The following is a 115,343-nucleotide window of genomic DNA, read 5'->3' as shown; positions in this document are numbered from 1 at the left end:
ATCGGAAATATAGCGAATCAGCATGACATGCTGACCAACGAAGTAAAGCGGGTGGCTGCAGATGACAAAGCATGAGGAACTGTTACATATGTTACTGAATGCCGAAGGAGAGTTTGTGTCTGGTGAAGAGATTAGTCGCAACCTTTCCATTAGCCGAACGGCCGTGTGGAAGCACGTAAACAAACTGCGTGACATGGGTTATGAGTTTGAGGCCGTATCTCGCAAAGGGTATCGCTTGATCACGAAACCGGACAGTATCGATGCCACAGCGCTTCAGCTGGCATTGGAAACGACGGTGTTTGGTCGGAAGGCAATCATTCTGAATTCCACGTTGTCCACCCAAGGTGATGTTCAGCACATGGCTGAACAGGGGCAGGGCGAAGGGGCAGTGGTGCTGGCAGAAGAACAAACAGGTGGACGAGGCCGCTTTGGACGTAAATGGTTCTCACCACCTGGACGAGGCATCTGGATGAGTGTTCTAATGCGTCCGGAGCTTGCCCTGCAAAATACACCACAGCTTACGTTATTGACGGGTGTGGCGGTGTGTCGTGCCATTCGATCATATACAGGTGCTGATGCTGGGATCAAATGGCCTAACGATCTTTTGATTGATGGTCGTAAAGTATGCGGAATTCTACTTGAATCAACCGTCGAAGACCACGAATTACGCTACTGTATCGCAGGCATAGGCGTGGATGTGAACTTCGATCCTAAGGATTATCCCGAGGATCTGATAACAATCGCAACTTCGCTTAAGATGGAGACCGGACAAACTATAGACCGAACCAAACTTGCAGCGGCCATTCTCTCGGAATTGGAGCGTTTGTATTTTTTGTATCAAAAGGAAGGGTTCGGCGTGATCTCTTCGCTCTGGGAAGCTTTGTCCGTATCCATGAATCGTGAAATTAAGGTGGCTAATCCGCAGGGTATCATCGAAGGTACTGCCATTGGCCTTGATCCTTCTGGTGCATTGATTTTGGAGAAGAAAAACGGTGAGCGAGTATCGGTTTACTCCGGTGAAGTTTCATTGGTAAATTAAACAATTTGTCGAATTTACACCGTAAAAATGAACATAAGACGTGAACTTTGGGCAGAACTTTGGTATACTGTGTTCGTGAGGCGATATCGGCTAATGCAGACCGAATTGCACTCCGGCAATAGCATGCTTTGTTCTGCTTCAAAATGTTGCAGTGACAAGGCAGGAATGGTAGTAAAGTGAGTTGTTGGATTCTGCTCTGAGCCGAAGAGGACCGAGACAGAAGGGACGATCGCAAGTGACTCTTTTTTGACTTTTCGGGACTTTTTAGTGGAAACTAAAAGGTTTTTTTGTTGCGTTTAAATTGAAAAGATGAGAGGAGCCATAACGAAAATGGCAAACAAACAAGCATTGAATATTGTGAAAATGAAAAAATATAAGCAGGACGGCGTGCCGCTTAGCATGATTACAGCTTACGATTATCCGACAGCCCAATTGGCCGAGGAAGCGGGTATCGATCTAATTCTGGTTGGTGATTCACTGGGAAACGTGGTATTGGGTTATAACTCCACCTTGCCTGTTACGATCGAAGATATGGTGTACCATACACGCTCTGTAGTACGTGGTGCGGGAAATACGTTTATCGTGGCTGATATGCCCTTCATGACGTATCATGGTAGCTTGGATGAGACGCTTAAAGGTGTCCGTCGCCTGATGCAGGAAGGTCATGCACAAGCGGTCAAGATGGAGGGCGGTCTTGAAATCGCGGATACGGTAAAAGCGGTTGTGCAAGCCGGTGTACCTGTACTTGGACATATCGGACTTACACCGCAATCCGTGAATCAAATTGGCGGTTATCGTATTCAGGGCAAGGATGCTGCTGATGCCAAACGGCTGATGGACGAAGCCAAGGCGCTTGAAGCAGCTGGCGCTTTCGGCATTGTACTCGAACTGGTCACGGAAGAAGTGGCAAGAGCGATCTCGGAGGAATTGTCTATTCCTACGATTGGCATTGGCGCAGGTAGAGGGTGTGATGGTCAGGTACTGGTATTCCATGATGTGGTTCAGTATGCTTCCCCATACACGCCAAAACGCTTTGTCAAATCGTATGGAGACGTAGGTACATTGATTCGCAACAGCATCGAGTCCTATGTGAAAGAAGTCAAGGATCGCTCGTTCCCGGCACAGGAGCATGTATTTACCGCTGCTGACGGCGTTCTGGATCAATTGTACGGACATCGCAAAGAAAAGGTGGAGACCAACGTATGAAAGTGATACGGACAATCGCAGAATTAAGACAAGAGCTTAGCTTGAAACGTCAGTCGATTCAGTCCAGACAGTCCGTTGTAGGACTCGTGCCTACGATGGGATTTCTTCATGAAGGCCATGCAAGTTTGATGCAAGCGGCCAAACAACAGAGTGATATCGTGGTTTTGAGCATATTTGTAAACCCAATTCAATTCGGTCCGAACGAAGACTTTGACAGTTACCCTAGGGATGAAGCTAGAGATGTGGAAACTGCACGAGCAAAAGGGGTGGATATCGTATTTATTCCCTCTGTTGAAGAGATGTATCCACAGCCTACACAAACGACCGTATCGGTTTCCCGCTTAACGGATCGCTTGTGCGGTGCTTCTCGTCCAGGGCATTTTGACGGAGTGACTACGGTCGTGTCAAAGCTCTTTAACATTGTACAACCGCAGCGTGCATTTTTTGGCATGAAGGACGCACAGCAGGTAGCTGTGATCCAGCAGATGGTTAACGATTTGAACATGGCGGTTGAGATTGTGCCTTGTCCTATCGTTCGTGAAAGTGATGGCTTGGCGCTTAGTTCGCGCAACGTGTACCTCAGCACAGAACAGCGTCAGGAAGCTCTTGTTCTGTCCAAGGCTCTGCGTGAGGCACAGGAAGCTGTATATGCAGGGACGGCAATGACAGCAGCGGATATCCGCGTTATATTGCGTGAGAACATTGAACGTTCACCAATGGCCGTGATTGATTATGCTGAAATTCAGGCTTTTCCAAGTCTTGAGCCACTTTTGGATCAGGAAAAAGTTCATGGTCGTGACGATCTGTTGATCGCACTTGCAGTAAAATTCGGCAAAACAAGATTGATTGACAATATAAGGCTGCAAAAATCGGAGGTACTGTCCCATGTTTAGAACACTAATGAAATCCAAAATTCACCGGGTAACCGTTACGGAAGCAAACCTGAACTATGTGGGTAGCATTACCATAGATGAAGATCTAATGGAAACTTCCGATCTAATGGAAAATGAGAAAGTGCAAATTGTTAATAACAACAATGGTGCACGTCTGGAAACCTATGTCATTCCAGGCCCACGTGGAAGTGGAGTTATCTGTTTGAATGGAGCAGCAGCTCGCCTGGTACAGCCTGGAGATACCGTCATTATCATTTCATATGCAATGATGTCTCAAGAAGAGGCAAATAATCACAAGCCTACCGTTGTATTTGTAGATGGACAGAATAAACCTGTGCAAACGATGAAACACGAAGTTCATGCGACGATTATGTAATCGACTGGTAAGGGGAATGAAATCGACCCATTCTACAAAAAATGAGTACAGGTCACTGCACTAATCCATTTTTTCAAGGGTGGGGATGCATCGATGTTCCAGCATGTTTTCGCAGAAATGAACGACATGTTAGATGAAATTATCAAGCGCTACCCTTCTGCTGAAGGCCTAAGCAAACAGGAATTGCTGCAAAAGTGGAATTTGCTGAAGCGGATGAGTGACGGGATGATTGATGAGTGGCTGATGTTTGAAGAAAAAATGAGCCAGGTGAGGGAAAGGGAACTGGATAAGCCTGCTTCCCTCGAACCTGAACAGGAAGCTGTTACCGCACTGCCAGAACTGCATTTGGAGTGTTTCAGTCGCGGTCAGGGATATTTCAAACTGCAAATGTACCCGCAGGCGATTATGCAATTTTCTAGGGTTGTGACCGACTATCCGGAAAGTGCATTGACTCGTTTTTACCTGGCTCTTGCTCATCTCAACCTGGAACAAACCGAGGAAGCAGGAATACACTTGCAGCGGATCATGCATCTGAACGGTTCGCCGAGATTGAAAGGGTTGGTATGTAACGTCCTGGGCTGTATCGAGGCCAAGCTCGCGAATCCTGAAGGTGCATGTTCATTATTTGCGCAGGCGCTTCAGTATGACCCATCGTTGACCGAACCGCTGTATAACATGGAAGCTTGTCGTTTAAACAGCGGAAAATTGCAATATGCAAATCAGCTGACTGCCTTAAATTAGGACTATTCGGCGGCATTAAGACGGTGTTCCCTCCTCTGGCATAGCGGCGGGGACACCGCCTTTTTTGTCAGTTAATTTTCAAACGCCCTTTTTTTTGCTATGCTGTAACATAGACTGGAATGGAAGGGACCGTACATTGCAATGAAATTTGCCGTATTGGATTTCGAAACAACCGGCACGCAGTCCGACGGTGAGATTATACAGGCCGGACTTGCCATCATAGATCATGACTACAGCATAACTCAAATATATAGTTCTTATGTGAACCCAGGTGTACCGATTCCTCCGTTTATTACGGGGTTAACCGGTATTACCGATGAAGATGTGGCGGATGCTCCCTCATTGGAAGAGATGATGATGGAGATGGTTCCGCTGCTTGATGATGTGGTTCTTGTTGGACACAATGTTGCTTTTGATTTTCATTTTCTTCAAAATGCACTCGATCGATGCGGTTATCTGCCATTTACCGGACGGATCCTGGATACGATTGATTTCCTGAAGATCTCGTTCCCGTCACTGGGCTCTTATCAACTCGGTTATGTGTCTTCGGAATTCGGATTTCAGCATGACCGTCCTCATCAGGCAGACAGTGATGCTCTTGCAACAGCTTTTGTATTACTGAAGTGTCTCGATGAGCTGCGTGCATTGCCTCTGATCACGATTCAGCGCCTCAGTGACCTGTTTGCACCGGAAGACAGCGACTTGGGTTGGTTCTTCGATGGAATGCGTTCTGAGAAGGAAGCAGAGCCTATTCAGGATCTGGATGGTCATACGTATTACCGCCAGCTTGCCCTGAACGTGAGTGACTGGACCGATATAGGCTCACCACGTGATGAGCGAGAGGGTAATCCGCTGGAAGGCGTGAGTTTTGAGCAGTTTATGGATCAGGTTAGAGATAACCTGAAGGAGACGCTGGACCATTATGAGGAGCGTGAGGCGCAAACTCAAATGTTCAGCAGTGTACGACAAGCTTTGGATGAGGAGAAACATCTCTTAATCGAAGCTGGGACAGGTACGGGCAAATCACTTGGTTATTTGCTGCCTGCTATCTATGAAAGTGTAAAACAGGAACAGAAAGTCATGGTCAGCACACATACCATCAACCTGCAGGAGCAATTGAGAGAGCGGGATATTCCTATGCTGACCCAAGTGGTTCCGTTCCCGTTCAAGGCAGCGGTGTTCAAAGGACGTGGGCATTATCTGTGTCTGCGTAAGTTTGAGCATAAAATCAATAAACGTGAATTTGCTACACCGAAAGAGGATTACTTTACAGCGGCTCAGATGATTGTCTGGCTTACTCAGACGGAGACTGGAGACGACGAGGAGCTTAATCTAAGCGGGCGCGGAGGAGACTTCTGGGAGACGGTACAGAGTGAATCTGAGTCCTGTCTTGGACGTTCCTGTCCTTGGTTCCGCAAATGTTTCTATCACCGGGCCAAACATGAAGCCGGGCTTTCCGATATCGTCATTACGAATCATTCGAAATTGTTTACGGATGTCAAAGCAGCACATCAGCTGCTGCCAGCCTACGAAAGTCTCGTCATCGATGAAGCACATCATCTGGAGGACGTAGCAGGTAAGCACCTTGGTCTTCATATGAAATATTTCACGTTGGTTCATACACTGACCCGACTGTTTAAAGATAGCCGAAATGGCCAACTGCCTATGCTGCGTTCTCAATTGTCGGGTCATGAAAATTCGGTACAGTGGGGCTCCATGATTGATCAGATGTTCCCGCTTGCTGTCGAAGTTAAAGAGATGTGGGATCGACTAAGCGATGCATTGTTCGGACTGCTGCCTGAACGCAGCGATGCTTCTCCAGGCGAGACAGGACAATTCTCACTTAGACTGAAGTCTTCACAAAAACCAGCCAAATGGCAGGAATTGCAGGACGCTGAAAACCAAATTTATGTCACCCTAGGTGATTTGATTCGTAAAGGCGACAAGCTGCTGCTTGAAGTGAAAGAAGATCAGGACGATTATCAGTCCGATAGTCTGATTACGGATATCTCAGGTCTGCTCAAGGATTTGGCAACGATTAAGGATAATCTGCGGTTCTTCATGCGGATGGATGATGCCAATACCGTGTACTGGATGGAGGCCAGCGGCCAGTTCCGCAGTAAATCACTGCAACTCTATGCTGTTCCTGTCGATGTCAGTGCTCAATTGAAGGATATGTTCTTTGATAAAAAGAAAAGCGTTGTGCTTACATCGGCTACGCTTTCCGTTGACAAGTCATTTCAATTCATGATCGAACAGCTGGGTTTGCAGGAAGCTGCCGACAATAACCGTCTGTTAACGTCGATGCTACCTTCACCGTTCAATTATCGAGAACAAGCGCTGCTTGTCATTCCGCGTGATTTCCCAAGCGTGAAGGGCAGTGTAGGCGATGCACACTTTGTGGATATGCTCGTGCACTCGCTCGCGGAAACGGCTATTGCGACTCGTGGACGCATGATGGTGTTGTTTACCTCCTACCGCATGCTGCGACAGGTCTATGACCCGCTTAAGGAGGCTTTGTCAGGCAACGATATCTCTTTGCTTGGGCAAGGGGTGGACAGCGGCAGCCGTTCCAAGCTTACACGTCGGTTCCAAGATGCTAAAGCAACGGTGCTACTTGGCACAAGCAGCTTTTGGGAAGGCGTGGACATTCCGGGAGAGGCTCTGACCTGCCTTGCAATTGTCAGACTGCCGTTCCAGCCACCGAATCATCCATTAGTGGAAGCGAAGAGCGAGCTTTTGCAGCAGCAAAAGAAAAACCCGTTTATGAAGCTATCCGTGCCACAAGCCGTCATCCGTTTCAAACAGGGATTTGGCAGACTGGTTCGTACAGGCAAAGACAGAGGCATTGTGATTGTATACGATACACGCGTTATTGAAGCGTATTATGGCAAGTACTTTTTATATTCATTACCTGGTCCCAAAATGGAGCACATGCTTACAGAGCAGATAGTTCCACGCATTTCGGAATGGCTCGAGAGACCAACCGAAGAGCAACAATAACAGATACGCTCTGTAGCTTCCATTATTGCAAGACGCCAGTGATTGGCGGTAAAATTGAGTAATATCATGTATTCGTTTCATGGATATGCGAGTAAAGCGATTAAAGCAATTATCCATTATATAACAAGGAGCATCCTGTTTAATTCAGTAATCATTTTGCATCGTTTTAGACAGGGTGCTCATCTTTTCATCTATCTATCGTGGCCTTGGTAAGGGGGAGCAATGAATGAAATCAGATAAAATTTCGGAAGCCGTGGTGCGTAGATTACCTGTTTACTTGCGTTATTTGAATGAACTGCATCAGCGGGAAGTCAATACGGTTTCTTCACAAGAACTTGGACTGAGGCTGGATTTGAATCCGGCCCAGATTCGTAAAGACTTGGCTTACTTTGGTGACTTTGGTCGTAAAGGGATTGGATATGACGTTTCATATCTCATTGAGAAAATCCGCCATATTTTAAAAATAGACCAGCAGATCAATGTAGCTCTTGTCGGAGCAGGTAATTTGGGACATGCCTTGTCCAATTACAATGCCTATCTCAAAGACAACATGAAGATCGTCGCTGTATTTGATGCCTACGGTCCGAAAATTGGGAGTCAAATCAACAGTTTGACGGTACAACCGATGAATGAATTAACGGATTCGGTCAAAAAAGATAACATTCGTATAGGTATTATCACGGTTCCGGATACGGAAGCCCAAAATGTTGCAGATCAGCTGATTGAGTCAGGAATTGAAGCGATTCTGAACTTTGCGCCAACGATCCTGAAGACCCCGCCGCATATTCGCATTCATCATGCTGATTTTACGACGGATCTACTTAGCCTGGCTTATTACTTGGAGAATGGAAAGGACGACGAGGAAGATGACGACAAATAGATGGGTAATTCACAACGGCAAATTTGCCGTGAGTGAAGGTACGAATTGGAACGTGGTTCAAGGTTTTATGGTTGTTGAGAATGACAAGATTGTGCATATTGGTGAGACATTGCCGGAAGGAGACGAAAGCCTGACAAAGGTGGACGGAAAAGGACTGTTCTTCTTGCCGGGTCTGATCAATACGCATGGTCACGCGGCCATGTCGCTCCTCAGAGGCCATGGAGACGATCTGGCGTTACAAGTATGGTTGCAGGAGAAAATGTGGCCAATGGAAGCCAAAATGACGTCTGAAGACGTATATTGGGGCACATCACTTTCCGTGCTTGAAATGTTGAAGGGTGGAACAACAGCTTTCCTAGATATGTATGATCATATGGATCAGGTTGCGAAAGTGGTGGAACAATCCGGCGTTCGGGCTGCTCTGGCACGTGGGGTAATCGGGCTTTGCTCAGAAGAAGAACAACTGCGCAAGCTCGAAGAGTCCGCAGCATTTGCCCGTCAATGGAATGGACAAGCAGACGGAAGAATTACAACCGTAATCTCTCCGCACGCCCCTTACACTTGCCCTCCGGATTACATAGAGAAGCTGGTACAGGTTGCTCATGATCTGAATCTGCCTTTGCATACGCATATGTCTGAAACGCTTCGCGAAGTGGAACAGAACGTGGCTGATTACGGACTGCGTCCAGTCGCACATCTGGAGAAGCTAGGATTTTTCTCCCGTCCATCTCTGGTTGCACATGCGGTACATCTGAATGATGAAGAGATCGAGATTCTCGCAAAGCATGATGTAGCAGTTTCCCACAATCCAGGCAGTAACCTGAAATTGGCTTCGGGTGTTGCGCGTGTGCCTGATCTGTTGAAAGCAGGCGTGACTGTGTCTCTGGGAACAGACGGACCAGCAAGTAACAATAACCTGGATATGTTTGAAGAGATGAGATTGGCTGCGTTGATTCACAAAGGTGTGTCCGGTGACCCTACTGCAGTGCCGGCAGGGGAAGCGCTTCTGCTTGGAACTTCATATGGTGCTAAATCCATATTCCTGAACAATACAGGCGCTCTGCAAGTTGGCATGAAGGCTGACTTCATCGCGTTGAACATCGAACAGGCCCATTTCTATCCGCATACGGATCTGATTTCCCATACGGTCTACTCGGCATCGGCCAAAGATGTGGAGCATGTGTGGGTGGATGGTAAACAAGTGGTTAAACATGGCGAATGTCTTACGATGGATGAAGAGCGCATTCTGCGTGAGTCTCAGCTGGCATTTGACAGTTTGCTTGCCCGTTAATTACAAGGACAGCATCGTCATAGGGAAAGGAAGTTCGGCTTTTGAAGAAAAAAAAGAAGTGGATATGGATTTCGCTGCTGCTCCTGGTTCTGATTCTGTTTGGACTTCAGCGTTATTATGTCTATGTTACCCAGGATCAGCGCAAGGAAGAGGCGTTGGCCATACAGGCGGCCCAGGAACAGCTGGGGATTACGTCCCACGAAGAGCTGCGTAAGTATGTCTGGGGGCAGAAAGACGGCGGAGACAACATATACTGGACCCTGATCGGCAAAAATAAGGATAACCAGGATGTCATGGTGTGGATCAAGTTTGATGAGAATAACAAACCCGTGACGGGAACCAATGCAGTACACGGTGAACTGTTAAAGAACGGCATGAATGAAGCTCAGATTCGAAATCGGTTCAGCTCTGAAGTTCCCGGTGGGGAGATCAAACGAATCATGCCAGGCGTTGTGAATGGAATCTATGTATGGCAAGTGTATTATAATGATGATACTCACAACTATTATCGGTTTTACCGCTTCAGTAACGGGGAACAGGTGGATCTGGTCTATACGATACCAAATAGCTAGAATTAGCATAAATACTATCGTCCAAAAGAATACATTAAAGAACCGGCAGACGGAAACCCGACTGGTCCGGTTCTTTGGCGTACTTTGTTGATCATTTTGGATTTGAATAGTTAAAATTAATAATTTATTCATATTTTCGCCTTAGATATTGTATATACGATGTGATATACTCAAATATGTATTCAAGGATACATCATACACAAATAAATCCTGTTAGGCACATCACAGGACATTACGTACACATATTCATATTCTTGCCTACAAGTTATAGGATGGGCCAAAATTTAGGAGGGGTAACTCACTTGAAGATAAAAGTATTGCCTATTGCTCTAACTGCCGTCATTTCAGCCGTTGTGTTGTTTGGAGGTTGGTTTGTGTATCGTCATGTGGCTGTGCAAAGCCCAATTGAAAAGATGGTTACCCAGTACGATGGAGTCAATGATGTTCAATTAACTATTAACCGCAATGATGTACAGTTGAAACTCGATCTGCAGCCGGATGTTGATCTGGGCAGGTTGGTACAATATATTCACAAAGAAGGACAAACCTTGATTGGCACTCGTTCGTTGAAGCTGGATGTCGTGGATCATTCCAACGAAGCATTAGAGAGCTGGTGGGGAAGCGCGATGTTTACCGTAGCACAAGCGATGGAGAACAAGCAATACACCGAAATTACACCGACCTTGTCTAAAATGGCTACAAATGGGATCAAGGTAAATACAGCCATGGATGACAATAATGTATATGTCAGTCTCAGAGATGGAGATGCCAGTAAGTTTATTATTCTGCCGCGTGTGCCCGGTCAGATAGGAGTGTGGCCTAATGCCTAAATGGACGAAAGAAATTGCCATTGGATTTGTACCCGTATTAATTATCTTTCTCGCTTTTATCGGTGTAAACATGATTCCCATTCTGATCGCTGTAATGCTTGTGGGAGCTCTGCTGCTCATGATGCAAATGCGGGGTGGGATTACGGTGGGGGCAGGTCAGGAACGTAAACGCAAGAAAAAAGGCCCTTCCAAGCTGACTTTTGAAGAAATCGGTGGTCAGGAGAGTGCCAAGCAGGAACTGCGGGAAGCGCTTGATTTTCTCATTCGACATGAAGAAATTCAGAAGTTTGGTATTCGTCCTTTGAAAGGTATACTGCTTACTGGCCCTCCAGGAACTGGTAAAACCTTGATGGCCAAAGCTGCTGCTCATTATACCGACTCTGTTTTTGTAGCTGCTTCAGGCAGTGAGTTTGTTGAGATGTATGTTGGTGTAGGTGCAGGCAGAATACGTGATTTGTTCCGTGATGCAAGAACTCGCGCCGCTAAAGAAAATAAGGAAAATGCCATTATATTTATTGATGAAATTGATGTGATCGGTGGAAAACGGGAAGGCGGACAACAGCGTGAATATGATCAGACGCTGAATCAGCTGTTGACGGAAATGGATGGCATATACTCTTCCGAAACACCACGTATACTCGTGATCGCCGCTACGAACCGAAAAGAAATGCTGGATAGCGCGCTGACGCGTCCAGGTCGTTTTGACCGTCATATTCAGGTAGACTTGCCGGATAAGAAAGGCAGAAAACACATACTGGAGCTGCATGCAGTCAATAAACCTCTTCTGGAAGGGGTCAGCCTTGAGAAGACAGCAGAAGAATCCTATGGTTTCTCTGGAGCACAGCTGGAAAGCGTGATGAACGAAGCGGCAATTTACGCGATGAGAGACGGGCTGCTCAACATTGAACAGCGTCATCTGTCCCTTGCGATTGATAAAGTAATGATGGGTGAGAAGACAGACCGCGAATCCAGCGTGGAAGAGAAGAAAAGAGTGGCTATTCATGAATTGGGACATGCCATCATGGCTGAACTGGTTCGTCCTGGCAGTGTGAGTCAGGTTGCACTCAGCCCTCGTGGACAGGCCTTGGGATATGTACGTCATAACCCGCAACAAGAGCAATTTCTGTACACGAAGCGCTTCCTTGAAGAGCAAATCATGATTGCCCTCGGAGGTGCAGCAGCGGAGGAAATGTACTACGGTGGACGCAGTACAGGATCACGCAATGACTTTGAGCAAGCAACGAATGTGGTACAGACGATGATGGCTTCCGGCCTCACAACGTTGGGTATTGTTAACATGGATATGGTCACTACGGAAGAATTAATGCGGGAGAACAAATTGATCCTGCAAGACCTGATGGAACAGACCAAACGATTGCTTGAAGAACAGCGGACAATTTTCGACAATTCCCTCGACACGTTGCTCAGGGAAGAAGTATTGTCTGGCGATCAATTTCGTTGTCAATTTCGTGACAGCGCCCTTTTACCGGCATAATTTATTTATGTCGGTTATTTTTTTTTACATTTCAGTCGTGCTAAGATATTATTATATGTTGGGTCGAAATTTGTAATTTTCGGCGAACAGGGTACAATAGAGAAATAGAGAACCGAAAGGATGGAGCAGAACCATGTTTTTCAAAAAGATAGGAGTTGTCGGCGGCGGCACGATGGGGCAAGGTATTTCCCAGATGCTTGCAGCCAAAGGACTTGATGTGCTTCTGGTGGAACACACAACGGAGAAGCTGGATCATGCATATAACATGATTGAGACGAACCTCGATAAACAACTGGAGAAATGGGCGATTACAAAGGCTGAGAAGAAATTGATTCTCTCCCGTATTACCAAAGTTGCTCATCTGGCTGAACTCGGAACTTGCGATATGGTCATTGAGACTATTTCTGAAGATCTGGAAGCGAAAAAAGCGGTATTCAGTCAACTGGACCAAGTTTGCCCAAGCAACGTAATTCTTGCTAGTAATACATCCACGCTGAGTTTGACTGAGCTTGCAAGCTCAACCAAATACCCAGAGCGTGTTATTGGTATGCACTTTATTCACCCGGTTTCCCGGGTTGATCTTGTAGAGATTATTCGTGGTCTGAAAACATCCGATAGCACTTTTGCAGAAACGAGACGTTTTGTGGAGGAAGTAGCGGACAAAAAAGGCGTTATGATCTATGAATCACCTGGATTTGTGACGTCCAGACTGATCTGTCTTCTGATCAACGAAGCGCTGCATGTACTGCAGGAAGGTGTCGCTTCCGCTGAAGATATTGATGACGCTATGCGTATCGGATACAATTTCCAGCACGGACCGCTTGAGATGGCAGACCGTTTCGGATTGGATTCGGTAGAAGCTGCACTCGAAAGAATGTTCCGTGAATTCGGTGAATTGAAATATCGTCCTTCCACAGTCCTGAAGAAAATGGTGCGTGCAGGACACCTGGGTGTCAAAACAGGCGAAGGATTCTTCAAGTACGACAAGGATGGTGACCGGCTGTGAAAGTACTCGTAATTAATGCGGGGAGTTCCTCGCTCAAATATCAATTGTATAACATGACGGATGAATCCGTATTGGCCAAAGGTCTCGTAGAGCGGATCGGGATGGACTCTTCCATTCTGACTCATAAACCAACAGGCCGTGAGGATGTAACGGAAGTAAGCGAGATTCTCGAACATACTACAGCGATTCGTAAAGTTATTGACATCCTGACAGACAAAGAAAACGGTGTGCTTGGTTCCGTTGATGAAATTCAGGCTGTTGGACATCGTGTAGTTCACGGTGGTGAAGCATTTAAGGAATCCGCATTGGTTGATGATGCATCCAAAGCAGAAATCCGCCGTCTGTTCGATCTGGCTCCACTGCATAACCCAGCAGCAATGATGGGTATTCGTGCGGCTGAATCCAATATGCCAGGGGTACCACAGGTAATGGTCTTTGATACGGCTTTCCATCAAACGATGCCGGAAAAAGCATATCTGTATGCCATTCCACGTGTGCTTTATAAAAAGTATAAAGTGCGTCGTTATGGAGCACATGGTACTTCCCATGATTACGTAAGCAAGGCAGCAGCTGAATATCTGGATCGTCCATTGGAAGATCTGAAGATCATCACATGCCATGTTGGTAATGGTGGTAGTGTAACGGCTGTACAGGGCGGTGTATCCGTGGACACGTCCATGGGCATGACTCCACTCGAAGGATTGATGATGGGAACACGTAGTGGTGACCTGGATCCGGCAATTGTACCTTATGTTATGAACAAGGAAGAACTGAGCGTGAGCGAAGTAAACTCCATGTTGAATAAACATAGTGGACTTCTTGCAATCTCCGGCATCAGCAGCGACATGCGTGAAATCACGGAAGGTATGGAAGCTGGCGATGCTAATTCCACGCTTGCATTCGAGATGTACGAATACCGTTTGCGTAAATACATCGGTTCTTATGCAGCAGCAATGAACGGTGTAGACGTGATCGTATTTACGGCTGGTGTAGGTGAAAACTCCGTTGTTCTTCGCCAAAAAGTATGTGAGCAACTCACGTACCTGGGTGTTGAACTGGATGAAGCGCTGAATGCAATCCGCTCTGGAGAACCACGCCGCATCACAACAGCGAATTCCAAAGTGGACGTTCTCGTAGTTCCTACGAACGAAGAATTGGTGATTGCAAGAGATACACACCGAATCGTATTGAATTCTCTGTAATCTAATTGTAAAGTGAATATAGCATGACAAGGAAGTGCAGGGGACAGGCATATAGCCTGCCCGCTGCATTTTCAAATTCAGGATTCCAAGGAGAGATATGTGCATGAGTACGGATTGTGTAATTCGTAATGTGAGTGAGCATGTGGGCGAGACTGTTAAGATCGGCGCCTGGATTAACAACAAACGTTCCAGCGGCAAAATTCAATTTTTGCAACTGCGTGATGGAACCGGATATATTCAAGGGGTAGTCGTTAAAAGTGAAGTCAGCGAAGATATCTGGAATGCTGCCAAGAGCTTGACTCAAGAAAGTTCATTGTATGTAACAGGAATTATCCGTGAAGAACCACGTAGTGCATCCGGTTATGAGATGACGGTTACTGGCGTGGACATTATTCATCTTACTGAAAATTATCCAATTACTCCGAAAGAGCATGGGGTAGACTTCCTGATGGATCATCGCCATCTGTGGCTGCGTTCGACAAAACAACGTGCGATTATGGTTATTCGTGCGGAAATCATCCGCGCTGTTCAACAGTTCTTTGATGGTAACGGATTCACACAGGTTGATCCTCCGATTCTTACACCTTCATCTGCTGAAGGAACGACGAACTTGTTCCACATCAAATATTTTGATGAAGATGCCTATCTGACACAAAGTGGACAGTTGTATATGGAAGCTGCAGCAATGGCGCTGGGCAAAGTATACTCCTTCGGTCCTACGTTCCGTGCCGAGAAATCCAAAACACGTCGTCACCTGATCGAGTTCTGGATGATTGAGCCGGAAATGGCGTTTGTGGATCACGAGGAAAGCCTGCGAGTGCAAGAGAAGTTTATTGCGCACGTGGTTCAAACGGTTCTGAAAAACTGCCGTGCTGAACTGGAGTCCATCGGACGTGATGTATCCAAGCTTGAAAACATTGTAGCTCCATTCCCGCGCATTACGTATGATGAAGCGATTGAATTCTTGAATGGACAAGGCTTCGATATTCCTTGGGGAGAAGACTTTGGTGCTCCACACGAAACGGCGATTGCCGAGAAATACGAAACACCGGTCTTTATTACCCATTATCCGGCTGGAATCAAGGCATTCTATATGAAACCTGATCCAAATCGTCCTGAAGTGGTCCTCTGTGCAGATATGATCGCACCAGAAGGATACGGAGAGATCATTGGCGGTTCCCAGCGTATTGATGATCCGGAACTGATGCAGCAGCGCTTTGATGAGCATCAATTGTCGGAAGAGGCATATCAGTGGTATCTGGACTTACGTAAATACGGATCGGTTCCTCACTCCGGCTTCGGTCTGGGATTGGAGCGGACGGTAGCATGGATCTGTGGATTGGATCACGTACGTGAAACAATTGCATTCCCACGTATGCTCTATCGTCTGTACCCTTAATGCTTAACCGCGAGTCCATGGAAGAAACCGGCTCCAAAGCCTGGTTGAACGGAGCAGCTTACGGTATGGCATCAGGGACAGCGCAGCTCCCATATGCTTTATTGCGCTATTATCATCAGCTGGGGCTAAGTGACGCAGAGGTGCTTCTGCTGATTCAATTGTTTGGATTCCGGCAAGTCGAATTCAATGAGTTTCCAACGCTTGAAGAGCTTGCAACCCGTATGGGTCTTGCTCCTGAAGGCATCGCCAGAATGCTGCAGCGTCTTATGAGAGACGGGTACATTCACATTGACGAGCATCGGGATGAAGAGCGTGACATTCAGTATGAACGGTATGATCTGCATGGATTATATGCGAAGCTGGCAGGATGTACAGCAGAGGATATGGCCGTGGCCCGCAAGCAGCAGCTGGACAGTAATGCACTGCGCCCGGATTCGAACAGTGTTCAAAAAGAAGAGGAAGAACGAAATATGTTCTCTATTTTTGAAAAAGAATTTGGCCGCCCGCTTTCCCCGATGGAATGCGAGACGATATCCAGCTGGTTGGATCAGGATCGCTATCAGGAGGAACTGATTCTCATGGCATTGAAGGAAGCGGTGTTTGCTGGTAAAGTGCATTTCCGCTATATAGATCGAATCCTGCTTGAATGGAGCCGTAACCGCGTGAAGAATGTGCAGGATGCCAAGGCATATACGCAGCGGTTCCGTAACGGTGGACGTTAATACCAATGTTAGATTAAGCAACAATTTTATTCAGAATAAACCAAAAACAGGCCAGAATTTATTCTGTGCCTGTTTTTTTAGATTATAGAGATGTTAAGTAAGATACGTTAAGTTCCCGGTGGAACTGACTTTTCAGGCAATGTGTAACCTTTTTATAAAAAAATGAATGAATACGCAGGGGTCAACAAACAAGTTGTCGTCTATTGTAGTGGAGAGGAGGGGAGAGTCATTGATGAAGCGCGCTTAATCGAACAAATCCGTCAAGGCGATACATCCCAGATGCGCTTGTTGATCGAAAAGTACAGCCAGCATGTATACCATGTGGCCTACTCCGTATTGCGGAACGATCAGGATGCACAGGATGCAGCGCAGGAGGCGTTCATTCAGATGGTTAAATCTCTCCCCGATTATCGATCCGAAGGTTTCAAAACGTGGTTAACCCGAATTGCCTTTCACAAAGCAATAGATGCCAAACGCAAGCTGGGCAGACGAAGCGCTGAGGATCTGGGCGGAGAAGAAAAAATAATGAACATGCCCGGTCGTGAAGAAGATGTTCTTGCCCGCCTCGTGCGTGAAGAGCGTCAGGAGAAGTTGCGCGAGCGAATCAATCAACTGCCTGCCCAGCACAGGGACATTATTACTGCGTATTACTTAAGCGAAAAAAATTATGAGCAGATTGCCCGTGATGCACAGGTGGCAGTGAAAACCGTGGAGTCCCGTCTGTATCGTGCCCGGCAGTGGATTCGAAATCATTGGAAGGAGGATGAGTGGCGTGAGGAATAAAAGGATGTATACCGTTCAGGAATGGACTGATTATATTGAAGGCCGTATGACTGCAGACCAGGCAAGTATGATGGAACAGATGCTTATGGACGTTCCGGAAGCGATGGACAACTATCTCGAAGCACTCGGCATTCATCGGGATTTGCCACAACTGAAGGACCCGGTAGGCTTCGCCGATTCGGTCATGAATCAAATTACGGAAATGCAATCCTCCAAGCCAAAGCGCAAATCGCGTTCTGGACGAAGACGTATCTGGCTGGATCACAAAGTGTTTCATTATGCCGTAGCGGCTTGTCTGACGTTAATCTTCCTCTCCTCGGGATTGTTTGACAAGGTAGCGCCTTATCATAAGTTCCAGGATGGTGATTACAGAGGGTCATTCACGGAAAAATGGACGGAGGCAGCCACTTCCTGGCTGGATCACTTTAAACCTAAACCGTAAATTTATATGCATTGCCTGAAAAGAAAGGATGACGACTGTGCAATCAGATCGTAACAAATTACTTGCATTCTTATTAAACCTGATTCCGGGTCTGGGTTTTCTCTATTGGGGTCGGCCTGCCAGAGCTGTAATCTATCCATTACTCTTTTTTGGGACAGCTGTTGGTTCGTTTATGCTGGCAATTCTGGTGAGTGAGAGAGAATTAATGATTCTTGGGGCTTTGGGGACCATATTCTTCTGGTGTGTCAGCATGCTGGATATGATTATCGTTCTGCTACGTGCCCCATCGCCTAATGATGCCCGATACCATGGATATGGTGCACATTACAGTGGACCGCATCAGGGGGCGGCATATCAGGGAGCATACACTGGTCAGGAAGGTCATCTGGGACAGATGGAGATGGACATGGACATGGAGGGAATACATCAGCATCAGAACGGTGAGTATGGCGTGCCTGCGGCTCCTTATGGTCAACCCATGTATCAAAAAGGCAGTGAAAGCGAACGATTCTTCACGATTCTGCTTTCCTTTGTTCCAGGTCTGGGACATCTTCATCTCGGACTGTTACATCGCGGTTTATCATTCCTTATCGCGTTCTTCGGTTCATTTGCCATGATGGTTTTTGTAGCTTCTATTACGAATGAATCCGTATTTCTGATGTTCTTGCTCATTCTGCCTGTCATCTGGGTTTACTGCATGTTTGATGCGGTCCAGCATGTGCATCGCAAGCAGGCCGGTGAGGTATTGCAGGATCGTACGTTGTTCGAGGAGCTGGAGATGGGCAGGGCTTCTGGACGGCGAAGCAAAGTGCTGGCAACCCTGTTATCAGCCTTTCCGGGTGCGGGTCATCTGTATCTGGGACTGCAAAAAAGAGGCATGCAACTCATGTTCCTGTTTCTCGGCAGTATCTACGTTCTGGACCTGCTTCATTTATCGGTGTTCCTGTTCATGATTCCGTTGATCTGGTTCTACAGCTTCTTTGACGGACTTCAGTGTTCAAGCCGGTATGGCCGCGAACCGTTGACAGATCAACCTATTTTTAAGGACTGGGCTCGTCACCAGCGCCTGATTGGATTCGGAATTGCTGCATTGGGATTGTACTATCTGTTTATCCGCTTGGTCATTCCACAGCTGAATGAGATGTTCCCGGATGCATTTATGACGTACGAGATTCGTTCGTATGTGAACACCGTCATTGTGTCCTTGCTGCTCATTTTTGGCGGTCTGAAGCTGTTGTTTGGCAAGCAGAGGGGGACGGGTATCCATAGTGCGGCTCATCGAAATGATGAGGGAGCGGACAGTCTCTTTTTATTCAAGGATCGGGACGATCGTCTGTAAAGCTTTACTTAGTTGAACTAAAGAATAGTTACACTGACACTACGATGATAGAGTAACCTTCCAATCGCTACAATTCCCCAAACATAAAAAAACACGCCGAGGACTATGTATATTAGCCTTGGCGTGTTTTTGGTTTTGCAGCTTTTATTTCGAATAAATGATTGCTATTTCGTAGCACCCTTCAGCAGAAGTTGACGGTACATCACTTCGAACAGGAACTCGAACGCTTCCAGATGACGTTTCGCTTCAAAAGCATCTTTGCCCCAGGCATAAATACCGTGATTACGCAGCAAAATTCCTGGTACGTTGGCATCAAGTACACCTGGCACCAATTCAGCGATGGATGGAATATCAGCGAAGTTAGGCAGGACCGGTACACGAATCTCCGCATTTTCTTCCCAGATGTTGAAAGCCTTGATCAATTCGATGCCTTGAATCGGTACGTGTCCATCTGCTCCAAAGAATTCACTGATCAGGTTGTTAAATACGGTATGCACATGGAACACCGCGCCACAGCCAGTTAAACGATAGATTTCGCAGTGAATCAACGTTTCAGCGCTCGGTTTCAGGGTTGTGGTCTCAATGGCTTTACCATGCTTGTCCACAAACAGAAAGTCTTCCGGTGTACGGAGGGATTTGTCTTTGCCTGATGCAGTAACTGCAAAGTAGAATTGCTCCGGGTCGAAGTCGCCCACACGCATCGACAGGTTGCCACTTGTACCAGGGAACCAGTTACGGCTGGCAAACAGCGCTTTGATATCAGCCAGCTCTTCGAGGACCTGGCGTTTATGTTCCAATGTAATCTTTTCAAAACCCATTTTTACAGCACTCCTTGTGTTTGCTTCTGTTTCATATCTTCCATAATATCGTAGAAGGTTGTGAATGGGACATGATCCACACCCAGCTCTATACACTTATCCGTCAGAATAGAACGGGAGTAGACAAGATCAGCGATTTTGGCACCTTCAAAATCCGTTAGACTGTCTCCAATGAGGATACGATTATATTGTTCTTCCGGGAATGTACGAATAACCGTCGTTTTACACATGCCGCATCCGTTCTCACAAGGAGGCTGACATGGATTAGGCCATTCAATACGTATAAATTCATCTGTGAAATCTGCCCCATTGCAATAAACGTGATCCTGTGGAATATCGAATGGAGCGAGCAAAGGCTCGATAAAAAAGTCCATTCCGCCGCTGGTGACATTGAATTCAATGCCCTCGTCCCGAACGTATGCAAGAAATTCGCTGAACCCTTCTCGGATGCCAGCCTGTCCAAGTACAAATTCCACAATCTCATCTTTCTGCGAAGAAGGCAACAGAGCGAACATCGCTCCCACACCTTCGCGGAGCGAAATTCGCTGTTCAATCGTGTCTTTCATAATTGCTTCAATACCTTCGGGTTTAAAATGTTTCATAATCGCTACGATATTGTCCGAAAGGGTGATCGTGCCATCGAAATCACAGAAAATGACCGTTTTTTTATCACTTCTCATCGTTCGCCACCCCACAGATCCAGTGCACTTTTCAGTTCGGGATGTTCGACTGCATACTCTGCCAGTGGAATGGAACGCTGGGCTGCCTCGATAGCCTGCAAGAATGCCCGTCCGCCTGCCTCAGTGCCCATGGGATGTCCATGAATACCTCCGCCGGCATTAACGATGACATCGGTGCCGAAGTCACGCAGAATAAGAGGTACAAGCCCTGGATGTATACCAGCCGAAGGCACAGGCATGCTGGTTCTGACCGGAAGCTCAGGTGACAGCAATTGTTCTGTAATGGCCATATTCTCTTCCTTCGGCATCGTCACCGATCCGTAAGGGGAAGGGAAGAGAACCAGATCCGCTCCGGCAAGTCGCATCAGCTGTCCCAGCAGGACGGAAGCCGAGATTCCATAGTGTGGTGAAGGATAGAGTGCACCTGCAAGCGCAGGGTGAGCCATGATCGGCACGTTGATGTCCGGATCACTGCTTAGTTCGTGCAGCACGTCATATCCGTAAGACAAGACATTGAACAACAGCGCATTTGCTCCTGCACCTATCGCACGTTCAGCCTGTTGTTTCAGGCGTGATGTAGGTCCAGTCAAATTTGCGGCATAAAGAAGTTTCTTACCCGTCTCCTTGCGTGCCTGTTCCGCAGCTTTCATGCAGACCTCGACTCTTTTCTCAATCGGAGTCAGTTTGTTCTCAAACAGAATTTCATCGTCTTTAATTAAGTCTACTCCACCAAGAGCTTGGCGAATAAACTGTTCCCTCAGTTCGTCTGCATCCAGTCCAATAACTGATTTAAAGATACTCATTAACAATGGACGATCATGTACACCTAGCAGATCACGAACACCGTTCAGTCCAAACTTGGGACCGGGGAATGCGCTGAGGAAGCCGTCTGAGAATCCAAGCCGTGTCAGTTTGATGCGTCCATCCATTGAGATTTTGCCAAAGACCGTCACGAGCAGGGCAGGAATATCACGGCTGAAATTTACATCCGGATAACCAATGGTAATATCGGCGTAACGCTCACCTGGGGCCATGCCCTCAGCTTCATGCACCTCAACGCTGATGACCTCACCCAGATGTTTCTGCATCGCCTCACGCTTGGCCTGAGGCAATTCGGTCCAACTGCCAACAGTCATGCCGACAGCAATGGACTCAGCCTTCTTGCGGAAGTCTGCACGATCATCATGCAGACGATATGTGGCTGTGCACATAGTATTCATTTTAAATCTCCTTCCAAAGCAGCTCCCATCTCCCGTGAGCGCTCTGCACAGCGGTTGACGGCTGCGATTACATTTTCAAAGAAATCTCCCTCGTCCAGCGTTTTTAGTGCTGCCTGGGTTGCACCTCCCGGGGAGGTCACATCACTACGGAGTTTCATTGGCTCTAGGCCAGTCTGTTGTACCATGCGAGAAGCACCCAGCACGGTCTGAACAGTCAGATCGCGGGATTGTTGGCTGGATAAGCCGCCACGAATACCTGCGGCAATCATGGCCTCCATCAAATAGTATACATAAGCCGGACCACTTCCGGAAATACCTGTGAGCACTTCGAGTTTATCTTCAGGCACAATGGTCACGATTCCGACAGCTTCGAACATCGTCATGACTGTACTGCGCTGTTCATCCGTAATCTCTTCAGAGAAGGCAAGTCCGGTTGCTCCAAGCCCGATTGTACTGGACGTATTCGGCATGGTGCGGGCGATCGGTTGCTTGCGTCCCAGCAGGGATTGCATCGTACGGATCGATAATCCGGCAATAACGGAGACGATTAATTGATCCGGAGACAGGAGCGGCCCAAGTTGACGCAGCGCTGCGGCAGCATCCTTCGGTTTCATGCAGAGTACAATAACGGGAGAAGCGGAGAGATGATCCAGCGATTGTGCAGCAGTTCCGGTATGTACGGCATAACGGGTACTGAGCTCCTCCTGACGTTTCTGGTTGCTGCGGTTCAGCATCGTAATATCCTGAGGACGAACGACAAGGCGGGAAATTAATCCGCGCACGATGGCTTCAGCCATCGCACCTGCTCCGTGAAATGTAATCTTCTGTTGTAATAACGTCTGTTGTTCTTGACTCATATTTATCGTTCCTCCTATATAACTGTAGCTGCGATATTATTGCCGGATTTGTCCATTTCCAGTGATACGGTATTTGGTTGACGTTAATGCAGGCAGACCCATAGGTCCACGAGCATGCAGCTTCTGGGTACTGATCCCAATTTCGGCTCCATAACCGAATTCAAATCCGTCTGTGAAACGAGTAGAAGCATTATGGTATACAGCAGCCGCATCGACATCATGTAAAAAACGTTCTGCATTGCTGGTATCCTTGGTGACGATACACTCTGAATGCTTTGTGCCATAACGGGCGATATGCTCCATCGCTTCATCCAGGTTCTGAACTACACGAATATTTAAAATATAATCATTGTACTCTGTCGCATAATCTTCTTCCGTCACAGAAAGGGCAGAGGGAACGAGACGGCGGACCGTGTCACAACCCTTCAACAGGACATTCGCCTCACGGAGTTGTTCAGCCAGAGCCGGCAGATGCTGCTCCGCGAATACAGCGTGCAGCAACAAGGTTTCCATGGAGTTGCATACGGATGGACGCTGTGCCTTGGCATTAACGGCAATCTCCGCTGCCATGACTGGATCAGCAGATTCATCCACATAAGTATGACAGATACCTGCACCGGTTTCGATCACAGGCACTGTTGCATTGGCGACCACATTGCGGATAAGTGAAGCGCCGCCGCGTGGGATGATGACATCGAGCAGTCCATTTAACTTGAGCATTTCGTCCACGGAGGAACGGTCTGCATCCTCAACAAGCTGCAATGCATCAGCTGGCATATCTGTTGTTGCCAGTGCCTGATGGAGTACCTCCACAATTTTGCGATTGGAGGAGAGGGCCGAGGAGCCGCCTCGTAGCAGTACAGCGTTACCTGTTTTGAGGCAAAGTCCGGCAGCATCTACTGTAACATTTGGACGTGCCTCGTAAATGATGCCGATTAGACCGATGGGCACTCTCAATTTTTCAACATGCAATCCGTTCGGACGAGTGAAAGTCTCCAGCACTTCGCCCACAGGGTCCTGCAACTCCACGATCTGACGCAGTCCTTCTGCGATACCGGCGATACGCTCCTTATTTAAAGCGAGGCGATCCAGCATCGATTCTGGCGTACCTTGCTGTTTGCCACGTTCCAGATCGTCAGCGTTTGCTACTATAATGGAATCCGATTGGGCAATCAATGCGTTTGCCATGACCAGCAGGGCGTTATTTTTTTGTTCTGTGCTCAGTCGATTCAGCTGTGGAACCACGGCTTGAGCCTTGCTCGCTTTTTCCCTGACTTCACTCATCATAAATTCCTCCCATATATAAAGTGGAAACAAAAGAATATTTAATAGCTGTATCATATGATCCTGAGAAGTACACTCGGTAGGATTAGAGGTTTTCTATTTTAACGTAATCCACTCGTCCCGATGAATAACCTCAAGTCGATGGATGCTGTTCAACTGCTTCATTACTTCGCCACTTGGCAGTCCTGCAATGAGCCGTAGCTGGTCATCATCATAATTGACGATACCACGACCGAGCAAGGTTTCATCCATACCCAGCACCTCTACAACATCTCCGGCATGGAAGGTACCCAGCACACGTTTGACGCCTACAGGCAGGAGACTATGACCACCATGGACGAGTGCTTCTTCGGCACCATTATCCACAACGACGGTACCGAGCGGAGTAGACATGAAGCCAAGCCATTGCTTTTTACGAGAGAGCGCGGCAAGGCGAGTCTCGAAATACGTTCCTTTTCCAGTGCCATCAACCGCTTTTTGCATATCTCCAGGTTCCTTCACACTTCCCACAAAGACAGGCACGCCTCCACGCGTTGCCACTTTGGCTGCATCTACCTTGGATCGCATGCCGCCTGTACCTACGGATGATCCAGAACCGCCAGCATAGGCGTAAATTTCTGCCGTAATTTCGGGGATACGGTCATAACGAAACGCAGACGGATCTTTTCGTGGATCGGCCGTGTACAGACCGTTGGTATCTGTAAGAATGACCAGATGCTGTGCCTTGACCAGATTCGCTACCAGAGCTGACAGGAGATCGTTATCTCCGAACTTTAATTCATCGACAGATACGGTATCATTCTCGTTAAAGATCGGAATGACGCGCTGTTTGAGCAGTTCTTCTACCGTCATGCCCGCATTGCCCATACGTTTCCGGCTGTGAAAGTCGGTACGGGTGAGCAGAATTTGTGCTGTAGTAACGCGGTGCGCTGCAAAAGCCTGTTGATATGCCTGCATCAACAAAGCTTGCCCAACAGCCGCTGCAGCTTGTTTTTCATGCAACTGCTTGGGACGCTGAGGGTAACCGATCTCCCGGAATCCGGCAGCTACCGCTCCCGAAGTGACCAGAAGAACCTCATGGCCCTGTTCGGCCAAGGCAGCAATTTCTCCGGCAAAAAAAGTAATGGCACTTCGATCAAGCCCGCCTTCTTCCGTAGTAAGCGAACTGCTTCCGATCTTAACTACAATACGTGAGGTCATGTTTTCACTTCCTTAAACAATATTAATGATTGACCCTGGAGCAGACCGTTGGGTACAAAAAAAACTCCCGCCCTTTTAGTTAAAAAGGACGAAAGTTCGTTACTTCCGCGGTACCACCTTTATTGATGATTGGATCATCCGGCTTCATGCCCTGTAACAGAAGGCACTGTCCTGTGCATCACAGGCCGCTCAGGGGTAGGTTTCGGAGAGAAGCCGCGGTAAATTCTTGCAGCCCGATGGAATTTACTCTCTGGGCGCGGCTGATCCTCTCGTACTGGTCCCGTCATCACGTTTCGTTCAATATTTCCTTATAACATACCATGGAAACTTGGCAGATGCAAAGGGGTTATACACCTGTAAATTACTTGAATAAATTCAACTTGCCAATCCGCTCCGCTGCTTCCCTTAATCGATCTTCATCACTTAGCAGTCCTGCGCGCACATAGCCCTCACCATGTGAACCAAAACCGATACCCGGTGCTACCGCGACTTTTGCTTCACGTAGTAACACGTCGGCAAATGAAGCAGAAGTAAAGCCCGCAGGTACAGGCAGCCAGCTAAAGAAGGAACCTCCCGGTTTAGGGGCCTGCCAGCCGATGGATGAGAGTGCATCATAGAAAGCATCGCGACGTGATTCATAACGTGCAACCAGTGAAGTGACACATTCCTGGGAAGATGTCAGTGCCGCAGCAGCAGCGGCCTGGATGCCTCCGAAGAGACTCACGTAGATATGATCCTGCAGCAGATTGATTTTGGAGATGATCTCCGCATTGCCCAGAGCAAATCCGACGCGCCAACCCGCCATATTGTAGGTTTTGGATAACGTGTAGAACTCAATGCCCACTTCTTTGGCACCTGTTGCCTGCAAAAAGCTTACTGGACGATGTCCATCGAATCCAATTGCACCATAGGCGAAGTCGCTGGCTACGACGATTTTATTTTGAATGGCGAACTCTACCGTATCTTCATAGAAGGAAAGCGGGGCGGTTGCCGATGTTGGATTGTTGGGATAGTTCAGGAACATCAGCTTGGCCTTCTCCCGATCCTCGGTAGAGATTGCTTCATAATCAGGCAGGAATGCATTGGACTCTAGCAGTGGCATAAAAGACATGTGCGCTTTCGCCAGTGCCACACCGGACCAATAATCCGGATAACCTGGATCAGGTACGAGACATACGTCGCCAGGATTGAGCAATACTTGAGGCAACTGGACCAAGCCCGTTTTTCCACCAAATAAAATAGCAACTTCCGTTTCGGGATCCAGGTCCACGTTGTAATCTTCCTTGTAACGCTTCGCAACGGCTTCCTTCAGGAAAGCATGCCCGCTAAAAGGAGAATATTTGTGATAGAGCGGGTTCTCCGCCGACTCCTGCAATGTTTTAACAATGTGGGGTGGTGTAGGTGTATCCGGGTTACCCTGACCCAGGTTAATCACGTCGTGACCACTTGCGATTTCGCGGTTTACATTTTGAACAAGAGTAGCAAAAAATTGTGTAGGAAGCTGTGTCATTACATCGGATGTAGGTATGGTAAAGGCTGAACGACCCGATGCTTTAGGCTGATTAGTCATGCTATACATCACTCCGGTTATTAAAGATGGCAATATAGTACTCATTAATTTATCACGTCAATCCCGAGCTGTATAGGGGGAAAACACTTCATGAATACTTGAATGGAGCCTATATTTGTGTTTTTGTACAAAACTGAAATGAGGGATTTCGTTTTGTCCATTGAGATTAGGTAAAGCCTGTTTTATGATAATACTCGATAATGATAATCAATATCATTGGTAAATACGAACGAAGCACTTATTAGGGGGAGAAATAGAAATGAAAAAGGGTATACGAAATACGGCAGTATTATTGACGGTTACATGGTTGTCCATTCTTCTGCTGGCTTGCGGAAATCAGACTCCATCTGGAACGGATGATTCCAAAACGGTTAATGAAACACAGACAGATGGGGATCAGTCCAAGCAGGAACAGACGGCATCCGCGGATAACAGTGAGGGTGAAACCCGGATGTTCAAGGACTGGACAGGCCATGAAGTTGAGGTTCCGGTTACGCCAAAACGCGTGATTTATCATGGTGAAGTTACAGGGGATTTGCTAGCGCTGGGCGTTGTACCTGTAGGTATTCTTCGTCAGGATGGAACGGTATATGATGATCAGGTAGCCCAAGCGGAAGATGTGGGTTTCCCGATGAGTGTTGAAAAGGCGCTTACCTTGAATCCTGATCTGATCATTTTCTCAAATAGTGATCAGGCACAATATGATCAAATCTCGAAGGTTGCGCCAACGGTTACCTTTGATTCATTTGCCTCATTGGACGACCGCATGCGTACTCTTGGCGATCTGTTGAACAAAAAGCCGGAAGCGGAAGCTTGGATCACGGCCCATCAAAAAGCAACGGAAGAGATGTGGAAGCAGCTTCATGAGAATGGGCTGAAAGAAGGGGAAACAGCTTCGGTATTCACTATGTATCCTGGTAATCGACTGTTTGTGATGGCCGGAGCAGGATTGCCACAGTTGTTATATGGAGCCGATGGCATGAAGCCAACCGCGGAAATTCAGAAAGTATTAGATGAAGGAATGGGCTTTGCAGAGATTTCTACTGAAAAGCTGCCCGAAATAGCGGGTGATCGCGTATTTATACTTAATCCAGTAACGGATGATGCGAAGCAGTCCACCAAAGAATTGCTGGATAGCCCGATCTGGAAGAACTTGCCCGCTGTAAAAGAAGGAAAAGTATATCGCTTTGATCTGGTTAAGGCTTCAAGTGATGCAACTTCAAGAGAATGGCTGTTGAAAGAGTTACCGAAACAGATGATTAAATAGTCGTTTATGGATTGATAAATCATAATATTTTACTGGAACAAGAACGAAAATGCCGACTAAAAAAGAGCCTTCAACATTTCGTTGAAAGCTCTTTTTTTTGCTGATTACAGCCAGATCTGGATTAATGACAAAAGCTCGCTTATAATCAGTTCATACAGATTTAATGATAATCATTCTCATTTTAAAGAACGAGGTGAACCACCATGCAGGCTTTGAATGCCGATGCGAGAGGGTTGTATTTTTCAGCATTCATGTTTCGGCTGGATCATCTGGAACAACGAATTGAACAACCAGAACAGGTGATGCTGGAAGTGGCATGCGATAAACATACATTTTTGATCTGCGAAGAAGGGGAAGGTCGCTTATACATAGGATATGAACAGTTTCCTTTTACCACCGGATGTGTTTACCCGCTTTCTCCGGGCGAGGGGTACCAAATTGAACATGGAAACCGAATGGAATTAAAATATATGGTGATATCATTTGATGTTATTCATGTATTGACAGGAGATCCGGAACAGTATACGCGCCCTGTATTCGAACATAGAAATCAATTGAACGGCTATCCTTATGCCCCGTTAAGTGGACTGTTGGAGCAATTGTATGCCATTCGTGATTATCAAACAGATGCCGAATATATCCATTTGAATGCACAGTTTCAGAGATGGATGGAGATGATCATCACCCGGTACACTTCTCCAAAAACGGAGCAGAGCATGGAATCCAGACTACACAGCACGATTCAGTATGTAGAAGACCATTACGCTGAAGAAATCACAGTAACGAAACTGGCACGTCTTGCGGCTATCCGACCCGTGCAATATACAACCTTGTTCAGACAATTAACCGGCCACAAGCCGCTTGATTATGTGAACCATGTACGAATTAAACATGCTAAGGATTGGCTGCGCAAATCCGATGAACCGCTTCGGGATATAGCAACCCGGGTGGGCTTTAAGGACGAGTATTATTTTAGCAGGCGTTTTCGTCAAATGACCGGATTATCGCCTCGTCAATATGACCGATCTATTCAGCAACAAACACTGGTTCAGGATTGGTTGGGTCATGATGTGAATATTCCGGCACGACCGGAGCGAATTATGTTTTATGGTGATTCCGGTGGAGATCTGCGAGTGCTGGGTATTGGTCTGTTAGGAGATCAGGCATATGATGCGGTTGCCCCGGTTAATGTGGAAGAGGCAGTCCGGATGAGACCAGACCTGATCATTTTCGATAGCACTAACGAACAGCAATATGAGCAATTTTCCCGAATTGCACCCACACTGGCATACAACTCTCACGCAACGCTGGAAGATCGGATTTGCAGGGTGGGAAGCTGGTTTGGCAAGCAATCAGAGGCTGGACAATGGCTCTCCTCCTATCAGCAACGTATGGAAAAGATGTGGATGAAGATTCATGCTTCAATTGAACCGGGGGAAACGGCGTCCGTATTCACGTATCATCGGGGTGCACGATTGTTTGTCATGGGTAATATTGGTCTGGCCTCGCTCTTGTATCATCCGATGGGGTTCAGACCCGTTACGAAAGTGAAGGAGGCGCTTGCCGCGGGCAGAGCGTATAAGGAAATTTCGTCAGAAGCGATTCGTCAGTATGCCGGTGACCATATATTTGTCTTGCTTCCTGAAGACGTTATTGCAATGCAGGCCACAGAGAAGTTGATGCAGAGTCCAAACTGGCGAGCACTTACAGCCGTGCAGAAGGGGCAGGTGTACGAAGTGGAAGAAACAACATGGAATTTGGGCGATGCACTGACGAGCAACCGTTTGTTAACTTTGTTGCCCGAGTTATTATGTAGGAGTTCAGAACGAAAACAGGTTGCAGATGTTTGAATGATCAAGCTATGATTACAGGTATTACGGTTCAGAGGAGTGCTGGTTATGACAGAACAACAACAAGGGGAAATGCGTGTAGCCCTGATTCAGGGCGATATTCAGATCGGAGACCCTGAGGCCAACCATAAACATATGCAGTCTTTGCTCGAAAGAGCGGTAGAACAGGTTCCCGACTTGGGATTGGCTGTGCTGCCCGAGATGTGGAATACGGGATATGCTTTGGAACAAATTCATGAGCTTGCTGACCCGGAGGGCCAGAAATCAAGAGAGTGGCTCGCGACTTTTGCCCAAAAACATCGAATCTCCATCGTTGGCGGTTCCATTGCGGAGAAACGTGATGGCCAAATCTTCAATACAATGTACGCCTATAATAGTGAAGGAAATCAGGTGACACGTTACGATAAATTACATTTGTTCCGCCTGATGGATGAAGAGAAGTATTTGCAGCCTGGTGCAGAACCGGAAATATTCGAATTGGAGAACGGCCTCACCGCTGGAGCTTCGATCTGTTACGATATCCGTTTCCCTGAGCTTGCTCGAACACTTGCCTTGAACGGAGCCAAAGCATTAATTGTCCCCGCTGAATGGCCGAACCCGCGCTTGCATCATTGGCGCACACTGCTTACAGCAAGGGCCATTGAGAATCAGATGTACGTTATTGCCTGCAATCGCGTAGGGAAAAGCGGAGACACCGAATTTTTCGGGCATTCCCTCATTATTGATCCTTGGGGTGAAATTGTGGCTGAAGGCGGAGAAGGAGAAGAGATCGTGACCGGAATTATCCGTCCTTCACTTGTGGATGAGGTTCGTGGCCGTATTCCGGTATTCGAAGACCGTAGACCTGGCATTTATTTTGGCAGCAAATAAAAATCTGTAATTTTCCAATAAAGTGTTTATTCATCCGGGAGGCGGGTAATGATAACTATCCCGTCACCAAGGAGGATGATCAATCAATGGACAACCATGTGAAAGATACGCTCAGGAGACTGGAACAGGAAAACACTAGGGTAGATCACTTGAGGCCATTCTTAGAGAATGGGGCAGGAGGGCTATCACCACCTGAACAATCTGTTCAGGACGAAGGCCGCCTTGTGAATCAACAGAACAGGCTGACAAATGAACGTAATTTGCGAAAATAAACCGCCAAACTTGAAATTCTCATATGTACGTTTTTACGTTAACAATTCAATGATGATTTAGCAACATTGTACTGTAACGATGATGTACTGCTAATACCATGTAAGAACTTTATCCTGCGGATGCGGGAGACGAGTATAGAACAAAGGCTTGGCCCTTATGGGTCAAGCCTTTGTTTATTTTGTTGCCATGTATGGCGTGCTATTCCGCTGACCGTCCAATTATTCTCCTTGAGAGAGCTCGGCTACGGTTTGTTGAAAAGTATGAATGAATGCCTCCGCGGCTTTGGAGAGAACCCGTCCTTGGCGGTATGCAACTACAAGGGTACGACTGGGCGTTGGCTCAGCTAGCGGTACGTAAACAGGAACAAATTCACTGCGGGGCGCACGGGCAATAAAGCGCGGAACCAGTGTAATCCCCATACCTGTAGCCACCAGTGACTGCACCGTCTCAATATTTGTACTCTCAAATACCACATTGGGGTCAAACCCAGCTTCCTCACACAGATCAAATGTAAGTTTGCGGAAGCCTTGTCCTTTCTTCAGCACAACAAAGGGTTCATCTCGAAGCTCTTCCATCCGTACTGGAACTGGATGCTCCGGATCTCCTCTGCGTGCCAGAGGGTGATTTGGGGGAACCGCCAAGTCAATTCGCTCTTCACCAATCGTTACATAAGATAGGCTTGGCTCCTGCAATGGGAGCGAGAGCAGGCTTAAGTCAGCCTTGCCACTAGCCGTCAACTTTTCAAGCGTCAGCCCGGAGTCTTCCAGCAAGGTTACTTCAATCTCGGGATAGGCCTGCTGAAATGCGGGAAGCACATGCGGAAGCAGGTGGGAGCCAGTGATCGGCATGCTGCCTACAACGACTTTACCTTTGCGCAGCTGGGAGATGTCCGACATTTCCTGTCTTAGCAGCTCGACTGCATCAATTATTTTCTGAGCCTGCTCTACAAAAGTCACCCCTGCATGGGTCAGTTCCACGGTGCTGGTATTACGCTGAAATAACAGTACGCCCAGTTCCTTTTCAAGTTTGGATAGCTGCTGACTTAAAGAAGGCTGAGCAATGTGCAGCTTCTCAGCTGCCCGGGAGAAATTCCGCTCTGCCGCAATCTGCAGCGTATATTGAAGTTGTCTGAATTCCATATCCACACGTCATTCCTTTCGTTATGCCATTATTATATCACTACAAATAAGAAATGATTAGTTTAACTGAAACGCTTAAACTGCTTAAAAGAGTTAATACAACACAGGCAAAACTATAACAAAAAGAACTATCCCAAGGGAGTGAAAAGCGTGAAGTCCAATTCTGCAACGAGCATTAAAAAAACCTATTGAGAATCGATTGGACTTAAGATCGTTTTGGACAGATACAACTTAAATGTAGGTGTTAATAATACAGAGCTTGTTTATCGGCAGAATACTCAATCAAATCTATTATCGGTGGCCTTTTTGCCTAATGCTGATCATTCCATGCTAAAAAAGAATACGGCTGCATCTAAATGGCTCCGAAATCCGTTCATTAATTTTTTCTTAGCAGTAAATCTTAACTTATGAAGACGTTAACGGATGTAAATTCATCTGGCTAACGTCTTTTTTATTGAACAGTCAGGAATAAATACTTGCACTTACTTAAGTTTTACTTATAATAACTTGCAAAAATTAAAAATAAAACTTATACTTACTTAAAAGGAGGTGCATGTATTGTGTATCAAGAGGAAAGATTGTTAAAAATACTCGAATACTTGAAACATCACCAATCGATGAGTGTTACAGATATATGTACGCTGTTTGAAGTATCAAGGGATACTGCACGAAGGGATATTGTTAGATTAGTACAAGAAGGCGTTGTGATTCGAACTCATGGGGGGCTATCGTTACCTGAGTTACAGAAAGAAATGCTGTCTTATCAGGATCGTTTGATTGATGAATCCGAGAGTAAGAAAAAAATAGGGAAGTTTGGGGCAAAACTTATCCAAGACCATGAGACTGTGATTTTAGACGTATCAACCACGGTGCAATTTGTAGCGGAACAAATTAGCGCAAAAAATTGCACGGTGGTCACGCACTCGATTGATAACGTAGGGATCTTGTCCAATCGAGAGGATCTTCAAATCTATATTCTCGGTGGTTACTTGAATGTAAAGCACCGCTTTTTATATGGTTCTTCCATTATCGATAAACTAAGTGAAATTCGTGCTGATAAAGCCTTCATCGGAGCATCGGCGATCCGGTCTGATGGACTTTATTATCCATATGAAGAAGATGCCCGGGTAAAGAAAGAAATGGCCAGAAGATCTGATCAGGTTATCGTAGTAGCCGATCATACAAAATTTATTGGCAAATCTATTCATCGGCTGGACTTTGATTTCGTTGACATTTTAGTCACAAATCAGGAACTCCCGAGTGAGATCAGAGAAGTTCTGGATCAGAAGAACATCACTGTTATTGAGTGTCAGGAAGAAAATGAAGAGGTTCGAAAGCAAGACTGATAACCATCGGGAAGAGGAGGATTTTTATGGATTATATTTTGCATAATGTACAAATGGCACTTCGCAACCGTATCGTTCCATCAGCCAATGTGTGGATTTCTGAAGGGAAAATCATGAGGGTAGACACAGGTGATCTTCCTACGCTAGAAGGGGAGTATGAACGGATTGATGGGAGAGGACATTTGCTAGTACCTGGGATGATAGATGTTCATATCCACGGTGCCAATGGCTTTGATATGATGGACGGTACTGAAGAGAGTATTCAAGAAGTTTCACGCCAATGTGCTTTAACGGGGTGTACCTCATTTCTGGCTACATCTGTTAGTTCTACGATGGAGGATCTTCTGGAAATGATTCGTAGTGTCAAGCGTGTAATAGGACAAGAAGTGGGAGCAAAGATCGCAGGGATTCACTTAGAGGGACCGTATCTGAACCCGAAGCGAAAAGGAATGCAGAATGAAAAGTATTTGCGGCATCCCAACATAGAAGAAATGAAGATCATTTTCCAGGAAGCAGGGTCACTCATTAAGATGGTTACTATTGCTCCCGAGCTGCCGGGAGGAATGGACTTGATTTCCTTTTTGAAAGAACAGGGAGTAGTTATAGCGATCGCTCATTCGGATGCCACATATGAGGAAGCCAAACAAGCCTTTGCATCAGGTGCGAGTCATGTGACGCATTGTTTTAATGGCATGCGGCCGATCCATCATCGAGATCCGGGTCTAATCGTGGCTGCTTTTGAAGAGAAACATGTAAGTCTTCAAGCTATTGTGGATAATGTCCATCTGCATCCTGCTATTATTCGACTGATTCATAACCTGAAAGGACCGGAAGGAATGGTCTTGATCACAGATGCTTTACAAGCAATGGGTATGGGCGATGGGAATTATCTATTTGGAGGCCATCATGTCACGGTTTCGGGTGGCATTGCAAGACTAGAGGATGGAACACTGGCCTCCAGTACAGTTACCATGAATGAAGCCTTACGTTATACTGTCGAAACCGGAATTCCCTTGATAGATGCCGTACAGATGGCTTCAAATACGCCGGCCAATATTCTTGGATTTCAACAAAAGGGGGAAATTTCCTCTGGTTTCGATGCCGACCTGGTCCTATTGGATGATGAATTTCAGGTTCTCTGGACGATGGTGGGCGGTCAAATTCTATAAATCACTATTATTTGCGATTCCACAGAGAAAGCCCATTAGATAAGTCTAGTGGGCTTTACATAAATAAACCCAAGAACCCCTTTTTTATAAGGGGTTCTTGGGTTGGGAAACGAAATTTCGACTTGAATTGGGATGAGGAAAGTGAGTGATTGTAATGGATGGATCCGCTAACGTATTGCCTTACAGAATCCATTGCCGATTTTGAAGAATTGGGCATTTTATTTTCTTTAATGATTGGTATTTCAGTGATTTTGCTATTAAGATTTAAATTGTTTGCGGAAGCAGAGTGGCGAGATGCCCATCATTAATTTGAAGGTTCTTCCAAAATGGGAAGTGTTATCAAACCCAACCATTCCCGCAATTTCAGTAACATTAAAAGAAGATCCCACCAGCAAATCACGAGCTTCTTTAATACGGATGTTATTGATATATTCAATGAAGCTGAACCCGGTGGATTCTTTAAAAGTTCGGCAAAGGTAGGAAGAGCTTATGTCGAATTGCCGTGAAATCTCACAGAGCTTAAGCGGTTCCATATAATGTTGATTTACATGATTAACGATGTCTAGGACTTTCTTGTGTGTACGATTGGATTCCACCAATGGAGCGACAAGGCTGTCAAATAGTTTGCGGTTAAGATAGAGGAGCAACTCTACCAATAATATTTGTTGGTATTGTTCATACCCGCGGGCTTGCTTTTTCCCTTCCTGGATCATCTTCTGAAAAAGCTGTTCGATGAAATGCTGATCCTTTCCGGTCATCTTCAAAGCACGGTAATCACTTTTGAACAATTCGAGCAGATCCTCACATTGACCGCGGGTGCAGAATTGCTGCAGGAATTCTTTCTTAAAAAGCAGTGTAACTCGTTCATACATATTGCAGCCTGAATTAACCAGTTTGTGCCTTTCGTGAATATCCATAAATAGCAGTGTTCCGCCCGCAACCTGGTAGGTTCTATCGCCTATATAATAATAAAAATCCCCGGATATTAAATACAGAATCTCATAAGCATCATGATAGTGTCTTGAAGGCATGCTGGTGTATACCTGTTTCTTGCGGCTGACATCAAAAAGAGCAGACTCATAAAATACCGGCTTCATTCAGCACCTCCTAAGAGGATTGTAGACTTGATCTAAGGTTCATAGCAATATATGTATGAAAATTTAATAATTACAAGAAAATACGTGCTGTATAGTTAATTTTTCTGAGATAAGCTTGAGTGGAATTTATTAATCGTTAAAAAAGGAGGGGGGCGGATAGGTTTGGGGATAGGGTTCCTATTTCTAAAAGTTAAAGCGCTTATACTATTCAATTAAGGGAGAGATTGCGGTGCTTAATTCAACGAACAGTAAGGTTTTCAAGAAGATGAAATTTTCATTGATGCTCCTGCTCAGTTTTTCAATGATTTTTTCTTATGGCTCTCTGTCCAATACGTCTCAGCAGAAAAGTTATGCGGCAGGGAACCCTAATTCTAATTTCTCCCCTGCAACACTTCAATTCTTACGTACCAACACAGGTCTGGATGGTGAGCAGTGGAACAATATTATGATGCTTGTCAACAAACCGGAGCAGGACGATCTGAACTGGACCAAGTTTTACGGATATTGTGAAGATATTGATGATAACCGCGGATATACGATTGGAATATTCGGTGCGACTACAGGCGGCTCAAATGATACCGGTCCCGACGGTCCGGATCTGTTCAAGGAATATGACGCTGCCAAAGGCGCGAGTAATCCTTCGGTTAAGGGAGCATTGGCCCGGATCGGTGTCAAGGGTTCGATGAAAGGGAAGATCCTCGAAATCAATGAAAGCGAAAAGAGTTTCTGCAAAAAAATCGGCAATTTGCAAAATGATCCCGAGTGGAGAGAGGCTATGTGGAAAACATTCTACAATGTTTATATTAAGTACAGTGTGGATCAGGCCCGCAAACGCGGCTTTAACTCGGCATTAACGATTGGTTCCTTCGTGGACGCAGCGCTGAACCATGGAGCGACCGGCGGTTCTGAGACCCTTCAAGGGCTTTTGGGTAAATCAGGAGGCAGCACGGATGAGAAGACTTTCATGACTACATTCTATAAAGAACGGACCAAGATTGTGGATACGAATGACTACAACTCTCCGCCTAACGGAAAGAATCGTGTGAAGCAGTGGAGCAATTTGCTGAACATGGGAGAAACAGACCTGAAGGGCGCAGATTCGGCAGTACTTCAAGTTACCAACTGGAAACTCCAATAATATGAGGGAGATGAGGCGAATGGACAACAACCAATCTTATCTCAAGAACAGATTCTCCAAGGTAATTAGTCTATTGGTTATAGGTTTGCTGCTTGCCATGGAGCTGACCGGTTTTGTCTCAGCAGGAAGGGAAGAAAATGAGGAAGATCTTGCAAGTGAAGCAACTGCAGTTGAGGAAACGATTGCCCAGTGGATTTTTAAAGACAAAGGTGAGAACGGAGTATTTCCGGCTACCGACGGGATATATCAAACAGCTTCATCCATTCGTGATGTAGGAACAAATACGGATGCATACACCTATGAGTTAGGTGAGAACAGCGTACGCAACCAGGGCTGGCATGAAGGAACGGGCATTAAGTACTGGCTTGCCACGGTTTCGACCAAAGGTTTCGAAGGTATCGACCTCTCTTCACAGCAAACATCTTCAAGTACAGGACCTAGGGATTTTAAGGTGCAATACAGTACGAATCAGCAGCAATGGACAGATGTTTCGGGCGGCAAAATGGTTCTTGCCCAGAACAATTTTAATTGTTCCAATAATTCCTGCAAATTAACGAACCTCGCATTGCCTGCAGAAACAAACAATCAAGATGTACTCTATATCCGCTGGGTGGTAAACTCTGCGAAAAGCGTAAGCGGGGGAACGGTGTCCAGCTCAGGTTCAAGCAGAATCAAAGATGTGGTAATTAAAGGAACACGCATCAGCGGCGAACCAGGGAACACTCCCACACTTGAGGTAAATAAAACTCCCGCTTCAGGGGCTTCAGATGTTTCCCTTAACGCAGAGATTACAGTGAAGTTTAATAAAGCCATTAGTCTCGTTAGTGGTCATCAAGTTGTAATCACAGAAAATAATGTCCCTCTTACCAACATCTCTGCCTCGCCCCTCGGTCAAGACACGGTTAAAGTCAGCCATCCTAATTTTACTGCCGGCAAAACTTACAAGGTGACCATCCCTAAAGAACTTGTTAAGGGGACTGGGGACGGCCGGACACCGGACAACGATATTACTTGGAGCTTTAAGACGAAGTCTCCGGATACCGGCAACAAAACACCAACGCTGCTGAATATGACTTTTAATGGGGACCCCAAGACAAGTATCGCTTTTGACTGGTATACGGCCGAAACCGTAAGAAGTACAGTAGTGCAAGTAGTGGAGGCCTCCAAAGCCGGAGGAAGCGAATTCCCAGAACAGCTGGCAACTTCTTATGAGGGTAGTTCAACAATTATTGAAACCTTAATGACGTTAGGAGACAGAAGTTCCAAGAAGTATAAGAAGTTCGCCAGCCACAAGGTTATTGCAACCGGTCTTAAGCCTGGAACCAAGTATATGTATCGCGCCGGTAACGGTGATGTGGACGGCTGGAGCGAGACGGGTTCTTTTACCACAGACAAGGCGGATAATCAGGATTTCCATTTCCTCTATGTAACCGACACCCAAGGCTCAAGTAAATCCAATTTCGATCTGTGGCAGGATACTTTTAAGAGAGCTATTGAGAAAACGGTAGATCCAAAGTTTGTTCTTCTTACAGGGGATCTAACGGATGACGGTGATCTGGAGCAGCTGTGGCAGTGGTTCTTGGGTGTGCCGAAAAAAGAATTTGCCAATGTACCATTTGCGCCGATAATCGGCAACCATGAGATCGAGGATTATCCGAATAATAATTTTTATAACCATTTTAATCTTCCAAAAGATGTGGGGACTGGTGCTCATGACGGGTCGGTATATGCTTTCGAATACGGCGATGCCCTGTTTATGCAAATCAATTCCCAGTACGAAGGGGAGGTCAAGCCGTACAAAGCGGATATTCAGTTCACGAAGCAATTGGAATGGATGCGGAATCAGGTGGCAAGGACCGACAAGAAGTGGAAATTCGTCTCTATGCATAAGGGAGCTTATTCTTCAGGAGATAATGCTTCGGCAGAAAGCGAACGTGTAGAATTTTACCGGAAATATCTGATTCCTGTATTTGATGAGCTGGGTGTGGATATGGTGTTTGAGGGACATGACCATATGTATATGAGATCTTTTCAAATGCTGAACAACGTTCCGATTAAGAATGTCATTACCGATGAGCATGGAAATGTGCTGAATCCCAAAGGGACCGTGTATCTAATGGGGAACTCGGCCGCTTCGAAATTCTATGCTCTTAATCCAGACGCAGACACGTTTTTTGCAGCAAAAAACGATCAGCCCAATAAGAAAATGTTCCTGGATGTTTCCATTACAAGCGACGTGCTGAAAGTTACATCCTACACAGCAGTTAAAGATAAACCTCTTGCCGTCTATGATGCTTACAGTATTAAACGGACGGACGGCAAACCAGGCATAGTCGAAAATCCAAGCGCAGTAAGACAGTCAGCGAACCGTGCAGTTCTTTCGTGGAAAGCGCCAGCAACTAGCTCTGAGCCGGTGCGAGGTTACCGGATTTACGAGAAGAATGATAAAGTCAGCACGAATTGGAGCTTGTATGTGTCGGCGGTCAGCGGTCAGACAAGTTACAGCTATACTTTAAACGGCATAGATTCTGCCAAAGCCTACAATTTCGTTATTAAAGCAGTGGGGACAAGAAGTAATTCACTTCCAGCAGAGGCAGGAATGCAATGAATGGATAGATGTGGGGAATACGGGAGGTAGCGATCGTACTTTTTTTCAAGACCTCAATCTGCTGATCCGTTGTCTCATTTATTTCATTCGGTTATTCATACGTCGTTTGTACTGTGTGTGGACGGGACCGTCTAGAGCTGGTGAGAATTAGTCATCGCAGCCCTGGCATCAGGGCTGCTTTTTTTCTATTTAATATAAAAAGCATTGACAGCGAAGAAGCTGGAACGTAGTATAAGATTTATATGATAATGATAATTGTTATCAATTGAAACCTCTGCATAGAGCAGTGGTTTATTTGCTTTTCCCTCATTATAGGTTAAACCTATTACATCTATAGATATTATATCTTGGAACAATGAAGGACAGGGTGATATATTTATGTCATTCAAGAGCTTCACTTTTAAAGAAACTACTGAGGCTCTTCCAAGGACCGAACTTATGATGAGGTGAAAATGATGAGTAAAAAAACGATGTTTGAGAAAATTTGGGAAAACCACGTGATTCATCAGGAAGAAGGCAAACCAAGCATTTTGTATATCGATCTGCATCTGGTGCATGAAGTAACATCCCCACAGGCGTTTGAAGGTCTGCGTCTGAGTGGTCGTAAAGTTCGTCGCCCTGAGTTGACGTTCGCAACAATGGATCACAACGTTCCAACGAAAGATCGTTTTAACATTACGGATCCAATCTCCAAACAACAAATCGACACACTTTCACAAAACTGCCGTGACTTCGGCGTAAAACTGTATGATCTGGATTCTATCGATCAAGGTGTTGTACACGTTATGGGTCCTGAGCTCGGCCTGACTCATCCAGGTAAAACGATTGTATGTGGCGACAGCCACACATCCACACACGGTGCATTTGGCGCACTCGCATTCGGGATCGGAACGAGTGAAGTAGAGCATGTTATGGCAACCCAATGTTTGCAGCAAGCCAAGGCCAAAACGATGGAAGTTCGTTTTGTCGGCAAACGTAACCCGGGTGTAACGGCGAAGGATATGATTCTCGCAGTCATCGCGAAATACGGTACAGACTTTGCTACTGGATATGTTATTGAATATACGGGTGAATCGATCCGTGAACTGAGCATGGAAGAGCGCATGACCGTCTGCAACATGTCCATCGAGGGTGGAGCAAGAGCGGGGATGATTGCACCGGATGAAACAACATTTGAATATCTGCGTGGACGTGAATACGTACCTGCCGATGTCCAATTTGATGAAGCGGTTGCTGCCTGGAAAGAGCTTGTAACCGACGAAGGTGCTGAATTCGACCATGTGGTTGAAATCGATGTGGAATCATTGATTCCGCAAGTGACTTGGGGTACTAGCCCAGGTATGGGAACCGACATTTCTTCGAAAGTTCCTGTCCCGGCTGAACTGCCAACAGAAAACGAACGTAAAGCCGCTGAAAAAGCGCTTGAATATATGGGCTTGGAACCTGGAACACCAATCTCCGAAATTCCGGTTGATTATGTATTTATCGGTTCATGTACCAATGGACGGATTGAAGATTTGCGTGCTGCTGCACAGGTAGCCAAAGGTCACACCGTATCCAGTAATGTTACAGCGATCGTTGTACCAGGCTCGGGACGTGTTAAAATTCAGGCGGAAAAAGAAGGTCTGGATAAAGTGTTCACTGAGGCTGGATTTGAATGGCGTGATGCAGGATGCAGTATGTGTCTGGCAATGAACCCGGACGTATTGAAACCCGGACAACGTTGTGCTTCGACATCCAACCGTAACTTTGAAGGGCGTCAGGGACGTGGAGGACGTACTCACCTCGTATCTCCTGCAATGGCGGCTGCAGCAGCGGTTAAGGGACACTTCGTTGACGTACGTGACTGGAATTTCAAAACGGAAGCAGCTATCTAACAACGAACGGATTGAAGGGAGAACGAATGATATGGAAGAATTCAAAACACTGCAAGGCATCGTTGCACCGGTAGACCGGGTCAATGTAGATACAGATGCAATCATTCCGAAACAATTTTTGAAACGGATCGAACGTACCGGATTTGGACAATTTTTGTTCTACGAATGGCGTTTTGACGAAGAGGGTAACAACAATCCTTCTTTTGAAATGAATAAACCTCGCTACGAAGGGGCATCCATTCTGATCTCACGCGCCAACTTTGGTTGTGGATCTTCTCGTGAGCACGCACCATGGGCCATTATGGACTACGGTTTCCGTTGTGTAATTGCACCATCGTATGCGGATATCTTCTATAATAACTGTTTCAAAAACGGGATCTTGCCGATCAAACTTTCCGAAGAGCAGGTTGAAGATCTATTCCAGCGTACAGCGACACATGAAGGCTATGAGATGAATGTGAATCTGGAAAACAAGACGATTACAGATGCATACGGACTGCATATTGATTTTGATCTGGATGAGCATCGTCGCCAATTCCTGTTGCAAGGATTGGACGATATTGGTCTCACGCTTCAACATGATGACGAAATAGGGGCTTATGAACAACGCCACGCGGCAAAGCTGTTCGGACAAACGGCCTCAGTCTAATCTTTCATCTGTAATTTGTATTTCAAACCTCCAATCGTGCAGGGAACTTCACCGTTCCTTGGATCGAATTGGAGGTTTTTTTGCATTTGGCAATGATGCAATTATGTTTTCGAGTTATAGGATATTCCGACTAAATATGACAACGTTGTAACCGGATGAAGTGACAATATCTGATAAACTGATTAGTAGATTATGGAAGGGTAGATAGAGTCGAGTGTTGCATCACTGCGAATCAGGTCGAAGGTTCAAAAGACAAACAGAATGGTGGTTGATGTATGAAGAAATGGTCGGCAGCAGTCTTTGTTTTTCTGTTCCTCTGTTTATTTCCTGTCATGGCAAATGCCGATTCGTCTCCCTCGATTGTGCTGGACGGTGTGACCATTAACCAGCAGTCGGGAGCTCCAGCCGAGAATACTGGCAAAACCGTGATGGTGCCCATTCGGATCGTCTCTGAAAACCTCGGTTATCAGGTGAAATGGGAGAAAGCCACTCAGACTGTTCGTATTCTCAAAGGTAACAGCAGTATCCAGATGACGGCAGGCGAAGATGCGGCCACCGTGAATGGAAATCGGGTGAGTCTCGATTCTCCGCCTCTAATTAAACAGGGGACTACACTGGTTCCACTACGTTTTGTCGGTGAAGGCATGGGTCTTCAGGTGGGATGGGACAATGGAACCAAGACAGTAAGCCTATCAAGTATTCCTCCTGTAGCAGGTACCGAAGGTGAAAATGACCCAGTGGAGGCTCCTGAACCAGAAGGTCTGTCTGAGCTTCAAAGTATCAGCTTCGGCGGGGACCGTCTAATCTTGGCGACGAACGGGAAAATCACACTGAAGGTTTCCAGTCTCAGCGGACCTGATCGTATCATCGTAGATCTGCCCGGCACCACATTTGCTAAGGAGTTCATCCAGGGACAGGCTTCCAATCCGGATGGCAGCGGAACTCTTCTGGTTACGGATTCATCGCTGGTTTCCAAGGTGCGATATGCAATGTTCAGCCAAACGCCTTCAACGGTGCGTGTGGTCCTTGATCTGAGTCAAGTGGCGACTGCCAAATGGTCACTGGGCGAGAACAACGTGTTGCTTGTTGACCTTGCGGCGAGTAATGGAGAACCAACAAGTCAGCCTGCTGTGCCAACCAATGATGGCAAGAAGGTTGTCATTATTGATCCAGGACATGGTGGACGACAGTCAGGGGCCGTCAGTGTGACAGGTGCCTATGAGAAGGACTTTAATTTGGCTGTGGGACTCAAAGTTCAGGCACTTCTGCAACAACATACGGAGATTCAGACGGTGATTACAAGGCAGGATGATACGGAATTATCCCTGCAGCAGCGTGTAGATATTGCCCAGCTGAATCAGGCGGATATTTTTGTGTCAATCCATGGAAACAAGTTTACAACTCCTGTTCCTAATGGAATTGAAACATTGTACAGTCGTAAAGATAGTAAGGATTTGGCCGATGTTTTGCATAAGCATGTGTTGCAGATTACAGGATTTAAGGATCGGGGAGTCAAAACGGCAAGTCTGCATGTAACCCGTGAAACGACGATGCCCGCAGTTCTGATTGAACTTGGATTTCTGAGTAATCCAGCTGATGAAGCAATGATGCTGACTGAAGATTATCAGAACAAATGTGCACAGGCCATCGTAGACGGAATTGTAGAATATTTGGGTCTTTAATGTGGGTTGTGCGCAAATATGAAGGTCAGGGTAGTCCGTTGTTTCGAGATGCATAATTGATAATTAAGGAAAAATTCAGACAATAAAATGTAGAAAAAGCTTGATTTGACAACGTTTTTTTTCTGTTATGTTGGAATATATTCGCAACTTTTGAGATTACGAGGCGTCTAATAGGTGTCTGGTAATGCCTCAGTGGTCAGTCGGAGCTGAAGGTTCACAACATGCGGCAAAAAAATATGAGAATGGTAGGGGTGAAGGATGAAGAAGTTCGGTTTTTTGGTACTGTTATTTGTCTTTGGGCTCGTTTTCCCGGGCTATAGTCATGCAGCAGCAGATACGCACATTATCCTAGATGGGAAAGAAATTGTGCAGCCTTCGGATGCCAAAGCGGAAATCATCAATAGTAGCGTGATGGTTCCAATTAGGGTTATTTCGGAGAGCCTGGGATATGGTGTGGACTGGAAACAGGCAACAAGCACCGTGACTATTAGCAAAGACAACACTGCCATGCAGATGATTGTTGGACAGAAGACGGCAACGGTGAACGGCAGTAACGTGAACCTGGATGCCCCGCCACTCGTGAAAAATGGAACCACACTTGTGCCTTTAAGGTTCATTGGTGAGCAAATGGGTCTTAAGGTGGGTTGGAACAATACAACGAAGACGGTAACATTAGTTACCCAGAATTCAGGTTCCGGAAACGGGACAACCACTCCTCCGAACTCTGGTAATGATGGTGGAGGATCGGATCAGGATGGTCTTGTACTGGTGAACGGCATCAGCTTCAGTGACAACCGCTTTTTGATTGCAACAAGTGGAAATACGAAGCCGAACGTCTTCACGATGACAGGACCGGATCGAATCGTTATAGACTTGCCAAATACCGCATTCGCTGACTCTTTTAGTGAAGGACAAGCTTTGGACAGCAACCAGAATGGACAGCTTGTCGTGAGTGGATATCCGGATGTGTCGAAGATTCGTTATTCCTTGTACAGCAATAGTCCTTCTACTCTTCGTTTTGTCATTGATCTGAGCAATGCCAAAGGTTATGACGTGCAAAGTGACTCCGGTCTGGTTATGATTGATCTGAACAAAGAAGGCACTACAACACCGCAACCTCCTGTTGGAAACAACGGTAAAAAAGTTGTTGTTGTAGACGCTGGACATGGTAATCAGGACCCGGGAGCCATCGGTGTAACCGGCAAGAAGGAAAAAGACTTCAATCTGGCAATGGCTCTGAAAGTGGAAGCATTGCTGAAAAAAGAATCTAACATTGACGTTGTGCTGACGCGCAGCGATGATACATTTTTGGCTTTGAGTGAACGAGTAAAGATCGCAGAAAAATTGAAGGCGGATATCTTTATTTCCATTCATGCGAACAGCGGGTCTGCAGCGGCAAACGGTGTGGAGACGTATTACACCCGTTCGAATAGCAAGGCATTGGCTACGGTGATGCACAAGTATCTCTTGCAATCATCTGGCCTGAAGGACCGCGGAGTAAAAACGGCAAGTCTCCACGTAACCCGTGAAACAACGATGCCGGCTGTTTTGCTGGAAGCCGGTTTCCTGAGCAACAAGAGTGATGAAGCCGCATTGTTCACTGAAAGTTTCCAGAACAGTGTAGCCAAAGGGATTGTTGCAGGGATCAAGGAGTATCTGGGAATTAAATAAGGGTTCAACCCTTATGATCAGGAGGCGGAGTTAGAATGAACAAAAAATTATGGATTGCAGCGCTGCTGGTAACGGTTATGACAGTTGCTGCTGGATGTGGAAGCAAGCCAACAGCTGCTCCAGCTCCAAATCAGACTCAAGGTGCGGGAACAGAGAATAATGCGTCTGAGGATCAGAATGAGACGGATATTACTGAACCTGTAACTATGGATCCGGAGGATACAACGACAACGACACCGGATACCACTGAAGGCACTACGGAGGGTACAACGACTCCATCGGGTGGAACTACTTCAGAGAAACCTGGAACTTCCGAAAGTAAAGAGAAGAAGACCATTGAAGTGTACTACACAGATCTGGAAGAGTTGGAATTGCACAAAGCATCGGCAGATATTTCTTACGCTTCGGATGAAGCCAAGTACAAGGCTGCATTTGCGGCGCTGCAACAAAGCAAGGACGACAAACTCGTTCCGCTTTGGGCGAAAGAAATTGAATTGAAATCTGTTCAGTTCAAAGACGGCGCGCTTACCCTGGATATTCACATGCCGGATACAGCACGTCTTGGTGCAGGTGGCGAAGTGTTTGCCATTGATGCTTTGAAGCAAACATTCTTCCAGTTTGATGAAGTCAAATCACTTGATTTGCTGGTAGATGGCCAGCAATCCGAGAGTTTGATGGGCCATGTGGATCTTGAGCATCCAATGACACGATCCGAATAGGTTGTACAGCATGTTGTTTTACCGTGAATCTGCGGAATATCGGCCGTTTTACATGAGAGAGGGGAATCACAGGTGACTTTTAAATATAACAATCCATCACACTCTAAAAAAGTAGTTTCAGCCGTGCTTGCAGGCATGATGGCCCTTAGCGCTGGCGGAGCTGCCATGGCAGCAGAATCAACAGATACGGGGCAAGGCCAGACTGCAACTGTAAGCAATACAGCTGCACCAACCGGTTTGTTCAGTGATATCAAGGTCGGATATTGGGCTGAGAAACATGTGTACAAGCTGGCCTATCAAGGCATTCTTCTCGGTAACAACGGCCTGTTCCGTCCAGGAGACGCGGTAACACAGCAGGAAGCTGTGACGATGGCGATCCGTTTTATGAACAAGGAGAACCAGTTGAACGACAGCACGGCTACGGCATTACCGACAAATATGGAAGTGGGAAACTATTTCAAGCCATATGTCGCTTTGGCACTTCAACTGGGACTGATTGATAAAACCGAAGAATCTACTGTGGATGTATCCAAAACATCCTGGGGGCAGAAGCAGGCATCACGTGAATGGATTACAAAATTGCTGATCCGTTCGTTGAACAAAGATGCTGAAGCGAAAGCACAAAACAATCAATCTACCGGATTTGCAGATAATGATAGCATTTCCGAAAGTGGCAAAGGTTACATCAATCTGGCTGTAAGTTTGGATCTGGCCAAAGGTGTAGAAGGCAACAAGTTTAACCCAACGGGCTCTGTAACTCGTGCCCAACTTGCTACATTCTTTAGCCGCGGCGAAACGTTAACGGATACGAAGTATGCGAACACATCCACAGGTTATGTAACAGGATTAAAAGATGGGCAGATTACGCTTGTTGTGGACGGAAAAGCTGTTAACTTCGCAGTGAGTAGCAGTACGCCTTACTTTACAAAAGACAGTGAATCCCGTGCATCGTCTGCGGATGTGAAGCTGTATACAAAAGTTCAGATTGTAGGTACTACCGGTACGGCTTCCTATGTCGAAGTGGTCGATGCTACGCCGCAGGTAGAAAGCGTTGAAGGTACGTTTGCTCGTTCATTATCAGGTAATAAAATTGGCTTGTTTGTAGGCGAGAATTATGAAACGTACGGCTATGATGAGGCAACAGCATTTATGGATCAAAATGGAAATGCAATCAAACTGTCTGATATTACAGCAGATAGCACCATTGAAGTACAACGTGAGACGTTCTCGGCTGACAAAAAGACAGTTGTTATTCGTGTGAAGTCCGGTATTGTCAACAAAAGTGATAGTGGTGTCGTTGCTGAAGTAACGACTTCTGCCAAAACGGTTAAGCTTACCAATGCAGCCGGAACTACAGAGCAATACACGTATAACGATAATCTGATCATTCGATATCAGGACCGAATCCTTTCCTTGGCTGAGCTCAAAGCGGGAAGTGCAGTGAAGTATACGGTGAAAGACAGCATCCTGCAAACGATCGAATTGTCGCAAGGTGTAGAGCAGTCTTTACGCGGTACACTGGTGGAGATCGGTGGTAACCAGTCCACACTGACGTTTAAACGTGAAGGTGGATCGCTGGAAGCGAAGCTGCTGGTAGAAAAGCCTGAAGTAGTCATCAACGGAATCCAGGATGCAACGCTGAATGATCTGATTACGGACGCAACCAATGGAGATCAGGTTGAGCTTACGCTAAACTCTGAAGATCGTGTGACGCGCATTCAAGTAATCGGACGTCAGATGGAGCCAATGAACGGGGTTTCCGTTGTATCCTACAACAGTAAAACAAAAGTATTGACGGTTCTCGACAGCAATAAAAAACCGTTTGTATTCACGCTGGATGACAAAACGAAGCTGGACTACAACACAACGAAGCCTACACTTGCTGGATTGGAGTCTTTGTTAAATGATGGTCGCAAATTGGATCTGACGTATGTGGGAACTCGTGCGCTATCCGTTAAAGTGATCTACAAATACGAAGGCACAATCAGCAGTATTGATACTTCGGGCAGAAAAATCAGTTTGTTGTCTGGAAACCAAACGATCACGGTGCCGTACTCTACGGTTCCAACAATTGAGATCTACAACAAATCTGGAGCAAGTCTGAGTGATCTGAAGATCGGTGATAGTGTCACAGTTACGCTTGGTTCGAATCAGGACTATGTGCAGAAAGTGGCTTTGAACACCGTGGCTCAATTTGAAGTAGTCTCTGTAGAAACCAATGGACGTGTTCGCGTGAAATCGGACTCGCTGACAAGTCAGTTCTATGTCGATCAAGCGGTTTTGACAGGAGAAAGTGGTCAGACCATTACGGCGTCACAATTGACAGCGGGCAACCTGATTAACGTTACATTTGAGGGAACTACGCCTAAAGCGGTTCAAGTCGTTAAACGTACGCTTGCGGAGGTTACATCTGTTGATGCTTCGTCAGTTACACTGAAACTATTCAATGGTCAAAGTGAGACGGTTCCTGTTAGTGGTTCTGTAAAAGTGGTCAAATCAGGATCTACGTTAACCACTCTTGGCAGTCTCACTGTAGGTGACCGTGTTGAGATGACAAAGGATACGGATAATTCCACCCGTTTCAGAGTGTTGACGGTCATGAGCAAACAGTTCTGGTCTTATGATGGAGTCGGTAACCAAATTTTGGTTAAACGTGAGTCCACATCTGACACGAATTATCGTTTTGCACTGGGTACAGGCGCATTTGTTCACCAGGGTGACAACACTTTAAGCGTGCAATCTCTCAAAGATAATGATAATATTGTATTGTATCTCCTGAACAACGTTGTACTGGAGATCCAAAAACAGTAATCGTTTCTTTTCGAGGATCAAAAGAATGACCGTCTTGATGCGGGATCTTTCCCGTATCAGGACGTTTTTTTTGCAAGATTTTTGGGGTCCCCGCAAAGTACTCGAAAGAAGCTTCGAAGTAAGGCTCCACCTCGTGGAGTCATTTTGTGGGAGGTAGCTCTTCATGAATGCAGCCACTGTTAGGCATATACTTGAAACAATGGAAGCGATGTTTCCTGATGCACATTGCGAATTAAATCACAGCAATGCGTTTGAATTGACTGTAGCCGTCCTATTGTCTGCCCAGTGCACCGACGAAACGGTAAACAAGGTAACCGCAGACTTGTTCAAAAAGTACACCAGTCCTGCCGATTATCTGTCTGTTCCTCTCGAAGAACTGGAACAGGATATCCGGCGTATCGGTTTGTACCGAAACAAGGCCAAGCATATTCAGAACATGTGCCGAATTTTAATAGAGCAGTATGGCGGTGATGTACCGCAGGAACATGATCAGCTTGTGACGCTACCTGGTGTCGGGCGGAAAACTGCAAATGTCGTTGTATCCAATGCATTTGGAGTCCCGGCAATTGCGGTGGATACGCATGTTGAACGTGTATCCAAAAGGCTGGCACTGGCAGGTTGGGATGACTCCGTACTTGAAGTCGAGAAAAAACTGATGAAGCGCGTACCCCGGGATGAGTGGACTTTAACTCATCATCGGTTCATATTTTTTGGACGCTACCATTGCAAGGCACAAAACCCTCAATGTCATGTCTGTCCATTACTGGACATATGCAGAGAAGGTAAAAAGCGTATGAAAACGTCCCAAATCAGGAAAGATAAGGAACGTGCCACAACCCCAAAACGAAAAATAAATTAATGAGTAGAAGAGGATGAGTAATCATGAAATGCATTTCCGTGTACACTGACAATTTTGAGGCCTTCTCCGATATTTTTGAACAAATCGTTGAACAGGAAATGGCTGAAAACGAAGAAAAAGAAGTAGAAGGTATCACTGTAAGCCATTCTGGCGATGTGCCTGAACATTATCTCGAGCGTATGTCCACGAAACCAGAAGTGGTTGTCATGAGAGACAAAGGTCGTGACATTACGATTTTGCAGCATGGCCAAGTATTTGAAATTTTGCTGCCTTCGATGGAGAACGCTGTTTCTTAAGAGGTTTGGAATAATAAGATATGCTGCTTCTATGTCACTGGGTTATCCTTTTGAAGGTGATCCCATTGGGCATGGACGCAGCATGCTTCTTATGGAATACAATCGTTTCACAGATAAAACCGACAGGATCGGTTTTATTTTTTTATATGGAGAATTGCGATGTGCAATTTTCTTTGTCAGCCATCTTGCATTCAAACCGTTCAATTTCAAACTTGATAATGGTAAAATAAATGAATTACAAGATAAAGACATCGGACCAGATGTCAAATTAGAGGAGCCAGGGGGAAGGCCAGTCATGTCCAGAACAGATTACCCAGTAGAGATGGCCAAACCTCTGCTTCCACTGCGAGAAGCGATGGAGCAGACAGGGGACCATACAGCTGTACAGGCTTTAACGGATTTGATCAGTAAGGCGGAAATGAAACAGTTAACGATTGCGTTTTGTGGACACTTCTCGGCAGGTAAATCGAGTCTGATTAATAGTTTATGTGGCAAGCGGGTGTTGCCTTCGAGTCCTGTACCTACAAGTGCGAATGTAGTATCCATCCGTAATGGTGAGCCAAGAGCACTTATTTATACGTCATCGAACGTAAGCGCTGACAATTCAGCGGGAGTTCTTGAGGTTTCGCCAGAACAATTGGAAGAGTATTGCAAGAATGGTGGGGCATACACCTCCATTGAAGTATGGGATGACATTCCCCTACTGAAAAATGATGCGGTATTACTTGATACGCCAGGTGTGGATTCGACCGATCAGGGGCACAGCCTAGCAACACATTCAGCACTTCATCTTGCTGATGTGGTGTTCTATGTGATGGATTATAACCATGTGCAATCGGAAAGCAACCTTTCTTTTGCCAAAAGTCTATCCGATTGGGGCAAACCGTTGTTTCTTATCGTGAACCAGATTGATAAACATCGGGACCGGGAGCTATCGTTTGACCAATATGTTGAAGGTGTAGAAGCTATTTTTGCAGCCTGGGAAGTTCGGTATGATGGACTGCTGTTTACTTCGCTTCGGGACAAGGAGCATCGTTACAGCCAGTGGAAGCAGCTTCCTCAACTGATTGAACATATGATGAATGAGAAGGAAGGGTTAATCAAGCACAGCCTTGCAAGCTCTGCGAGCCATGTGACTGAGCAGCACCTGACTAGACGTGCGGAAGAACGCGAAGAGGAAGAGACAGCGCTCCTGGAGGAAGTAGGGGGCAAGGAAGGTATTGAACACCTGGAACGGGAGTTGGGTCTCCTGGATCAAAAGGAAGCAGAACTTCGTTCCAAACCATCACGGGAACGGGAGAAGTTTCGGGCGGAGTTGGAACCCCTTCTGGCAAATGCGAACCTAACCCCTGCCGATATTCGTACCTCTGCGGCAGCTTATTTGGAGAGCCGTAAACCCGGTTTCCGGGTAGGCTTATTGTTCTCTGGTGGCAAGACCGAGCAGGAGAAGCAGCGTCGGGCTGCTGAACTTGTGAGACTCTTGCAAGATCAGGCATCAGGACAAGTTGAGGTGCATATTCGTACCATGCTTAGACAGTTGGGTGAAGCACATCAGCTGTGGGGTGCTGAGTGGGAGCAGGCGCTGAACGCGGAGCTGCCTGCGGTAGATGAAGCACTGCTGGAGATGAAACGGAGCGCCAGTGCAGAAGTATCTCCTGAGTATGTGCTTCAATTCAGCAAAGATATACGGGGCGAGATTGAGGCCCGTTACCGCAGGTCGGCCATGATACTGGCCGACCGCTTGCTTGAAGCGCTGGGCGCGCAAGGCGAAGCCGCGCTCCAGGCGCTGGACGCCAGCCGCACAGCGCTGCTGGCGCAATCGGCGTCGGCTGCGCGCTACACGGCGCTACAGCGCGCCGCCGACGCCGAGGCAGCAGGGCTGCGCAGCCTGCTGCCGCCTGCGGGCCCCCTCACCTCCGGGCTATTGCCAGAGGTGCAGGGCCCGCCCGTGCCCGCGCACGAGCCGGGTGAAGCACCCGGCCCGCACACGGGCACGGCAGAGTCTGTGGCTGCGCAGCCACAGACTCCAGGGGCACCGCCGCCGCGCAAAGCGGCGGTGCACGGGCAGCCGGCGGCTGGCGCACAGCGCCGCCGGCGCCTGGACGCAGCGGCGGCACGGCTGGAAGCCGCCGCTGCGCTGGTAGAGCCGTACCCCGCCATGGGGTCGGCGGTACGGGATCTGCGTGCACGCGCGGCTTCGCTTGCGGGCGGCACGTTTACGCTGGCGCTGTTCGGAGCGTTCAGCGCCGGTAAGTCCTCCTTCGCCAACGCGTTGCTGGGCGAAGCCGTGTTACCGGTCTCGCCGCATCCAACGACAGCGGCAATTAACCGGATCATGGCTCCGTCCGGTGGCGCGGAGCATGGAACTGCCCGGGTCCGGATGAAGTCCCCGGACGCCTTCCAGGAGGATCTTGCGTATTCCTTCCGTTTGCTTGGACTGGGCGAGCCTGGGGCAGACTGGCAAAAACGCGTCAAAGCCCTTTCACCACAGGATGTGCATCCGGCGGGGCGCCCGCATTACAGCTTTTTGCAGGCAGCTGCAGCAGGCTGGGAGGATACCGCAGCTCAACTCGGCCAGGATGTGCTGGTGGATCTGAACGGATATCGTAACTTTGTCGCTAATGAGAAGAAGTCTTGCTTTGTCGACAGTATTGACCTGTACTACAGTTGTGATGTGACAGAACAAGGCATTGTCCTTGTAGATACGCCAGGGGCTGACTCCGTGAATGCCCGTCATACGGGCGTCACATTCAATTATATGAAGAATGCGGATGCACTCATTTTCGTAACGTACTACAATCATGCCTTCTCTCAAGGAGACCGACAGTTCCTGAATCAATTGGGACGCGTCAAAGACAGCTCGGCGATGGATCAGATGTTCTTTGTAGTTAATGCAAGTGATTTGTCTTCCTCTGAAGAGGAGTTGGAGCAGGTTCTTGACCATGTGAGTACTCAGCTGCGCAGTAATGGCATTCGGGCACCACGCCTATTTCCTGTATCCAGCATGCTGGCAATGGAAGGCAAGACGGGCAACGATGCGACATTGCTGGAGCAATCCGGCTTCATTCAGTTCGAGAAAGAATTTAACCGATTTGCAGGAAGTGAGCTTGCGGACCTTGCAGTTGGTGGAGCTTCTGAAGAGATCGCACGGGTGATAAAACGTCTGAAGACACGTGCCGAGGATGCGACTCAGGGGGAAGAGGTTCTACAGCGACGTCGGGATGAGCTGGGCTCAATCCAGGAACAGTCGCTTCAGAGGGTACATTTGCTTGCGGAACGGTCCATGAAGGCAGAACTGGCTCAGGAAACGTCTGAACTTCTGTTCCATGTGCGGCAGCGCCTGGGTTATCGTTTTGGTCTGTTCATGGCAGAAGCGTTCCATCCATCCGTTCTTCGTGAGGATCGCGGGAATCTGAAAGCAGCCTTTGCAGCCTGCGGTCGCGAACTGCTGCGCATGATTGCCATCGAACTGGAGCAGGAACTGCTTGCTACTACACTCCGACTCGAACAGGCGGGTCAGACTTGGCTGCACAAACAAGTGACCGAATGTGTAGATGAATTGAAACGATTATCCGGAGGAATGGATCTGTCGTTGCCGCTGAACGAACGCTGGAGTACACCTGTCCTGGACGAGGTGCGTTTGGAAGAACCTTCGGGTTGGAAAACATATCTGAGTTATTTCCGTAATCCGAAACAGTTCTTCGAAGGAGATGGACGACAGCGGCTGCAGGAGGCACTTGACCCAGTTATTAAACAGATGGTGATCGATGTTCTGCCTGCTGCGGAGAATAAGCTGGTCCAATTCTATGACAACCAGCTTGGGCAGTCTTTGCAGCATCAATCCCGTCAATTGGAAGAGAGACTTGAGGAGGCCGTGAGTGCCCTCCATGAGACTCTGACCAGTGGAATTCCTGCCGAAGAATGGGAGAGTCTGTCTGTACAACTGGGGCAGATTGAATGTGAATAAAAGGTATTCAAATCCATGTCTGTATGTAAACGGTTGAAAAGCGAAATGAGATATACAGCGATATGTTGAAATGTTGTCGTTGTACCAAAAAAGGCCCCTGCCTCTAAAGGTATACAGGGAGCCTTTTTTGGTACGAACAACCTGAAAGGAAGAGAATATTCAAACATTTGATTGATAGGAGGGTATCTACCTCCCTTAATGACGCATTAAGGTGAAAGTAGCCTGAATATGGTCGCTTATTCGCTTTGCCGCGAAGGGGGGACGGTGATAAACTTCATAAATGTTCATACTGATTTTGAACGATATAAGAGGAGGAGAGACATGGATGTTCTCAGGCAATTGCAGATCTTTTTCTGGGAGAAGCGCTCGTATTTATTTTTATCGATCTTATGCCTCGCCATAGCGACCGCGCTTGGACTGGTGTATCCGAACATGCTAAGGATACTGATTGATGACGTCATCACTCCGCGCAATTTTGAAGACGTTCCCAAACTTGCTTTAACGGTATTAGGTGTCGTTATTTTGAAAGCGGGAATGCAATTTTTACACGGTCTTTTTGGAGGGCGTCTCGGAAACTTCTTGGCGTACCGACTTCGTAACGCTTGTTACGAAAAGCTTCAATTTTTATCCTTCCGGTATTACGACACGGCCAAAACGGGAGACTTGATGTCCCGCCTCACGGGAGATCTCGAAGCGATCCGTAACTTTATCGGATTTGGCTTCGCTCAAATTCTCAACATGGTTCTGATGGTCGTATTCGGCGCAATCATGATGATGACCATGAGTTGGAAGCTTACCTTGCTAACGCTCATATGTATTCCTCTGCTTGCCTTCGTTGCGCTGAGATTCGAATCCCGAATTCACCCTGCATTCCAAGAAATGCGGCTGGCACTCAGCTCTTTGACGACAGCAGTACAGGAGAATATTACAGGTGTGCGTACTGTAAAGTCATTTGCACGTGAGCCTCACGAAGTGGAGAAGTTTGCCGTCCGTAACGAGCGTTATAAAACGAACCAGATTCATGCAGCAACATTATGGAGTCAATACTTTCCGATCATGGAGATTCTCGCTTCGGTCAGCGTAGTTCTTCTGCTCCTCATTGGCGGAAACATGGTTATTCAGAAAACGTTAACACTCGGTGAACTCGTTGCCTTTTTCAGTTTGATCTGGTACATAATCGGTCCAATGTGGAACCTTGGATTCCATATCAATAACTACACGCAATCCAAAGCATCGGGTGAACGGGTGTTGGAACTTTTGAATACGCCGGTAGATGTACAAGAGACAGAAGATCCGGTCATTGTAGAGGCTGATCAAGTCAAAGGGCATGTGGCCTTTGAATCCGTTACCTTTGCTTACGGCAATAAAATGCCGGCAGTGACCGATATTAACTTTGATGCGCCACCAGGCTCCGTCATTGGCTTCCTGGGAGGAACAGGCTCGGGTAAATCAACTATTATTCAGCTCCTGATGCGTGCATACAACGTGAACTCGGGCACCATCAAGCTGGACGGCAAGAATATTAAGGACATTGGAATTCGCAGCCTGCGGAGTCAGATTGCTTCTGTGTTCCAGGAAACGTTCCTGTTCTCTTCCAGCATTCGCAACAACATTTCATATGGACTCAAAAATGTAACCATGGATGAAATTATCCGTGCAGCCAAACTGGCCAAAGCACATGAATTCATCATGGAATTCCCTGAAGGATACGATACGGTCGTCGGGGAGCGGGGAATGGGCTTGTCGGGAGGACAAAAACAGCGGATTGCAATTGCTAGAGCTCTGCTGAAAAACCCGAAAATTCTCGTTCTGGATGATGCAACCAGTGCAGTCGACATGGAGACCGAACATGAAATTCAATCCGGATTCCAGGAAGTCATGCGTGGAAGAACGACGTTTATCATTGCGCATCGGATCTCTTCCTTGCGTCACGCAGATGAGATTCTGGTACTGGATGAAGGACGTGTCGTTCAACGTGGCACACACAAACGTCTCATTGAAGAGCCTGGACCTTACCGGGACGTATATGAGATTCAATACGCAGATTATATTGCCCGCGGTAAGCGGGAGGCTGGGGAGCAGGTGAATTCATGAGTGCCGAAACGGTAGCCGATAGGCGCGAGGTCAAAGAGACCTCTGATAAGAAAATGAATGAACGTTTTGTATATCAGGACGACGAAATAATTGAAAAACCGTTTAACTGGCGTGAGTTCGGACGTTTGTTCGCTTACATGAAACCTTATGCAAGACAACTCTTGCCACTCATTATTCTAATGATGATTTTGGGTACCATTACGAAATTGTCCGTTCCATTTTTGATCAGTTTGGCGATTGATAAAGCAATTGCACCTGCAACGGGTTTGCCAAGCTTGACGATGCTTTATATTATTGCTGGTTCTGTACTTGTGTTGTATCTGATTCAATGGGCGGCTAATACGTACCGAATCAAATTGACGAACATTATCGGGCAACGGGTCATTTACGATCTTCGCTCGGATTTGTTCAAACACATCCAGAAGCTGTCCTTTAACTTCTTTGACAAAAGACCTGCGGGCTCGGTATTGGTGCGTGTCACCAATGATATCAACTCCCTGCAGGATCTGTTCACCAACGGTGCGGTCAATGTCATGATTGACTGTGTGCAGTTGTTGGGGATTATCGTCATTTTGCTGCTGATCAACTGGAAACTGGGCCTCGCGGTCATTATTACGGTTCCGCTCATGTTTATTATTTCGACCAAACTGCGTGTGCTGATCCGCCGTGCCTGGCAGGATGTACGTATGAAGAACTCACGCATCAACTCCCATTTGAATGAATCCATTCAGGGGATTCGTGTGACTCAGGCCTATACGCAGGAAAAAGAAAACATGAAGTATTTTGACAACATGAATCTGTCGAGCAAAAAATCATGGGATAGAGCATCGGCCATGAACCAAGGCTTTGGTCCTCTGATTGAAATTACGGGCGGCTTCGGTACGTTAATCCTGTTCTGGTTTGGTGCTTATCTGATTCAAGAAGGGCAGCTGACAATCGGATTGCTCGTAGCTTTTGCTAACTATGTCGGCAACTTCTGGGACCCGATTAACCGTCTGGGACAGATGTACAATCAGTTGCTCGTTGCCATGGCTTCCTCCGAACGGATTTTTGAGTTTATGGATGAGGAGCCAAGTATTGCGGATAAACCTGGAGCCAAGCCGCTTGCTTCTATTAAAGGAGATATTGTATTCGACAATGTGGTGTTTGAATATGAGAAGGGCAGACAGGCGCTGAAGGGAATCAGTTTCGCTGCAGATGCCGGACAATCGATTGCACTTGTAGGTCATACGGGTTCAGGTAAAAGTACCATTATCAATCTTATCAGCCGATTCTATGACATATCAGGCGGACGTCTTACTATTGATGGTCAGGATGTAAGGGATGTAACGGTTGAAAGTCTGCGCAGCCAGATCAGTATTGTGTTGCAGGACACGTTTATCTTCTCTGGCACCATTCGGGATAATATTCGTTTTGGACGGCTTGATGCAACCAATGAAGAAGTGGAAGAAGCTGCGAAGGCAGTTAATGCCCATGAATTTATTATGAAGCTGCCGGGTGGATACGATACGGAAGTCGAAGAACGCGGGAATGTATTATCAATGGGACAAAGGCAATTGTTATCCTTTGCCCGTGCCTTGCTGGCTGACCCTCGAATCTTGATTTTGGATGAAGCGACTGCCAGTATCGACACCGAAACGGAGCTTAAAATTCAGGAGGCTTTGAAAGTGCTGCTGCAAGGAAGAACTTCCTTTATGGTGGCCCACCGTCTCTCCACGATCCGAAATGCGGATAACATTATCGTGCTAGATCATGGTGAAATCAAGGAAGAAGGAAACCATGAGCAACTTATCCAGAAACAAGGAGTTTATAATGGGTTAATAGAAGCTCAATACAGATTTTTGTAAAAATTGATCGAAAAAACACAAAAAATCTTGTAAAATTCACAAGAAAAATAGGGAGCACTCTTGCATTCTTTAACCAAAACCCCGAAAATAGAGAGATAGATATAGAAGATTTCTCTTTGGGAGGATTGGAAAGAACATGTGGGGTGCTCCATTTTCGGCTCAAGCCAAAAAAATGCTGCTACTGGGCAGCGGAGAATTGGGAAAAGAGGTCGTTATTGAGGCTCAACGACTGGGAGTAGAGACGATCGCTGTTGATCGTTACGAAAACGCACCTGCCATGCAGGTTGCGCATCGGTCTTACTGCATCGACATGTTAAATGCCGAAGCTCTGAAACAATTGATCCGAAAGGAACAACCTCATTACATCGTACCTGAGATTGAAGCAATCGCAACAGAAGCTTTACTCGAGCTTGAGGAAGAAGGATTTTGTGTCGTTCCTACGGCCCGTGCTGCCCGTTTAACGATGGATCGCGAAGGCATCCGCCGTCTGGCAGCCGAACAATTGAACCTTCCGACAGCGGCCTATCTTTTTGCGGACAACCTGGAACAACTTCAGGAAGCTGTTCGTGAATTGGGTACACCATGCGTCATCAAACCACTAATGAGTTCTTCCGGTAAAGGGCAGAGTGTATGCCGTACATCGGATGACGTAGAGGATTGCTGGAACATTGCTCTTTCGGGAGCACGTGGCAAATCCGTACGTGTCATTGTGGAAAGCTTTGTGAAGTTTGACAGCGAAATTACGCTGCTCACTGTTAGATCTGTCTCAGGGACTGTATTTTGTCCTCCGATCGGTCATATTCAGAAAGATGGGGATTATGTCGAATCGTGGCAGCCTCATGCGATGACACCAGAGCAATGGGAACAAGCTTGTCATATTGCCAAGTTGGTTACGGATGAACTCGGTGGTTATGGACTGTTCGGGGTCGAATTATTCCTGACATCAGATGGAGTTGTGTTCAGCGAGGTATCGCCTCGTCCGCATGATACAGGCATGGTTACTATGGTAACGCAAGATAGTTCCGAGTTTGCGCTGCATGTGCGTGCAATTCTTGGTTTTCCGGTCACAGGTGTACATTTACTGACACCGGGAGCTTCAGCAACGCTGAAGGCTAATGATGAAACATCTGACTTTACTGTAGGCGGGATTGAAGAAGCACTGGCGCTTCCTCGTACTCAGGTTCGTGTATTTGGCAAACCTGAGACCAAAGTGGGACGCCGAATGGCCGTAGCATTAAGTGCCGGCCAAGATGTGGAAGAAGCTCGTAAAACAGCGGTACAAGCCGCTAATATGCTGAAAGTGGAGGTAAATCATGTCCAATAATGTTGAGGCCCCTGTACTGATGATCCGAGAGTGTGAACTGCGAGATGCTGAAGCGGTAACGGGACTGATGCGAGAGGTCAGCTATCCCACAACAGCCAATGTCATGAAAGAGCGCATTGAATGTTTGGAAAGCAATCCAAACGCATGCATGCTTGTTGCCGAAGTGGATGAACAGATTATTGGTGTGATTGGCTTGCAATGTGTGCAAAGTCATGCCTATCCGGAACCTGCCGCACAAATTACGTCCTTGATTGTAGGGCAAGAGCATCGTGGGGGCGGAATTGGCCGTCGTCTGATGGCTCGTGCCGAGGATTGGGGCAGACAGCAAGGTGGGAAACAATTGTTTGTCACCGGAGCGAACCGTGAAGTGACTTCAACAACCTATTCTTTCTACGAGCATATTGGTTTCCAGAAGAGAGGCTATCGTTTCAGTAAAGTCCTTCTATAGAAAAAGAGTTTTATTATATCGCGATCTTCACGTTTTTGGTGTGGTGAATGATAAATAGAAGATAAGTGGCATTCGGCAAGCATTTCTTGTCCGGATGCCATTTTTTTATGCCGTATTTTAAAGTTGATGGTTGGGGTTTTAGTTGATATACCAGTGTTTTAAGAGCAAGTTGCAGGATATGGTGCAATGTACTATAAACCGTCCACGCCCCTTTGAAACAGGATTAAAAATGACAAAAAAGTTACTTTTCCATAATTTATGGGTTCACAATCTACTATTCAATTGATATACTCCTAGAGTATTAATTACAAAGTTGTCATAACTAATATTTCTAAGGAGATGAATGAATTTGAAGAAGAAATGGATGAAAACCGTGGTAACCAGCAGTCTGACAGCCGTACTCGCCGTAGGGGTTATGCTCCCTGCTTCCGCTTCTGCTGCAGATGCATCATATAAAACAACTACTAAAACTACAACGTTTAAAATTACGAGTGCGGATAGCTTAAAAGCGTACATTGAACAATGGCTGAAAGATAATGGTTACACTGTATCAACTGGCGAGGGGCAAACAACAGTAGAGAAGCCTGTAACACAACCTGATCAAACAACTAAACCTGATCAAACTACCAAACCTGCTCAACCGACAACACCTGCAAAACCCGTAACACCTGCAAAACCAACTCAAGAAGAGAAACCGGCAACTACACCAGCCAAAGATCCTTCAAATAGTGGAACTGGAACTGGAACGACTACAGGCAATACAGGAAACAGTGGTAGCGAGAGCACACAATCGGATTTTGCAGTTCAAGTAGTAAAACTTGTGAACGCTGAACGTGCCAAAGCTGGCCTGAGCGCATTGGCTTCCGACGCTCTTTTGGACAAAGTGGCTGTAGCCAAAGTTAAAGACATGAGCAACAACAATTATTTTGATCACCAATCACCGACTTATGGTTCTCCGTTTGACATGATGAAACAATTCGGAGTAACTTACAGCTATGCTGGCGAGAATATCGCAAAAGGGCAAAAAACACCTCAAGAGGTTGTTACAGCTTGGATGAATAGCGAAGGCCACCGTGCGAATATCCTAAGTAAAAACTTTACGAAAATTGGTGTTGGATTCTACAACGGATATTGGGCTCAAGAATTTATCGGTAACTAATTCATTTTATTGAAGAATATTTTGATTTTAGTTCAAAAAAAGGTTATGTCATCACAGCTCGAAGCTGTGCATGACATAGCTTTTTTTTGTAAAAGCATATTTGAAACTGAATTCTGCTTAATACAGCGGCAAAATTTGCAAATTAACGACAGAACATTTATGTTATTTAGAAAAAGCGTCATCTTAATGTAAAATCATTTTAAATTTTAAGCACCCAGCCAGGTGTACATGAGCGGAGATGTGATGAATGAAAAAAAGAAATCTTGATTCAGCGCCATGGATCTGGAGAACCATTAGTACAGTGTCCATATTAACAACATTGCTGCTGTTATTTGGATTTGGATACGCCATTAAAGACGTCATTTTTCCTGAGGGAGATGCCCAATTAGGTACAGGACAGCAGACAACGGCACCTGCAAAGGATAGCGGGCAATCAACACCTGTGGTGAAAGATGGCAAAATTCGAATGGCTGTAATCGGTGATTCCCTGGCAAGAGGTACTGGGGATGATGAGGGGCTTGGTTTTGTAAGGCGGGCAGGTAATTTGCTCAAAGATCAGGGATATGATGTGCAAGTGCTTAACAATATGGGTGTGAACGGTTTGAGAACAGACGCATTGTTGAGCAAGCTAGATGAACAAGGCGTACGTTATGTCTTACAACAGTCCAACTTTATTCTGTTGTCGATCGGAGCCAATGATCTATTCCAGGGTGGACAGGTTTTACAGGGAGAAGACGCGCCCACGGCAGAGACACTTGCTGCGGCATTACCGGAGACGTCGAAGCGTTTGCAGGAGATCTTGAAGAAAGTGAAAGAAATTAACCCTGATGCACAGATTGCCTACATAGGGCTATACAATCCGTTTGGGGATGTGAAAGAACTCAAAGAGCCAGGAAATGCGGTTGTAGCTGCATGGAACGATGCTGCAATGAAGGTTCTGAACAATGAGGACAAGATGACACTTGTACCTACATTTGATCTGTTTGAAAATCATCTGGGACAATATCTGTCCTCAGATCATTTTCATCCCAATGGAGAAGGCTACGAGCAAATTGCGGTTCGGATTGCACAGGAATATCAGGCAGAGACTCCAGCAGAAGGGAGCGGAAAATAAATGGCACAAGAACAGACTGATTCCGTATTGTCCGTGCAGCATCTGAAGAAAAAGATTGGACGCAAATGGATCATTAAGGATGTTACTTTTGACGTTAAACCAGGCGAAATTTTCGGTTTCCTGGGACCCAATGGTGCCGGGAAGACAACAACCATCCGGATGTTAGTTGATCTGATTAAACCGACAGAAGGTAAAATTCAAGTCTGTGGGTATGATGTCAACCGTGATCCTGAACGGGCCCTGAGATATGTGGGTTCCATTGTTGAAAACCCGGAAGTGTACACGTATTTGACCGGATGGGAAAATCTTGAGCATTTTGCCCGTATGCAGCCAGGCGTGGATAATGACCGTATTCAGGAAGTTGTGGATATTGTACGCCTCGATCAGCGGATTCATGATAAAGTAAGAACCTACTCTCTGGGGATGCGTCAACGACTTGGCATTGCACAGGCATTGCTTGGTCGCCCAAGGCTGCTGATTCTGGATGAGCCAACGAACGGACTTGATCCCAAAGGGATTAAGGAACTTCGCGTCTTTATCAAACAGCTTGCAAGTGAAGGCATGGCTGTATTCGTCAGCAGTCATTTGCTTAGTGAGATTCAACTTCTCTGTGACAGGGTGGCGATTATCAGTGCAGGGCGCGTGCTGGCAGTTGGCGGCGTCAATGAACTGATTGAAGACCATTCCAAATTGGCGATATGGCATGTTACTCCGCTGGAGGAAGGTAAAAAAATGCTGTTGAATGCAGGTGTTTCATTGGTGGATCGGCCTGCAGATGTTATGGACGATACCATTGTTGCAGGGCTTGGTCCGAATGCTGTCGTTGCTGAAATGCATGAAGATCGAATTCCGGCCCTAGTCCAGCAAATGGTGCAAGCCGGAATTCAGGTTGAAGGAGTGCAGCGGATTCAGCCTACGCTGGAACAGCTATTCTTAAAAATGACAGAAGGTGAATCCATTGAGTAACATCATGCCGCTGATCCGAAACGAAACGATCAAAATGGTAAAGAAAAAACGTCTTTATATTATTTTTATCGTACTCGCGGTCCTGGTTCCGATGTTTACGTATGCCCAGATGAAATCTGCGGAAAATAATCGTGACAAGTTTGGCGGCGACTGGCGGCTTGAGCTGCAACAAGCCATTACGGATAATCAGAACTCGCTTGGCAGTGACCGGGTACCTGAAGAATACAAAAAGTACAGGACTGTGTACATCCAGCAAATGCAATACTATCTGGAGAATGACATCAATCCGAAGGAGCCTGGCGGTGTAACTTTTACGCGGGAATTCATGAATAACGCCGTTGGATTGTTTATACCACTGCTCATTATGGCGATTGCCTCGGATCTGGTATCCGGTGAGCGCACCACAGGTACGATTAAAATGCTTCTGACCCGTCCGGTCAAACGTTGGAAAGTGTTGCTGAGTAAGCTCATCACGTTGATTATGTTCGTGTCGATTATTGTGGTGTCGGCGTACGTCATCTGTTATGTCATTTCGGGAGCGGTATTCGGATATAAAGGTTTCGGTATGCCGATCTTTACCGGATTCAAGGTTGTGGGTACAGATGTCGATATGTCAGCAGTCCATGCAGTGGACCAGTGGTTGTATATGCTAATGCAGGCAGGGCTCATCTGGTTCGTCAGTATAATTGTGGCGATGCTTGCCTTCATGGTCTCTGTGCTAGTGCGAAGTACAGCAGCAAGTATTGTCATCATGATGGCAGCACTCATAGCAGGAACTATTCTCACCAGTATGGCCGCATCCTGGCAGTCAGCCAAATATTTGTTCATGGTTAACCTCGAACTTCCGAATTATTTGTCTGGCGGATTGCCACCAATCGAAGGGATGAATTTAGGTTTTTCCCTTATTGTGCTTAGTGTTTGGGGCATTGCTTCACTCTTTGTGTCATTCATTGTCTTTACGAAACGGGATATCTTGAATTAAAATGGACAAGGATAAGAAAACATCTGTTTGCATTTTAGGCATTTTTTTAGTTGCAAGTTAAGAAGGGGGAGCATGAATGGTCGAGCAAATCGATATGTCGGCAGGTTCGACAGGCGGAGGACAAGGGTCTTCAGGCTACGACGCGGACGACATTCAAGTACTTGAAGGACTGGTAGCGGTACGGAAACGGCCGGGGATGTACATCGGCAGCACCAGCTCTTCGGGTCTACATCATTTGGTATGGGAAATCGTGGATAACGCTGTCGACGAACATCTCGCCAAATTCTGCTCCAAAATCGATATCACGCTGCATAAGGACGGTTCTATTACGGTTCAGGATAACGGAAGGGGAATTCCGACAGGTATACATAAAACAGGGATTCCTACTCCCCAGGTCGTGTTTACGATTTTGCACGCAGGCGGAAAGTTCGGTGGATCAGGATACAAAAAATCAGGCGGTTTGCACGGTGTAGGTGCGTCAGTTACGAACGCATTGTCCGAATGGCTTGAAGTCGAGATTTTCCGTGATGGCAAGATTCATCGTCAACGATTCGAGTATTGGCAGGACAAAAAAGGCGTTGAGCATGTCGGAGAACCGGTGTCTGGTCTCGATGTATTGGGCAATACCAATCGAACGGGAACCAAAGTTACGTTTAAACCGGATATTCGCGTGTTCCAGAGCGGCATTCAATTTAATTATGATACACTGGCAGAACGTCTTCAGGAGATTGCTTTCCTGAACTCGGGGCTGAGAATTATGCTCAAGGACGAACGTTCAGGCAATCAGGATGAGTACATGTACGAAGGCGGAGCAAGCCAGTTTGTTGCTTTTCTTAACGAAAATAAAGATGTGCTGCATGATGTCATTCACTTCTATGCGGAGAAGGATGACATTGAGGTCGAAGTGGCGATCCAGTATAACGCGGGTTATACGGAAACGCTGGCGTCGTTCGTCAACTCGATTCCCACTAGAGGTGGCGGTACACATGAGACCGGATTCAGAGCAGCTTATACACGTGTGATGAATGATTACGCAAGGCGTACCAGCATGATTAAGGAAAAAGATAAAAACCTTGAAGGTAATGATTTGCGTGAAGGCATGATGGCTGTCATCAGTGTCAAAATGTCGGAGGTCGAATTCGTAGGACAAACGAAGGATCAACTCGGTAGCGCTTCCGCGCGAAGCGCAGTGGATTCTGTCGTGTCCGAGAACATCCAGCGGTTTTTGGAAGAAAATCCGCAGGTTGCGCAAACGTTGATTCGCAAAGCGGTTCAGGCCTCCAGAGCCAGAGAAGCTGCACGCAAAGCACGTGATGAGATGCGGACGGGCAAAAAACGCAGCGAAAGCTCCAACCTCAATGGCAAGTTGACTCCGGCACAATCGAAGGATTTTACCCGGAATGAACTGTTTATCGTCGAAGGGGATTCCGCAGGCGGTTCAGCCAAACAGGGGCGTGACTCCAAGATCCAGGCGATACTCCCGCTTAAGGGGAAACCGCTCAATCCGGAAAAAGCGAAGTTGGCTGATATCCTCAAAAACGAAGAATACCGCGCCATTACATCGGCGATCGGGGCGGGTATTGGAACCGAATTCGCAGTTGAAGACAGCAATTATTCCAAAATCATAATTATGACGGATGCTGATACGGATGGTGCACATATTCAGGTACTATTGCTGACTTTCTTTTACCGCTACATGAAACCGTTAATTGATGCAGGAAAAATATATATTGCTCAGCCGCCGCTTTACAAACTCACGCGCAAATCCGGCAAAATGGCAAGTGTACGTTATGCCTGGACCGATGAAGAGCTGGCGAATTACATGAAAGAATTTGGAACCAATGTGGAGCTCCAACGTTATAAAGGGCTTGGCGAGATGAATCCGGATCAACTGTGGGAGACTACAATGAACCCGGAAACACGTGCATTGCTCAAGGTACAGATCGTTGATGCAGCGAAAGCGGAGCGTCGAGTATCTACGCTTATGGGTGATAAAGTTGATCCACGCAAACGCTGGATTGTAGAGAATGTCGACTTTACAGAGTACGAAGAATAGAAGGTGCTTGGAATGAGCCTATCAGAACAATTTATGCCGGCCTTTCTCGAAGAGGTCGTAGGTGACCGTTTCGGTCGCTACTCTAAATACATTATTCAGGACCGGGCCATTCCCGATGTACGGGATGGTTTGAAGCCTGTGCAGCGGCGTATTCTGTACGCCATGTACGATTCAGGAAATACGCCGGAGAAACCATATCGTAAGTCAGCCAAAACCGTTGGGGATGTCATGGGTAACTACCATCCTCACGGGGACTCCTCCATCTATGAAGGTATGGTGCGGATGGCACAGCCATGGAAAATGGGCCATATGCTCGTGGACGGTCATGGTAACTGGGGATCACAGGATGATGATCCGGCTGCAGCGATGCGTTATACAGAGGCCCGTTTGTCGTCCATCGCTATGGAGATGCTTCGCGACATCGAGAAACGGACTGTTCTGTTTAAGGATAATTTTGATAATACGGCCAAAGAACCGGTTGTATTACCATCGCGTTATCCGAACCTGCTGGTAAACGGCGTAAGTGGGATTTCCTCCGGGTTTGCAACGGAGATCCCTCCACATAATTTGCGTGAAACCATTGATGCTTGTATTGCCGTGATGGAGAAGCCGTCGATTGAACTGGACGAGATTATGATGTTTATCAAAGGTCCGGATTTTCCGACAGGCGGATTAATCATGGGCGGCGACGGAATTCTGGATGCTTATCGCACAGGTAAAGGACGGATCTATCTCCGGTCCAAAACCGATATCGAGAATATGCGCGGTGGCAAACAGCAAATCGTCATTACCGAGATCCCTTATCAGGTCGTAAAATCCCGTCTGGTTACAGCGATGGAGAACATTCGGCTGGAGAAAAAGGTTGAAGGAATCGCCGAAGTTCGGGATGAGAGTGGGCGTGAAGGCCTGCGAATCGTGGTTGAGCTGAAAAAAGAAGCGGATGCACAAGGTATTTTGGCTTATTTGCTGAAGAAAACCGACTTGCAGGTCACTTACAACTTCAACATGGTTGCGATTGTAAACAAAGCCCCTCAGCAATTGGGATTGAAATCAATCCTCGAGGCTTATATTGCCCATCAGCGTGAAGTTGTGACGTTCCGTACCCGCTTTGAGCTGGAGAAGGCGGAAGACCGTGCACATGTCTTGGAAGGTCTGGTAAAAGCTCTTAACATCCTTGATGAGGTCATTGCGGCTATTAAAGCTTCGAAGAACCGTCAGGATGCTCAAAATAACCTGATGTGGATGTTTGGTTTCTCCGAACGTCAAGCGGATTCCATTCTGACTTTGCAATTATACCGATTGACCAATCTGGAGATTACTTCTCTGGAAAAGGAACTTGGCGAACTGATGAAGAAGATCGCGCAATTACGCTCCATTCTGGATAGTGACCGCAAGCTGATCGGAGTCATTCGTAAAGAACTGATGGAGATTCGTGAGAAATACGGAATTGACCGTCGCTCAGCCATTCAGGGCGAAGTAGAAGAACTCAAGGTTAATCTGGAAGTGCTGGTGAACGCAGAAGATGTATTTGTCACATTGTCCAAAGAGGGATACATCAAGCGTACAGGCATGCAATCATTCACACGATCCGGCGGGGAACGTAACGCAAGTGGTGTGAAGGAAGGCGATTATATCGCTCAGGTCCTTGAAGTGAACACGCTTGAGAATTTGCTGGTATTTACGAAGAAAGGCCAGTATTTCCTGTTACCTGTGCATCAGGTACCGGAATTCAAGTGGAAAGATCCGGGGACGGCGATCGTCAACGTTATTCCTCTGGCAAAAGATGATCGAATCTCAAGTGTGCTTGCCGTTAAATCCTTCGAAGAGCCGGATCACAGTCTGGTCTTTGTCACTCGCAAAGGACAGGTTAAACGTACCGAGCTGAAGGAATACGTCACCAAGCGTTCCGGCGCAGTAGCCGCATGCAAAGTCGGCAAGGATGATGAGGTATTATCCGTTCATCTAAGTACTGGTGGCAAGGACATCATGCTGATCACCAAAGAAGCCATGGCCATCCGTTTCCGTGAGGATGAAGTAAATCCGATGGGTCGTGTGTCTGGAGGCGTACGTGGTATTCAGTTAAAAGAAACGGATGAAGTCGTATCTGTTCTGTGGGTGGAAGGCGATGAAGGCGAGGTTGCTATATTGTCTGACTTGGGTTATGGCAAACGCTCGTTACTGCTGGATTATGCTCTGCAGAGCCGTGGCGGCAAGGGACTGGCAACATTTGAATTCAAGGAAGGCAAACGGGTAAAACCGAACGGTAGCCGAATTGCCGGAGCGTTCTATTGTCGGGAACAACGGAATGTAACGGTGATGACCAAGGAAGGTCAAACACATCACATTTCTTCCGAAGCTGTACCTATTACTGAACGGAAACATATTGGTAAATTGCTTGTGCATGTGGATAAACAGGATGAAATTGTGGAGCTTATCATGGATCTCGCAGAGAACCAGACAGCTTCTTCCTCCTAATAAGGATTCAATAAAGACTCTTTGCAGAGCAGGGAAACCTGTCATGTAAGGAGTCTTATTTTGTTGTTCAAACGCGGATTAAAAGAGGACCTCCATGCGAAGTTTAACAACCTTCGTCGATTACGGTCGATCGCTGGGAAATTGAAAAAAGGCAGCAGGAATGCGGCTTTGAAGGGCGAAAACTTAAGCAGGTGAAGTGATAACCGGTTGCAGAGAGGAGCGATTCAAGATGTATAATTCCGATTTTGCCAAGTGCTGGTCGAGGCTGACCAAGGACTACAAGCTGCATATGGATCATGAGCTGGCACCGTCGTTAACAGAGGCGCAGCTGGCCGTACTGGAGGTTCTTGAGGATCACGAGAAGATGAAACCATCCGATCTGATTCCTTTTCTGGCTACAACACCAGCAGCAGTAACGATGTTGTTGGATCGTATGGAAAAAAACGGACTGATTCGCCGGGATCGGGATGATCAGGATCGACGAATTGTATGGGTATCTCTATCTGATAAGGGACGCATGGAGACCGAACGGGGAATCACGATTCGTAATGAATTTATGAATTCGGTGCTCAGCAACATTTCAATGCATAACCAGCAGTTGCTGGTTTATCTATTAGGCAAAATGACAACACCAAAAACAAAAGAGCATGCCTTGTCCACATCTTAAAGACGATGGACGCACGAATAATAGTAACCATGGAACTCTTGCTGAAAAGGCAGGAGGGCTGTGGTTATTTTTTATTGATGTGTACTTTAAAGAGTTTTGCCTGCTTTGGATGGATAAGAATAATCTCTAAAATTTTATATGTAAAGAGTTGACTATGTAAATATTTTTGTTATAATAAGTAATTGTTCCCCTGATATTTCGTGTACGAAATATTATATTCCATAAGTAAAAAGGGTGAATTAATGTCTGACACATACGAAGTATTCTACATTATTAATTCGTTTCGGCAGGTCAATCAACTGCTCTTCCGGGCATTCTGGAATGAAAACAAGGAAATTGAGCTCACTTCGATTCAATTTATGGTGTTATCCATTTTGAAGGAGCGCCCTTCGATCGGTATCAATGAAGTGGCTGATCTCTGTCATATGGGCAGCAGCTCCATGAGCGCTGTGGTGGAGCGTCTGGTCAAGGGTGAGTACATTGTTCGAACGCGATCCGACTCGGACCGTCGATCTGTAAAGCTTCAGATTACGGACAAAGGGGAACAGGCTCAGGAGGAAACACACCGTTTGTGGATGGAGCGAGTGTCACCTATTCTGGATATCCCGAAGGAAGACCTTGAGCACCTGCTAAGAATTCATAATCAAATGATTGAAAAGTTAGAAGGAAGAGAGATGAACAACCAATGAGTACTACTGCAGCAGCAGCGCCATCCTCAGCGATGGACAATATTAGGAAAGGCCCGATTGTGGCCGCATTGTTAATCGGTGCATTCGTCGCCTTCCTGAACCAAACTTTGATGAACGTAGCTCTTCCTAAAATTATGGAGGACCTCGGCATCGGAGCGAACAAAGCACAATGGTTGACTACGGGTTATATGCTCGTCAATGGTGTGTTGATTCCGGTTACGGCGTATCTGATCGCTAAATTCTCCACACGTCAAATTTTTATTACAGCCATGACGCTATTTACATTAGGAACCTTGGTCTGTGGTTTAAGTCCGAACTTTGCTATCCTGATGGTAGGTCGTGTTATTCAAGCGGCAGGTGCAGGTATCCTGATGCCTCTGATGACGGTTGTATTCTTGACGATCTTCCCTATTGAGAAGCGTGGTCAGGCGATGGGCACAATGGGGATCGCGATGATTCTCGCTCCGGCCATTGGACCAACATTGTCAGGTTATGTGGTTGAGCATTATTCCTGGAGACTGTTGTTCTATATCATTTTGCCATTCTCCGTTATTGCAACTGCAATCGGTATTGCGTTTGTCAAAAATGTAACACGTCAATCCAAACCTAAATTGGACTACCCAGGTGTTATTTTATCCACACTCGGTTTTGGTAGCTTGCTGTACGGCTTCAGTGATGCGGGTACAGACGGATGGGGCAGTGCAATTGTAATTGCTTGTCTGGTCGTAGGGGCGTTATCCTTGATTCTGTTCGTGATTAGACAGATGACAACCGATCATCCACTCTTGGAGTTCCGTATTTTCAAATACAACATGTATACATTAACAACGATTATTAACATGCTCGTTACGATGGCGATGTTTGCAGGTATGATTTTGCTTCCGATTTTCCTGCAAAATATTCGTGGATTCTCACCGATTGAATCCGGTTTGCTGATGATGCCGGGCGCCATCTTGATGGGGATTATGTCTCCAATCACAGGTCGCATCTTCGATAAAGTCGGAGCACGCTGGTTGTCCGTTGCCGGTCTTGCAATTACCGCTATCACAACTTGGGGGCTCAGCCGCCTGTCGATCGATACTACTTATGGTTACATGATGTTTATCTACACAGCTCGTATGTTCGGTATGTCGATGTTGATGATGCCAATTCAAACAGCGGGTCTGAATCAGCTGCCACAGCGTCTGAATGCGCATGGTACAGCGATGTCCAACACACTGCGTACGGTTGCGGGTGCGATTGGTACAGCGATTCTCGTTACGATTATGAGTAGCAAGTTGAAATCCCATCTGGCAGATACCTTGGCTACAGGCCAAATCGCTACAGATGATAAGGCTGCAATGCTTCGTGCTACCGCAGATGCAACCATCTACGGGGTAAACTATGCTTTTATTATAGCGACCGCAATGACAGTCGTTGCTCTGGTTCTGGCCTTCTTCATCCGTAAAACAAAACCGGCTACTGAACATGTAACAACTGAGCAACAGAAAGTGAATGCAACAGCATAAATCAACCTAGATTACTGTTATTATTCATTCAATAAAGGTCTTATATATACAAAAGAGAGTTCAGGCAGATCACACTGCTTGAACTCTCTTTTTGTTTTGCCTTGTTTTGACGTTATTCTTCATCGGCTGATGAATCAAAGAGGAAGGTAGGACCAGGATCATGACCAAAGAGTCTAAGGTTGATACTCCCATCCATCTGAAATTCAACACCCTCGCTAATAAGCTCCGTCTCCTGCATCAGGCGTGAATGCTCGTCGGGAATGGCTATCAGACCTTTGGCATTGACGACGCGGTGCCAGGGAAGCCGCTCCTTCCGGCTCATGGAGTGCAGAATGCGCACAACCTGTCGGGCAGCTCTCGGGCTGCCTGCATGAGCGGCAATCTGTCCATAGGTCATGACTTTTCCCTCAGGGATTGCTGCGATGATGGCGACGACCTGCTTCGTAAAAGGTGTCATAGTAGGTCTTCCTTTCCATTGGAGTAAAAAAAACCGCGCCATTCAGATAAGGAATCTGGATGACACGGTTTACGGTCAGATTTGACCTGATCCTGTGAATGATTATTTTAAATATATCAATTAATGTTCGGCTTTAAATGCTTTATCGTACACAGCAGCCGGCCACTCTGCCCATGGAAATTCACGGGGAGGCAGGGACTGCAGCACAATTTCTTCCTTCGTTACCGGGTGGGGAAAAGCAGCGATGGCAGACCATAGAGCAATTTGTTGCCCAGGCTTATTCACACCTGCACCGTACTTCTGATCTCCGAACAGCGGGCAGCCGATTTCTTTCATTTGGACCCGAATCTGATGAGATCTGCCTGTGTGCAACTCAATATGAACCAGACTGTAACGGTCGTTTTCACCGATGACCCGGTAATCCAAAACAGCATCTTTACCACCAGCTGTACCCTTAGGCACAACGGTGACGGTATTGGTACGCGCATCTTTCAGCAGCGTGTGTTTTAACGTCCCGTGCTGTGCAGGCAGCTTGCCATGTACAACAGCCGCATATATTTTGCGGAAATGACGTCCCCGAACCGTCTCGGATAATCTTGAAGCCGCCTTCGATGTTTTGGCAAAAATCATGGCACCACCAACGGGGCGGTCAAGACGATGTACTAATCCGAGATAAACGTTGCCAGGTTTGTTATAGCGTTCTTTCAAATCCTGTTTCAGCAGTGTAAGCAAATCCGGATCACCTGATGCATCTTCCTGGGTAGGTACATTGACCGGTTTCGTAATGCCTAACAAGTGATTGTCCTCAAACAGAATCGGAATATTTCCCGTTGTTTGCGAATGTTCGGACATCATCAGGACTCCCAGCGGCCCAAGATGCCGCATGGCAGATCCAGACCACTACGGGTAATGGGAAGACCAATTTCACCTGCTGTAATTTGACCGCCGTATTGGGCAGACATCGTCATTGTCAGCATGTTGCGCAGAACGGTAGACGAAATACCGGTTGTATAGGAATTGACCAGCATGAATAATGGGTTATCGGACAAAATTTCCATACAGGATTTAAGGAAAGGATAGAGGTTCTCTTCCAGCTTCCATGTTTCTCCGTTAGGGCCACGGCCATAGGAAGGCGGGTCCATAATAATCGCGTCATACCGATTGCCGCGACGTTGTTCGCGCTGTACGAATTTGAATACATCATCTGTAATGAAACGAACAGGACGATCCGCGAGGCCAGATAATTGAACATTTTCTTTGGCCCACTGTACCATGCCTTTAGCTGCATCCACGTGCACAACTGAAGCACCGGCATAAGTAGCAGCAACTGTTGCACCGCCTGTATAGGCAAACAGGTTTAGTACAGAGATGGGACGACCTGCCCCAGCAATTTTATCCATCATCCAGCTCCAGTTGGCGGCTTGTTCAGGGAACAGACCGGTATGCTTGAAGCTGGTTGGTTTAATATGAAATTTCAGGTTCTCATATCCGATGGTCCAGCGTTCCGGGATCGGTTTTTTCATATCCCAGCTGCCGCCGCCCGAAGAACTGCGGTGATAATGGCCGTGAACCTGGCGCCATTCATTGGTTTCTTTTTCAAGGGGCCAAATGATCAGTGGATCGGGTCTACGCAAAATCACATCGCCCCAACGCTCCAGCTTTTCGCCGCCTCCTGTATCGATTACTTCATAGTCCTTCCAGTTCTTTGCTACGTACATAATGATTTATCCATCCTTCAAAAGTCATTTGGATACTATTGTACAACAAAAAAGGGCCTGTACGCCAGTTGTGGTAGGCGCCTGAAAGGGTGCAGTGCCTAATATGGTGTTGAATTTGGTCCATCACCATATACTGAAATGGAAACCGATTGAAAATTTAATTTGACAATGATAATCATTATCACATATGATTTTGATAAATTCAAATGTTACTTCTTCAGGAACAGTATGACATGATCAATAAAAAGTGAGGGAAAAATAGATGGCTAAATTGTTAGTGGCTTATGCAAGTATGACAGGAAATACGGAAGAGATTGCGGAACTGATCGTCGAAGGAATTAAACAAGGTGGGCATGAAGTGGATCTCAAGTCCGTAACGGATTGCAATGCAGCTGATGTGCTTGATTATGACGGGTTTCTCATTGGAGTATACACGTGGGGAGACGGTGAACTGCCGGATGAATTCCTCGATTTTTACGAAGAGCTGGATGAGATTGATCTGAGTGGCAAACGGGCAGCGGTGTTCGGAAGCGGGGATACTTCTTACGAGCAGTACTGCGGAGCCGTAGATCTCGCGGCAGCGAAGCTGGTGGAACGTGGGGCGGAGGTATCTCCAGAGATGCTGAAGATTGAATACAGTCCGATGGAGCAGGAGAAGGACACGTGCCGTGACTTTGGCAAACGTTTTGCTGCTGCCGGATTACAGGTGTCCTAAGAACTCATGTTAAGACATAATGTTCAGGCAGCTCTGCAGCCGGGAATGTCAGACGCCCCGGTACGGCTGCTTGAAGATTACAGATTGGAAGAGATGCTGCGCAGCCCGCATCGGTTCATCCGCCCGGAACCGGAGGCTGAACAGCGCTCTCCGCTGCAATGGAGACACCGTGTACAATATGCAGTCAGCCATGCAGTTAATGCTTTTTACAGTATGGACCCGGAAGTCCGCAAAGAGGTGCCTGTACAGTATTTACTCGAAAAGTGGTGGCCTAGAAAGGCAACCGGATTCGAATCAGTACTTCATTACTGGGATATAAAAAACAAAATTACCGATGAATTATCCCTTGCAATTGCAATGAACGATGATCTGAAGCATCCGACCATTCTGTTTGAACAATGGCGAACGGAGCTTCCTACCTTGTCGATGCATCTGTCCATGATCTTCCAGGCGGCCTGGCAGCCAGAGGGCTGGGATTCGCTTCTCATCCAAAAATATATGGTTGTCCATGATCCAAACGTGGTTGAGGCGTTCCAGCATATGGTGAGCGTGTTCTGCTGGGAAGCATTTGGCAAGCTGCCAGGTATGATCGAAATCTATTGTTTGCTTGAAGGTCGCAAGATTCGATATATCCCGGGACGTCAATCACTTATCCGTTCGATGGATTATATTCGACTGATTCGTGACAGCATTCCGAGCGCAGAGAAGGTGGAATCTGATCAATTTACGGTTCAGGACAAAGCCAGAGTGCATGAAGAGGTCGATCGGTGGAGAAGTGAGACTGAACCGAAAAAAAACTGGTTGATGTGAAGAATGACAAGGGATGTTGTTATATATCGTGCAGATTAAGGAGGGATGAGCCATGTCTACCGGTTTGAGACAAGATGCAGCAAGCGGCAAGAAACGTACAGGAACTTGTGAATTCAGCCCGTTGCCTGTACCACAGTCGGTTATAAGACGGTTGCTTGATGAAGCAGATCCATCTTTATATGTGATAAGTTCAGAGCCTTGGCGGTTTATGTTGTTCGCGAATGAAGGACGTCAACTGTATCTGGAGGCGGTCAGACAGAGTTACCCACCACATTTGGCAGATCGTTACGGAGACTGGGCTACATATCAATATACAGAAGCTATTCCGGCACATCTGGTTGTTGTCGCCCCTTCAAGTGCCAGGGAGGACCATTTATTGCCTGCAAAAGCCTGGAGCAAACGTTTTTGCATCCTGGCAGCGGAACAAGGTTTGAATGCCGTCTGGAAGATCAATGATTATCAACAGCATCCCGTGTTTATGAATTTGATGGGTTTAACGCGTGAGGAAAAGGTATTGGGTGTATTCCACATCGGTTACGGAGACCAGTCTGCACTTCGGGACACCGACGCAGGCAGACCAGCCTCTGAACTGATGACGGTCTACGACCATCTGGTTTAAACGAGGGGATCATCCCTCATTCTTATTTGCCGGTCTTGGCAATAAAATTGCGTACGAGTTGACGATACGATTGATCTGCTGAGCTTGCTGAATACATCCGATTCGACACAGTGATCGTGTTGCCAAAAAAGAACCGTTCGAACTGGGTCTGTCTGCCTCCGAATGATCCTGCTCCAAGCTCCCAGATTAGGCGGAACAATGCTGTGCGTTCCTGAGATACCATGTCGGTTCCTCTCAGGTACGTATCCAGATGCGGCGCGATTTCGGAGCGGAATTCTTCTTCCTGAGGCACCATAATTACGCCGCTGGAACCCAAGAGCTGCAAAATTTCAATCATCTCTGGATACAGTTTGGGAAATAAAAGGTTTGCTGCCATTAACGGTTTGGAGGCAGGTATTATAAATCCCCGTCCATCTTCCATAGCACCGGCTTCTGCTGCCAGAGCCAGTGCTTTTAACGTTTCAAGACCCGCGAGTACCCTGGCTGTTTTCTCTACCACATGCGTTTCAGCAGCTTGGTCGAGCGTGTCAGCGAGTAACTGAATGGTGCCCAGAACAAATTCCGTTTTGGCAATATACCGGCATACGACCTGATGTCCTGCGTGAATGTGAAAATGGCTTCCGCTAAAGAGGCGGCCAGACATTTCCTCATTACCGGCGAAGAATATCCGTTCATGAGGAACAAGCACATGATCAAAAATGACGATGTTGTCCATCTCTTCATATCTGGAACTGAGTGGATAGTTGAAATTAGATTCGGCTGCGTAGGTATCCCGGCAGATCAGGCTAATTCCAGGCAGGTCATTCGGTACAGCAAAGGCAAAGGCGAACGGATTTTCATCTTCGAACGGTGCCGGTGAAGGGGAAGGATACACCAGGATTTCGTCTGACGTGGCGGCCTGAGTGGCCATCATGAATGCACCATTAATGATCAGACCTTCTTCAGTGCGATCAACCACTTTGGCGGCAATGGCATCTTCGGTCGCGTCCAATAGTCCCGAAATTTTACTGGCATGAGGCTGGATAAAGGCATGGGAGAGGGTAATATCATTATCACGGCAGTAGGCATAGTAGTTTCTCAAATTTTCAGCGTATTGTGGCGATACTTCTTCAAGAATATCTGCTCCAGTATAAAAGGCCATAATTGCTGTGTTCATATAATCGGGTGATCGTCCCAAAAAACCATGGTGAGTCCCTGACCAAATATTCATTGCTTCTCGGCGTCTGCGCAAGTCATCTGCGCTGGTTGGAGGCAGAAAGGACATACCTACTGGTTTTCCGTCAGCAGGAGATGCATAAGTCATCGTATCGATTAGATGTGGATCAGACTGAAGATCGTACAACTTCGCTTGTGTTTCCATCAAACCTGCAAACGCAAAATGTTCAGAACGTTTTCCGGTAATAAGCTCTCCTTTGTACCAGCAGGGGACTGTCTGGGCATCGATACGTTCGATATACTGTTTGCCACTTTTTACGGGCATCGTTACTCACCTCTATAATCTATTCGTTCATGGGCAGTTTGACTGCTCTCGTAGTGTACGTTAATAGGCAGTCCAATGTGCATGAAGAGAGGGGAGTTCAGTTTTTGCAGAAAAGAGCTTGATAATAATTATCATTCTTGTTACAATGTAAAAAGAAAAAGGAACCACGAGGGCTCCTTTAGCTTGTACAAATTGAATTTTTATTTTACTTCAAATGTTTTGCAATCCGTTTCAGCGGATTCACTTACTTTTTTGGAACTGTGACTCACGATGTAGATTGAAGATGCGTTACATTTGTTCTCTTGAGCCCAGTGACGACATGAATTAACCTCACATAATACGTCTTTTGCCATGATTGATAACCTCGCTTTGATTGGATTACATTCGTTGGTATAAAAGAACTTCCGGAAATGGCAAGTTGCCGCTTGCAAATCTGGAAAAATTTTGTGCTCTCTCGAGTAAATAGAGGGCTTTTTTGCGTTATACACAACGATGCATATTTAGAATAGCAAATTTTGCTTCCGCTTGCAACAAATTGGACGGGACCTTACGCAAAATGATGGACAAGTCACGGAAACTTTGCAAAGAGGCCGTCTTATGTTATTGTTTAATAGTAATAATTACGATTAAAAGATCGTTAAATATGGAGGAGAATGAATCGATAGCATTTAACTTGGATGATCCCCTGAGACATAGAAGAAGGAGAACGATCAACGATGAGCAAAACCAACCATGTAAACCGGATACCCCGAGCGAAAGGCATCGATATGGCCTCTTTTTATTCACCGAAAGAGTGTGGACGCAAGGCAAAGCATATTGTATTCTCCGCAGACAATGAACGGGTTGTGGAGGAGTTTATTACGATTCTCGGTATGAAAGATCAGTTTGCAGAACATGATGTGCCAATGCCGAACAAAATGGTGATGTTTGGTCCTCCGGGTACAGGCAAAACATTAACTGCTTTTCATCTTGCACACCGACTTCAGCTTCCCCTGGTTCTTGTAAGACTCGATGCCATCATACACAGCCACCTTGGGGAGACGGGAAGCAATGTCCGTAAACTATTCGAATATGCACGGGCTAACCCCTGTGTGCTATTTCTAGATGAATTTGATGCCGTAGGTCGTACGCGTGAAAGTAATGATGAGGTTAAAGAGATGGCTCGTGTCGTCAATACATTGTTGCAATGCCTGGACGAATTCGAAGGAGACAGCATTCTGGTTGCTGCTACGAATCTGGAGACCCAGCTGGATCATGCGATATGGCGGCGATTTGATACCAAAATGACTTATGGGATGCCGGATGAATCGAGCCGTAGATTATATATTAGCAAGTTGATGGGGCAGTTTGAGCAGGAGAGCCGACTGGAAGAATTCACGTGTGAACGCCTCACAGGATGCAGTTATGCCGATGTAGAGCAGATTGTCTTAAAAGCTAAACGGAAAGCCATTATTGCCAACATCCCATTACATGAGCAATTCATTAATGATGCGTATGCAGAATATAAGCCGCGGGTACTGGCCACATAGCTTGTATATGAATATCAGCAAACACTCTCACATAATGAATAGCCCGGTTCCTATGAAGGAATGTCGGGCTATTCGATATTTCAGCAATTTACTTGGGCCGTTTGCTCATGGTTCTTTGGCAGATGAAGAAAGCCCGTTTATGAGATGCAGACATCGTGTCCTGCTAAGCGTTAGCCGTTGCGCGGTAAGATGGTTCTATCTCTGTTTTTTCAGGACCAGACCATCGTGGCAAAGTTAAGGTGAAAAGGCTGCCTTCAGGACTGCTGGAGGTCAGGGACAGCTCCCCTCCCTGGGCTCGAGCAAGCAAGCGGCTATAGGTCAGTCCCAGACCTAGTCCACGGGTACGGCGTTTTTTGATCTCGCCACGGTAGAAACGTTCGAAGATCTTGGGTTGATCGTCTTTGGTGATACCCGTACCGTTATCCTGCACATTAACAAACAGGTTGTCCTCCTCCGCACGCAAACGGATATGAAAGACGGCAGCATGGTCGGAAGCGGCTGCTTGCAGTCCGTTATTGAGCAGGTTGACAATGATTTGCTGAATCCGAAGGGTATCACCGATGGTATAGAGCGTACCCGAAGGTGTATGCAATTCAATTTCGGGAGACTTGTCCTCATAAGCGATTTTCCACTGATAGATAATCTCACCCACCAGCAAATTCAGATCTATGCGTTCCCGACGAATAGCAACACTTCCAGCGCTCATCGCATTGTAATCCAGCAGGTCAGCGACCATTCGTTCCATACGTTCGGATTCTTTGAGTGCGATGTCCAGAAATTCCTTTGCTTCCTCCGGACTAACGATATCATCCCGGACAGCCATCACGAGCCCTTTAATGGACGTTACCGGCGTTTTCAATTCATGGGTTACCCCAGCAAGTGACAGGGCACGCCATTCCTCCAATTGCTGCAAACGAATGGACATCTCGCGAAAAGATTCAACGAGTTCATTCATCTCCCGTTCCCGTGTATTCAGATCCAAATTGACTTCATAGTTTCCGTTTCGAATCTGCTCCGCGGCGTGGGCGACCTGGCGAATAGGCTTGGAGAGCTTGCGGGACAGGAGGTAGATTGTAAACCAACCACACAGGATTAAAGCAACGAAAAGGATGCACACCACCAGCATCGTTTCCGGATTGTATGCAATGGACTTTTTGGATTGCATGACCCACACTTTACCGAGCGTCTGATCGTCATCTGTGACGTTAACCGTAACCCCGGCGAATTTATTGTTTCTTGGTTCGCGCAGGTCGTCAGACAGCCGATAATACACATCCTGCTGCGTCATTTTTGGTTTGGAATAAATCAATTGATTATTGTTGTCGAGCACCATAATACAAAAGTAATTATCTGTATTGAAAAGCTTGGTACGTTTGTCCACCAGTCTGTCAAGATCCGGGGGAATATACAGTTTGTTTTCTGTGCCAGTTACCTTCTCGGCGATTTCCAGACCTAATAGTTGGGCCGTTTTGAGACCTTTCTCAATGGAAGTGGTTCTGATCCAGTAAAGTGCCCCTGCAACAATAATGGTAAAGCCGATGCAGAGGATTAGAAAATAACGAAGCGTCCAGTAAGACAGAATGGATGTTTTACGTTTCGGTGTATTTCGTTTTAGTTGGCGATCCAAAATTGATACCCCATTCCCCGTAAAGTCCGGATTTCTCCCGTTTCCGGTAGCCAGTGAGATAACGCCTGACGCAGCCGTTTGATCGACAGGTCCACAGCCCGATCACTTCCGTCATAGTCCATGCCCCATACCTGTTCGATCAGATGGTCTCGGGTAAATGTGCGGTTGGGGTATTCCGATAGAAACAGGAGCAGGGACAAATCACGTGGTGTCAGTGCAACCTCGGCGCCGTTCAAAAGTACCTGTTTGGCAGCCAGGTCAATGACCAGATTGCCAAAGTAACGTTTGCCCTCACCTTCGGCTGTCCAGTGTGGGTTGCGGCGAAGCACAGCATTGACTCTGGCGACCACTTCCTCGGGCACAAAGGGTTTGCTCATATAATCGTCCGCACCGGCATTCAGCCCATTCAGTCGGTCCTGAATATCATCCAGTGCGGTTAGCATGATGACGGGACAAGCACTTTTTTCGCGGATGATTCGCAGCAGATCCCAACCGTCCATTCCGGGCAGCATCACATCCAGCAAAACCAAGGAAGGAACATCCGCATCAAATTGAGTTAAAGCAGTGGGTCCATCCGCTACATGACGAACATCGAATCCCGCTTTTCGAAGATAGGCAGCCAGCACACGGGCGATAGCTTGTTCATCTTCGACGATGAGTATGGATTTCAAGAAGGTGTCTCCTTTCACTTCAGAAGCTTGTGTACTGATTTTACATGAGCGGAAGCACAATGCCAATGAGGCAATTATTTTCAGAAAAAAATGCGTTGTATGTCATTTCTTGACGTCATCCTGACACATTGGGCTGTTAAGATGCTGATAAATAACCAACTTATACAGTTACCCATTGGAGGAAAATAGAGATGAATAAAAAGACAAAAACATGGATGATCTCAGGGGCAGCAGCAATTGTTATTCTTGGAGGCGGAGGGTATTATTTCGCAAACAGTTACCTGGGCAATAACGTTGAGATTGAACAGGTGCTTCCTGCCAGTACCGCCGCGTCCACAACGGAAGCCGGATCGGACAGTGGTACAAGCGTATCCAACGATGCAGCGCGAGCAGAGCAACTGAATGGAGACTGGAGCATCAGCGAAGGTTCAAAAGTATATTTCTCGGTAACGACATCACAGGAAACCGTCAATTTTGCCGACGAGCAGGTGAGTGGTAACCTGACCCTTAATGTAGACGATGCGTCCCAGATGAAGGCGGATGGACAGATTGAGATGAGTGACATTGATTCAGGCAATAGCCAGCGGGATGGACATGTGAAGGGGGCTGATTTCTTCGATGCAAGTACTTATCCACAAGCTACATTTAAGGCTACCTCATTTGAAGGTGTACCCACGGAATGGCCGGCAGGGCAGACCGTAGATTTTAAAATGAACGGAACCCTAACGGTAAAAGGGATTGAGAAAGAGGTAACGTTTGACGTAAAAGCCGCTTATGAAAATGACCAGGTGTTGTTGTCCGCCACAACGATGGTTACCTTTGAAGATTTTAGTATGGAGAATCCACATTCGGTGGTCCTTTCTACTGAAAATGACATTCAGGTTCAACTGGAGCTGAAGCTCAGCAAGTAAGCATATAGTAAGGCTAAAATCTGTTCCAATCTGCCTAATCAGGCAGAGGGACAGATTTTTTTTGTTAGGAATGGGAATCGATCCACAGTGAGCAAGGAATTACCATTCGATGTGTTAAAATAACTGCTGTTTCCTTGGCATAATACCGTGTCCTCGATTATTGTAAAGCGCTTACAATAATAATGATTTACAACATTCATTGTTCAAGTTGAACCAAATACGATTAGGGGAGAGATCAAGCGTGCACAAAAGATACATAAGTGGCTGTCTCGTATTACTGTTGTTGTTCTGTGATTTGGGGCTGGTAGTTCGGCCCGCAGCGGCAGCGGCGAAAGTAAACGTTGCGCTGAATAAGGCGGTTACGGTCAGCTCGGAGGATCTACAATGGGGGGGCAATAAAGAAAAAGCGGTGGATGGCAAAGGAGATACTAAATGGAGTGCGAATAGTCCTACTTCAGCAGATCAACCGCATTGGCTGACGGTAAACTTGGGAGCTTCATACAACCTTTCCGGTGCGGAACTAACGTGGAAGGATGCAAACGAGGTTGTGAAGTTTTTGGTTGAAGTTTCTGAGGACGGAAATACCTGGACACCTGTGGCAGATCACTCTGCCAACGATAAAGCGGAATCACAGGTCAATCTGGATTTTCAGGCAGATGCGGTTCAATATGTGAAGGTCACGATTCCTTATTATGCGGGTACCGACTGGTGGCCTGGCATTTCTGAATTCCAAATCTGGGGGGAGGAAGAGGTGCGGAACCCGGCAGACATCGAGAAGTATGATACAGTCAACGTAACAACCGTAAGCCGGAGTGCCCCAGTTCTGCCTAATGAAGTCATGGCACATTACCAGAACGAGAAATCGGGCCTTGTCCCGGTTGCATGGGAGGAAATTAATCCTTCAAAATATGCATCAGCAGGCAGCTTTACCGTTACAGGTGATGTATATGGAGCTCCCATTCAACCTGTAGCTACCGTTACGGTAGAAGGATATCGTAGTGATTTTGTCAGAGGGGTGGATATTTCCACGTTAACAGCCATTGAGGATAATGGAGGTTATTATCTGGACAGCAATGGAGCTGAGCGCGATCTGCTCGATATTCTCAAAGACCGTGGAGTGAACTATGTGCGGCTTCGTCTGTGGAATGATCCACAGAAATCCAATGGATATAACGACAAGGAAGATGTGATTCGTCTGGCCCAGCGGGTAAAGGTCAAGGGCATGAAGGTCCTGCTCGACTTCCATTATTCTGATGAATGGGCACATCCGGGCCAACAGCTTCGTCCAAAGGCCTGGGAAAACTTTTCATTCGACGAATTGAAGAACGCTGTCTATGATTACACGCGTGAAGTGGTAAGCGAGATGAAGGATGCGGGCGCGATGCCCGACATGGTTCAGATCGGTAACGAAATTAACAGTGGCGTGTTAAACGGATTGAAGAGTAACGTCAATTTTGATGAAAATGTAGCTTTGCTTCAGCGCGGTGTGGACGGCGTACGCGATGTCCCTGGAGGAGATCAGGTCAAAATTATGATCCATCTGGCTGAAGGGGGCAAAGCGGATACATTTGACTGGTACTTCGGCGAATTGCAGAAAAAGGGGCTGCAGTACGATATTATCGGGCTGTCCTATTATCCATTCTGGCACGGAACATTCGCAGATGTGCGCAAAACGATGAATGAAGTATCTGCGAAATATGGAAAAGAAGTCATTATTGCTGAGACGTCCTATCCATTCTCGTATAAAAACGGGGACGCTCACGGCAATATTATTGGCAACCCGGAAACGCTGAATGTGGGAGGTGCTACCTTCCCGGCAACCGTGCAGGGACAATACGATGCGATTGCAGGCATTATGGACATGATCTCACAAGTTCCGGATCAGAAGGGAGCGGGTTTCTTCTATTGGGAGCCTGCATGGATTGCGGCCAATGTAGGCTGGATTGCTTCCGAGGGAGACGCATGGGAGAATCACGCCATGTTTGATTATGACGAATATCCGGCGAATGGCGGTTACTCGTATGAAGGGCGTGCCCTGCCATCGCTGGATGTGTACAAACGTGGTTTAGACATTCTGCCCGCAGATCGGAAAGATTTGTCGGCAGCCATTACGCGTGCAAAGGCGCTGGTATCCAGTGATTTTACACCTGAAAGCTGGACCACACTCGCTCCGGCCATTGCGGCAGCCGAGCATACGTACAAATTGGCGTATACATCTGGTGTGACACAACAGGATACGGACGCTGCGACTGCCACTCTTCATGAGGTTATGCAGCAGCTTGATGTTATAGCGGCGAATCGGAACGCTCTAGAGGCGATCATTGCCGAAGCCAAAACATATAAGCAAGCAGATTGGTCTGCTGCAACCTGGGCTGTTCTGACTAAGTCTCTTACTCGTGCAGAACAGATCATGGCAGATCTAAGAGCCACTCAGACCGAGGTGAATACAGCAGCAAAACAAGTGGAAGCAGCCATCCATGGGTTGTCCAACGTAGACAAAACTGAGCTGACACAGTTTATCGGTGAAATCCAGCAGCTGACCGAATCTTCGTATACTCAGCGAAGCTGGGCAAACCTGAAAGCGGCATTGTTATCGGCAATCACGGTCAGAGACAAGCAGGATGCCATACAATCGGAAGTGCAGGAGGCTCTGACAATACTTCAGAAAGCCAATAACAACCTTGTTTTGCTGGAGGCATTAACAACAGGTAAAACAGCTACCGCATCAAGCAGTGCCGGTACAGGTGGTGGAAAAGACAACTCGCCTGGGGGAGCGATTGACAGTGACCCCACTACTTCATGGGGAACAGACCAAAGTGTGGATAGTTGGTGGCAAGTGGATCTGGGGGCGACCGCTGTGATCCGTAAGCTGGAAATGTCCATGTGGAGTGGAGGCATTAAATACAAGATCGAAGTATCCAACGATAACAAGAACTTTGTCAAAGTCGTGGATACAACAAGTGATGTGGTTGTATCCACCAGTCCAAGGCATATCCTGCCCGCAGGCACGGAGGCGCGTTATATTAAACTGACCATTACCGCTGGTTCTAAGTGGGTAGGCTTTATGGATTTTGAAGCTTATGGTATGTTCCCGGCGGACAAATCTGCGTTGGAGACTACCGTGAATTCCGCTGCGAAGATGCATCAAAATGATTACACGGCCGCAAGCTGGAATGTGTTTGCACAGGCATTGTCGTTTGCCCGTGTGCTTATGGATGATACAGAAGCCAGTGCACAGGAAATCAGTGCTGCAGATAACGCATTGAAAGAGGCGGTTAGTCAGCTTGTACGGCAAGAGTCGACTACGGGTCAGCCGTCACAGCCCGGTCAACCTGCACAGCCTTCTACGCCTGGATCATCGCAGAATCCCGGCAATCCTTCTGTAACGCCACCTGTTGAATCCGGTAATCCAGGAGAAAGTGGTTCCATTACATTCAAAGGTACAAGCACCGGAGCGGGCTCCTATGTGATTCAACCTGATATGAAGCAGTTGTCTCAAACGATTGACGGAATGGGAGCAGGCAGCAAACAGCTCACCTTGATTGCAGATGTTCCTAAGGATACAAAGGCTGCGACCTTCCGGCTCAATGCAAATCAACTTCAGGAATGGGCACGTACTCAGGCATTACAGTCGCTGGAGCTGATCATGAAGCAGACATCTGTCCGCATCCCATTAAGTCTATTGAAGGATGCTCGTAATGAAGATGGAGTTACAATGGATGTCATTCTGGTCGAAGACTCCACAGCCAATCTGTCTGAAGCGCAAAAGAAAGCCATCGGTAACCGCAACGTGGTCAGCGTGGATCTATTGTTGAACGGGCAGCCGTTACAGTGGACTGACAGATCCATTGAAATAGCGATGTCTAATGTGCAAAATTCAAATGCAGAAGACAATGTGCTGGCTATCCAATCCCTTTTGCCAAATGGTGAAATGAAACCGGTAACCTTTACTCAATATGATGAAATGACCCAAAGTCTTGCTTTCAAGCCGCTTCAATCAGGCCGTTTCGTGATTACTGAAGTACAGGTGCCGTTGAATGATTTGCAATCCTACTCCTGGGCCATTAAAGAGATTCAGAATTTGTATGGAAAAGGAATCATTTCAGGCATGACAGATACCCGATTCAGTCCGCAAGCAGAACTGACACGTGCACAATTTCTGCAAATGATCATGAAGGGGATTGGCGAATCACGGTTGCCGGATACATCCACTTCAGCTCCAATGGATGTGAAGAATGATCAGTGGTATTCAGATTCCGTACGTCTTGGTTTGGAGATGGGAATCGTGCAAGGCCGAGCAGACGGTTCGTTTGCAGCAAATGAACGTATTACCCGTGAGGACATGGCGGTAATGTTAAACCGTGCGGTACAGGTCATGAAGCAGAACGCCAGTACAACCGTTGATACAACAACCAACAGCACCACATTTAACGACAACGCAGATATCGCTGAATATGCAAAACAAGCTGTTGCATCCATGCAGGAGCAAGGTCTACTTAGAGGAATGGCGGATGGCACGTTTGCGCCAAAACAGCATGCCAACCGTGCACAGGGGGCGGTCGCTGTAGCCAGAATGATGGAGCAGATTTATAAATTCTAAGTTTATATATGATATAGGGATCGGGTCTTTCTGGCTCGATCCCTATGTTTATGGATTTCAATTAAAATGGTAGACAGTTAGTAATCAATTCTGCTATGATTCCAATGATAATGATTACCATTATCACAAAAAGCAATGAATTATAGGGGGCATCATGTTTATGTTTAAATCCAAATCGATTCTTTCCATCTGCACGTTATTCATTGTGTTTACGCTAGTTCTTGCGGGCTGCGGAAATGCAGGAAAGACAACGGATGAAACGGGGAGCGGCTCAGGACAGACGAGTGAGAATCAGGAATCCACTGGAACCGATACAGCTCAGAATGAATCAGCGGAAAGTGAAACACGTGAATATGAGACGGATAAAGGGACGGTTACCATTCCTGCACATCCGAAACGCATCGTGACCGATTACTACGGGGGCGAAATTCTGTCTGTAGGCGGTAATCTGATTGGTGTGGAGCCAAGTGCCTTTGATAATCCGTTCATTAAGGACAAGCTGAAAGACACCACAGACGTGGGTTATCCGGTGAACGTGGAGAAGACGCTGGAATTACAGCCTGACTTGATCGTTGTGATGTATGATGATAACTACGAGGAACTGTCCAAAATTGCACCAACTGTGCATATCCCATATGGTACAGCTACAGATATCTACAAGACAGTTGAGCTGTTTGGTGATTTAATGGGTCAACCTGATCAGGCGAAGGCGTTCATTGCCGATTATGAGAAAAAGGCGGAAGAGGGACGCGAGAAGCTGAAAGGTATCGTGGACGAAAATACAACCGTTGGATTATACGAGTTGACGGACAAAGGGGATCTGTGGATCTTTGGCGACAACGCAGGCCGGGGCGGGCAAGTTGTATACAATGCTTTGAAGCTGAAAATGCCGAGCAAGGTGAGCAAAGACAATCAGACCGTGCAGCTATCGCTCGAAGTACTGCCTGAATACGCTACGGATTACATGTTCATGACGGTGTACGATCCTGAGAAAAAAGGCGAAGCACTGAAGGAATTCAAACAGTCCAAAGTATGGAACGGTCTGGATGCGGTGAAGAATCACCGGTTCTTCGAGAATGATTTTGATACATTCTATCGATATGATCCAATCGCCATTACTGCCCAGATCGATTTGTTTGTTGATCTGATCTTGAAGAGCGCTGAACAAAACAAATAAATGATTAACAGCTTGATGACTTCTAATGTTAGGCTAGCGCCTCGCATAACTTAACCCACAATGAGTTGTCATTACTGACTATAATTATAGAAAATCGACCTGCTTTAAGGCTTCTGCCTAAGGTAGGTTTTTTTTATATAAAAGCAAAAAAAAGTTGTTAATGTCATATTGACAATATCGAATTCATTTGTTATCATTTCGATAATATCAAAACGACAATATTAAGAAATGGGGAATGAGCGATGTTTGGATTCCGATTCGTGAAGTTTCAACCCAGTGAGTACGTAATGAAAGTGAAGAATGGGCAGGTGCAGCTTCAAGGAGTGGGTTTGTCCTTCTACTATTATGAGCCGACGACGTCGGTGGTGGTTCTGCCTGTATCTTCGGTGGATGTGCCCTTTATGTTCGAAGAAATAACAGCTGATTATCAAACCGTTACGGTTCAGGGTCAACTGAGCTATCGTATCGTTGATTATATGAAAATCACCCAAAGCCTGAACTACACGTACAATTTGCGCAAAAACAGATATATTTCCGACGATCCTGGCAAGTTGGATCAACGTGTGATTACGACCGCCAAAGTGCTGACCAAAAAACATCTGGAGCAAATGCCCCTGAAGGAAGCCATTCAATCGAGCGAACGGCTGGCCAGCAGCATGAAACGGGAAGTGGTGCAGAGTCAGGAACTGGAGAAATTGGGCGTAGAGCTGATGAGTCTGTCCATTCTGGCCATTTTGCCCAATAAAGAGACGATGCGTGCACTGGAAGCACAAGCGCGGGAAGAGATTTTACGCCAGGCCGACGAAGCGCTGTATGTACGTCGCAACGCATCCATTGAACAGGAGCGGAAAGTGAAGGAGAACGAACTAAACACGGAAATTGCCGTTGAGACGAAGAAACAGCAGATTCGAGAAACACAATTACATGCAGAGCGTTCGGTGAAACAGAAACAAAATGAGATGGAACAGGAACAGCTCCAATTCAATACAGCGATGGAGGAACGGAAACAACAGCTTATTGAATTGACGATTGCCAATCAGAATGCCGAAGCTGATGCCAAAGCCTATGAAATTGCTGCCGTGATGAACTCGTTACAACAGGTGGAGCCTAGCGTGCTACAGGCGATGGCTAACATGGGTATGAACTCGGATAAACTGATTGCCCTTGCATTCCAGGAGCTGGCTGAGAATGCCGGGAAAATTGGACAGCTTAACATTTCGCCGGATCTGCTGCAAGGATTGATGAATCCACCGACAAGAGAGCAGCAGGGAGGTCGGGCACGATGAGACTTGGGAAGGCAAGCCAGACTGTAGCCGCACACATTACTGGAGGAGAACCGATGACCGAATACAAGTTGATTCTGGTCAAACGCAGAACGAGGCTGGAAGAATTGGTGGTCCGCTATAATACGGTCCAACAAGCGCAGTTCTATATCGAACGCTTGGGAGCAGACTTCAGTGATTACCTGGAGGAGGACAGACGTTATCATCATTCCGTGCAGCAAGCCCAGCAGCAGCTCAGCCAACTGGGCCGGGTTCAGACCATTGATCGGGAACATGTGCCCAACTTTATTTTTGGAGCACAGGACATTGTGGTAGTGATTGGACAGGACGGTCTTGTTGCCAATACGCTCAAGTATGTAACCGAGCAGCCGCTCATTGGTGTTAATCCTGACCCCATGCGTTGGGATGGGGTATTGCTGCCATTTACGGTAGAGGATCTGAGCTTCATTATTCCCGATGTTATTCGTAAACGTCGCTCTCTGAAAGAAGTGACTCTGGCCAAAGTGGAGCTGAATGATGGGCAATATCTCTATGGCGTCAACGATCTGTTCATTGGCCGAAAGACGCATGTATCTGCTCGTTATGAAGTTCGCATGGGTTCATCGGTAGAACAACAATCCTCCAGCGGAGTGATTGTATCCACGGGAATGGGATCGACGGGCTGGTTCAAAAGTGTGCTGGCAGGTGCTGCTGGAGTCGTGGGCTCGGAAGCGTGGCAGCACATCCAATCGGGTGAAGCGTTCATTCCCGATAGAGACAGCAGAAGCTCTCATTCAAACTCGAACCCTAAAGGGAAAGGTTATGCAGAAGCACATATCGCTGCGACTGCTTCTGCACAGGGGAGCATGAGCGACATGAATCACTTTGGCTGGGATGCGCCTTATCTGTATTTTACAGTACGTGAACCCTTCCCCAGCCGGACGACTGCAGCCAATCTGGTGTTTGGACAAATTCATCCGAAACAGCCTTTGCAGATTGTCTCCCAGATGCCGGAGGACGGCGTTATTTTCAGTGACGGGGTAGAACAGGACTTTCTTGAATTTAATTCCGGAGTGGAAGCGACTATTGGCTTGGCAGAGAAACGTGGACGTTTGGTGGTCTAATCCTTTATTTCCAATCCGTTTTTGACTAGAATGGTAAACTAGATGTAGAAGATATGTCAGGGAACGGAAAGAAGGTTGACGATGCAATCGATATTGCTGGTTGAAGATGATGCCAAGCTCGCAGGATTGCTGGGTGAATATCTGATCCGAAATGGTTTTCAAGTGCAGATTGTGGCAGATTTCCGTCATGTTCTGGATGAATTCATGCAGATCGGTCCGGATTTGGTATTAATGGATGTAAATCTGCCTCAATTTGATGGCTACTACTGGTGTAGACAGATCCGTTCGCATTCCATATGTCCCATTCTATTTATTTCGGCTCGTGACAGTGGCATGGATCAGGTTATGGCGCTGGAACATGGGGCGGATGATTATATTACGAAGCCTTTTCAATACGAGGTCGTACTTGCTAAAGTTCGTAGTCACCTGCGTAGAGCATATGGGATGTATGCAGCTGTTCAACCAGAAATGAAAGTGAAAAATGGCTCTATGCTGCTGTACCCCGAAAGATATGTACTGGAGTTCGATGGTCTTTCCGTAGAGCTGACTCAGAAGGAATCCATATTGGTCGAAGCGCTGATGGCCAAGGCCGGTCGGGTGGTGGGCCGGGAACGTTTGCTCGAACTGATGTGGGAAGATCAGCATTTTATTGATGATAATACGTTGAATGTGTACATTACACGTTTTCGCCGCAAGCTGAAGGATCTGGGGGGAGAAGAGGTTTTGGAAACCGTTCGCGGAGCGGGCTACCGATTGCTTGATTTGGAGTCACCTGTCCAAGAGGACCGACAATGAAACTGTTCTTAAGAGATCAGCTACCCCTCATCGGATTTTATTTGCTGCAAATGCTGCTTGTCCCAAGTGTATATTGGCTTTCTGGTGAGGATCGCCCCATGAGGATTGTTCTTTATGGCATGTTTCTCAGTACAGTTGTATTGCTCGTGTATCTGATCGTACGTTATTTCCAGCTCCATCCATATTACCGTGTGCTCCAGCAGCCACAACGGCTGGTACAGGAACCTTTCCAATCACTTGGTAATGCCCCTGTGGCTAATTCTTTACAGGAATTGATGCATGAACTGGAGCGTAACCGTCAGAATGAGATGGGTCAATTGCGAATTCATAGTGAGCAGCAGGTTGTGTTCATGAATCGCTGGGTCCATCAGATGAAGACACCACTGTCCATCATTCAGTTGACCCTGGAAGATGTGGATGATGATAAAACTGCAGGCAGCATACAGGATGAGCTGGATAAAATGCGCAAAGGGTTGGAAATGGTACTTCATTCTTCACGCCTGGAACAGTTCGAAGGGGATTTTCGCGTAGAGCTTCTGTCTCTACCCGAGGTGGTTCGAAGCAGCGTAGCTGAGAATCGACGTTTGTTTATTCGCAGAGGAATTACACCGGATATTCGAATGGACAACGACCTTCGAGTTTACAGTGACTCCAAATGGCTGCGGTTCATGTTTACCCAGATTTTGACCAATGCCGTTAATTACTCAGATAGCAAAGCTGGTAAAAAAGTCATGATTACCGCCTATATTGAGGAAGAACGAATCGTATTAGATATTCAGGACCAGGGTATCGGCATATCGGCTGAAGATATTCAACGTGTGTTTAATCCTTACTTCACCGGAGAGCGGGGAAGACAGTATCATGAATCTACAGGTATGGGACTATATCTAGTCCGTGAGATCAGTACACGTTTGGGTAACCAGATAGAATTGTTCTCCAAACCCGATGAAGGAACATTGGTCCGATTCAGCTGGATGAATCGAAAATAGAAGTGCTTTGCCTATGGGCGAGGTGCTTTTTTTTATGGAATAGGAAGAAGGGGGAACATAACCTTAAACGCTGTGTAAGGAAAGTTTAAGGTAAATCGATAGCAGGGTTGGAGGAGGTCGTTTAGGATAAGGATATGAAAAGAAAGCATAGTTTATTTGGAGGGGAAACACCATGGAAATGTTGCAAGTTTCGGCACTAAACAAAGTGTATCAGGGCAAAGTGCAGACTAAAGCCCTTAGTGATATTCATCTGACCATCAAGCAGGGTGAATTTGTAGGGATTATGGGGCCATCGGGCAGTGGGAAAACGACGTTGCTCAATATGGTCTCGACCATTGATGAGCCAAGTTCAGGCAAGGTGCTGATTAATGGCATGAATCCGTTTGATATGAAAAAGAAAGAACTCGCCATGTTCCGACGCCGGGAACTCGGATTTGTATTTCAGGATTTTAATCTGCTCGATACCTTGACCGTTGCTGAAAATATAGTACTCCCTTTGACGCTGGACAAGGTCAAGCTGAAGGAGATGGAGAGCAGACTCGATCGGATTACCACTCAGCTTGGAATTGATCACATTCTGGATAAACGAGTCTATGAAATCTCGGGCGGACAGCGGCAGCGAACAGCCATTGCCAGGGCCATGATTAATATGCCATCCATCGTACTGGCCGATGAACCGACAGGTGCGCTTGATTCCACCTCATCTCAAGCGGTAATGGAATCGCTTGAACAGATCAACCAGCAAGAGAAAACAACCATTATGCTGGTCACGCATGATCCACTTGCCGCAAGTTACTGCCATCGGATTGTATTTATCAAGGATGGCAAGCTCGCAGCCGAAGTGCATCGTGGCGATAACCGACAGACGTTCTTTCAACGGATTATTGATACATTATCCTTCTGGGGAGGGAATTCGCATGAGCTTTCCTCAGTTCGCCTTTAACAACATTCGCCGAAACGGGCGAGCGTACATCGCCTTTTTCCTAAGTAGTGCATTCATGGTCATGATATTCTTCGCGTATGCGATGTTTATCTATCATCCGTTTGTTGAGAAATTGCCGATTGGTAAGACTACGGCAGCGGGAATGCAGGTTGCCTCCGTCATCGTATACGTTTTCGCGATCTTCTTTGTTATGTATTCCATTAGTGCATTTCTGAAATCACGGAACAAGGAATTCGGTATTTTAACCATCTTGGGCGCGGAACCAGGACAGATTCGAAGACTGGTCATTCTGGAAAATATGTTTATCGGATGTCTGTCCATTGTGGCTGGAATAGGTGGAGGCATGTTATTATCCAAGCTGTTCCTGATGTTAACCACCCGATTTATCGGTATGGAAGACCTGCCTTTTTATTTCCCGGTAAAGGCCATGTTGATTACAGTGATTGCTTTTTTAGTACTGTTCTTTTGCATTTCCCTGTTCACACTGATCTTTATCGGAAATAAGCGCGCATTGGAGCTGCTAACGGGCACGAGCAAACCCAAAAAGGAACCTAAAGCATCATGGGTATTCTCTATTCTTGGGCTTGCGTTTCTCGCTACGGGATTCATTGCGCTATACGGCAGTTTGTCGAGTGAGAGTATTCTGATCGCTGCTGTGACAGGCATTGCAGGTACGTATTTTTTCTACTCGCAGCTTTCCGTGCTGGCCATTCGTCTGTTGAAACGTAACCGCAAACGGGTGTGGCATGGTACACGCTTGCTATGGATTTCCGAGATGAGTTACAAAATAAAAGATAATGCACGCATGCTGTTTATGGTGACGGTGGTTATTGCGATTGCTTCCATGAGTGCAGTGGTCATTTTGTCGCTGGATCAACAGAATCGACAAGTATTTAGAGACAATCATTTTCCGATTCGTTATAACGTGTACAGTGCATCGGAAGAACCTAACATGGCACCCGTCAATGAGGTTCTTGACGCTGCGGGTCTTCAATATCAGAACGCTTATCTGGAATATTTTTGGACAAGTACAGATGATAGCGGCATCAGTGTGATGTCTCTAAGTGATTTCAACCAGTTCAACACAATCCAGAACAAACCGACCTATAAGCTCTCAGCTCATTCCAGTATATTCATTGATTCACGCAATGTGGAGAAGCCTCGACATGAAGAAAGATTTCGTTCCTATGCCAAGGGCGATCAGTTAACGCTGGATATGAATTCAGGGCCTGTTACATTCGATATTAAATATACTGAAAATGAACCGGAATTCAACGGGCTTCTGTATACATCAGCCCTAGTTATTGTAAGTGATGAAGAGTTTAAGGCTCTTGCCGGACAATTGGACAAAGATGCTGTGTCCGGTAAATATCTTTATCATATCCCTTCATGGGGGGGATCGGTGCCCGATCGGCAATCATCTGAAGTGATGGTAAGCGATCGGCTGGCGGGCATGGATGAAATCATTAGGAATAACTCTAATGATAAAGATTTTTCGGGCTTTTTCACGACGCGATATGCTGACTTCGAAGAATTCAGACAGACAACGGCACTCTTCACCTTTTTGGGGATATTCATTGGACTGATCTTCTCGATCTCCTCAGCGAGCTTTCTCTATTTCAGGCTGCACACGGATCTGGAGGCAGATGGGAAAATGGTGCATTCCTTGTCTAAAATGGGTCTCAGTTTTCAGGAGATGAAACGATCATCCACAATTCAGATCGCGGTTCTCTTTTTCTTCCCAATCCTGATCTCAATTGTTGAAACGCTCGTTGTTGTTAAGCCGTTTCTGACTGAATTCGGTATTACGAATTATACTGTTCCGGTATTAACCGTATTTGGTGCATTTCTGCTGGCACAGACCTTCTATTTCTTCGTCATTCGTTCAAGATATATATCTTCACTACGCAAAATGATGGTTTAAAGTTAGCGGTTTTATATTAATCTGGTCATCTCCCCTGTTTTTGTTCTCTATGCTCCGGTTAATGGAGTGATAGATCATATATGAACATGAGAGGGGTCATCCCGGATGTGGACTGCATTCATGTGGGGCGGCATCTCCGCCTCGGCTGTTGTCTTAGGAGCACTTGCTGCGCTGTTTCTGAAAATTCCGAAACGAGTTATTGGCTGGATCATGGCTTTTGGTACAGGGACCCTGATTGGTGCAGCCGCATTTGAATTGATTGGGGACGCCCTGAATGATGGGGGGATTGTGCCGACGGCAATTGGATTTACCTCAGGGGCCGTAGTGTACACGCTATTCGATTTGCTCATTTCCAGTAAAGGGGGAGCAGGGCGCAAGCGTTCGGAAAACACCGGGAACGGAGATTCCAGCCAGAGCGGACTTGGTATTTTTGCAGGGACGGTCATGGATGCTATTCCCGAATCAATCATGCTGGGGGCCAGTCTACTCGCCGGGAACGGTGTCAGTGTTGTGTTGGTTGTTTCTATCTTTGTGAGTAATATTCCGGAGGGTCTGTCCAGTACGGTTGGACTTCAACGCAATAAATACTCCCGCTCCAAGATTATTCTCTTGTGGCTGGGTGTACTGATCATCTCTGCACTTGCAGCATTGGGAGGATACCTGTTCCTGGAGCAGCTTCCTGATGAGATGGCCGCGGCTATTGGGGCATTTGCCGGAGGAGGCATTATTGCGATGATCTGCTCGACCATGATGCCGGAAGCATTCGAAGAAGGTGGGCCGGTAGTAGGTTTTATCGCTTCGATGGGATTGCTTGTATCGCTTTTACTTGACCTTTGATTCCTTGAGTTAAATGGGGGAGAAGAGTACCTTTCAGATGATGATCTGGAGTAAGGTACTCTTTTTTACGTTGTGTTTTCTTGTGCTAAGCACTGGAGTTACATATAATTTTGGTAGAACAACTGGGAAATGCTGAGTGATTGCTTTTAGCGATTGTCATCATGTAGGGGAAAGGCAGGATTGAAAATGAAACGTTTCGAGGATGAAGGGGCTTATAAATACAGCTTCTACGCTGTTCTTCGCCGGGGAGAGCAGGTCGATGTGAAATGTAAACCATGCGGCGGGCACGCCTTTATTGTCATAAAAGAAGATCATCTAGCATGGAAATGTTCTCAATGTTACGCTCATGGAATTCAAGAGACAGAATATCAGTACAATGCCAAGAACAATTGCATCCGATGTGCGCGCTGGTTCAATATTGAAGTGACGGATGAGAAAAAGATAACTCACAAAGCATCACATATTGAATGCCCGCACTGCGGGACCGTTAATGATGTCGAATTACATAAAAAGCTAGCATACCGAGGGTATTATCCCGATATTCGAGTTGGGCGAGATCCTGTGTTTGATATGGAATTGTACTTTCTGGACTATATCAGAGGTAAGGTGGTATGGGCTGTTATTCGGGAGCATTTAAACTATCTGATTTCATATATTTCGGCTGATTTGCGCGTGAAACTTGGAAATGTACCTTTGAAGACGGCTTCACATTCCATCCCCGCTTATATTAAGAACGCCAAGAACAGGGAGCTGGTTGTCCGCACATTGACCAAACTTCAGCATAAGACTGGATAAACCAGCAGAACGCGAGTCAAAAATGTGAATCATATTCAATACCTTTTTCACATCGCTTATCAGGAGTTTGATGTTCGATCCAGTGAAGATAATCCCTATCTGGCGGGTACAGTGAGATATCAATCCACAGAGAATGAATATGTAAAATCCGAAAAGCAATATATTAATGCTAAAGATTTTACAACGTTGTTGAATTTTTATAATAAGGACAAAGAGGTGATTTATACTTATTAAAATACTGGAAAAGAGGATGGACAGCTGGTACAATCCATTATTCATCAGGGGATGAGTCGTTCTAGCAATGGAGGCAGTGAAGCTGCTCGTGATCCTTATATCAACGTTACGGCTTTCTTCCATGATAAGTTAGACATCGATATGAAGCTGGATGTGGATGAAGAACATAAAGTCGTAACCATTCGAATGAATAAAGCGGAGGCGAGATGATGAATTTATTTGGTGTACATAAAGGACCTACATATTTGGAAGGTTTGGTTCGGGAGATTTCGGATGTTCAGACTCATGAAGTCGAATGGAAAGGCAAGTTACAAACGAGCGATGGGCATGACAAGTTCCATATTTTTTATTATGGTGACTTAACCGAAGATGATCTGATAACCTGGCATGATTCGACACCGCTCATTGTATATGCAGAGCATACCGTAACAGGGGAACGTTACTTGCTCATCGATTCAGCCAAACATGGTTATGATGCGATGTTGTGTGAGACATATCCAGAGGAAGACCTGAATAACAGGCCGCTACGGCCCTACCTGGACGTCGAAGGAGAAGACATATTTGAAGTACAGCTATCTGCCTTCTACAATGTGCCGTGGGATGAAGAGTTCGGGGAAGATGTGGATGAAGATGGAACCTTCGAATTAATTACGGGAGAGCGCATGGATTTTGAGCAGGTGAAACGTGACGGCTATGATGCATTTGCCATACGCATTGTAAACCGCAAAGGCGTAATAACCGAGATTGTGCAGGAAGAACTGGCTTAGGCTAGTTGAATTTGCTGACCGGTTGAATGACTGGTAAATTGAACGAAACGATCGTAGGGAGATGTCGTGAATGTATATAGTAACTCATGCGTTGAAGCCCATACCGGCTAAGGAACTGGATCATTTTGAAGAACAGCATTCTACCTCGTTACCTGCGTCATATCGCCAATGGCTGGAACAATACGGGGAAGGAACGTACACGGGCTGGATGAATGTGCAGCGGCCGGATCAGGAGGTATTGAAACCTTTTGCTGAATATGATTTTTGGATGCACACGGAGGATACACCGGTTACCCAGGATCAGCTTCAGGAGTGCATCAGTATCGGCAGTTCGGTGGATGGTGATTTCCTGGCGATTCATCCAGAGGTGAAGGGATTGTTATGGCTCCCGCGTCATGATGAGCATATTATCTTGTGGACTTGCTCAGAAGCTGACTTTGGAGAGACATTGGACCGGATCTATTGCGGATATTACCATCAGGATAAACCGCTGACCCCGGCGTATTTTGAACCGTGGAATGAGCTGCGAAACCACACGTTCTACCATTTGGTTAACGTTGAACGTGAAGGCTCCATGAAAGAACTGGCCGATTTGTGTAAGAGTAAATTCAAGTGGGATGCAGTGATGGAAAATGAGTACACATGTAAGCTTTTTATGGTCTCTATGGGTGGATATTTACGTTTTAATTATGCGAACGGCAGGGAAATTGCGCTTTTCTATGAAGAGATGCACGGGACGGAAGGTGCAAGGGATCACGATCTGGATCAATTTTTGCTGGCAAATCATTGTACAGTCATCAATAGAGGCGGAGTGGAGGAATAACAATTGAATTGGTTGAAAGAAAATATTGCAGAAACGTGGCGAAATGAAGGCAAACGATACGCAAAAGATGTTAATGCATTTGTACGCAGAGGCATGGCAGGAGAGCAACTGGATGAATCGGAGCTCGCGGAGGATGCCAGAGCTTCTATTAGTACTGAAGTGTGGGAGATGGTGAAGCAAGCCAATCTTCAAGGGGATTTGGAACGGCTTCGGCTTGAACTGCCTGCTGCAACATGGCCATTGAATGAACATTTTCAATCTTTCATGCAGGCCGTTCGGATAGTAGGTTATCTGAACACAGAAACAATAGTATTCACAACCAGCACCTTCACGGAGAATGGCTGTGTATATACGGCTGATCAACATGGATGGTTGCTATTCTCTCAGTATACCTTCGCAGGTTGTTCGCCAGACAGTGGAGACTATGCGCTGGCCGGATCAGAAGGTATTCGTATCATCAGACAACCAGATCGCCATCTGGAAGGACAAGAGCTTGCGGTGTATCGCTGGGAAGATATCCAATCCAGTATCCAGAAGTCTTTGCCACGCATCGAATCCCTTGCTGACTGTGAGCATCCGGAACGCACACTTGAAGGACTCATTCCATTCAATGATGGTAAATCCGTTCTTATTTTCTCTAATTATGGAATCTACCTGGTAGAGCAAGACCAGGTATCCCTGCTGCACCCGGATCCTGCAGAAATCGAAGAATATGAGTTGGAAGATACACAGATTGATATGGGTCATGCCGCAGTCTCACGTGACGGTCGCTGGATTGCCTACGGTAGCCAGGTAAGTAACCATATGGTTCTGGATCGCGAACAGAATAAGACATATTCGCTTTATCCTGAATCCAGCTATCCTCATTATGCGGTTTTCACCGCAGACAGCTTGAAGGTGTGGTTTAATGCATGTCACTTTTATAACGGTGCTACAATACAAGTTCAGCTGGAAACGATCGATGGTAATGAGAGTAAGGAAGATTGGCCTGTAATGGATGAGAATGCCCGTGTTTACGCTGCAGTAGAATTGGATGCAGGTATGGTGCTTGGTGACGCATACGGATATTTATATTGTGTGAATGGTGATGGGCAGGAAGTGTGGAGACATTTTGTAGGCAGCACCATCTATTCCTTGGCGATCTCGCCTGACCAGTCCAAGCTTGCAGTGGGGACGTTCGGGGGCATGCTGCATATTCTTGATCTTAACTCTGATCAGATGGATGAGTATGGTATAGGCACAGGCACCCTCCGTGAAATTGAGCGCTACGTGTTATGGCGTGGAGAAGAACCTTTACGTTGGTGAACACCAATGATTGAAGATCAAGACTGGATAAAGTAAGGTTGGGTAAAGTGGAGGTTTAAATGAAGCGTGAAGAAGCAGTGATTTTGTTGAAATGTCATGCCTTTGCCTGCGATGATCTGAATCATTCGACAATGGAAACCGGTTTTCTTGGTAGCTTGCGCCCCTTTCGCGGTAACCTGAATGAAGAAAATTTTCATGAACTTATGGAAATTTTGCATGTTTTGGCTCCTGAACTAAAGCAATCTACCCTGGATCGTGAAATTATGGCTTCACTATGGGGAATTACCCACCTTGGACGTGCTTGGGCCGTCGAGCCTGAAGGAATGTTGCGTAGTAATCAATTGATATCAGATGCACAGGTCGCGTTGATGGAACGTTGACTGGATCTGTTTTCCTACGCTGTTATGGTTCTGATCGAAGACGGAGGGGAAGAAGAGGCGTTCTGGGGATATCAGGAATATGTGCGGGAACGGGTTGAAAAGAGTTGAAAAGGGAGGGGTGTGTATGACACCTGAGGCTAATGCAAAATGGAATGATTTGTTTGATGCGTTGAATGAGCTCCTGAACGAAAAAATCCATGATGATGAAATTCGGCAGTTATACGAGGAATACCAGCATCGGGAGGGTGTCTCTGAGGAAAGTCTAAATGCATTTGAAACGGAGTATGGCGTCCGGCTGCCGGAGGATTTCCGTTCCTTCTATAAGCGTAAAGACGGCAGTGGTTATGCATTTCATATCTTGTATCCGGGTGATGCGGAAGCAGAGGAATGTAATCCGTTTTATCTGATGTCATTGAAGGAAATTCGGGAAACCAAACAATATTTCTGTGAAGTAGATGAGAAACTGGACGAGTACTATTCTGACGAAGAGATCAGCAAACTAGACCCGGAGATTAAGCCCTACTTATTCCATAAAGAGTGGATTCCTTTTGCAACGATGGCGGGAGGCTCGCTGTATTTGATGCTTGATTTTGATCCGACAGAGAAAGGAACCTACGGGCAAGTGATTATGTATGTGCATGATCCGGACTTTGTTTATTATGTGTCTGAGACATTTACAGACTTGCTGGAAGTGTCCAACCGTAATCTGAAGATTATGGATGAGATTGAGTATTGAGCAGGTAGAATCTGTTCAACAGAAGGGCATTGGATATTTTAAAGAAAGTTGAACAAAGACAGGAGCTGCCGACAGCAGCTCCTGCATTGCTATTTTACCATTAGAAACGATGGCCGTGGAAACCTCCGCCAGGTCCTCCGCCATGTGGTCCGCCCGGATAGCCGCCTCCAGGGAATGGACCGTGCGGACCACCCGGGTAACCGCCATGCCATCCTGGGCCTCCGATATGTCCGATGGGAAAGGGCAGCGGAAACGGTACGATGGGTGGATAGGGATATGGATAAGGGTAGGGGTATGGATAGGGTGGCGGTGGATAATAAGGGTAAGGATAACCCGCAGTTGGCGGGATAGGAACTGAACCAGGTCCGTATGCCATGATGCATGCCTCCAGTGTTTGATTGATGATATTAGCCTATGCTGCGATGCAATGGAGTGACACAGAGGGGTTAATAGAACGTGGTATGGTGAAGGGGGATATGATTTGGTAGCTGTGTCGTTTCATACTGATCCAAGAGGCTCTGCTTATGAACAGTTAATTGATGAGTTGATTGAGAAAACAGATCGTTTTTTGCTGGTGGACAGACGAAGGTACGATGTCGACGAAGTACCAGGGGTTTCAAGAGTATTGCGGAAACTGAAGCCTTACTTTATTGAAAGCTGTACGATGGAAGAAATGATGATGCAAAGTGGTGCCATGTATTCAGAGGGGATTTATTACATATATCGCTGCACATCGGAATCAGGGCAGATACTTAAAGAAGAAGCAAACCGTTTTCATGACTGGTTGTATCCATCATTGCCGGATGATCTTTGTTTTTTGAAAGAGGATGGAAGTGATTATTTTTTTAGTGTTGCTCATGAGAACATATATGGTATGCGGATTACACAAGAAGAAGCAAGTGAGTTAATGGAGCGGATCACGGGATTATTCTTCGATTTGCAGCGGCATCAGGACGTTCAATGTCTGCTGGATGATGCGATCAAGCATGAGACCGACATTCTAAATATCAGTTCACATGGCCTAACCGAGATTCCTAAAAGGATTAGGGAATTGAAACAGTTGAAACAGCTGACGATTTTTGAGCAGGATCTGTACACGCTTCCTCCAGCTCTTTTTGAACTAACTTCTTTGGAGAGATTGGAGATCATGACATTGGACCTGGAGTGTTTTCCTGGAGATATCGGGAAACTGAAAGAACTTCGAGAGCTGAGAATATATTGTGGCAGCCCTTTTGCTTCTGTACCTGGATGGAGGCCCAAGCCACAATCGGAGCTGGGATTGAAGTGTATTCCTCCCGAGATCGGTGAACTGAGTAATCTCAAATATCTGGAGATTGTTTATTCCGGTATACGAGAATTTCCTTCCGAACTGGAGAAACTTAAAAACCTCAGGGCATTGCTGGTTACGAATTCATTAATTGAGGGGACACCAGATATCGTTACACGAATGAACTGGTTGGAGTATGTGGACTTGATGAATATTCCGTTCGGTACCAGTTGGCAAGAGGTTTGGGATATGAAAAAAAACCAATAACCAAAAGAAACCTGATCAGGCTTCCTGAGTCAAGGTTCTTTTGGTTAAATGTTGCCTACCTCAGAAATGGGCTCACGCATAGAAGCCCAGAGCATAAGCTGGCGTTATAGGTTATCACCTAAACCGAGAGCGAAGGGCAGGCGTTTTATTTTGGCAACCTCTTATATGGACTTCACCTCACCTACCACCCAATTTACAGCTGACGTGAACCAGAATTCTTTCTTCCAAAAAGACGGAAATAACTATATTAATGTTCTCTCCATTCAGCAATTAAACACATTGGGTAACGTATCCTTGCTGGACATTTTTCTTAGCACGGGCAATGTGGTTGATCCTCATATTCATCAGAATGCATCCGAGCTGGTGTATTGTATCAGTGGTTCAGCGGTCGTTTCCCTTATTAACCCGTTTACCAAAGAGTTGTTGAATTTTACGATCACACCGGGTCAAGTAGCGAATGTTCCGCAAGGCTGGTGGCACTATGAAATTGCAACGGTAGATCAGACTCATCTGCTGGCTATCTTCGATGCCCCGGTTCCTGAAGCCATATTTGGCTCGGATATTTTACGGCTGACACCTGCGAGTGTTCTGGCTCATACGTATTGTTTGGATGAGAACAAGGTGAAGGAAACGCTTGCTCCAATTCAAAAAACGGTAATTGTTGGTCCGCCAGTGGACTGTGTTACTCAAGTTTCCCCGAGCACCAACATGCCTAACTCGAATAGCCATCCCAACGTGCAGCCTTATGTGAATCGCCTTCCATATTGGGGAACATGGGTTGATCCCCGCATTATTCACGAACCAGGCTGTCCGTATTATACAGAACCTCCTGTGAACACGAATAATCAAGGGTAAGTGAACGATATAAGGCATTTAAATGGGGGAAAACCCAGTACATTATCACGAGTGAAAGTGTAGCAATTATACAAAAAAGAAGCGTTCGTAGAAACGCTTCTTTTTTTGTCCATTTGTTTTCAATTTATGATGTGTAATTTCGTCCCAAACCAAGCTCTGTCAATAACTGACGATAAGCGATAGAGGTACGGTCTGCGGGAATATGCGCTTCTGCATGCAGATCCAGTGGCAAATCCTCTGGCTTCTGTGATTCCACCATTTCCCGATCTTCCTCAAATACTTGCAAGTTAAACTTAATTGTATCTTCAATCGGAGCATCCTTGTCAAAGTTACGGGTAATCGGACAGAACAACCGCGTAAAACGTGCTGAGATGGGAGAGGCACAGTTAAGAATGTTAAGTTTGTCGTTCTCCGGGAAGTGAACCGTAAGTGATGCGGCAAATGGCGGAAATACCCGGAATTCACGCAGCCACTGAAAACCTTCGGGTGCGACATTATCCTGACCTTTGCCATAGTTGCTGACAGAACTCCAGTATTCGGCAAGCAGTTCATTGCCTTCGCGTTTTACTTTGTATTGGGGCACTTCGGTGTTGTTCCGGTCGCCGAACGTTTCGGTATGCACGTATGCAAAATGGGATACATCCAGAAACCCTTCCATTTGACGTCCAGCAGAACCTGCGATATCAAAGTTCGGGGGCAAGATGTTGATATAATCTGGATCATCCCATCCCGGGAATGCGGGAATCTGCTCGTCGGTACCGGCGAGTGAAGTCCAAATCAGGCCATAACGTTCGACTGCAGGATATACGATAAGCTTCAATTTGGGAGAAATTTTGGAGCTGGGGTGTGCAGGTACAGCGGTACATTTACCCTCACAGTTGTAACGGAAACCATGATATGGGCAGACAATTTCCCCATTTTCTACCCAGCCTTTACTGAGCGGAGCACCACGGTGAAAACAAAGATCCTTGGCAACTACAACTTTGTCGTTGCTGCGATACAGGACCAAACGGACATCAAGCAATTGAGCGGCAAGTGGTTTATCTGTCACTTCGCTTGCCTGGGCAATGGGATACCAATATTGAGATAATACATGCCAGTCTTCTGCGGAGAACGTGCAACCGCGAGGCAGTTCAGATGTAAGTTGAGGATTGGAATTGGAAGTTATCATGGAAATCACTCCTTGCTAGGATAATGAATCGTTCTTTTTCATGTCAGGAAAGTTTACTTTTTAGCCGTATGTTACTACTCTTTTGTTTCGTGTATCAATATGTATAATGATTATTTGTTCAAAATCACAAACAAAACATCAAACAGCTAACATAAATACGGAAACTCCTGTTTATACATAACGCTTTACGTGAACTATATTCATGTCGGTTATGCTCCACGCAGATTAATTACTTAATTGTTAATCGAGCTATATTCTGTGCCTGAGTATGCTGAAGAAATTTTTTATAGAAAAATGTCACAAATGTGAGCCTTGGTTTGTCTTAAGATTGTAGACCAAAATACGGAGGCGAATGCAATGAGTTTAAGAGTGAATTATAGAGTGGCTAACCCGGGTGCTTTCAAAGCAATGATGGCATTGGAGCAGCACATTTCAGGTCAGTTTGAAGACAAACCGTTATATGAGCTACTGAAAATCCGTGTATCCCAAATCAATAGTTGTGCGTTCTGTCTTGATATGCATGCTAAAGATCTGTTGAAGCTTGGAGATTATGCCGATCACATTTTGTTGCTGAGCGTGTGGCGCGAGGTGCCTTTGTTTACAGAAAAAGAACGTGTTATGCTGGAGCTGGCTGAAGCCGTAACACTAATTTCGGAACAAGGCGTACCACTTGAATTGTATGAAAAAGTTAGAGAACATTTCAGTGAGGCCGAACTGGTGGATCTGATCATGGCGATCAACACGATTAATAGCTGGAACCGGATTGCCATTACAACAGGGATGTATCCAGGCTGCTTTAATTAAGTAAACATTCTACCATCTGCCAGAGGAGGCCATTCTCATGAAATTCAATTCCCTCACCAATGAGCCAGAAGTGTCTTCTCTGGAAGTTGGTGAATTGTATATTCGTTACAAAGCCTATGCCTTTTCCATTGCTTACCGCATGCTTGGCAGTGTTGTGGAGGCTGAAGATATTGTGCAGGATTGTTTTGCAGAGCTTCAGAGCAAGTCTCTTGATGATATCCGTAATGCCAAGTCCTATATTGCTAAACTAATCGTAAACCGAAGTCTGAATCTGCTAAACTCTGCCCGCAATCAAAGGGAAAGTTATGTTGGAGAATGGCTTCCCGAGCCGATGAGTGACGGTAAAATGGGTAACATCCCGGAAGAAACCGTGCAGCAGAAGGAGATGATCTCTTACGCTTATCTGGTTATGCTGGAACAGCTTTCCCCAATGGAGCGCGCCGTTTTTGTACTTCGTGAGGCATTCCAGTATGAATATACGGAAATAGCGGATTGGCTGGGCAAATCAGAGAGCAACTGCCGTCAGATCTTTAGCCGGGCGAGACGCAAGCTTCCCGATAGACTTCCGCCGATGGAACAGAGTTCTGCAGATTATGCTGCAAAAGAGCAATTGCTGGCTCGTTTTACAACGGCTTTTCTGAATTATGATGTCTCCGAGATGCTGGAGCTGCTTGCTGAACAACCGGTATTTACGGCAGATGGCGGTGGACGTGTGCATACGGTCATGAGAACGATGAGGGTTCGTAAGGGTGTACTCGCCTTGTTGACCTCTCGCCGGGTGCTTACCCGATTGCGAAAACGAGAGTGGGTGCCTACATTTATCAACGGAGAGCAGCACCTTGTGTTACTGGAAAACGGACAGTTGTCCGAAGTTCTGTGTTTGGAACTGGACTCTCTTGGAGAGCGAATTGAGGGGTTCTATCTCGTTGTGAATCCAGACAAACTTACATCGGTATCGAGATAATACTTTTCTGGAATGGAATAAGAAGGGCTCAAGGCATGTTAAAGCGGCACATCCTGTAAAGAGGAGTGCCGCTTCTTTTTAGCTTTGAGATTGTAGCTAATTTTATTGTGAACTAACAACATCCATTTTGGACCGGTTATTATTTATTAATTATTGGCAAACAGGCTTTCAACATGGTCAGTAATCTCTCTGATTTCTGGGGTAAGTTCGTCGTTACTCTTATCGAGAAGATGCAAAATCTTCTCCACTGTATCCAGAAGTACACTCTTCGTGTTAGTCTCCCTATTTGCCACAGCCTTTTCATATGCTTTTTTCACTTCTGGATCGATAGTACGAATTTCTTCTTCCGTGTACCAGTCATAGGCGGGAGAGTTATCACTTCCATAAAACAGGTAACCAACGTACAGTGAATTTTTAACTGCTGACGTACGATTAGAGCTTGGGAAGTTGTTCAGGAAAGCTTCCTTTTCTAGAGTACGCCGGATGAGTTCATCCCAGGTTATGATAAAGGCCGCATCGGAAGTTGTGGGCTGGTTGGATTCCGCAGCCATAATATCAATGTAAGCAACAATGTCAGGTTTCACGTAGGGCTGAAACTTTTTGTACATCTCATAATTGAGGATGGGATAGTATAGACCTTCACTAGTTTCCAGTTTGAATCCCAGATCGGAAGCTTCCTGCAAGAGCTTGCGAACGGACGGATCTTTAATCACTTTGAGCAGACTGCTATATGTAAGCCTTTGTTCATAACCTATGTTGGAATGGGCTTCATAGAGAACGCTTTGAAACAGTTCCGTATACATTTTTTGATCCAAGTCAGCCAGTCTGATCTTTTGCAAATTCTCCAGTTGAAGGGTCATCAAGGTAGCCTGCCAAGGTCCGACTTCATCGATATGATTCAATAGATATTTACGTGCCTGAACCAGGCTGGGCGTGGATTTCACTGCATTTTTTGAATACATTTGAAATTGATGATATACCGCTTTGGAAGCTGGGACAGGTGCAGCCAATGTAGTTTGGGATGTTATCAGAGTTGCAAAGATGGCCGTAAAGCTTAATGTAATGGCTAGAAAACCAAGTTTAATCGATGGATTCAATCGCATTCAAAAACCTCCCATGTTACATAATGAGTAATTGTGACCACATTCTGATTAAACCAGTTTCTGGTAATCGAATCAAGGGAGAATTCTTTTAAAATAAAATGTGTTATTCAAGACATGCTGCAAACATTAGTTGATTCTGGAAATAACAAAGAACAGCATCTTTCAACCTTGAGTGGGTTGAAGATACTGTTCTTTGTTGATTAAGCTTATTTTAAATTAATGGAGAGGTGGTTTATTGTTGATTGGCATCTGAGGTGTGCCGTTTGCTGGAACGTAGGCCTGAAGCATCTGTGTGGTATCATTTGTACTGAGTTGAGGCACTTGATAGTAGGCATGTTGATTTTGATACGTGAAAATTTCGTAAGCCATCTCGATAAACTGTTGAACCTGCGAAGCGATGACCCGGCGTACGGCGCCATTCGTAATTTCAGGTGCAGACATAGCCAGCAAAGAGGCGTGAGACTTGATTAATCCCAGCATATGACCGCTGATGCCTGCATCTTTGACATCCGAAAGGGATTGATTTGGCTTTTTCGGAGCGGACGGCTTGAGGCCATACACAGGTTGCACGATGTTCGGAATCATGTAGGTTGCAGTCTCGTGATGAGGCTTGTGCCCGGTTGAGAAACATTCTGCAGTCAGATTATATTGGGATAACATGAAGTTGTATTGACGATCAAGAATATGAAGAAGTTCAGTATCTTGTACAAACGTCCTGAAGATCATGTATTGATCCAATACGTTGATGGCTCCTGACAGAATTTCATGCATATCGAACATTTCATGCCCGCCATGGTTCAAGTGGGGTGTGAAGTCTGAATTTGTGTTGTTAGCTGGTTGTATTCGGTCTGGAGGCTGCATTGAATTTGGATTCATTGTGAATTTGATTCTCCTTTGGGAAATGGTATGATCCTAGTATGGTCTTCAACAGTAAATTTATGTAATGTGTGCTGGTTATAAGCGAAAATAGAGACAGGTATGGTGGTGGTTGGATGGAAACCGATTGGAGTGTTCCCAAAGCGTTATTCGTTAAACATTATGGGAGCGCTGTTCAGATGCATCGTGGTGGTGTTTATGCAGAATATAAACAATGGGATGTGCCGCAAGAGCTGGAGCAGACATGGATGGAAGAAAGAATAGGTCAGTTAACCTCTGAATTATCCATCATGAACTGGGACGCGGTTGATGAGCTTACGTCGATTGCCAGATATCATGCAAATCCGCTGATTATTGCCGCAGTCACAGCATTCGCATCAAGACAACTGACGAGTGCGGACAGTATGGTGCGTCTAGTGTATGCGGAACGTCTGATTGAGTTGATCAAGCGATATGAATCGATTATTCCGGTGGATAAGCTGCGTGAAGCCTATCAACTGACAATGAACTTGTTGGAGGATGTAGTAACAAAACCGTTGGTGCTTGATCCGGGACATGAACTACAGCAATATGGGTTAAAGGATAAACGTGGACTGAATCTGCGTGTGGAAAAGAACAAGGAAGAGATTATCCGTTATTTTCGGAACTGAATGTATTTCATTGGATCAAGTGAGGTAAATATCATTGAGAAAACTGAATTATATCAAAGTATTTATTTTCCTTAGTGTGGTCACAGTGGTGACTCTAGGTTTGTATTACGCAGCTGCGGATTGGCTGGATCAGCGCTATTTTCGCTTCCTTATCTGGAATCTGTTTTTGGGCTGGATTCCTTTTGTGTTTTCATATGTGGCCTATGGCTTTAGCCATGTTAAATGGAAAGGGGCAACATGGTTTGTCGTTGCAAGCGGACTGCTCTGGCTATTGTTCTTCCCGAACTCTTCCTACATTGTAACGGATCTTGTCCACCTGACGGCACGCAGTTCCCGCTATTATGGCGGAGGCAATGGATTGGACTACAAGTACTGGTATGACTTAATTGTGGTTTTGATGTTCGTTTGGACGGGTTTATTGCTCGGATTTCTTTCGATGTATCAGCTTCAGGAAGTGATCCATCACAAACTGGGACGATGGTTTTCATGGATATTTGTGCTAGCGGGTTGTGCACTGGGGAGTTACGGTGTTCTGCTGGGACGTGTATATCGCTTGAACAGCTGGGATGCGTTAACCAATCGAGAGACGCTGGTTGAACTTATGCATGAGAGTGTAAGTCGTCCATCGCTGGCTTTCTGTATGTTCTTTGGCACGTTTATTCTTACGATCTACGCAACGTTATACTATCTAATTAATACCAGATCTTACCGTGATAGAAAGACGGAGGTAGGAAGTTCAGAGGCTGAACTGCAAGGCTTGCGATAATCGAGAGCCTGGCATGTCTAGTTCTAATAAAGCCGTAATAAATAACCCTCAACTATTCGGGAAAACTCCCTAACGGTTGGGGGTTATTTATTACCCATTAAATGAAAACGAAGAAAGCTACAAGCATTTTAACAGTTCAGGAGCAATCCGCTTGGGGAACACATCCAGTGGAGGTTTTTCCTTCTTTCGTTTGTCATTGGTGAGCACGGCAACGAGTTCCAGGGACGGGACGATATATACAAATTGACCACCAAATCCACGGGCGTAATAATAGTGGAGTATGGAAGTGGGCTGTTCCGCAACCTTAGCTTCCGAAGTTTCGTTGGTATAAGCATCTACCCACCAATGCCAAGCGTAACTACCATGATTGGGTGGAGTAACCGAAATGGCAGGTTTTGTAGAGCGGCTAACAAGATCACTCGAAATCAGCGACTGCCCGTTCCACATGCCTTGTTGCAAAAACAGTTGTCCGAATTTTAGTAAATCTTGCGGCAACATTTTTAAACCGAACCCCCCGGTATGTACACCTTGTGGGTCACTTTCCCATTCATACTGTTGAATCCCCAACGGGCCAAATAAGTAACGTTCCGCGAACCCAGCTACGGACATACCTGTACTTTGCATGAGGATGGCAGACAATATCTGCGATACCCCTGAATTGTATTCCATATATGTACCTGGCACATGACTTAAGTGTTGCTCCAACGCAAACTTCACCCAGTAATCCGTACGCGTCATACGCGGAAATGAATTCTGTCCTCCGAATTCGTCCCAGTTGAATCCGGCTGTCATGGTTAATAACTGCTCTAACGTTATTTCAGGTTTGCGGGGGTCAGAGTCTGATACCAGCTGTGGGAAAAAGGTGGAGATCGGCGTGTCAGCCTCAGGCAGCACCCCTTGATCCATAGCAATACAGATGAGCGCGGACAACACACTTTTGGTGCAGGAATTGATTTTTGCAATATGGGTAGCTGCTTCTTGATTACGGTAGTGTTCGTAAATGATTTCACCACGTACGCTGACTAAGCAACTGCGCAGATCCAGCGGCGGGATGATTTGATGCAACATGGATGGTATGGATGAAGGATTCATAGTGTCCTTTCTTATTTGGGACTTACCCCATAAATTGAGTATTCATTAGAAAAAGGTTTGAATCATTATCATAGCATAGGAATAAATAAGTTCTCAATTCATCCACCTCACTCAGACTCAGGGATTAGTAAGAACTGGACCGCAGACTGATTCAGTTGTTCATATTTATTGATACAATCGGGTCACATAATAAATGGGGTTATTTTACAGGAAAAGAGGAACATGAGCTTTGGTCTGTAGGGTTGGACATATCGGCAAAAATTAATTACATAAAGTGTACCTGATTATTCCAAAGTAGTGTTCCATACAAAGGAGCTAGTGTTATTCATGCTATTACGTATGTTGAGAAATGATCTTTTTAGGAAAAAAGGAATCAACATCGCTCTATTTGTTTTTATTTTACTAGCGGCTTTACTTGTTTCTTCAGGTACACGAATGATTATGGAGTTAACCAATTCAATTCACTATTTATTTACAGAATCCAAGACGCCTCATGTTGTGCAAATGCATGCAGGTAAACTGGATATAATGAAGGTGAATACATGGGCACAGACAAATGAAATGGTAGATAAACACCAGATCGTAGAAATGATTAACATTGACGGTTCTCATTTGTTTTTTGGAGCGGAGGCCGAGAAAAACAGTATCATGGATCTTGATTTTGTTGTACAAAATCAGGATTTTGATTTTCTGCTGAATCTGGATAGTGAGATTGTGCAGGTGAATGATGGAGAAATCGCGGTTCCCGTTTACTACTTGCAGCAGAAGAAATTGAGCATTGGTGACCGTATTCATATTAAAGACGGTTCTTTCAGCAGAACATACAAGATTGTGGAATTTGTACGTGATGCTCAAATGAATCCATCGATCATTCACTCCAAACGTTTTGTCATCAGTCAGAGTGAATTCCAAACCTTGAAACAAAATACGGGAGAGTCGGAGTATCTGATTGAATTTCGACTTAGAGATTCCAAGATGATTAGCGACTTTACCCAAGCCTATCAAAATACGAGTTTGCCGAACGCTGGTCCTATTGTGAACTACAATCTGTTTCAGTTGTTGAATGCGTTGACGGATGGGGTAGTCGCAGCTATAGTCATTCTGGTCAGTTTGATCTTGATTGTGATCGCTTTACTCTGCATTCGTTTCACTATGCTCGCAACTATTGAAGAAGATTATCGAGAGATTAGCGTCATGAAAGCTATCGGCATATCCGAGCATAATATTAAGAAACTCTACTTGAGTAAATATGTTGTTATGGCAGGATTGGGCTCTATCCTAGGATTTCTAGCATCACTATGGGTTAACCGTTTGTTCATGTCCAATATGTTGCTCTACATGGGGGCAGCTCCCAAGACATGGTTGCACTACGGCATAACATTGTTTGCGGCTGTCTTCATATTTGCCATCGTTGTATTTTTCTGCAACCGTGTGCTTCGGCGTTTTAATCACATTTCAGCTGTTGAGGCATTACGTTCGGGCAGTATGGGTGAGACGAGAATAAGTCAAAACAGACTAAATTTGTCCCAAAATCGGTGGTTATCAGTTCCGGTTTTTCTGAGCTTAAAAGAAGTCATCCAACGAATTAAAATGTTCCGTTTGCTGTTGTTTGTGTTTATTATAAGTTCATTTATTATGATCGTACCTATAAATTTCCTCCATACGTTACAAGCTCCTAGCTTCATTTCTTACATGGGTGTAGGTCAAAGCGATATGCGTATTGATCTGAGGCATTCTGAAGATATCGAACAGCGTTACGCTGAATTAATTGATTATGTTCAAAAGGATAAGAACGTACTTCGATACTCACCCCTTGTCACAAGCCAATTCAAAGTGTTTAACAGTGAAGGTAGCTATGATCATTTAAGCGTAGAGACAGGTGACTTTGACGTTTTTCCTTTGTCTTACGTGAATGGCGCAGCACCGAAAAATGAAAATGAAATTGCTTTGTCTGATGCGAACAGTAAAGACATGGAGAAGAAGACAGGAGATTCCTTGGTACTGATCGTAAATGGACAGGAAAAAACAATGACCGTCAGTGGTGTATATCAGGATGTGACCAATGGTGGAAAGACTGCCAAAGCACGGCTGCCCTATAACAAGGATCGTGTGCTCTGGTATGTCGTAAGTTTGGATTTGAAAGATGACGGTAGTAAGATTTCAGATAAAATTGCGGAATATGAGCAAGCGTTCTCACCTGCAAAGGTGACCGATTTAAAAGGCTACTTAGATCAAACACTTGGAGGAACGATTCATCAGCTTAAGCTGGTTACGGTGTTGGCGCTTGTTATAGCAGTATTGGTTACGATCCTGATCACATCATTATTCCTGAAAATGCTTGTCGCAAAGGACAGCGGTGATATCGCAATTTTCAGAAGTTTGGGATTTGCCATCTCCACAATTAAATTCAAATATGTATCAATGTCCCTTATTGTCTTGGGTGTTGGCGTCCTTGTAGGAACCGTGCTATCGAATACTGCAGGCGAGTGGTTGATCAGTGCAATAATGGCTTCTTTCGGAGCGTCCAATATCGTTTTTGTCATTGACCCGCTACAGGCGTACTTACTTTGTCCGCTCCTGCTGGCTGCAACGATTATCTGTACCGCTCTAATCAGTATTCAATCCATCAAAGAATCCAGCATTTCCAAAATGATTATCGAATAGGGGGACAACCATGGCTATAATCCTGGAAGCCAAAAACGTGAACAAATCGTACAGTACTGGTGAGCGTGAGAAGCATCCTATTTTGAAGGATATTAATTTTCAATTGAAGAAGGGCGAATTTGTCTCGATTATGGGTCCGTCGGGATCAGGAAAATCAACCTTGCTATACAATGTCAGCGGCATGGATCAGGTAAGTAGCGGGAGTGTTTATTTTGCTGGCAAGATAATTTCGGATTTCTCGGAAAAAGAATTGGCACAGCTTCGCTTGAACAAGATGGGATTTATATTTCAGAACATCCATCTGTTGAAAAATCTGAATCTACTCGATAATATCATTCTGTCTGCTTATCTGGCCAAAAAAAGCAGTAGAGATTCCATTAATACACGAGCACTCAATTTGATGAAAAAAATGGGGATTAATGAACTGGCCAACCACAATATCACTCAGGCATCGGGTGGGCAATTGCAACGGATTGCTATCTGTAGGGCGTTGATCAATCAGCCTGATATTCTGTTTGGCGACGAACCCACGGGAGCACTGAATTCACGTTCAACCAATGAAATCATGGATATTCTTGGAGACATTAATGCTTCTGGAACAACGATATTAATCGTTACCCATGATGTCAAAGTCGCAGCTCGATCTGAACGGGTTTTATTCATGATGGACGGCAAACTGGTGGCAGATCGTAACATGGGCAAGTTTAACAAACAGCATGACCTTAAAGCGAGAGAGAGTAGCTTAGGTAAATGGCTAACGGATCACGGGTTCTAACACGGTTAATTGGAGAGGGGTTTATCCAATGAAACAGATGGAGAACAAGTCATTTGGCAAATTTCTGATGGTATGGTTCGGACAGCTCATATCTACAATGGGGATCGGAATGACGGCATTCTCCCTTGGAGTGTACGCATTTGAGAAAACCCATATGGCGACAGCTGTTGCGCTGATTACACTGTTTACCTTTTTGCCTAATATCTTGTTGCGTCCTATAGGTGGAGTCCTTGCAGATCGTTTTGACCGGCGCATGATGATGGTCATCGGTGATCTTGGTTCTGCCGGTGGTCTCGTTTTTATCTGGATCATGATCCTGATCGGAAATATTGAACTATGGTATCTCTATGTTGGCGTCACTTTCAGTTCCGTGTTCTCGGCTATTCAAAGTCCAGCCTATAAGGCTTCAGCCACCGATTTACTCGATAAAGATCAATATTCAAAGGGCAGCGGGCTGATGCAGCTCGCCGAATCATCCAAGTTTCTATTTTCGCCCATTCTAGCGGGAATTCTGCTCAGTATAACAACCATTGAAGTCATTCTGGTCATTAATATGTTGACGTATCTGGTTGCCATTCTAGCGGTGCTTGCCATCCGGAAAAGCATTAAAGCAGCGCGAAGCGAGGATGAGAGGAAGCCTTGGCTTGCTGAGCTTAACGAAGGCTGGATTGAAGTCACGACGAATAAAGGCGTGCTTCTGCTCGTCATTATTATTTCAATCATCACGTTTTATCTTGGATTTCTTGAGACACTCATTGGTCCTATGATCTTATCATTTTCGGATTCAAGGATGCTTGGCACGTTTCTATCTGTGAGCGCGATCGGTATGCTGATTAGCAGCCTGTGCATTGGCATGTTCACCATGAGTAAAAAATATTCAAAAATACTTGTTCTGGGTCTGGTTATGTCCGGAATATCATTCTCCCTCTTGGGATTTTCCACCAATATTTTTATCATTATTTTTGCAGGTTTCCTGTTTTTGGCCTCCCTGCCTTTTGTCAATATGAGTGCAGATGTATTAGTGCGTAATAACATATCCAACGAGAAGCAAGGCAGGGTGTGGGGAATCATCGGCATATTATCGCAATTGGGTTTTATTGTATCCTATAGTCTCGCAGGTTTTTTGGCAGACCGTGTCTTCAACCCGCTTTTGGTGGAAGGTGGAGCACTAGCTTCGACCGTAGGATCATATATCGGCGTTGGTCCGGGAAGAGGCATTGCGTTGTTGTTTATTATTGCAGGGGTGTTTGTTATCGTTATTGCAGTCATCACTTCTCAACTTAAATCCATTAAGGGGTTAGAGAAGGGGATTGATATTGTGCCATCAGACCCAACGAATTTAGCGCATGATTGATTGAGTTGGTGTGATGTAGTTTAAAGGATGATATTGGCCCCG

Annotated in this window: 100 protein-coding genes (1 of these 100 cut by a window edge); 79 read left to right on the top strand and 21 right to left on the bottom strand. The window is 46.1% G+C overall.

Annotated elements, in window-relative coordinates; translation table 11 throughout:
• The 19 genes from PTQ21_RS25350 to PTQ21_RS25260 form a co-directional block, all read left to right on the top strand.
• Window positions 1–75: the end of a CCA tRNA nucleotidyltransferase gene (locus tag PTQ21_RS25350; RefSeq protein ID WP_274567545.1), read on the top strand. Its footprint begins 1,194 nt before the window's first position; only the last 75 of its 1,269 coding nucleotides appear in the window; its start codon lies beyond the left edge, outside the window; its stop codon occupies window positions 73–75.
• A complete protein-coding gene (locus tag PTQ21_RS25345; protein ID WP_063566793.1) occupies window positions 62–1,039 on the top strand; it encodes a biotin--[acetyl-CoA-carboxylase] ligase in 978 nt (325 codons plus the stop codon). The genes PTQ21_RS25350 and PTQ21_RS25345 overlap by 14 nt, the downstream gene beginning before the upstream one ends.
• A 330-nt stretch (window positions 1,040–1,369) precedes the next feature.
• Window positions 1,370–2,245, top strand: a complete 876-nt coding sequence (gene panB, locus PTQ21_RS25340) for a 3-methyl-2-oxobutanoate hydroxymethyltransferase (protein ID WP_063566794.1) — start codon at window positions 1,370–1,372, stop codon at window positions 2,243–2,245.
• Window positions 2,242–3,138 carry a pantoate--beta-alanine ligase gene (gene panC, locus PTQ21_RS25335; RefSeq protein WP_274567543.1) on the top strand — a complete coding sequence of 299 codons (897 nt, stop codon included), beginning with the start codon at window positions 2,242–2,244 and terminating at the stop codon, window positions 3,136–3,138. Before panB ends, panC begins: the two co-directional genes overlap by 4 nt.
• Window positions 3,131–3,514, top strand: coding sequence for an aspartate 1-decarboxylase (gene panD, locus PTQ21_RS25330; protein ID WP_274567541.1), 384 nt, complete (start codon window positions 3,131–3,133; stop codon window positions 3,512–3,514). Before panC ends, panD begins: the two co-directional genes overlap by 8 nt.
• Before the next feature lie 117 nt (window positions 3,515–3,631).
• Window positions 3,632–4,255, top strand: coding sequence for a tetratricopeptide repeat protein (locus tag PTQ21_RS25325; protein ID WP_231952455.1), 624 nt, complete (start codon window positions 3,632–3,634; stop codon window positions 4,253–4,255).
• 141 nt (window positions 4,256–4,396) lie between these two features.
• A complete protein-coding gene (gene dinG / locus PTQ21_RS25320; RefSeq protein ID WP_063566797.1) occupies window positions 4,397–7,258 on the top strand; it encodes an ATP-dependent DNA helicase DinG in 2,862 nt (953 codons plus the stop codon).
• Between the two features lie 226 nt (window positions 7,259–7,484).
• Window positions 7,485–8,138 carry a redox-sensing transcriptional repressor Rex gene (locus tag PTQ21_RS25315; protein WP_053780717.1) on the top strand — a complete coding sequence of 218 codons (654 nt, stop codon included), beginning with the start codon at window positions 7,485–7,487 and terminating at the stop codon, window positions 8,136–8,138.
• Entirely contained in the window at window positions 8,125–9,429 is a 1,305-nt protein-coding gene (locus PTQ21_RS25310; RefSeq protein ID WP_090807375.1) for an amidohydrolase, read from the top strand. Before PTQ21_RS25315 ends, PTQ21_RS25310 begins: the two co-directional genes overlap by 14 nt.
• A gap of 41 nt (window positions 9,430–9,470) precedes the next feature.
• A complete protein-coding gene (locus PTQ21_RS25305; protein ID WP_063566799.1) occupies window positions 9,471–10,001 on the top strand; it encodes a cell wall elongation regulator TseB-like domain-containing protein in 531 nt (176 codons plus the stop codon).
• 302 nt (window positions 10,002–10,303) lie between these two features.
• Window positions 10,304–10,831, top strand: coding sequence for a hypothetical protein (locus PTQ21_RS25300; RefSeq protein ID WP_063566800.1), 528 nt, complete (start codon window positions 10,304–10,306; stop codon window positions 10,829–10,831).
• Window positions 10,824–12,326: an AAA family ATPase gene (locus tag PTQ21_RS25295; protein WP_091000277.1), complete on the top strand. Its 1,503-nt coding sequence runs from the start codon at window positions 10,824–10,826 to the stop codon at window positions 12,324–12,326. The genes PTQ21_RS25300 and PTQ21_RS25295 overlap by 8 nt, the downstream gene beginning before the upstream one ends.
• A gap of 133 nt (window positions 12,327–12,459) precedes the next feature.
• The gene (locus tag PTQ21_RS25290; protein ID WP_063566802.1) at window positions 12,460–13,332 is read left to right on the top strand and encodes a 3-hydroxyacyl-CoA dehydrogenase family protein; all 873 of its coding nucleotides are present in this window, start codon (window positions 12,460–12,462) and stop codon (window positions 13,330–13,332) included.
• Window positions 13,329–14,534 (top strand): acetate/propionate family kinase, encoded by a 1,206-nt coding sequence (locus PTQ21_RS25285; protein WP_076288965.1) that lies wholly within the window; start codon window positions 13,329–13,331, stop codon window positions 14,532–14,534. Before PTQ21_RS25290 ends, PTQ21_RS25285 begins: the two co-directional genes overlap by 4 nt.
• Window positions 14,535–14,637: 103 nt before the next feature.
• A complete protein-coding gene (gene asnS, locus PTQ21_RS25280; RefSeq protein WP_274567532.1) occupies window positions 14,638–15,933 on the top strand; it encodes an asparagine--tRNA ligase in 1,296 nt (431 codons plus the stop codon).
• Window positions 15,933–16,655 carry a DnaD domain-containing protein gene (locus tag PTQ21_RS25275; RefSeq protein ID WP_236703325.1) on the top strand — a complete coding sequence of 241 codons (723 nt, stop codon included), beginning with the start codon at window positions 15,933–15,935 and terminating at the stop codon, window positions 16,653–16,655. The genes asnS and PTQ21_RS25275 overlap by 1 nt, the downstream gene beginning before the upstream one ends.
• A gap of 162 nt (window positions 16,656–16,817) precedes the next feature.
• Window positions 16,818–17,438: an RNA polymerase sigma factor gene (locus PTQ21_RS25270; protein WP_079694035.1), complete on the top strand. Its 621-nt coding sequence runs from the start codon at window positions 16,818–16,820 to the stop codon at window positions 17,436–17,438.
• Window positions 17,439–17,442: 4 nt separating this feature from the next.
• Entirely contained in the window at window positions 17,443–17,880 is a 438-nt protein-coding gene (locus PTQ21_RS25265; RefSeq protein ID WP_274567530.1) for a hypothetical protein, read from the top strand.
• Window positions 17,881–17,917: 37 nt separating this feature from the next.
• Window positions 17,918–19,219: a multi-tm2 domain protein gene (locus tag PTQ21_RS25260; RefSeq protein WP_256336335.1), complete on the top strand. Its 1,302-nt coding sequence runs from the start codon at window positions 17,918–17,920 to the stop codon at window positions 19,217–19,219.
• Window positions 19,220–19,383: 164 nt separating this feature from the next.
• Here the strand turns inward: PTQ21_RS25260 and PTQ21_RS25255 are convergent, their stop codons facing one another.
• The 7 genes from PTQ21_RS25255 to PTQ21_RS25225 all read right to left on the bottom strand — a co-directional run bounded on the left by PTQ21_RS25255 (window position 19,384) and on the right by PTQ21_RS25225 (window position 26,848).
• A complete protein-coding gene (locus PTQ21_RS25255) occupies window positions 19,384–20,037 on the bottom strand; it encodes a methylthioribulose 1-phosphate dehydratase (protein ID WP_036607600.1) in 654 nt (217 codons plus the stop codon).
• A 2-nt stretch (window positions 20,038–20,039) separates the two neighbouring features.
• Window positions 20,040–20,717 carry a 2-hydroxy-3-keto-5-methylthiopentenyl-1-phosphate phosphatase gene (locus tag PTQ21_RS25250; protein ID WP_072733403.1) on the bottom strand — a complete coding sequence of 226 codons (678 nt, stop codon included), beginning with the start codon at window positions 20,715–20,717 and terminating at the stop codon, window positions 20,040–20,042.
• Complete coding sequence (locus PTQ21_RS25245; RefSeq protein ID WP_072733402.1) at window positions 20,714–21,937, bottom strand: 2,3-diketo-5-methylthiopentyl-1-phosphate enolase; 1,224 nt, start codon at window positions 21,935–21,937, stop codon at window positions 20,714–20,716. Before PTQ21_RS25245 ends, PTQ21_RS25250 begins: the two co-directional genes overlap by 4 nt.
• Window positions 21,934–22,794 carry a pyrroline-5-carboxylate reductase gene (proC, locus tag PTQ21_RS25240; RefSeq protein WP_064636898.1) on the bottom strand — a complete coding sequence of 287 codons (861 nt, stop codon included), beginning with the start codon at window positions 22,792–22,794 and terminating at the stop codon, window positions 21,934–21,936. The genes PTQ21_RS25245 and proC overlap by 4 nt, the downstream gene beginning before the upstream one ends.
• Window positions 22,795–22,830: 36 nt before the next feature.
• A complete protein-coding gene (locus PTQ21_RS25235; RefSeq protein WP_274570571.1) occupies window positions 22,831–24,078 on the bottom strand; it encodes a glutamate-5-semialdehyde dehydrogenase in 1,248 nt (415 codons plus the stop codon).
• 96 nt (window positions 24,079–24,174) lie between these two features.
• Entirely contained in the window at window positions 24,175–25,278 is a 1,104-nt protein-coding gene (gene proB / locus PTQ21_RS25230; RefSeq protein WP_063566812.1) for a glutamate 5-kinase, read from the bottom strand.
• Window positions 25,279–25,639: 361 nt separating this feature from the next.
• The gene (locus PTQ21_RS25225; protein ID WP_274567523.1) at window positions 25,640–26,848 is read right to left on the bottom strand and encodes a pyridoxal phosphate-dependent aminotransferase; all 1,209 of its coding nucleotides are present in this window, start codon (window positions 26,846–26,848) and stop codon (window positions 25,640–25,642) included.
• A 259-nt stretch (window positions 26,849–27,107) separates the two neighbouring features.
• Between PTQ21_RS25225 and PTQ21_RS25220 the strand changes: the two genes are divergently transcribed.
• The 4 genes from PTQ21_RS25220 to PTQ21_RS25205 all read left to right on the top strand — a co-directional run bounded on the left by PTQ21_RS25220 (window position 27,108) and on the right by PTQ21_RS25205 (window position 31,107).
• Complete coding sequence (locus PTQ21_RS25220) at window positions 27,108–28,115, top strand: ABC transporter substrate-binding protein (RefSeq protein ID WP_274567522.1); 1,008 nt, start codon at window positions 27,108–27,110, stop codon at window positions 28,113–28,115.
• A gap of 203 nt (window positions 28,116–28,318) precedes the next feature.
• Entirely contained in the window at window positions 28,319–29,965 is a 1,647-nt protein-coding gene (locus PTQ21_RS25215) for an ABC transporter substrate-binding protein (protein ID WP_274567521.1), read from the top strand.
• Between the two features lie 48 nt (window positions 29,966–30,013).
• Complete coding sequence (locus tag PTQ21_RS25210) at window positions 30,014–30,835, top strand: carbon-nitrogen family hydrolase (protein WP_076288978.1); 822 nt, start codon at window positions 30,014–30,016, stop codon at window positions 30,833–30,835.
• Window positions 30,836–30,921: 86 nt separating this feature from the next.
• Window positions 30,922–31,107, top strand: a complete 186-nt coding sequence (locus tag PTQ21_RS25205) for a hypothetical protein (RefSeq protein WP_274567520.1) — start codon at window positions 30,922–30,924, stop codon at window positions 31,105–31,107.
• Between the two features lie 219 nt (window positions 31,108–31,326).
• Here PTQ21_RS25205 and PTQ21_RS25200 read toward each other — a convergent pair whose 3' ends face one another.
• The gene (locus PTQ21_RS25200; RefSeq protein ID WP_064636917.1) at window positions 31,327–32,247 is read right to left on the bottom strand and encodes a LysR family transcriptional regulator; all 921 of its coding nucleotides are present in this window, start codon (window positions 32,245–32,247) and stop codon (window positions 31,327–31,329) included.
• A 560-nt stretch (window positions 32,248–32,807) separates the two neighbouring features.
• Between PTQ21_RS25200 and PTQ21_RS25195 the strand changes: the two genes are divergently transcribed.
• Together PTQ21_RS25195 and nagA are read left to right on the top strand one after the other, a co-directional pair.
• Window positions 32,808–33,593: a DeoR/GlpR family DNA-binding transcription regulator gene (locus PTQ21_RS25195; RefSeq protein WP_176854453.1), complete on the top strand. Its 786-nt coding sequence runs from the start codon at window positions 32,808–32,810 to the stop codon at window positions 33,591–33,593.
• Between the two features lie 26 nt (window positions 33,594–33,619).
• A complete protein-coding gene (nagA, locus tag PTQ21_RS25190; RefSeq protein ID WP_063566818.1) occupies window positions 33,620–34,762 on the top strand; it encodes an N-acetylglucosamine-6-phosphate deacetylase in 1,143 nt (380 codons plus the stop codon).
• 257 nt (window positions 34,763–35,019) lie between these two features.
• Here nagA and PTQ21_RS25185 read toward each other — a convergent pair whose 3' ends face one another.
• The gene (locus tag PTQ21_RS25185; RefSeq protein WP_274567519.1) at window positions 35,020–35,859 is read right to left on the bottom strand and encodes an AraC family transcriptional regulator; all 840 of its coding nucleotides are present in this window, start codon (window positions 35,857–35,859) and stop codon (window positions 35,020–35,022) included.
• Between the two features lie 301 nt (window positions 35,860–36,160).
• Between PTQ21_RS25185 and PTQ21_RS25180 the strand changes: the two genes are divergently transcribed.
• From PTQ21_RS25180 to PTQ21_RS25065, 24 genes are all read left to right on the top strand, one after another.
• Window positions 36,161–36,997 (top strand): chitosanase, encoded by an 837-nt coding sequence (locus tag PTQ21_RS25180; protein ID WP_256337919.1) that lies wholly within the window; start codon window positions 36,161–36,163, stop codon window positions 36,995–36,997.
• 19 nt (window positions 36,998–37,016) lie between these two features.
• On the top strand, window positions 37,017–39,605 hold the full coding sequence (locus PTQ21_RS25175; protein ID WP_274567518.1) for a metallophosphoesterase: 2,589 nt from the start codon (window positions 37,017–37,019) through the stop codon (window positions 39,603–39,605).
• Between the two features lie 455 nt (window positions 39,606–40,060).
• Window positions 40,061–41,482, top strand: coding sequence for a 3-isopropylmalate dehydratase large subunit (leuC, locus tag PTQ21_RS25170; protein ID WP_274570570.1), 1,422 nt, complete (start codon window positions 40,061–40,063; stop codon window positions 41,480–41,482).
• 31 nt (window positions 41,483–41,513) lie between these two features.
• Window positions 41,514–42,131: a 3-isopropylmalate dehydratase small subunit gene (leuD, locus tag PTQ21_RS25165; RefSeq protein ID WP_063566822.1), complete on the top strand. Its 618-nt coding sequence runs from the start codon at window positions 41,514–41,516 to the stop codon at window positions 42,129–42,131.
• Window positions 42,132–42,406: 275 nt separating this feature from the next.
• The gene (locus tag PTQ21_RS25160; protein WP_274567517.1) at window positions 42,407–43,813 is read left to right on the top strand and encodes an N-acetylmuramoyl-L-alanine amidase family protein; all 1,407 of its coding nucleotides are present in this window, start codon (window positions 42,407–42,409) and stop codon (window positions 43,811–43,813) included.
• A gap of 258 nt (window positions 43,814–44,071) precedes the next feature.
• On the top strand, window positions 44,072–45,484 hold the full coding sequence (locus tag PTQ21_RS25155; RefSeq protein WP_064636929.1) for an N-acetylmuramoyl-L-alanine amidase family protein: 1,413 nt from the start codon (window positions 44,072–44,074) through the stop codon (window positions 45,482–45,484).
• Between the two features lie 35 nt (window positions 45,485–45,519).
• The gene (locus PTQ21_RS25150; protein ID WP_274567515.1) at window positions 45,520–46,203 is read left to right on the top strand and encodes a GerMN domain-containing protein; all 684 of its coding nucleotides are present in this window, start codon (window positions 45,520–45,522) and stop codon (window positions 46,201–46,203) included.
• Window positions 46,204–46,275: 72 nt separating this feature from the next.
• Window positions 46,276–49,014 (top strand): S-layer homology domain-containing protein, encoded by a 2,739-nt coding sequence (locus tag PTQ21_RS25145; protein WP_274567514.1) that lies wholly within the window; start codon window positions 46,276–46,278, stop codon window positions 49,012–49,014.
• Between the two features lie 163 nt (window positions 49,015–49,177).
• Window positions 49,178–49,873: an endonuclease III gene (nth, locus tag PTQ21_RS25140; RefSeq protein ID WP_063566827.1), complete on the top strand. Its 696-nt coding sequence runs from the start codon at window positions 49,178–49,180 to the stop codon at window positions 49,871–49,873.
• Window positions 49,874–49,896: 23 nt separating this feature from the next.
• Window positions 49,897–50,169, top strand: a complete 273-nt coding sequence (locus tag PTQ21_RS25135; RefSeq protein WP_024630585.1) for a hypothetical protein — start codon at window positions 49,897–49,899, stop codon at window positions 50,167–50,169.
• Between the two features lie 295 nt (window positions 50,170–50,464).
• Window positions 50,465–54,136 (top strand): dynamin family protein, encoded by a 3,672-nt coding sequence (locus PTQ21_RS25130; protein WP_274567513.1) that lies wholly within the window; start codon window positions 50,465–50,467, stop codon window positions 54,134–54,136.
• Between the two features lie 321 nt (window positions 54,137–54,457).
• Window positions 54,458–56,230: an ABC transporter ATP-binding protein gene (locus tag PTQ21_RS25125; protein ID WP_063563179.1), complete on the top strand. Its 1,773-nt coding sequence runs from the start codon at window positions 54,458–54,460 to the stop codon at window positions 56,228–56,230.
• Entirely contained in the window at window positions 56,227–58,077 is a 1,851-nt protein-coding gene (locus tag PTQ21_RS25120; RefSeq protein ID WP_063563178.1) for an ABC transporter ATP-binding protein, read from the top strand. Before PTQ21_RS25125 ends, PTQ21_RS25120 begins: the two co-directional genes overlap by 4 nt.
• Window positions 58,078–58,213: 136 nt before the next feature.
• Window positions 58,214–59,401: a formate-dependent phosphoribosylglycinamide formyltransferase gene (gene purT, locus PTQ21_RS25115; protein WP_063563177.1), complete on the top strand. Its 1,188-nt coding sequence runs from the start codon at window positions 58,214–58,216 to the stop codon at window positions 59,399–59,401.
• Window positions 59,391–59,849, top strand: a complete 459-nt coding sequence (locus tag PTQ21_RS25110) for a GNAT family N-acetyltransferase (protein ID WP_062328403.1) — start codon at window positions 59,391–59,393, stop codon at window positions 59,847–59,849. Before purT ends, PTQ21_RS25110 begins: the two co-directional genes overlap by 11 nt.
• Before the next feature lie 349 nt (window positions 59,850–60,198).
• Window positions 60,199–61,008, top strand: a complete 810-nt coding sequence (locus tag PTQ21_RS25105; protein ID WP_079694023.1) for a CAP domain-containing protein — start codon at window positions 60,199–60,201, stop codon at window positions 61,006–61,008.
• A 247-nt stretch (window positions 61,009–61,255) separates the two neighbouring features.
• Complete coding sequence (locus tag PTQ21_RS25100; protein ID WP_274567511.1) at window positions 61,256–62,122, top strand: GDSL-type esterase/lipase family protein; 867 nt, start codon at window positions 61,256–61,258, stop codon at window positions 62,120–62,122.
• Window positions 62,123–63,088 carry an ABC transporter ATP-binding protein gene (locus tag PTQ21_RS25095; RefSeq protein ID WP_063563175.1) on the top strand — a complete coding sequence of 322 codons (966 nt, stop codon included), beginning with the start codon at window positions 62,123–62,125 and terminating at the stop codon, window positions 63,086–63,088.
• The gene (locus PTQ21_RS25090; RefSeq protein WP_063563174.1) at window positions 63,081–64,070 is read left to right on the top strand and encodes an ABC transporter permease; all 990 of its coding nucleotides are present in this window, start codon (window positions 63,081–63,083) and stop codon (window positions 64,068–64,070) included. Before PTQ21_RS25095 ends, PTQ21_RS25090 begins: the two co-directional genes overlap by 8 nt.
• Window positions 64,071–64,146: 76 nt before the next feature.
• On the top strand, window positions 64,147–66,126 hold the full coding sequence (gene parE / locus PTQ21_RS25085) for a DNA topoisomerase IV subunit B (protein ID WP_072733384.1): 1,980 nt from the start codon (window positions 64,147–64,149) through the stop codon (window positions 66,124–66,126).
• Between the two features lie 12 nt (window positions 66,127–66,138).
• Window positions 66,139–68,601, top strand: a complete 2,463-nt coding sequence (gene gyrA, locus PTQ21_RS25080) for a DNA gyrase subunit A (RefSeq protein ID WP_274567508.1) — start codon at window positions 66,139–66,141, stop codon at window positions 68,599–68,601.
• Between the two features lie 229 nt (window positions 68,602–68,830).
• A complete protein-coding gene (locus PTQ21_RS25075) occupies window positions 68,831–69,268 on the top strand; it encodes a MarR family winged helix-turn-helix transcriptional regulator (protein ID WP_063563171.1) in 438 nt (145 codons plus the stop codon).
• A gap of 242 nt (window positions 69,269–69,510) precedes the next feature.
• On the top strand, window positions 69,511–69,957 hold the full coding sequence (locus PTQ21_RS25070; RefSeq protein WP_063563170.1) for a MarR family winged helix-turn-helix transcriptional regulator: 447 nt from the start codon (window positions 69,511–69,513) through the stop codon (window positions 69,955–69,957).
• Complete coding sequence (locus PTQ21_RS25065) at window positions 69,954–71,465, top strand: DHA2 family efflux MFS transporter permease subunit (RefSeq protein ID WP_063563169.1); 1,512 nt, start codon at window positions 69,954–69,956, stop codon at window positions 71,463–71,465. Before PTQ21_RS25070 ends, PTQ21_RS25065 begins: the two co-directional genes overlap by 4 nt.
• A gap of 112 nt (window positions 71,466–71,577) precedes the next feature.
• On the opposite strand, the gene PTQ21_RS25060 is transcribed toward PTQ21_RS25065, so the two are convergent.
• The 3 genes from PTQ21_RS25060 to PTQ21_RS25050 all read right to left on the bottom strand — a co-directional run bounded on the left by PTQ21_RS25060 (window position 71,578) and on the right by PTQ21_RS25050 (window position 73,640).
• On the bottom strand, window positions 71,578–71,922 hold the full coding sequence (locus tag PTQ21_RS25060; RefSeq protein WP_072733382.1) for an MGMT family protein: 345 nt from the start codon (window positions 71,920–71,922) through the stop codon (window positions 71,578–71,580).
• Between the two features lie 120 nt (window positions 71,923–72,042).
• Window positions 72,043–72,777, bottom strand: a complete 735-nt coding sequence (locus PTQ21_RS25055; protein ID WP_063563167.1) for an RluA family pseudouridine synthase — start codon at window positions 72,775–72,777, stop codon at window positions 72,043–72,045.
• Window positions 72,777–73,640, bottom strand: coding sequence for a class I SAM-dependent methyltransferase (locus tag PTQ21_RS25050; protein WP_274567506.1), 864 nt, complete (start codon window positions 73,638–73,640; stop codon window positions 72,777–72,779). Before PTQ21_RS25050 ends, PTQ21_RS25055 begins: the two co-directional genes overlap by 1 nt.
• A 262-nt stretch (window positions 73,641–73,902) precedes the next feature.
• On the opposite strand from PTQ21_RS25050, the gene PTQ21_RS25045 reads away from it, so the two are divergent.
• The 3 genes from PTQ21_RS25045 to PTQ21_RS25035 are packed head-to-tail and all read left to right on the top strand — an operon-like array spanning window position 73,903 to window position 75,784.
• A complete protein-coding gene (locus tag PTQ21_RS25045) occupies window positions 73,903–74,355 on the top strand; it encodes a flavodoxin (protein WP_063563166.1) in 453 nt (150 codons plus the stop codon).
• Between the two features lie 6 nt (window positions 74,356–74,361).
• Window positions 74,362–75,165, top strand: a complete 804-nt coding sequence (locus PTQ21_RS25040) for a hypothetical protein (RefSeq protein WP_063563165.1) — start codon at window positions 74,362–74,364, stop codon at window positions 75,163–75,165.
• Window positions 75,166–75,217: 52 nt separating this feature from the next.
• Window positions 75,218–75,784: a nitroreductase family protein gene (locus PTQ21_RS25035; RefSeq protein ID WP_072733380.1), complete on the top strand. Its 567-nt coding sequence runs from the start codon at window positions 75,218–75,220 to the stop codon at window positions 75,782–75,784.
• 22 nt (window positions 75,785–75,806) lie between these two features.
• Here PTQ21_RS25035 and PTQ21_RS25030 read toward each other — a convergent pair whose 3' ends face one another.
• Both PTQ21_RS25030 and PTQ21_RS25025 read right to left on the bottom strand, forming a co-directional pair.
• Window positions 75,807–77,264, bottom strand: a complete 1,458-nt coding sequence (locus tag PTQ21_RS25030) for a 4-hydroxyphenylacetate 3-hydroxylase family protein (protein ID WP_274567505.1) — start codon at window positions 77,262–77,264, stop codon at window positions 75,807–75,809.
• Window positions 77,265–77,464: 200 nt separating this feature from the next.
• Window positions 77,465–77,617, bottom strand: coding sequence for a DUF1540 domain-containing protein (locus PTQ21_RS25025; protein WP_072733378.1), 153 nt, complete (start codon window positions 77,615–77,617; stop codon window positions 77,465–77,467).
• Between the two features lie 363 nt (window positions 77,618–77,980).
• Here PTQ21_RS25025 and PTQ21_RS25020 point away from each other — a divergent pair, with 363 nt between their 5' ends.
• Complete coding sequence (locus PTQ21_RS25020; protein ID WP_072733377.1) at window positions 77,981–78,793, top strand: AAA family ATPase; 813 nt, start codon at window positions 77,981–77,983, stop codon at window positions 78,791–78,793.
• 163 nt (window positions 78,794–78,956) lie between these two features.
• On the opposite strand, the gene PTQ21_RS25015 is transcribed toward PTQ21_RS25020, so the two are convergent.
• Together PTQ21_RS25015 and PTQ21_RS25010 are read right to left on the bottom strand one after the other, a co-directional pair.
• Window positions 78,957–80,420 carry a HAMP domain-containing sensor histidine kinase gene (locus tag PTQ21_RS25015; RefSeq protein ID WP_274567502.1) on the bottom strand — a complete coding sequence of 488 codons (1,464 nt, stop codon included), beginning with the start codon at window positions 80,418–80,420 and terminating at the stop codon, window positions 78,957–78,959.
• Window positions 80,405–81,091, bottom strand: coding sequence for a response regulator transcription factor (locus tag PTQ21_RS25010; RefSeq protein ID WP_063563160.1), 687 nt, complete (start codon window positions 81,089–81,091; stop codon window positions 80,405–80,407). The genes PTQ21_RS25015 and PTQ21_RS25010 overlap by 16 nt, the downstream gene beginning before the upstream one ends.
• A gap of 191 nt (window positions 81,092–81,282) precedes the next feature.
• On the opposite strand from PTQ21_RS25010, the gene PTQ21_RS25005 reads away from it, so the two are divergent.
• The 17 genes from PTQ21_RS25005 to PTQ21_RS24925 all read left to right on the top strand — a co-directional run bounded on the left by PTQ21_RS25005 (window position 81,283) and on the right by PTQ21_RS24925 (window position 100,693).
• Window positions 81,283–82,002 (top strand): YceI family protein, encoded by a 720-nt coding sequence (locus tag PTQ21_RS25005; RefSeq protein WP_274567501.1) that lies wholly within the window; start codon window positions 81,283–81,285, stop codon window positions 82,000–82,002.
• Between the two features lie 241 nt (window positions 82,003–82,243).
• Complete coding sequence (locus PTQ21_RS25000; RefSeq protein WP_274567500.1) at window positions 82,244–86,602, top strand: glycosyl hydrolase 53 family protein; 4,359 nt, start codon at window positions 82,244–82,246, stop codon at window positions 86,600–86,602.
• 160 nt (window positions 86,603–86,762) lie between these two features.
• Window positions 86,763–87,779, top strand: a complete 1,017-nt coding sequence (locus PTQ21_RS24995) for an iron-hydroxamate ABC transporter substrate-binding protein (protein ID WP_063563156.1) — start codon at window positions 86,763–86,765, stop codon at window positions 87,777–87,779.
• A gap of 242 nt (window positions 87,780–88,021) precedes the next feature.
• Entirely contained in the window at window positions 88,022–89,065 is a 1,044-nt protein-coding gene (locus tag PTQ21_RS24990; RefSeq protein WP_063563155.1) for an SPFH domain-containing protein, read from the top strand.
• Window positions 89,062–90,165, top strand: coding sequence for a diacylglycerol kinase catalytic domain-containing protein (locus tag PTQ21_RS24985; RefSeq protein WP_274567499.1), 1,104 nt, complete (start codon window positions 89,062–89,064; stop codon window positions 90,163–90,165). The genes PTQ21_RS24990 and PTQ21_RS24985 overlap by 4 nt, the downstream gene beginning before the upstream one ends.
• Before the next feature lie 81 nt (window positions 90,166–90,246).
• Entirely contained in the window at window positions 90,247–90,960 is a 714-nt protein-coding gene (locus PTQ21_RS24980; protein ID WP_274567498.1) for a response regulator transcription factor, read from the top strand.
• On the top strand, window positions 90,957–91,949 hold the full coding sequence (locus PTQ21_RS24975; RefSeq protein ID WP_063563153.1) for a sensor histidine kinase: 993 nt from the start codon (window positions 90,957–90,959) through the stop codon (window positions 91,947–91,949). Before PTQ21_RS24980 ends, PTQ21_RS24975 begins: the two co-directional genes overlap by 4 nt.
• Window positions 91,950–92,121: 172 nt before the next feature.
• A complete protein-coding gene (locus PTQ21_RS24970; protein WP_063563152.1) occupies window positions 92,122–92,892 on the top strand; it encodes an ABC transporter ATP-binding protein in 771 nt (256 codons plus the stop codon).
• On the top strand, window positions 92,867–94,816 hold the full coding sequence (locus tag PTQ21_RS24965) for an FtsX-like permease family protein (protein ID WP_274567497.1): 1,950 nt from the start codon (window positions 92,867–92,869) through the stop codon (window positions 94,814–94,816). The genes PTQ21_RS24970 and PTQ21_RS24965 overlap by 26 nt, the downstream gene beginning before the upstream one ends.
• Window positions 94,817–94,921: 105 nt before the next feature.
• Window positions 94,922–95,653 carry a ZIP family metal transporter gene (locus PTQ21_RS24960; protein ID WP_064636978.1) on the top strand — a complete coding sequence of 244 codons (732 nt, stop codon included), beginning with the start codon at window positions 94,922–94,924 and terminating at the stop codon, window positions 95,651–95,653.
• A 186-nt stretch (window positions 95,654–95,839) separates the two neighbouring features.
• Complete coding sequence (locus PTQ21_RS24955; protein WP_274570569.1) at window positions 95,840–96,448, top strand: hypothetical protein; 609 nt, start codon at window positions 95,840–95,842, stop codon at window positions 96,446–96,448.
• A gap of 285 nt (window positions 96,449–96,733) precedes the next feature.
• Window positions 96,734–96,892, top strand: coding sequence for a hypothetical protein (locus tag PTQ21_RS24950; protein ID WP_274567496.1), 159 nt, complete (start codon window positions 96,734–96,736; stop codon window positions 96,890–96,892).
• Window positions 96,889–97,449, top strand: coding sequence for a hypothetical protein (locus tag PTQ21_RS24945; RefSeq protein ID WP_274567495.1), 561 nt, complete (start codon window positions 96,889–96,891; stop codon window positions 97,447–97,449). The genes PTQ21_RS24950 and PTQ21_RS24945 overlap by 4 nt, the downstream gene beginning before the upstream one ends.
• Window positions 97,450–97,519: 70 nt before the next feature.
• Window positions 97,520–98,272: an SMI1/KNR4 family protein gene (locus PTQ21_RS24940; RefSeq protein ID WP_274567494.1), complete on the top strand. Its 753-nt coding sequence runs from the start codon at window positions 97,520–97,522 to the stop codon at window positions 98,270–98,272.
• A gap of 3 nt (window positions 98,273–98,275) precedes the next feature.
• Window positions 98,276–99,577 carry a hypothetical protein gene (locus tag PTQ21_RS24935; protein WP_274567492.1) on the top strand — a complete coding sequence of 434 codons (1,302 nt, stop codon included), beginning with the start codon at window positions 98,276–98,278 and terminating at the stop codon, window positions 99,575–99,577.
• Window positions 99,578–99,636: 59 nt separating this feature from the next.
• Window positions 99,637–99,957: a hypothetical protein gene (locus PTQ21_RS24930; protein ID WP_338020296.1), complete on the top strand. Its 321-nt coding sequence runs from the start codon at window positions 99,637–99,639 to the stop codon at window positions 99,955–99,957.
• A gap of 124 nt (window positions 99,958–100,081) precedes the next feature.
• The gene (locus tag PTQ21_RS24925) at window positions 100,082–100,693 is read left to right on the top strand and encodes an SMI1/KNR4 family protein (RefSeq protein ID WP_274567491.1); all 612 of its coding nucleotides are present in this window, start codon (window positions 100,082–100,084) and stop codon (window positions 100,691–100,693) included.
• 100 nt (window positions 100,694–100,793) lie between these two features.
• On the opposite strand, the gene PTQ21_RS24920 is transcribed toward PTQ21_RS24925, so the two are convergent.
• Window positions 100,794–101,069, bottom strand: a complete 276-nt coding sequence (locus tag PTQ21_RS24920) for a hypothetical protein (protein ID WP_097115711.1) — start codon at window positions 101,067–101,069, stop codon at window positions 100,794–100,796.
• Window positions 101,070–101,174: 105 nt separating this feature from the next.
• Between PTQ21_RS24920 and PTQ21_RS24915 the strand changes: the two genes are divergently transcribed.
• Together PTQ21_RS24915 and PTQ21_RS24910 are read left to right on the top strand one after the other, a co-directional pair.
• Entirely contained in the window at window positions 101,175–102,227 is a 1,053-nt protein-coding gene (locus PTQ21_RS24915; protein ID WP_090807311.1) for a leucine-rich repeat domain-containing protein, read from the top strand.
• 150 nt (window positions 102,228–102,377) lie between these two features.
• A complete protein-coding gene (locus tag PTQ21_RS24910; protein ID WP_063563142.1) occupies window positions 102,378–103,082 on the top strand; it encodes a cupin domain-containing protein in 705 nt (234 codons plus the stop codon).
• A 124-nt stretch (window positions 103,083–103,206) separates the two neighbouring features.
• Here PTQ21_RS24910 and PTQ21_RS24905 read toward each other — a convergent pair whose 3' ends face one another.
• Complete coding sequence (locus tag PTQ21_RS24905) at window positions 103,207–104,253, bottom strand: aromatic ring-hydroxylating oxygenase subunit alpha (protein ID WP_090951350.1); 1,047 nt, start codon at window positions 104,251–104,253, stop codon at window positions 103,207–103,209.
• A gap of 357 nt (window positions 104,254–104,610) precedes the next feature.
• Between PTQ21_RS24905 and PTQ21_RS24900 the strand changes: the two genes are divergently transcribed.
• Together PTQ21_RS24900 and PTQ21_RS24895 are read left to right on the top strand one after the other, a co-directional pair.
• Complete coding sequence (locus tag PTQ21_RS24900) at window positions 104,611–105,057, top strand: carboxymuconolactone decarboxylase family protein (protein WP_072733365.1); 447 nt, start codon at window positions 104,611–104,613, stop codon at window positions 105,055–105,057.
• Window positions 105,058–105,094: 37 nt separating this feature from the next.
• A complete protein-coding gene (locus tag PTQ21_RS24895) occupies window positions 105,095–106,021 on the top strand; it encodes a sigma-70 family RNA polymerase sigma factor (protein WP_072733364.1) in 927 nt (308 codons plus the stop codon).
• A 146-nt stretch (window positions 106,022–106,167) separates the two neighbouring features.
• Here the strand turns inward: PTQ21_RS24895 and PTQ21_RS24890 are convergent, their stop codons facing one another.
• Together PTQ21_RS24890 and PTQ21_RS24885 are read right to left on the bottom strand one after the other, a co-directional pair.
• Entirely contained in the window at window positions 106,168–107,124 is a 957-nt protein-coding gene (locus PTQ21_RS24890; RefSeq protein ID WP_083584631.1) for a hypothetical protein, read from the bottom strand.
• Between the two features lie 216 nt (window positions 107,125–107,340).
• Entirely contained in the window at window positions 107,341–107,985 is a 645-nt protein-coding gene (locus tag PTQ21_RS24885; RefSeq protein WP_063563222.1) for a spore coat protein, read from the bottom strand.
• 131 nt (window positions 107,986–108,116) lie between these two features.
• Here PTQ21_RS24885 and PTQ21_RS24880 point away from each other — a divergent pair, with 131 nt between their 5' ends.
• Window positions 108,117–108,650 (top strand): hypothetical protein, encoded by a 534-nt coding sequence (locus PTQ21_RS24880; protein ID WP_072733363.1) that lies wholly within the window; start codon window positions 108,117–108,119, stop codon window positions 108,648–108,650.
• 34 nt (window positions 108,651–108,684) lie between these two features.
• Window positions 108,685–109,416, top strand: a complete 732-nt coding sequence (locus PTQ21_RS24875) for a DUF1361 domain-containing protein (RefSeq protein ID WP_063563137.1) — start codon at window positions 108,685–108,687, stop codon at window positions 109,414–109,416.
• A 117-nt stretch (window positions 109,417–109,533) separates the two neighbouring features.
• Here PTQ21_RS24875 and PTQ21_RS24870 read toward each other — a convergent pair whose 3' ends face one another.
• Window positions 109,534–110,508 carry a serine hydrolase domain-containing protein gene (locus PTQ21_RS24870; protein WP_274567490.1) on the bottom strand — a complete coding sequence of 325 codons (975 nt, stop codon included), beginning with the start codon at window positions 110,506–110,508 and terminating at the stop codon, window positions 109,534–109,536.
• Between the two features lie 339 nt (window positions 110,509–110,847).
• Between PTQ21_RS24870 and PTQ21_RS24865 the strand changes: the two genes are divergently transcribed.
• The 3 genes from PTQ21_RS24865 to PTQ21_RS24855 are packed head-to-tail and all read left to right on the top strand — an operon-like array spanning window position 110,848 to window position 115,301.
• The gene (locus PTQ21_RS24865; RefSeq protein ID WP_274567489.1) at window positions 110,848–113,172 is read left to right on the top strand and encodes an ABC transporter permease; all 2,325 of its coding nucleotides are present in this window, start codon (window positions 110,848–110,850) and stop codon (window positions 113,170–113,172) included.
• 10 nt (window positions 113,173–113,182) lie between these two features.
• Window positions 113,183–113,947, top strand: a complete 765-nt coding sequence (locus PTQ21_RS24860; RefSeq protein WP_274567488.1) for an ABC transporter ATP-binding protein — start codon at window positions 113,183–113,185, stop codon at window positions 113,945–113,947.
• 28 nt (window positions 113,948–113,975) lie between these two features.
• A complete protein-coding gene (locus tag PTQ21_RS24855; protein ID WP_274567487.1) occupies window positions 113,976–115,301 on the top strand; it encodes an MFS transporter in 1,326 nt (441 codons plus the stop codon).
• Window positions 115,302–115,343 lie beyond the last annotated feature (42 nt).

The sequence above is a fragment of the Paenibacillus marchantiae genome, assembly GCF_028771845.1.
In the GTDB taxonomy this organism is placed as follows: Bacteria; Bacillota; Bacilli; order Paenibacillales; family Paenibacillaceae; genus Paenibacillus; species Paenibacillus marchantiae.
This window is presented reverse-complemented; position numbering and strand designations above follow the sequence as displayed.

Excerpts from the sequence above, each read along its gene's own strand:
- PTQ21_RS25345 (WP_063566793.1), top strand. The coding sequence starts at position 62 with ATGACAAAGCATGAGGAACTGTTACATATGTTACTGAATGCCGAAGGA.
- panB (WP_063566794.1), top strand. The coding sequence starts at position 1,370 with ATGGCAAACAAACAAGCATTGAATATTGTGAAAATGAAAAAATATAAG.
- panC (WP_274567543.1), top strand. The coding sequence starts at position 2,242 with ATGAAAGTGATACGGACAATCGCAGAATTAAGACAAGAGCTTAGCTTG.
- panD (WP_274567541.1), top strand. The coding sequence starts at position 3,131 with ATGTTTAGAACACTAATGAAATCCAAAATTCACCGGGTAACCGTTACG.
- PTQ21_RS25325 (WP_231952455.1), top strand. The coding sequence starts at position 3,632 with ATGAACGACATGTTAGATGAAATTATCAAGCGCTACCCTTCTGCTGAA.
- dinG (WP_063566797.1), top strand. The coding sequence starts at position 4,397 with ATGAAATTTGCCGTATTGGATTTCGAAACAACCGGCACGCAGTCCGAC.
- PTQ21_RS25315 (WP_053780717.1), top strand. The coding sequence starts at position 7,485 with ATGAAATCAGATAAAATTTCGGAAGCCGTGGTGCGTAGATTACCTGTT.
- PTQ21_RS25310 (WP_090807375.1), top strand. The coding sequence starts at position 8,125 with ATGACGACAAATAGATGGGTAATTCACAACGGCAAATTTGCCGTGAGT.
- PTQ21_RS25295 (WP_091000277.1), top strand. The coding sequence starts at position 10,824 with ATGCCTAAATGGACGAAAGAAATTGCCATTGGATTTGTACCCGTATTA.
- PTQ21_RS25290 (WP_063566802.1), top strand. The coding sequence starts at position 12,460 with ATGTTTTTCAAAAAGATAGGAGTTGTCGGCGGCGGCACGATGGGGCAA.
- asnS (WP_274567532.1), top strand. The coding sequence starts at position 14,638 with ATGAGTACGGATTGTGTAATTCGTAATGTGAGTGAGCATGTGGGCGAG.
- PTQ21_RS25275 (WP_236703325.1), top strand. The coding sequence starts at position 15,933 with ATGCTTAACCGCGAGTCCATGGAAGAAACCGGCTCCAAAGCCTGGTTG.
- PTQ21_RS25270 (WP_079694035.1), top strand. The coding sequence starts at position 16,818 with ATGAATGAATACGCAGGGGTCAACAAACAAGTTGTCGTCTATTGTAGT.
- PTQ21_RS25265 (WP_274567530.1), top strand. The coding sequence starts at position 17,443 with ATGTATACCGTTCAGGAATGGACTGATTATATTGAAGGCCGTATGACT.
- PTQ21_RS25255 (WP_036607600.1), bottom strand. The coding sequence starts at position 20,037 with ATGGGTTTTGAAAAGATTACATTGGAACATAAACGCCAGGTCCTCGAA.
- PTQ21_RS25250 (WP_072733403.1), bottom strand. The coding sequence starts at position 20,717 with ATGAGAAGTGATAAAAAAACGGTCATTTTCTGTGATTTCGATGGCACG.
- PTQ21_RS25245 (WP_072733402.1), bottom strand. The coding sequence starts at position 21,937 with ATGAATACTATGTGCACAGCCACATATCGTCTGCATGATGATCGTGCA.
- proC (WP_064636898.1), bottom strand. The coding sequence starts at position 22,794 with ATGAGTCAAGAACAACAGACGTTATTACAACAGAAGATTACATTTCAC.
- PTQ21_RS25235 (WP_274570571.1), bottom strand. The coding sequence starts at position 24,078 with ATGAGTGAAGTCAGGGAAAAAGCGAGCAAGGCTCAAGCCGTGGTTCCA.
- proB (WP_063566812.1), bottom strand. The coding sequence starts at position 25,278 with ATGACCTCACGTATTGTAGTTAAGATCGGAAGCAGTTCGCTTACTACG.
- PTQ21_RS25225 (WP_274567523.1), bottom strand. The coding sequence starts at position 26,848 with ATGACTAATCAGCCTAAAGCATCGGGTCGTTCAGCCTTTACCATACCT.
- PTQ21_RS25220 (WP_274567522.1), top strand. The coding sequence starts at position 27,108 with ATGAAAAAGGGTATACGAAATACGGCAGTATTATTGACGGTTACATGG.
- PTQ21_RS25215 (WP_274567521.1), top strand. The coding sequence starts at position 28,319 with ATGCAGGCTTTGAATGCCGATGCGAGAGGGTTGTATTTTTCAGCATTC.
- PTQ21_RS25210 (WP_076288978.1), top strand. The coding sequence starts at position 30,014 with ATGACAGAACAACAACAAGGGGAAATGCGTGTAGCCCTGATTCAGGGC.
- PTQ21_RS25205 (WP_274567520.1), top strand. The coding sequence starts at position 30,922 with ATGGACAACCATGTGAAAGATACGCTCAGGAGACTGGAACAGGAAAAC.
- PTQ21_RS25200 (WP_064636917.1), bottom strand. The coding sequence starts at position 32,247 with ATGGAATTCAGACAACTTCAATATACGCTGCAGATTGCGGCAGAGCGG.
- nagA (WP_063566818.1), top strand. The coding sequence starts at position 33,620 with ATGGATTATATTTTGCATAATGTACAAATGGCACTTCGCAACCGTATC.
- PTQ21_RS25185 (WP_274567519.1), bottom strand. The coding sequence starts at position 35,859 with ATGAAGCCGGTATTTTATGAGTCTGCTCTTTTTGATGTCAGCCGCAAG.
- PTQ21_RS25180 (WP_256337919.1), top strand. The coding sequence starts at position 36,161 with ATGATTTTTTCTTATGGCTCTCTGTCCAATACGTCTCAGCAGAAAAGT.
- PTQ21_RS25175 (WP_274567518.1), top strand. The coding sequence starts at position 37,017 with ATGGACAACAACCAATCTTATCTCAAGAACAGATTCTCCAAGGTAATT.
- leuC (WP_274570570.1), top strand. The coding sequence starts at position 40,061 with ATGAGTAAAAAAACGATGTTTGAGAAAATTTGGGAAAACCACGTGATT.
- leuD (WP_063566822.1), top strand. The coding sequence starts at position 41,514 with ATGGAAGAATTCAAAACACTGCAAGGCATCGTTGCACCGGTAGACCGG.
- PTQ21_RS25160 (WP_274567517.1), top strand. The coding sequence starts at position 42,407 with ATGAAGAAATGGTCGGCAGCAGTCTTTGTTTTTCTGTTCCTCTGTTTA.
- PTQ21_RS25155 (WP_064636929.1), top strand. The coding sequence starts at position 44,072 with ATGAAGAAGTTCGGTTTTTTGGTACTGTTATTTGTCTTTGGGCTCGTT.
- PTQ21_RS25150 (WP_274567515.1), top strand. The coding sequence starts at position 45,520 with ATGAACAAAAAATTATGGATTGCAGCGCTGCTGGTAACGGTTATGACA.
- nth (WP_063566827.1), top strand. The coding sequence starts at position 49,178 with ATGAATGCAGCCACTGTTAGGCATATACTTGAAACAATGGAAGCGATG.
- PTQ21_RS25135 (WP_024630585.1), top strand. The coding sequence starts at position 49,897 with ATGAAATGCATTTCCGTGTACACTGACAATTTTGAGGCCTTCTCCGAT.
- PTQ21_RS25130 (WP_274567513.1), top strand. The coding sequence starts at position 50,465 with ATGTCCAGAACAGATTACCCAGTAGAGATGGCCAAACCTCTGCTTCCA.
- PTQ21_RS25125 (WP_063563179.1), top strand. The coding sequence starts at position 54,458 with ATGGATGTTCTCAGGCAATTGCAGATCTTTTTCTGGGAGAAGCGCTCG.
- PTQ21_RS25120 (WP_063563178.1), top strand. The coding sequence starts at position 56,227 with ATGAGTGCCGAAACGGTAGCCGATAGGCGCGAGGTCAAAGAGACCTCT.
- purT (WP_063563177.1), top strand. The coding sequence starts at position 58,214 with ATGTGGGGTGCTCCATTTTCGGCTCAAGCCAAAAAAATGCTGCTACTG.
- PTQ21_RS25110 (WP_062328403.1), top strand. The coding sequence starts at position 59,391 with ATGTCCAATAATGTTGAGGCCCCTGTACTGATGATCCGAGAGTGTGAA.
- PTQ21_RS25100 (WP_274567511.1), top strand. The coding sequence starts at position 61,256 with ATGAAAAAAAGAAATCTTGATTCAGCGCCATGGATCTGGAGAACCATT.
- PTQ21_RS25095 (WP_063563175.1), top strand. The coding sequence starts at position 62,123 with ATGGCACAAGAACAGACTGATTCCGTATTGTCCGTGCAGCATCTGAAG.
- parE (WP_072733384.1), top strand. The coding sequence starts at position 64,147 with ATGGTCGAGCAAATCGATATGTCGGCAGGTTCGACAGGCGGAGGACAA.
- gyrA (WP_274567508.1), top strand. The coding sequence starts at position 66,139 with ATGAGCCTATCAGAACAATTTATGCCGGCCTTTCTCGAAGAGGTCGTA.
- PTQ21_RS25075 (WP_063563171.1), top strand. The coding sequence starts at position 68,831 with ATGTATAATTCCGATTTTGCCAAGTGCTGGTCGAGGCTGACCAAGGAC.
- PTQ21_RS25070 (WP_063563170.1), top strand. The coding sequence starts at position 69,511 with ATGTCTGACACATACGAAGTATTCTACATTATTAATTCGTTTCGGCAG.
- PTQ21_RS25065 (WP_063563169.1), top strand. The coding sequence starts at position 69,954 with ATGAGTACTACTGCAGCAGCAGCGCCATCCTCAGCGATGGACAATATT.
- PTQ21_RS25060 (WP_072733382.1), bottom strand. The coding sequence starts at position 71,922 with ATGACACCTTTTACGAAGCAGGTCGTCGCCATCATCGCAGCAATCCCT.
- PTQ21_RS25055 (WP_063563167.1), bottom strand. The coding sequence starts at position 72,777 with ATGATGTCCGAACATTCGCAAACAACGGGAAATATTCCGATTCTGTTT.
- PTQ21_RS25050 (WP_274567506.1), bottom strand. The coding sequence starts at position 73,640 with ATGTACGTAGCAAAGAACTGGAAGGACTATGAAGTAATCGATACAGGA.
- PTQ21_RS25045 (WP_063563166.1), top strand. The coding sequence starts at position 73,903 with ATGGCTAAATTGTTAGTGGCTTATGCAAGTATGACAGGAAATACGGAA.
- PTQ21_RS25040 (WP_063563165.1), top strand. The coding sequence starts at position 74,362 with ATGTTAAGACATAATGTTCAGGCAGCTCTGCAGCCGGGAATGTCAGAC.
- PTQ21_RS25035 (WP_072733380.1), top strand. The coding sequence starts at position 75,218 with ATGTCTACCGGTTTGAGACAAGATGCAGCAAGCGGCAAGAAACGTACA.
- PTQ21_RS25030 (WP_274567505.1), bottom strand. The coding sequence starts at position 77,264 with ATGCCCGTAAAAAGTGGCAAACAGTATATCGAACGTATCGATGCCCAG.
- PTQ21_RS25025 (WP_072733378.1), bottom strand. The coding sequence starts at position 77,617 with ATGGCAAAAGACGTATTATGTGAGGTTAATTCATGTCGTCACTGGGCT.
- PTQ21_RS25020 (WP_072733377.1), top strand. The coding sequence starts at position 77,981 with ATGAGCAAAACCAACCATGTAAACCGGATACCCCGAGCGAAAGGCATC.
- PTQ21_RS25005 (WP_274567501.1), top strand. The coding sequence starts at position 81,283 with ATGAATAAAAAGACAAAAACATGGATGATCTCAGGGGCAGCAGCAATT.
- PTQ21_RS24995 (WP_063563156.1), top strand. The coding sequence starts at position 86,763 with ATGTTTAAATCCAAATCGATTCTTTCCATCTGCACGTTATTCATTGTG.
- PTQ21_RS24990 (WP_063563155.1), top strand. The coding sequence starts at position 88,022 with ATGTTTGGATTCCGATTCGTGAAGTTTCAACCCAGTGAGTACGTAATG.
- PTQ21_RS24985 (WP_274567499.1), top strand. The coding sequence starts at position 89,062 with ATGAGACTTGGGAAGGCAAGCCAGACTGTAGCCGCACACATTACTGGA.
- PTQ21_RS24980 (WP_274567498.1), top strand. The coding sequence starts at position 90,247 with ATGCAATCGATATTGCTGGTTGAAGATGATGCCAAGCTCGCAGGATTG.
- PTQ21_RS24975 (WP_063563153.1), top strand. The coding sequence starts at position 90,957 with ATGAAACTGTTCTTAAGAGATCAGCTACCCCTCATCGGATTTTATTTG.
- PTQ21_RS24970 (WP_063563152.1), top strand. The coding sequence starts at position 92,122 with ATGGAAATGTTGCAAGTTTCGGCACTAAACAAAGTGTATCAGGGCAAA.
- PTQ21_RS24965 (WP_274567497.1), top strand. The coding sequence starts at position 92,867 with ATGAGCTTTCCTCAGTTCGCCTTTAACAACATTCGCCGAAACGGGCGA.
- PTQ21_RS24960 (WP_064636978.1), top strand. The coding sequence starts at position 94,922 with ATGTGGACTGCATTCATGTGGGGCGGCATCTCCGCCTCGGCTGTTGTC.
- PTQ21_RS24955 (WP_274570569.1), top strand. The coding sequence starts at position 95,840 with ATGAAACGTTTCGAGGATGAAGGGGCTTATAAATACAGCTTCTACGCT.
- PTQ21_RS24950 (WP_274567496.1), top strand. The coding sequence starts at position 96,734 with ATGAGTCGTTCTAGCAATGGAGGCAGTGAAGCTGCTCGTGATCCTTAT.
- PTQ21_RS24945 (WP_274567495.1), top strand. The coding sequence starts at position 96,889 with ATGATGAATTTATTTGGTGTACATAAAGGACCTACATATTTGGAAGGT.
- PTQ21_RS24940 (WP_274567494.1), top strand. The coding sequence starts at position 97,520 with ATGTATATAGTAACTCATGCGTTGAAGCCCATACCGGCTAAGGAACTG.
- PTQ21_RS24930 (WP_338020296.1), top strand. The coding sequence starts at position 99,637 with ATGAAGCGTGAAGAAGCAGTGATTTTGTTGAAATGTCATGCCTTTGCC.
- PTQ21_RS24925 (WP_274567491.1), top strand. The coding sequence starts at position 100,082 with ATGACACCTGAGGCTAATGCAAAATGGAATGATTTGTTTGATGCGTTG.
- PTQ21_RS24920 (WP_097115711.1), bottom strand. The coding sequence starts at position 101,069 with ATGGCATACGGACCTGGTTCAGTTCCTATCCCGCCAACTGCGGGTTAT.
- PTQ21_RS24905 (WP_090951350.1), bottom strand. The coding sequence starts at position 104,253 with ATGATAACTTCCAATTCCAATCCTCAACTTACATCTGAACTGCCTCGC.
- PTQ21_RS24900 (WP_072733365.1), top strand. The coding sequence starts at position 104,611 with ATGAGTTTAAGAGTGAATTATAGAGTGGCTAACCCGGGTGCTTTCAAA.
- PTQ21_RS24895 (WP_072733364.1), top strand. The coding sequence starts at position 105,095 with ATGAAATTCAATTCCCTCACCAATGAGCCAGAAGTGTCTTCTCTGGAA.
- PTQ21_RS24890 (WP_083584631.1), bottom strand. The coding sequence starts at position 107,124 with ATGCGATTGAATCCATCGATTAAACTTGGTTTTCTAGCCATTACATTA.
- PTQ21_RS24885 (WP_063563222.1), bottom strand. The coding sequence starts at position 107,985 with ATGCAGCCTCCAGACCGAATACAACCAGCTAACAACACAAATTCAGAC.
- PTQ21_RS24880 (WP_072733363.1), top strand. The coding sequence starts at position 108,117 with ATGGAAACCGATTGGAGTGTTCCCAAAGCGTTATTCGTTAAACATTAT.
- PTQ21_RS24870 (WP_274567490.1), bottom strand. The coding sequence starts at position 110,508 with ATGAATCCTTCATCCATACCATCCATGTTGCATCAAATCATCCCGCCG.
- PTQ21_RS24865 (WP_274567489.1), top strand. The coding sequence starts at position 110,848 with ATGTTGAGAAATGATCTTTTTAGGAAAAAAGGAATCAACATCGCTCTA.
- PTQ21_RS24860 (WP_274567488.1), top strand. The coding sequence starts at position 113,183 with ATGGCTATAATCCTGGAAGCCAAAAACGTGAACAAATCGTACAGTACT.
- PTQ21_RS24855 (WP_274567487.1), top strand. The coding sequence starts at position 113,976 with ATGAAACAGATGGAGAACAAGTCATTTGGCAAATTTCTGATGGTATGG.